This window comes from Pseudomonas palleroniana, from assembly GCF_022836895.1.
Classification (GTDB): domain Bacteria; phylum Pseudomonadota; class Gammaproteobacteria; order Pseudomonadales; family Pseudomonadaceae; genus Aquipseudomonas; species Aquipseudomonas palleroniana.
The window spans coordinates 2,658,037-2,772,267 of sequence record NZ_CP092411.1 but is presented as its reverse complement, the minus strand read 5'-3'; the positions used below and the strand labels follow the sequence as shown (position 1 = coordinate 2,772,267).

Sequence of the window (114,231 nt, the reverse complement as noted above, 5' to 3'; positions counted from 1 at the left end):
AGCCGAGCCACAACCTGATGGAGCAGTCACAGTTGCAGCGTGAGTTCTACAAGCGCTTGTCGCTCAGTGACATCACCCTCTCCGCCCGGGAGCAGGAAGTCTGCCTTGGCCTGTTGACCGGCGGCACCGTGCCGCAAATGGCGGAAAAACTCAGCGTGAAAAACAGCTCGATCGAAACGTACCTCAAGCGTGCCGCCGCCAAGTTGGGCGTCAGTGGCCGCCATGGCCTGGCCAAATGGATGGTTGGCGCCTGATGAGCTGATGGACTTTCGCCGCGCTGGGCATGGCGCGTGGAGCGTCAACGCAAACCCGACTGCCGCAACCGGTATTCCCCCGGAGTCAGCTGTGCGTAGCGAAGGAAAAACCGGCTGAAATAGGCCGGGTCCTTGAACCCCAACTGGTAGCAGATTTCATTGGCGGAGCTGCCGGTAAACAGCAACAGGCGCTTGGCTTCCTGCATCAGGCGCTCCAGGATCAGGCGCTTGGACGGCAGGTCGGCCAGGCGCCGACAGACCTCATTGAGGCGCGCTTCGGTGACGCCGATCCCCTCGGCGTAACGCGCCAACGGCCAGTGTTCCAAATAGTGGGCTTCGATCAGTTCGTTGAAGCGATGGAAGATGCGCAGATCCTCATGCCGCGTCGGGCGCGCCGGCAGCGAGTGGGCGCACAGCCGCAGCAGGCGAATCATGATCAGGCGGGTCAGGCTATCCAGCGCGGCGGCGCGCCCTGCCCATTCGGCGTTGATCTCGCTGCTCAAGGCTTCAAACAGTTGATCCAGCCCTTGGGCATCCTCCGTCAACGTGACGCAGGCGGCACCTGAGGCCAGGCTGGGGTCGGCTTCCATCAAGGCCCAGACCAATTGCTGGCGCACCGTCAACACATGCCCATCGGCATCGGCTTCAGTGACAAAGGCATGGGGCACCGTGGGCGGCGTGAGGAAAAACATCGGCCCCGACTCGACGAACTGGCGGTCATCCAGATACACCCGCACCGCGCCACTTTTCACGTAATGCACCTGGAAAAACCGGTCATGCCGATGCACAGGCATGTTGCGCCCGAAAAATCCCGCCAGGTTGGCGAGCTTGTCGTAATGCACCTCGGCATCGCTGTAACGCTGGTCGTAGACCTGCCCGATATTGATGTTGGGAATCGGCTTCACGCTGCTCTCTTCTTGTTATTGAGCGGTCGCTGGATTTTGCCACGCTTGACGGTAGTTAACATATTAATTATAACGTTAACAAATTAACGAACGGCCGATGCTGCCGTCGCCACCGTCAGGAGAAACGCATGAGCCGTACCCTGCATGATGTTGCCAGCGGCACCCTGTTCGGCGTTGCGCTGAACTACCAGGGCCTGCTGGACCAGCATCTCGCCGCCTTCGAACAGGCGCCCTACCAGAAGCCGCCGTCCAAGCCGGTGCTATTCATCAAAACCCCCAATACGCGCAATGAGCACGACGGTGTCGTCCTGCACCCCGCAGGAGAGCGCCTGCAACCGGGGCCTGCGCTGGGTGTGGTGATCGGCCGACCTGCCAGCCGCGTCAGCCTGGAAAACGCCATGACCCATGTGGCCGGGTATGTGGTGGTCAATGAGTTCAGCTTGCCGGAAGACAGTTACTACCGCCCTGCCGTCAAAGCCAAATGCCGCGATGGCTTCTGTGCCTTGGGGCCGCAGGTGGTGCCACGGGATCAAATCGCCAACCCCAATCAGTTGAGTCTCAAACTCTGGGTCAACGGTGAGCTGCGCCAGGAAAACTCCACGTCCAACTGGGTGCGGGACATTGCGCAATTGATCGCCGAGATCAGCGAGTTCATGACCCTGCACCCGGGCGATGTGCTGATCACCGGCACCCCGCAAGGCCGTGTGGATGTGCAGCCAGGCGACCGGGTTGAAGTCGAGATCGAGGGCGTGGGCCACCTGGTCAGCCATGTCCAAGCGGAGAATCAAGCATGAGACACGCCCGCATCCGCTTTGAAGGTCAAACCCACGCCGTCCAGGTCGAGGCCGATAACAGCGTGCGCCTGAACGATGGCCGCCGGGTCGCGGAAGATCAGGTGCAATGGCTGCCGCCGGCTACCGGCACCATGTTCGCCCTCGGCCTGAACTACGCCGACCACGCCGCCGAGCTGGCTTTCAAGCCGCCGACCGAACCCCTGGCATTCATCAAGTCCGTGGGCACCTACACCGGCCATCGTGAGGTCACCTGGCGCCCGGACAACATCGCCTACATGCACTACGAGTGCGAGCTGGTAGCGGTCATCGGCAAGACAGCGCGCAACGTCAAGCGCGCCGACGCCCTGGACTATCTCGCGGGCTACACGGTGTGCAACGACTATGCGATCCGCGACTACCTGGAAAACTACTACCGCCCCAACCTGCGCGTGAAAAACCGCGACGCCACCACGCCGGTCGGCCCGTGGATCGTCGATGTAGCCGACGTGCCCGACCCCGGCAACCTGACCCTGCGCACCTGGATCAACGGTGAACTGCGCCAGACCGGTAATACCCGCGACATGATTTTCGATATTCCCTACCTGATCGAATACCTGTCCAGCTTCATGACCCTGCAGCCCGGCGACATGATCGCCACCGGCACGCCCGAGGGCCTGGCCGACGTAGTGCCAGGTGATGAAGTGGTGGTGGAAGTCGAAGGCGTAGGCCGCCTGGTCAACCGAATTGTCAGCGAGGCGGACTTTTTCTCCGCCCGGAAAGAGGCGTGAACCGCATGATCAAACATTGGATCAACGGCCGTGAGGTCGAAAGCAAAGACACCTTCATCAATTACAACCCGGCCACCGGCGAGGCCATTGGCGAAGTCGCCAGTGGCGGGGCCGCAGAGGTCGCCCAAGCGGTGGCGGCCGCCAAAGAGGCGTTCCCCAAGTGGGCCAACACCCCGGCCAAGGAGCGCGCCCGGTTGATGCGCAAGCTCGGCGAATTGATCGAGCAGAACGTGCCGCGCCTGGCCGAGCTGGAAACCCTCGACACCGGCCTGCCGATCCACCAGACCCGGAACGTGCTGATCCCACGCGCTTCGCATAACTTCGACTTCTTCGCCGAAGTCTGCACACGCATGGACGGCCACAGCTACCCCGTCGACGATCAGATGCTCAATTACACCCTGTACCAGCCGGTGGGCGTGTGCGGGCTGGTGTCGCCGTGGAACGTGCCGTTCATGACCGCCACCTGGAAGACCGCACCGTGCCTGGCGCTGGGCAATACGGCGGTGTTGAAGATGTCGGAGCTGTCACCGCTGACCGCCAATGAACTCGGGCGCCTGGCGGTGGAAGCCGGGATTCCCAACGGCGTGCTCAATGTGATCCAGGGTTATGGCGCGACTGCCGGCGATGCGCTGGTGCGCCACCCGGACGTGCGCGCGATTTCCTTTACCGGGGGTACCGCCACCGGCAGGAAAATCATGCAGACCGCCGGCCTGAAAAAGTACTCCATGGAGCTGGGCGGCAAGTCGCCGGTACTGATCTTTGAAGATGCCGACCTTGAACGTGCCCTCGACGCCGCGCTCTTCACCATCTTTTCCCTGAACGGCGAACGTTGCACCGCCGGCAGCCGGATCTTTATCCAGGAAAGCGTCTACCCGCAATTCGTCGCCGAATTTGCCGCTCGTGCCAAGCGCTTGATCGTCGGTGACCCGCAAGACCCGAAGACCCAGGTCGGCTCGATGATCACCCAGGCGCATTATGACAAGGTCACCGGCTACATCCGGATCGGCCTCGAAGAAGGCGCCACCCTGCTCGCCGGAGGCCTGGAGCGTCCGGCCAACTTGCCTGCGCATTTGAGCAAAGGCCAGTTTATCCAGCCGACCGTCTTTGCCGATGTGCACAACAAGATGCGCATCGCCCAGGAAGAAATCTTCGGCCCGGTGGTGTGCCTGATTCCCTTCAAGGATGAGGCCGAGGCGCTGCAACTGGCCAACGATACCGAATACGGCCTGGCCTCTTACATCTGGACCCAGGATATCGGCAAGGCCCATCGCCTGGCGCACGGAATCGAGGCCGGCATGGTATTTATCAACAGCCAGAATGTGCGGGACCTGCGCCAGCCGTTCGGCGGGGTCAAAGGCTCCGGCACCGGCCGCGAAGGCGGCCAGTACAGCTTTGAAGTGTTTGCCGAGATCAAGAACGTGTGCATTTCCATGGGCAGCCATCACATCCCGCGTTGGGGCGTATGACCACCGACGTTTGCACTCCAACAAGAATAATGACTCAGGAGAATCATCATGGGCGAAGTGGTTCTGGCAGCGAAAATCTGCCACGTACCGTCGATGTACCTGTCGGAACTGCCCGGCAAACATCATGGCTGTCGCGAAGCGGCGATTGCCGGCCATAAGGAAATCGGCCGTCGCGCTCGAGCATTGGGCGCCGACACCGCCGTGGTATTCGACGTGCACTGGCTGGTCAACAGTGGGTATCACGTCAACTGCGGCGCACAGTTCCAGGGGACCTACACCAGCAACGAGCTGCCGCACTTCATCAAGAACATGGACTACGCCTACCCCGGCTGCCCTGAGCTGGGAGAGCTGATCGCCGCCGAGGCCAACCTGGCCGGTGTGCGCAGCATGGCCCATAACATCCCCAGCCTGGAACTGGAATACGGCACGCTGGTGCCCATGCGCTACATGCACATGGACGTGCCGGAGGCTGAAAAACTCCAGGTCATTTCCATCGCCGCCTGGTGCGCCTGGCATCGCCTGGAGGACAGCTTCACGTTCGGCGCCGCCGTGCGCCGAGCCATCGAAAAGAGTGATCGCAAGGTCCTGGTGCTGGCCTCCGGCTCGCTGTCGCACCGCTTCTCGGACGACCGCGAGGCCGAAGCGAATATCCACAACTGGACCCGCGAATTCGACAAGCAGATGGACCTGCATGTCGTGGAAATGTGGAAGCAAGGCCGCTTCAAGGAATTCTGCGCGATGTTGCCCGATTACGCCGAACACTGCTTCGGCGAAGGCAAGATGCACGACACCGCCATGCTCCTGGGCCTGCTGGGCGGACCGGAATATGCCCAGCCCGCCGAGATCATCACGCCGCCGTTCGGCAGCTCGGGCACCGGCCAGATCAACGCGATTTTCCCGCTGTAAACCTGGGAGCAAGCCATGCCGCACTTTATCGCCGAGTACACCGACAACCTCGAACAACAGGCAGACCTGCCCGGCCTGTTTGAAAAAGTCCATCGCGCGCTGGGAGACAGTGGCGTGTTTCCCCTTGGCGGTATCCGCAGCCGGGGTGTACGCCTGGACACCTGGCGCATGGCCGATGGCAAGCACGACTACGCCTTTGTGCACATGACGCTCAAGGTTGGCCACGGCCGCGACTTGGCCACGCGCCAGGCGGTGGCCGAGGCGGTCTTTGCGCTGATCACCGCGCACTTCGCCGAGCTGCAGGCGCAGCGCTTGCTGGCGCTGTCGTTCGAGATGGTCGAGCTGCACCCACAGCTCAACTTCAAGCAGAACAACGTGCATGCGTTCCTGAACAACCCGGCGAACTGAAACGGACGCAGTCCTTGCAGGAGCGAGCTTGCTCGCGAAGATCCCACAAGCACCGTGGGTAACCAGGGGTACTGCGTTTTGTTGAGGTTTTTCGCGAGCAAGCTCGCTCCTACAAATAAAAAGTACAACATCATGAGCACAGCCCATTCCACTGCCAGCCGCGTACTGGCCGAGCACGACCGCACCCATCGTTTAGTCACCTGGCGCCTGATGCCGCTGTTGCTGGTGTGTTACCTGTTCGCCCATCTGGACCGCATCAACATCGGTTTTGCCAAGATGCAGATGAGCAGCGACCTGCACTTCAGCGATACGGTCTATGGCTTCGGCGCCGGGCTGTTCTTTATCGCCTACGCGCTGTTCGGCGTGCCGAGCAACATGGCACTGGACGGAGTCGGCCCGAGGCGCTGGATCGCCAGCCTGATGATCGTGTGGGGGCTTCTGTCCACCGGCATGTTGTGGGTCGAGAGTGCTCGTGGCTTCTATGTGCTGCGTTTTCTGCTGGGGGTGGCCGAGGCGGGGTTTTTCCCGGGCATCCTGGTGTTTCTCAACCGCTGGTATCCGGCGCGCCGTCGCGCTCAGGTCACCGCGCTGTTTGCGATTGCGGTGCCCATGGCCGGAGTCCTGGGTGGGCCGATTTCCGGTGCCATCCTGGAAAATTTCCACGACGTAGGCAGCCTGCGCGGCTGGCAGTGGATGTTCCTGATCGAAGGCGCGCCGGTGGTGCTCCTCGGGCTGGTGGTACTCAAGTGGTTGCCGGAGGGTTTCGATTCGGTGAACTGGCTGACGCTTGAGCAAAAACAACAACTGCGTGCCCAACTCAGCAGCGAAGAACAGCGCAAGACCATCACCTCATTCGGCGGCATCCTGCGTGACCGGCAAGTGTGGCTGCTGGTGGCGGTGTATTTTGCGGTGATGCTCGCGGTGAACACCCTCGCGTTCTGGATGCCCACCCTGATCCACGGCACCGGTATTGGCCGCGACAGCCAGGTCGGCTTGCTCAGTGCCGTGCCGTATCTGGCCGGCTGCTGCTTCATGATCGGCTGCGGGCGGTCTTCCGACCGTCATCGCGAGCGCCGCTGGCACCTGTGCATACCGCTGCTGATGGCCGCCGTCGGCATTGCCGTCGCCGGCCTGGCGCCGGGCAACCCGTTGCTGGTGATGAGCGGGTTGGTGGTGGCCGGCATGGGCGCCAGTGCGGCCCTGCCGATGTTCTGGCAGTTGCCGCCGGCGTTTCTGTCCAACACCACCCAGGCGGCCGGCATTGCCATGATCAGCTCGTTCGGCAGCATCGCCGCGTTCCTCGCGCCCTACCTGATCGGCTGGATGCGCGACGCCACCCAGAGCGCCAGCCTGGCCCTGTATGGACTCGCCCTGTTTATCGCCTTCGGCGGCCTGCTGGTGCTGCGCACCCACGCCGCCATCGTCAACCCACACTAGAGACCGTTGCCATGCTCGACTCCCAGCAAATCCTCGAGGCGGCCAACCGCCTGGACCAAGCCGAACGCAGCCGTGAACAGCTACGCCAGTTTTCCCTCGACTACCCGGGCATCACGATCGAGGATGCCTACGCGATCCAGCGCGCCTGGGTCGCGCAGAAGATCAAGGACGGGCGCACCTTGAAGGGCCACAAGATCGGCCTGACTTCGCGCGCCATGCAGGTCTCGTCGAACATCACCGAGCCCGACTACGGTGTGCTGCTCGATGACATGTTTTTCGACGAAGGCAGTGACATCCCCTTCGAACGCTTCATCGTGCCGCGGGTGGAGGTCGAACTGGCATTCATCCTCGGCAAGCCCCTAAAAGGCCAGAACTGCACGGTGTTCGATGTACTCGACGCCACCGAGTGGGTGATCCCGGCCCTGGAGATCATCGACGCACGCATCCAGCAGGTCGACCCCCACACCCACACGACCCGCAAGGTGTTCGACACCATTTCCGACAACGCCGCGAATGCCGGTGTGGTACTTGGCGGCCGCGCCGTGCGCCCCACCGAGATCGACCTGCGCAAGGTGCCGGCGGTGCTGTACCGCAATGGCGTGATCGAGGAGTCCGGCGTATCGGCGGCGGTGCTCAACCACCCGGCCAAGGGGGTGGCGTGGCTGGCCAACAAACTGGCGCCGTACGACGTCACGCTGCTGCCGGGGCAAGTCATCCTGGGGGGCTCCTTTACCCGGCCGGTGGCGGCCAACCCTGGCGATACCTTTCATGTCGACTACGACCTGCTCGGGTCGATTGCCTGCCGTTTCGTCTGAGCCCTGGAGGATTGCCATGGACATGCCCGTCAACCGCTTCAAACACCGCTTGCTCAACGGCGAAGTACAGATCGGCCTGTGGCTCGGCCTCGCCGACGCCTACTGTGCGGAACTGGCCGCCAACGCCGGTTTCGACTGGCTGTTGATCGACGGCGAACACGCGCCCAACCCCTTGCAGGGCATGCTCGGCCAGTTGCAGGCCGTGGCGCCCTACCCTGGCCAGGCGTTGATTCGCCCGGTGATCGGTGACAGCGCGCTGATCAAGCAGCTACTGGATATCGGCGCCCAGACGTTACTGGTGCCGATGGTGGAAAGTGCCGCCCAGGCCCGGGAACTGGTACGCGCCATGCGCTACCCGCCTCATGGTATTCGCGGGGTCGGCAGTGCCTTGGCCCGGGCGTCACGCTGGAACAGCATCCCCGACTACCTCGACAGAGCCGATGAGCAAATGTGCCTGTTGGTGCAGATCGAAAACCGCGAGGGCCTGGCCAATCTGGACGCGATTGCCGCCGTCGACGGAGTCGACGGTGTCTTTATCGGCCCGGCGGACTTGAGCGCCTCGATGGGGCATCGGGGCAATCCTGGGCACCCTGAGGTGCAGGCGGCGATCGAAGACGCCATCGTCCGCATCGTGCAGGCGGGTAAAGCGGCGGGGATTCTCAGTGCCGATGAACGCCTGGCGCGACGCTATATCGAACTGGGCGCTACGTTTGTGGCGGTGGGGGTGGATACCACGGTGTTGATGCGCGGGTTGCAGGCGTTGGCCGGAAAATTCAAAAGCATTCCAGCGGTCGCAACGCTTGGCGGGGTGTACTGATAATCCCGTGTGGGAGGGGCGGTACGACGACTCGACTTGCCCCCTCCCACATTTTGCTTCTCAGTGGGAGGGGCAATGATTCAGCGCTTGAGGTTGATGTTCTTCAAGTCTTCCAGCAGCCCCAACAGGGCCTCGAACTTCTCTTCGCCCAACTGATCCTGCAAGCGCTGATAGTTGGCCTCCATGCACTGGCTCATGGACTCGAAACTCGCCTTGCCCTTGTCGGCCAGCGTCACCAGTACGCGGCGCTGGTCCTGCTCGGCTTTGCGCCGGTGCACCATGCCGGCGGCTTCCATGCGCACCAGCACGCCGGTCATGCTCGGCTTGAGGATGCAGGCCAGTTCCGCCAACTGGTAAATCTCCAGCTCACCATATTGCTCAAGGATGCGGATGATCCGCCATTGCTGTTCGGTCAGGCCGTGCTCATTCAAGGACGGGCGGAAGAAACTCATTGCTGCTTCGCGGGCTTGCAGCAGGGTCAAGGTCAGGGACTGGCGAGGTTTGGACATAGGGATCAGGGTCACGAGGTATTTAGTTAATAATTTAACGAAACTCTAGCATTCCCTGCCGACGAGCGCGCTATAACTTGTTGATCGCACCGCCCGTGGCGCTCTGAATCAAATGCCTGGGCACGCAGCGTCAAGACTTCCATCCCGTCTGGGGCCCTAATGGAGGCATCCGCTTTAGAGCCTTCCTTCACTTTTTCAGGCTACGCCATGATCAACATCGAAACCCCGACGTATTACACCGCGACCAAGAAATACAACCTCAGCTTCCCCACCCTGGAACAGGATATCGACGCCGATGTGGTGGTGATCGGCGGGGGGTTCTCCGGCATCAACACGGCCCTGGAACTGGCGGAAAAAGGCATCACCAACATCGTCGTGCTGGAGGCCCGCTACCTGGGCTTCGGCGGCACTGGCCGCAACGGCGGGCAGATCATGGCCGGCATCGGCCACGACCTGGAGAAGATCAAAAAGGATGTCGGCGAAGACGGCCTGCGCCAAGTGTTCGAGATCAGCGACCTGGGTGCCGACATCATCAAGAACCGTATCGCCAAGTACAACATCGATGCGGATTTCTGCCACGGCTACGGCTACATGGGCTTCAACGCCCGCCAGGAAAAAACCCTGCGCGCCTGGGAAAAAGACTTCAAGTCGATCAACAGCCAGCACGAGATCCGCTTTCTCGGCGGCAGCGATGTGCAACAGATCATCGGCTCCACCGCCTATACGAGCGCCCTGCTGCACATGGGCGGCGGGCATGTGCACTCGCTGAACCTGCTGCTGGGCGAAGCCACCGCCCTGGCCGGCCATGGCGTACGGATTTTCGAGAACAGCCCGGCGCTGGAAGTCCGCTATGGCGAGCGCATCACCGTGCGTACGGGGCGCGGTTCGGTGCGCGCCAGCAAGTTGTTGTGGGCCTGCGACAGTTTCCTCAACAAGCTGGAACCGGAGCTGCATCGCTCGACCATCAACACCTACGCGTTCCAGATGATGACCGAGCCGTTGCCCGAAGAGTTGATCCAGCGCATCAGCCCGATTCGCGGGGCCTACAGCGACATCCGCCCGGTGATCGACTACTACCGCGTGACCAACGAGAACCGCCTGCTGTTCGGCGCCGCCACCCCGCTGGTGGAACATATTCCCCGCGACCTAAAGGCCTGGAACCGGCACCTGATGCTGAAGATTTTCCCCTACCTCAAGGACGTGAAAATCGACCTGGCCTGGGGCGGCCCGATGGCGTGCAGCCCCAACCTGTTTCCGCAGATCGGCACCTTGCCGGGGCGCAGCAATGCGTTTTTCGTGCAGGGCTACTCAGGCTTTGGCGTAACGCCCAGCCACATCATCTGCAAGGTTTTGGCCGAAGGCATGAGCGAAGGCTCGGCGCGCTATGACCTGGTCAGCTCCATTCATCGCCCCACCATCATCGGCAAGGACGCTATCCGCCCATTGCTGCTGACGGCGGGCAAATCCTGGCACCAACTTTCCGGTTACTGGAACGGGCGCCGCTAATCCCTCTTTTTACTCATCAGGAGCAACTGCCATGACCCTTACCACCCTCAAACACGACGTCCAGCTATCGGCACTCGACGCCTGGGGCAGTGTGGCCGACCTCGGCTCGCAGATTCTTGAAGGCGAAGTACGCGCCTTCGGCAAAATGACATTCGGCGCGCCGACCGACCCCGTCAGCAGCGCTTATTTCGGCACGACCCAAGGCAAGTTCCGCATGATCTACCCGTTCGCCGAACAAGCCACCCTCCTGACCGGCGAGGTGATCCTGACCGATGAATCCACCGGCCAGTCGGCGCGCTACAAGGCCGGAGACAGCTGGTTCGTGACCAAGGGCACGCCGGTGTTGTGGGAAGTGGTCAGCGAGAGTTTCGTCAAACACTACTTCGCCGTCGTGTAAGGAGGCGTTGCCATGACGAGTTCTACCGATTGGATCACCGTCGGCGCGCTGGCCGACGGTTTCGCCCCGCACGCCTTTATCCTGCCGAACCTGGCCGAGCTGGCCGGCCAGACCTTCACCCTGCACTTCGCCAATGGCTGGCAGATCGAGCACCGTTTCGAGTCGGAGCGCCTGGCCTGGCATGCCGCCGATGGGCACTCCAGCGGCAGCGCGCCCTACCGCGCCACCTCGATCCGCCCAGGGCTGTACCTGGTGGATTTCATCAAGCACGAAGCCGGGCAAAGCTGGTCGATCAGCCTGGTGCTGGATGTTGCGGGAGCGTCGTTCACGGCCGTGATCGGCAGCCTGCCCAGTCCACAGCAGACCCAGGAAGGCCTTTACCATCGTGCCCTGGCCGGCAAACCGCTGACCTCGGTGCAGGTCGACTTCCTCCACGGCAGCCTCGACCGCCCCTGGCAGGACGGCCATTGCCTGCACGCACCTACCGCCGAGCTGGTGGGGCTGCGCAACCAATATCGCTACAGCCCCAGCGAAGTCTATGAGCACATCTACCTCAACGAGCGCTTCTACGCGTGGCAGTGCCTCAAAGGCGTGGAGCAAGGCCTGTGCGACACCGACCGCTGCCATTACTACAAGATCGCCGAACAGCTGTACCTGTTTGTATGGCAGGAGAAGATCGTGCCCACCCTCGGCCTGGTGCTGATTGATCTGCAACAGCACCGCAGCGACGGCAAGATTTTCGGCTATGCCGGGACGTCGTTCGATGCGCTGTCGAACTTCCCGGTCAGCTCGTACTGCCAGGTCCTCAACCGCACGGAGTACCCCCGTGACTGAGCCGCGCACGGTGCTGATCACCGGCGCCGGCAGCGGCATCGGCGCGGCCTGCGCGCGGATGTATGCCGAGGACGGCGCACGCCTGGTGCTGGTCGGCCGGCGTCGTGAGCCGCTGGAGCAGGTGGCACGCGAAACCGGTGGGCTGATCCTGGTGGGCGACGCCGCCTGCCCGGACACCTGGGACGGCTTTATCCGACAGATCCACGAGCATTACGGGCGCCTCGACGTACTGCTGGCCTGTGCAGGTGGCCATGGCCTGGGCAGCGCGACCCAGACCCGCCCCGCCGCTTGGGCAGACGCCCTGCGCAGTAACCTCGACAGCGCGTTCTACAGTGCCCGCGCCTGTTTGCCGTTGCTGCAGGCGAGCACGGGCAACATCGTGCTGATCGGCTCCATCGCCTCGTTGGCCGCAGGGCCTGAAGTGTGCGGCTACACCACGGCCAAACATGCGTTGCTCGGGCTCAACCGCTCCCTCGCGCGCGATTACGGGCCGTACGGCGTGCGGGTGAACGCGGTGTGCCCGGGCTGGGTACACACGCCCATGGCCGATGCGGAGATGCAAGCGTTGATGGACGCTTATGGCGATACCTTGCAGCAGGCCTATGCCCGCGTATGCACCGACGTCCCTTTGCGACGGGCCGCCCAGCCGGAGGAAATCGCCAAGGTGTGCCGCTTCCTGGCGTCCAGCGATGCCTCGATCATGACCGGCGCCACCGTGGTGGCCGACGGTGGTTCCAGCATCGTCGACGTTCCCACGCTGGCTTTCGCACACTTGGAGAGCGCCCATGAATGACCTGGAATTCAGCGGGCAAGTGGTGCTGGTCACCGGCGGCGCCCAAGGCATCGGGTGTGGCATCGTCGAGGCTTTTGCCCGGCGCGGCGCACGGGTGGTGATTGCCGACCGCCTGCTGGCGCAGGCCCAGGCAGTGGCCGCGACACTGTGCACGCAGGGTTATGACGTCCAAGCGCTGGGTGTGGACCTGGCGGAGGCCGAGGCGGTGCGGGACTGCGTCCAGGCGCTGCCCCGGCTGGATACCGTGGTGCACAACGCCGGGTATTTTCCATTGACCGCCCTGGAAGACATCACCCCGGCACTGCTGCAGCGCACCTTGGCGGTCAACCTGTCGGCGCTGTTCTGGCTGACCCAGGCGGCGTTGCCGATGTTCCGCGCACAAGGCCGGGGCTGTGTGCTGGTCACGTCGTCCGTCACCGGCAATCGCGTCGGCTACCCTGGGCTGAGTCATTACGCGGCGTCCAAGGCCGGGGTCAACGGTTTTATCCGCAACGCCGCACTGGAGCTGGCACCGCTGAACGTGCGGGTCAATGGCGTGGAGCCCGGCATGATCGCCACTCCGGCGATGGGTAATCTGGGCGACGCTTCGGTGACTGACAGCATCGCCCGTCGCGTGCCCCTGGGGCGCCTGGGTGTGGCGGCGGATATTGCCGGGGCCATGCTGTTCCTGGCCTCGGATCTGGCCAGCTACATCACCGGGCAGACCCTGGTGGTAGATGGTGGCTCGACCTTGCCGGAGGTCTGAAACCCGATTCGAATGTAGGAGGGGGCTTGCTCCCGATAGGGGTGGGTCAGTCAGCACATGGATTGACTGACCCACCGCCATCGGGAGCAAGCCCCCTCCCACATTTGGGAGGGATTGGGTTTGCAGATTTATGCCCCCACCGCCTGCATCCGGCTTGATCTGAAATCCTTCGGCGACACCTCAAACTGCTTCTTGAACGATCGGCTGAAGTGCGCCGAATCGGTAAAGCCCCACTTGTAGGCAATCGAGGTGATCGACTCGCTGCGCAGGAACGGGTTGGTCAAGTCGTCCGCACTGCGCTTGAGCCGCGCCCGCTGGATATAACGGCAGACACTGTCGTCCTGTTCTTCAAACAACCGGTACAACTGGCGCACGGAAATGTTGAGCCGATTGGCCAGTCCGATCGGGCTCAGGCCCGGCTGGCTGAGTGACTCATCAATCACCTTCTGCACATAGCTGCGCAGGTTGTTGCCGTGCAGCGCCGCCACGCCTTCGCAGCACTCATCGCCCTGCTCCAGGGCCGAGCCCAGCAGCGAGACGAACGCCGCTTGCAACGCCTCGACTTCACCCCCGCCGTCTTCGCTGTCGTCCTTGCACAATTGGTCCATCAGCACGTGCAGCATGCGCCCACAGGCCTTGGTCGAGGAGATCTTGCCAAAGGCACGTGCATCACCGCCCACGTGTTTGCAGACCTCGGCGCGCGCGAGGGACAGCGAGGCATGTTCAATCAGGCCGAAGGGCGTGATTTCAATAGAGCCCACCGAATCCATCAGCAGCATCTCGCCGGGGGCCAGTTGCAGGGTCTGGCCGTTCTGGACGATTTGCGAGTAACCGCTACGCTGGCTGACCAGGAAACACTCCTGGTCGTTATCATGGTCGGCGTGGTGCGCCGGGCGCGTGATCAGCCCAGCATTGGTGCGCAGGATGGCCAGGCCACGCGGCAGGTTATGGATCTCGCCGATGAACAGCGAGCGGTTGAAGGCCAGTTCGGTATCGAAGTGGCCGCACGCGGCGCGCAGTTCGCTGTTCCAGCTGTCGAGTCCGTCGTGTGCATGCTGTGGGATGCTCATGGGGTGTCTCCGCAATGGCTTCTTTTTGTTGTTCTGGCGCAATAGTTAACATGTTATCTATATACGCGCAACAACAACCTGTCTGCCATTGCAGAAGCACTAATGATGCCAATCAGAGGTTCGATAACACGCGTGGCAACCCGGCCAACGTCGCGAGCAAATGCCCGCGTTGTACCGGGCTCAGGGCGATATAACGCCGAAACGCCGGCATTCGATTGACCACTTCACTGCCGCCCATATGTTCCAGCCGCACGGTCCATTGCCGGTCGCGCAGTTCAAGGCGCAAGCGCTTGAAATCCAGTGGCATCAGCGCCTGGTACAGCGCCTCGTCGGCCTGCAACCGCGCCTGCAACTCACGGCCCAGCGCCGGGTCGCCGCAGCGGCGCCGCACACGAAGACCAGTGCGGCGAATCGCGCCTCCATGCTGCACCTCAAAACTCCCAGCGCCGCCAGCCCCAGCGGGGACTTGCAGGACAAATTCGGTCATGACCAAGTGCATCAACAGCTGCGCCTCGGTGCGCTCGACGATCTCAAACGCGAAGCCGTCCACTTCGAGTGTGGCCAGCCCAAGATTGCGCCGCAAATGCGCCAGGGTCACCCCTGGCCGATAGCCGCTCGGGGCGCGGTCGGCGCGCAACAGCTCAAACAGTTTTTGCCGCAAAGTCGCCATAGCCGTCATGGAGATGCCCCGGTTCATTGCTGAATTCCTTGGCCAGCACCTCCTCCACGGAGGCCGGCTTGAAGGGGTTGACCTTCTGCACCACGAGGGTCCAGAACAATGCATACGCCGCCGTCACGCCCAGCATCACGCCAAATGGCACATAAATGTCCGCCGGGTGCATGCCGGGCGGTGTGATAAACCACATGCCCAACAGGATGCCGATACTCGATACGATCTGCGGCAACGGAAACCATGGCGAACGGTAGGCACGCGGCAAATCCGGGCGACGAATGCGCAGGATCACCACCGATACCGTCACCAGCAGGTAGGCAAAGCTCCACGCACACACCGCCGCCAGTACCAGGTGCATGATGTTGTCGGTGTTACCGCCCAGGTACAGTGCGTGCAGGCAGGGAATCAGCATCGCCACCAGGATGCACAGCAGCGGCGTCTTGAAGCGCGGGTGCAGGTAGGTGAAGACCTTGGGCAGCGCACCGTCCACCGCCATGCCGTAGAGGATGCGCGGCACACCCGCCATCAGGGTATTGATGGTCGCCGCCCCGGCAAACAGAAAGCCGATGCCCAGCCACAGTGGGCCGACCTGCCCCATCACCTGCTCGGCGAATTTGGGAATGGCCATGGGGGTGTCCAGCAGGTGCAGGCCGGACGCCGCATCCAGCACCACGTTTTCCACTTGGCGCTTCATCGCCGCACCGTAGATGAACATGCAGGTGGCCACCCCCATCAGCCCCAGCATCATCGCACGGGGCATCACTCTGGCCGATTGGCGCAGGTCCGGCGCCAGGGGTGTGACGAACTCGCAGCCGACGAACATGAACATCGCCATGCCCACCAGTGACAGCACCGTGATCAGGTCCGTGCCCACCAACGAGGCGCCGAACCAGCCGTCCAACTGCACCGCCGGGGCGGCGATCAGGCCGAGCACGCCGAACACCATCAGGGTGGTCCACATGCCAAAGGTGAGGATGATTTCCGCACGGCCGAACGCGCTGACGCCGAAGGCATTCAGCACGCCGAAGACCATCACGAAGCCCACGCCGAGCAGCCATGAACCGCCAGCGGATTCGGCCAGGGTATTGAGGTGTTCGAAATTCACCAAGGCCATGACCCCGGAGAGGATGGTCTCGGCGGTGCCGGCGAACACATGCACGATGAGGTAGGCCGACAAGGTGCCGGTGATCGCAAAAAAACGCCCCATGCCGCAGTTGATGTAGTCGTACACCGAACCGGTGGTGGGCAGGATCGCGGCGGCTTCGGCGAAGGTGGTCGCCTGGGCCAGCATCATGACCACCGCGATCAGCATCGCCAGGGCAAACGCACTGCCGCCGATGCCGAACCCCATGGTTGCGGTGAGTATCACGGGGCTCGCCATGATCAGGCCGATGGTGCTGGCCAACGCGGTGGGAAAACCTACCGTACCCCGGTTGAGGTGCGCGGTGAGTGGGTCGTTGCTCGACATGGTGGGGCCCTCGAAAACGGTTTTTTTAATGTATCGGCACTCTGCGCCCCACCCGAGTTGCTCGTCTTGCCCCTGTGTGCCGCCGGTTTTGTTGCTCCCTGCCACGGCGCAGGGTCTGGCGGCCAGGGTCAATTCCCTGGCACGCAAATGAAAGACTTCAACACCAGGCGCTCGCCCTAATGCGCCCTCACTCTTAACCAAGATGGGGGCAATAACAATGGAGCACACCCTGAAAAATCGTCGCCTGCGCCAGGCGGTCGTGCTGGGTATCACCCTGCTGGCGGGCAAAGCCTGCGCCATCGAGTTGTACGCCGATGCCGACACCCAGGTCACCGGCAATTTCCTTGCCGTGTACGGCATGTTCAACAGCCCGAAGAACTACGACGGGCGCAGCGGCGGTTCCACCTGGCGAGAGGCTTTCATCAAGTATGGCCTGAGCGTGAACCAGCGCCTGGGCAGCTTTGGCGGGGTGTATGGCACTGCCAACCTGGTGAGTTCCGGTACCTGGGGCGACGGCGATGCCTCCGGCGTCACCACCGGCCAGGAACGCACCACCAAGTTTGACGAAGCCTTTGCCGGCTGGCGCTCCGGCGACCTGTTCCCGGCCCTGGGCAAAGACGGCGTGGACCTGTCGTTCGGCCGACAGGTCATCACCCTGGGCGACGGTTTTATCGTCAACGACGACGGGCCCAACCTGGGCAAAGGCGTGGGTGATGGTGAGTTCAACCGGGGCGGCGCCTACTACATCGCGGCGCGCCATGCCTTCGACAAGACCGCCGTGATCCGCCTGGGCGGCAAGGAGGGCGTACATGGCAGCCTGATGTGGATCAAATCCGATAACCCGGCCCAGGCGATGACCGAAATGGCCGCCGGCACCCTGGAATACAGCGCCGCGCCGGGCACCCTGGGGTTCACCTATCTTCACGGAATCGATGTGGATGAACGCTTCGCCAGCGATGTACAACGCCAACGCAAAGGCATGAACCTCTACAGCCTGCGCGGCACCGGCAATGCCGGTATCGAGCATGCACATTTCGCCTTCGAACTGGCCCGCCAGGACCGCCGCGACAGCCAGGAAAACGCCGGCTACGCCGAAGCCGGCTACACCTTCGCCGACCTGCCGTGGTCACCCGACCTGACGTATCGCTACGCGCGTTATTCGAAAAACTGGGACGGTATGTTCTCAGGCTTCAACCGAGGCTACGGCACCTGGGTACAAGGCGAAGTGGCGGGCAACTATTCCGGGCCGTACAACACCAATACGGCGGTGCAACACGTGGCACTCAAGGTCAAGCCGCTGGACAATGTCACCCTCGGCGCACTGTTTTTCGACTACAACACCGTCAGCACCCGTGGCCAACTCGACCTGGATGGCCGCGAGCTGGACCTGTACGCCGAGTGGGCAGTCAACGAGCACCTGATCATCACCCCCCTGCTGGGCCTGTATAAACCCAACAAGGGGGCAGAGACCGGCGGCAACCAGGTCGGTGGCAACGGCACCAATGTCTACAGTCAGTTGGTGGTCGCCGTCCCCTTCTGAACCTCCTCGGGCGCGCACGGACGCAGCGCCCGGACTTCTGCATAAGCACCTTGGTGATAGAGCAGCGGCGCACGGCCGAAGTCATCGAAAGCCACCACCTTGCCGATCATGATCCAGTGGTCGCCGCCGTCCACCTGCTGGTATTTCTCACAGTGAAAGCGTGCACTGCAATCGGCGAATACCGGCGAACCGCCCTCGCCCGGTTCGTACTCGATCAGGGCAAAACGGTCTTCACGGGGGCGCGCAAAATTATTGGACAGGTGTACCTGGTCTGCCGCCAGTACGTTCACCGCGAAGTGGCTGGCCTCCTCGAACACTTCATGGCTATTGGAACGTTTGTCGATGCTCCACAGCACCAGCGGTGGGTCGAGGGACACCGAGTTGAAGCTGTTGGCGGTCACGCCGACCTTGCGCCCGGAGGCGGTGGCCGCGGTGACCACGGTCACACCGGTGGCGAAGTTGCCCAGGGCGCGGCGAAAGGCCCGTGGGTCGAAAAGGCAGTTGTCAGACATGCAAGACTCCCGGGCGCATCCCGTGGGGGCACCCTCATCGTTATGAGTGAAGAACGTGTCACACCATGCTCGGGTCCGGCGCAAGCCCCATCAGCTCGCGGCCGAGGATTTGCGCGCAGACATCGTAATCGGTGTAGGCATGGGCGCCGGTCATATGGGAATCGCGGAACAGGCGCTGCATTTCGTTGTGCTCAAACCAGGCATTACCCCCCGCTGCAGCAAACAGGCGATCGACTGCCTCAATGCACATTTTAGTCGCGTAGGCTTGGTTGGTACGCCAGAACGCCAGGGTTTCGCGGCTAGGGTAACGCTGCGCCGCGCTGTGTTCGGCATGCTCCTGCCAGGTTTTTTCAAGGAAGGCGCGGGCAGCGGCCACCTGGTGCGTGGACTCGGCCAGGCGCATCAACGCCGGGGTGGCGGCGCCCACTGCGGCACCGGTGTAGGCGCGCACGCGGTTTTTGGTTTTTTCACGGAACACCTCCAGCATGCGTTCGGCCACGCCGAGGCTGACGGTGGAAAAACCGCTGGCGAAGTACGGCCGATACGGTGCATAGAAAATCTGACTGTCGGGGTAGAGACCAAAACCTGCGGATTTGCCTTCCATCATGTCCTTGGCCTTCTGGATACGGTGTTCGGGCACCCAGGCGTTGTCGATGAGCAAGGTCTTGGTGCCGCTGCCTTTCATACCGGCGGCGTACCAGTCATCACGGATCTGGTAGTCGCTGCGCGGCAGCACCGCGAAGCAGTAATCCTGGGTGCCTTCGGCGTTTTCGCGGCGGCAGCCGACAATCGCCCACTCGCCATGGTCACAGCCACTGCTCCAGCCCATCTCGCCACTGAAATACACACCGCCCTCGCCCTCCGTCACCCGCCCGAACGGCGCGATACTGCTGCTGGCCGTGGCATCCGGGTTCTCGCCCCAGATCTCCTGCTGCAACTTCGCCGAGAACAGCGCCAACTGGTGACTGTGGGTACACAGCAAGCTCATGGCCCAGGCGGTGCTGGCGCAGCTGCCGGCGAGCAAGGCGATGCAGTCGGCGAATTCGGGCAGCGACAGCTCCAGGCCACCAAATGCCTTGGGCTGAAAAGCACGGTGCAGGCCGATGCTTTTGAGCAAGGCGATATTTTCATCCGGCACTTGGCGCAGTTGTTCAGCGCGCACCGCATTCGCGGCGATGGCGGGCAGGAGGGGCTTGAGGTCTTCGAGCAGCGGGTTTGGCTTTTTCATGGATGGCCCTGCTTATTATTGGAGGTCCGGCACACGCTCCGGATCGAGGAACGACGCTGGATGCAGGGCCAGTATCGACCGCATGGCCCAGGCGCAAAATGCACGTTCCACAGGCAAGGTTGTACTTTTCACAAGTTCGGCAGGCACAGGCATAAAACCTGGCAGGCACAGTCAAGCCTCCTCGATAGCCGTTGGTTACCCTCGGTTTTTCTCAGTGAACTGCCAGGAATCTTTCATGAGCGATATCCCGCTGCTGCCTCAGGTCGAAGCTTTTCTGCGTCGCCGCCATGGGTTGTTCATCGACGGCATCAACGTGCCGAGCCATACCGACCAGACACTGGCCGTGACCAATCCTGCCACCGGCCAGGTCATCGCCCAGGTTGCCGACGCGGACCTTGCGGATATCGACGCCGCCGTCAGCTCCGCCACCCGCGGCTTTGCGCGGTGGTCCCAGACCGCACCGGCGACACGCGGCAATGTGTTGCTGAAACTCGCCGACCTGCTGGAACACAACCGCGAAGAACTGGCACAGATCGAAACCTGCCAGTCAGGCAAGATCATCCAGATTGCGCGCGCCTTCGAGGTCGACCAGGCCGCGCACTTCCTGCGTTATTACGCCGGTTGGGCCACCAAGATCAGCGGCCAGACGATCACGCCATCGCTGCCCTCCTTCAATGGCGAGCGCTACACCGCCTTCACCCTGCGCGAACCGGTGGGTGTGGTGGTGGGCATCGTGCCGTGGAATTTCTCGACCATGATCGCCATCTGGAAACTCGCTTCGGCGCTGGTGTGCGGTTGCAGCATCATCATCAAACCCAGCGAATTCACACCGCTGACCCTGCTGCGCATCGCTGAGCTGGCCATCGAAGCCGGGTTGCCGGCAGGCGTGCTCAATGTGCTGACCGGGGGTGGCCACGTCGGCAAGGGCCTGGTGGAGCACCCCGGCACCCACAAGGTGTCGTTCACCGGCTCGGTGCCCACCGGCATCGCCGTGGGCCGCAGCGCCATGGGGGCAGGCTTGACCCGCACGACCCTGGAGCTGGGCGGCAAGAACGCCGCCGGGTTCCTGCCCGATGTGGACGTGGACAAAGCGGTGGAAGGCATCATCGAGGCCGGGTTTCTGCACTCCGGGCAAATCTGCGCGGCGGCCGAACGCTTCTTCGTGCATCGCTCGCAGATCGACGTGGTACTGGAAAAACTCAGCCAGCGCCTGCGCCGCCTGACCATCGGCTCGCCCCTGGACGAACGCACCGAATTCGGCCCGGTGACCCACCGCCAGCACCAACTCAAACTGCTCGGTTACTTCACCCAGGCCCGCGCAGAGCACAACACGATCATCCATGGCGGCACCCTGCTCGATCGCCCCGGTTGCTACGTCGAACCCACGGTGATCCTGGCCAACAATATCAACGACACCCTGCTCAATGAAGAAACCTTCGGCCCTATCGCCACCTTCCTGCCCTACGACAGCGAAGACGAGCTACTCGCCCTGATGAACAACAGCCCCTTCGGCCTCAGCGCCAGCCTGTGGACCCATGACCTGGGCAAAGCCCTGCGCATGGTACCGGCCATCCAGGCGGGCACGGTGTGGGTGAATATGCACACACTGCTCGACCCGGCGGTGCCATTCGGGGGGAATCGATCCTCGGGGGTAGGCCGCGAGTTTGGCAGTGCATTTATCGAGGATTACACCGAGCTCAAGTCGGTGATGATTCGGTATTGAGGTTCCTTCCCAGCACCTATGGCTGACCCAAATCCGGCAATCGAAGCAGACCCCTTGTGGGAGCGGCGGGTGGAAGATCGTGTGCGACATCGAGCAGTCGCCGCCTACCAGGCTCCCATAGCCAGACTGAACGGCGAAAACTCCGCGAACTGCCAGCGCAAGGCCAGTGCCGCTGGGCGACGTATCACCTGTTCCACCGTCACCGTCCATAACCGTTGTGCGCCTTCGAAGCGGGCCACTTCGGGCCCCTCCAGAATCAGCGAGGTGCGCCCGGCCAGATGCAGCACCTCTCCCGACTCGAAGTCGATGAACAACAGGCCCGCCACCGGGTTGACCTGTAGGTTGCCCAGGGTGTTGAAGAACAGGTTGCCGGCAAAGTCAGGGATGGTCAGCACGTTGCCCTCGACCCGCACAAAACCGCTGTTACCGCCCCGATGCGAAACGTCCACCGAACGCTGGCCGTCCACTTCGACGTAGCTGGCGACGAAGAAGGTGTCGGCGTTGCGGATCATCATTTGCGCCGCGTCATCCAGGCCGTCGAGACGCTCAACCTGCGTGCCGGGTTTACGTGCAATCGCGTCGACCGGGCGCAACTGGATGTACTTGGGGCAGTTGCCATAGGTGTGCACGACGTCGACCGAGAAGCCATCGTGATCAAGCGCCTCGATTCGGCCGTTCATGCGGTTGCGGCGGCGGGTATTGAGGTCGATACCCAGCAGACCGACCGAGGCGCCGACGTGCAGTGCCGTGCGGGCCGGGTCGCCTGTGGATGGCAGGCTGTCGATCTGCAAGGTCTGCGGGTCCGGCGAGTGGGCAAAGCCGGGGGCGCCTTCAAGCATCGTCGCCCAGGGAATCCCCTGCTCGTCCACCACGCCCAGTACCAGGTACGGCAACAAGGGATAGAAGTCCCGGTGTTGTTCCGGCAGGTGATCGCGAATCACCTTGGGCCCGACCACGGCCATGCGGTCGGCCACGCCAACCGCTGCTTGCAGGTACCGTTCGCCGACATGCCAGGGGGATGTCTGCGGGAGGGATGGTTCGATGGGGTTCATGCTGAGCACCTCATGCTGGAGAGCCCTATGCTGCGCCCTGACAGCCCGTGTGCGAATAACCACGTCAGGCAATCCACTATTACACTCACTGAAATGCCGGATGCTCACGCAGCTGCGCCACACAGTGCTCGACAAAACTGCGCACGCGCATCGGTGCGTTGCGGCCTTCGCGATACACCACCTGCACGGGCAGTGGCGGCTGTTCGTAGCCGGCCAATACCCGACGCAGTTGCCCACTGCGCAAATGCTCATGCGCCGGGTAACTCAGGCAGCGGATCAGCCCCGCCCCATGCACGGCGGCATTGATCGCGCCCTGCACCGTGGTGCAACCCAGGCGGGCACGGGCCTTGAGCTGGTAGCCGTAGAAATCCCAAGCCACCTGGTCGCCTCCGGCTATCAGCCGATGCTGCTTGAGATCCTCCGGGTGCTGGGGTTCGCCGTGGGCTGCAAGGTAGTCGGGGCTGGCGCACAGGATATGCCGCACCTGCCCCACCGACCGTGCGATCAGCGACGAGTTGGGCAAGTGGCCGACAAGGATCGCTACATCCAGACCTTCTTCATGCAGGTTCGGGTAGTAATCGTGATAGCACGCTTTCAGGCGCACGTCGGGATAACGCTCCATGTAAGCGGCCAATACCGGCGCCATCACGTAGCGACTGAACAGAAACGGCAGAAACACCCGCAGGTTGCCTTGAGCCTGAGTCTGCAAGCCCTTGGCCGAAGCTTCAGCAGCGTCCACGGCCGCCAGCAAGCGCACACAATCGGCCAGGTACGCCTGGCCCGCGTCGGTCAAGCGCACACCCTGGGTACTGCGCAGCAGCAACGGCACGCGCAACCGCGTCTCCAACCGCGCCACCGCACGTACCAGTGTCGGCGCGGAGACACAGGTTGCACGTGCCGCCGCGGCCAGGCTCGTGTGCCCGGCCAACGCGGCAAACAGCTGCATATCGCGATAACGCTCCATCAGCCGCGCCGCGTCATCGCCGGGTTCAGCGCGGCGTCCTGGCCCAGCCGCTGGCTGAGGAAATCCACGAAGGTGCTGACTTTGGCCGGTACGCGGGCACTTTGCTGAAACACCACCTGGATCGGCAGCGGTGCCGGTTCGAACGCCTCCAGCACAATCTCCAGCTCGCCCGCCGCCACCTGCGCCGCGATCTGATAGGACAGCACCTGGGTCGCGCCCCAGCCCAGGCACGCCAGGTTGATCGCCGCGTTATTCGCCGTAACCACCAGGCGCGGTTCGATAGGCACCGTCACCGGCTGGCCCTGGTCGACAAACGCCCACTCGTTCACCCGTTGGCTGGCGGACGAGGTGACGATCTTGAAGTCACGCAATTGGGCGGGATGCCGAGGCCGCCCGTGTTGATCGAGAAAGGCCGGCGCCGCACAGACCACCCGGCGTACCTCGCCGACTTTGATTGTCTGTTGCCCCGGCTCGTACAGATGACCGATGCGTACGGCCACATCAACACCTTCATCGGTCAGGTTCACCACACGGTCGACCAGCAACGCGTTGAGCGTCACCAGCGGAAAACGATCCAGGTAATCCCCCAGCACCGGCGCCACATACCGCTCGCCGAACAGTACCGGCGCGGTCACCGTCAGATGCCCGCAAGGGCTGGAGTAACTGCCTGCCGCCGCCTCTTCGGCCTCATCCAGTTCGGCCAGGATGCGTCGGCAGTCTTCCAGGTAACGCTGGCCGGCCTCCGTCAAATGCAGGCTGCGTGTGGTACGCGCCAGCAATTGGGTACCGATGCGCGCCTCCATGGCGGCGATGGCCCGGGTCACGCTGGGCGGTGAGGTATTCAGGCGGCGGGCGGCGGCGGCGAAGCCCTCCTCCTCGGCCACCGCCAGGAACACCTGCATCTCATGAAATCGGTCCATCGGCGCCCCTTGTGGACGTTACGGTGTTTGCAGGCCCGCTACCGTGCGAGGCATGCCGACAAAGCCCGGCAACGCCTCGATGCCGGCGAGCCAGGCCCGCACTTTAGGGTAGTCGGCCAGCGACACATTGCCTTCCGGCGCGTGAGCCACGTAGGAGTAAAACGCGATATCGGCGATGGTCGGTTGCTCACCGACAAGAAACCGCGTCTGGCTGAGTTGCTGTTCCACCAGTTTGAGCAAAGCGTGGGAACGCGCGATGGCATTGGCGGTGTCGATCTCGGCACCAAACACCACGGCCAGGCGCGCCGACGCCGGCCCGACATGCAAGGGACCGGCCGCGGCCGAGAGCCAGCGTTGTACGCGAGCCTGCCCCACCGGATCGCTCGGCAGCCATTGGCCTTTGCCGTAGGTGGCGGCCAGGTAGACCAGGATGGCGTTGGAGTCCGCCAGCACCATGCCGTTGTCATCAATCGCCGGGACCTGACCGAAGCTGTTGACCTCGCTAAGAAATTCCGCGGTTTTGTGCGCGCCGTGCTTGAGGTCCACCAGGATGAATTCCATGGGCAGACCCAGCAGGGACAGCATCAACTCGACCCGATGCGAGTGGCCGGACAACGGGAAACCATACAGTTTGATCGCAGGCTGGGACATTGAGACGCTCCAAAGGTGGGGGTTTCGACGCCGGTCATGTTCCACCGCAGTGCAAATCGTTGGAATCACCAGGATTTACAATCCAGCATTTCACCGCATGAAACAATACCGCCAGGGTGCTCAGCGCTCCTCCAGCCGGTCACGCAGAAACCGGTGGCTGGCGGAAAACAACCGCTGGTAGGTGAGCAGCACCGCGCCGACCGTGCCCAGCGCCGACGATGCGGCGATCAGGAACATGATCACGATCTGGTAGCGCACCGCGTCCAGCGGGCTCTCCCCCGCCAACACCTGGCCGGTCATCATGCCCGGCAGGCTGACGATACCGACCACGGTCATCTGGTTCAGCGTGGGGATCATCCCCGCCCGCACGGCCTGGCGGATCGCCTCCTGGGCGGCTTCCCAGCGTGAGCCGCCCAGGGCCAGGATCATCTCGATGGTATTGCGCCCCGAGGTCAGCTCCTGGGTCATGCGCTCAATGCCCAACGACACGCCGGTCAGCGTATTGCCCAGGATCATGCCGAGGATCGGGATCGCATATTGCGGTTCATACCAGGGGTGGATACGGATCACCGCGAACAGGCCCACCGCCGTCACCAGCCACGAGCTGCCCCAGACCGACAGGATGCTGTCGACCCGCTGCCCGCGATAAGTGCGCCGCCCACGTCCCGCCGCCGAGATGCCGGCGATCAAGGTCATCGCACACATCAACGGCAGTACCACGTACCAGTAGGCAAACTCGAATACCCAGCCCAGCAGGTACCCGATGGCCATCAACTGCACCACCGTGCGCACGGCGGCCCACAGCAACTGGCGCTCCAGGCCCAGGCGCAACAACAGCGACAAGGCGCCGTTGATCAGGATCAGCGAGGCGGCGATGCCCATGTCCAGTGCGGTCAGGTTTTGATAATTCATGGTTGGGCGACTCCGCTCAGAACACCGGCACTCATCTGCAAATGCAGGTCGCTCATGCGTCGGGCCTGCTCCAGGTCGTGGGAGACCCAGAGGTAGGCGCGGGCCTTATCGGCGGCGTACCAGGCATCGATCAGCGCTTCGACATCCCGGGAGGACGTGGGGTCGAGGGCGGCGGTGGGTTCATCCAGCAACAGCACTTCGGGGTTCAATTGCAGGGTGCGGATCAACGACACCACCTGGGCTTCGCCCCCCGACAGATCGCCGGCGTTTTTAGCCAGGAAGTCCGGTTGCTTACCGGCATGCTCCAGCAACGTGATCACGGCTTGCCGATCGAAGCTGCGCTTGCGCAGGGTCTTGAGGCTGAACGGGAAGCGCAGGTTGTCCTCCACAGTCCCCTCGATCAACGCCGGACGCTGGGACAGGTAGCTGATATGGCTGCGGTAATGGGGAATCTCTGAGTTAGCAATCGGTTGACCGTTCCACAGGATCTGCCCGGAGCTGGGCGCGTCCAGCAGGGCCAGTGCGCGCAGGAATACGCTTTTGCCGGAGCCTGAAGAACCGGTGATCGACATGCGGTCGGCGCAGTTCAAGGTGAAATCGGTGGGTTGCAGCAAAATCGCCTGGCGACGCTCGTCCTGGCGCGTGAGGGCGCGGGTTTCTATCAGTGCGCTCATGGACACTGTATTCCTCTTGATCCGGTTGGCAGACATGGTGCGGCAGCCGAACGAAGTTTTCATGAAAAAATTCAAACTATCGCTCCTCACGTCGTTCACACCTTCACGTGCAACGTTAGGTAGGAGGCGACATGCAATACCGACAACTGGGCCATAGCGGCCTGCTGGTATCTGAAATCATCCTCGGCACCGTGCCGTTCGGCGGCCGCGCCGAGTTTGCAAAATGCGGCTCGGTGGATGTGCCCCAGGCCAGGCGCATGTTCGACATCGCGTTCGAGGCCGGGGTCAACATGGTCGACACCGCTGACCTCTACTCCCACGGCCTGGCCGAGGAAGTGGTGGGCAAAGCCTTGGGTGACAAGCGCAACGATATCCTGCTAGCCACCAAGGGCCGCAGCCCCGTGGACAACAATCCGAACAACTCCGGGGCCTCGCGCTACCATCTGATCCGCGCGTGTGAGGCCAGTTTGAAGCGCCTGGGCACCGATCACATCGACCTCTACCAATTGCACAATTGGGATGGCCTGACGCCCATCGAAGAGACCCTCGAAGCGCTGCGGCTGTTAGTTGGTTCGGGGAAAATCCGCTACTTCGGCACCAGCAACTTCACCGCCTGGCAGATGATGAAAACCCTGGGCAAAGCCGAGCTGCACGGCATGCTCAAGCCCATCACCCAACAGATCTACTACACCCCGGAATCCCGTGAGGCCGAGTACGAGTTGCTGCCCCTGGCGCTGGACCAGTCCGTCGGCACCCTGGTATGGGGCCCGATGGGCGAAGGCCTGCTGACCGGCTCGACCCGACGCGGGCAAAAGCCGCCAGCCAATACACGCCAAGGCAGCGACTGGCCGGAACCCTATGTGCATGACCGCGAGCGCGCCCTGGACATCATCGAAACCCTCGCGGCCGTGGGCGATGAACTGGGTGTGTCGGTGGCGCGCACCTGCCTGGCCTGGCTCAAGGATCGCCCTGGCATCACCGCGCTGATCGTCGGCGCCCGCACCGAAGAGCACCTGCGCGACAACCTCGCCGCCACTGAATTGAAACTCACCGAGGCGCAGTCTTCGCGCATCGAAGCCGTCACCCGGCGCCAACCGTTGTATCCGTACTGGCACCGCTTCACCGCCGGGATCGACCGCTTCGACCCGGCAGAGCAGCCGTTTTTGGCCGAGCACCAAAAGACCATGGATGCTCGCAAGGACAAGTGATGGAGGGGGCGACCCTCCCGCCGAGGGTCGCCTTGTGCAGTCGATTTCCCGTCAGGCGCCCTCTACGCGATCTTCCGCAAAAGGGTGGCGCCCCTTACCGCTTAGGCGTCAACCCCACCGCACACGCCACCACCGCCGAATCGCCGTGGTCATGGGGGCGCAGTCTTATCGGCGATTGCGGGTTTCGCGTGTCTACCGCTCGCAACGTGGGGCGTTCAACCACGGGAGGGCTGTGGGCGGGGTCGACGATTTCCATGCAGCGGCGCAGCGAGTTGAAGTCGGGCGACTGCGACAGGGACAGGTGCAGGGTCTGGCTGACCGACACCGACACCACCGAGCTCAATGCGCATTGCCCGTCATAGATCAGGGTGTGGCGGATCAGCGGGTTGTCGTGGCAGTACTTGAGCAGGTTGACCTCTCGCGAATGCACCAGCGCGGTGTTGATGATCAACAGGTCGAACGCTACCCCCACCGAACGTGTCAGCCCCTGCAGTTCGTCGAATGAACTGATGGGTGCAATACGGTGATAACCCAGCTGGTTAAGCATTTTCTCGATCTTGATCCGTTGCAGCAGGTCGGTATCGGCAATCAGAAGGCGTAGCGCTTTATTAGATATAGGGTAAACCTGACAGTTGGGCATCCACGTCGATCATTCAACGGTGAATACGGTAACGGTCGGCACCCGGCTATGACTTTAAGGCGATTCTGAAACGGCAGACGCAGCGCGAGCGCACTTTTAAGAATCGCCTGAAAGCCCTGCCGCCGCCTTGCCTCTACCATGGTCTGCGTCTGCAAATGCCCCATGGAATTGATTGTGTTGATGCCCCTTTTGCGAATCCTGCTGATCGCCGGTGCGTTGCTGGCCCTGGCGCCACCCGCCCGCGCCGCACTGAAAATCGAAGGTACACGGCTGATTTATTTCGGCCAGGACAAGGCCGCCGGCATCAACGTGGTCAACCAGGCGTCACAGGACGTGGTGGTGCAAACCCGGATCACCGCCGAAGATGAAACCGCCAACCGCGATGTGCCGTTTGCCGCCACCGAGCCGCTGGTAAAACTGGGGCCTGGGGAGCATCACCGGCTGCGGGTGCTCTACGCAGGCGCCGGACTGCCCCGCGATCGTGAATCGTTGTTCTGGCTCAATCTCATGGAGGTCCCGCTCAAGCCGAAAGAGCCCGGCAGCGTGCAATTTGCGATCCGCCAACGCCTCAAGCTGTTCTACCGGCCGCCCGCGCTCGAAGGCGGCTCGACCGAAGCGCTGCAGCAGTTGGTGTGGCGCCGCCACGACGGGCAGAGCATCACCGTGAGTAATCCCAGTGCGTTTCACCTGTCGTTGGTGAACGTGCACACCGACACCCAGGCGCTCAGCGATTATCTGCTGCTCAAGCCCCACGAAAGCATCACTTTGACCACGCCGGGCGTTTTGCCCAAAGGCACCACCCTTCACTTCACCGAAATCAACGATATCGGTTTGCAGGCCCGCCACCGCGCGGCGCTCAACTGATCCATCGCGGGGTATTGGCACCTATGTCACTCATCAAACGTGTTCTCCCATTCTTACTGTGGGGCTGCGCCGCGCTGCCCGCCACCAGCCATGCCCTATCCTGCGTGGAAGATGGCAGCGGCGCGTACGTGGATATCAACCCCCTGGGTACTTCGCTGGCAGTGGCGGCCGACGCGCCGGACGGTACGATCATCTGGGAGTCGGGCCCACGCTCCACCAACGTGCTGTGCAAGGACGACCAGAACCACGGTCGTGAAGAGGTGTATTTCTACGTCAACCCGGCCAATGTCAGCATCGGCCAGGGTATCCGTGTAGGTATTCGCTACAACAATGCGCCGATCACCCAAAGCACCGGCAAGGTCGGTACCGGCTTCTTCTCGGACCGCGGCTGCACCTGGTCCAACTGCACCGGTTGGGACAAGGCACGCTTCACCTTGAACTTCAGTGTGTTCATTGAAAAATATGGCAAGACGCCGCCCAATGGCCAAGCCAGCACCCTGACCCAATACCGTGTCTTTCAACTGGACGGCGTACGCGGGCTTAACAGCAAGCCCAACAGCAACCTCAATTACATCGTCACCGGTATGAACGACATCCGCTTCGTCCCCTGCGCGCCCGAGCTGACCATCACCCCCAGCGTGGTCAACTTCCCCACGCCTTCGCGCACGGCGCAGATCGGCGCGGTGGCCAGCACCGCGAATTTCAACTTGAGCCTGCGCAAAGCCTGCGACACGCCCTACACCGTCAACGCACGTTTCGCCACCACCCCGGGCGGCGGCAGTGTGATCAACGGATTGCTGGTGCCGGCCAACAACAGCTCGGTCGGCATCTCGTTGTCGCGTGCCGAAAGCGATCAGCGTTTGCCGTTCAATGACTGGTTCACCTTGCAGACGTTGATGGGTTCCGGCCAGGCGCGCAATGATTTCCGTGCGGACTTGAGCTGGCGCACCCTGCCGATTCCCGGGGCTTTCGAGGCGGCGGTGGTGGTCGACATGTTCTACAAGTAGCTGGCGACTTTAAGGATCGTCTTATGCCACTGGCAGCGATCTGCCACTACTCTCTGTCGATGCGATTGAAAAGTTATCTGCTCCAGATCAACCCCGTCCTCTCCCGACCCGAAGCAGCCAGAAGGCTGCTTCGTACGTTTGCCACCGTGTTACTGATTGGTATCTTGAGCGGCGTCTATACCTTCCTGTTGTCCACCTTCAACAACGATATCTCTCAACGACGCGGCTACATGAGCAGTGCCATCGCCGAGGCACATACTTTTTTCACCAATCGCGAGGCCCTGCTGGAAAGCCTCAGCCTGTCGGCGGTACGCAAACAGTCACGGATCTATCCGCCGTCCCCGGAAGAAGAACATTTGCAACTGGGCGATATCCCCGGCAACCAATGGAGCATCTGGCTGACCGCACGCATGCGCGACTACCTGAAGGCCCGGCAACTCAACCTGCTCTACGTGAACGCCGGCCCCAGCCCGCAGGTGACCCGCCTCTACAACTCGACCGCACAGGTGCTGCCGACGTCCAAGTGCATGCTCAACCGCCTCAAGGCCCTGCAATACCGCGACCCGAGCACCCTCGGCGAGCTATGGCTGAGTGACAGGACCGAGCACCACTCGCACCTGTACGTGTTCATCCGCCTGGACGAGCGCGATGCCAATTCAGGTTGGCTGGGCCTGGAGATGGAGAGCCGCGAGGTCTCCTCGACGCTCAGCGACCAGAGTGCCGGCGAGTTCATGATGCTCAACTCCCAAGGCATGCTGGTCTTCACCAACAGTGCCGATACACGGCTGAGCCAACAGCGCCTCAAGCCGGGCGAAGACAGTTTTTTCGGATTTGTCGGCAATGGCTGGCTACCCGACCACTTGGTGATCCGCAAGCATTTGAAATCCTCCGACTGGCAACTGATGTATTCCATTGATCTGCGCGCGGTGGTCACCGGTCTGTGGAAACAACTGCTCGGTTCATTGTTGTTCTGCCTGTTCAGCCTCACGCTGATCTGGCTGGTGATGCGCCGGGTCGACCAGCGCTTCATCATCCCGTCGATCCATCGCATCCAGGCCCTGATCGAGAGCGAAGCCTTCGGCCGCGACGTCATCCAGACCGCGCCCGTCGCCTTGTGTGTACTGCGCCGTACCGACGGCCAGGTAGTGCTGGAAAACACCCTGGCCCAGCAGTGGCTCGGCAACGGCCCGGAGCGCGAAGCCCTGCGCGACGGCTGGATCGAGCAAGCCTTTGCCGGCGAGCCTTGCGAACGCAGCGACTACTTTGAAACCGTCGACGGCCGGCACCTGTACTTGAGCAGCGCGCCGACCCGCTACAAGGGTGAAGACGTGCTGTTTTGTGCCTTCAGCGACCTCAGCGCGCGCAAGCAGGTCGAGGCTGCACTGGAAGAGGCCAGGCAATCGGCGGACGCCGCCAACGCCGCGAAAACCCTGTTCCTGGCGACCATGAGTCATGAGATCCGAACGCCCCTGTACGGTGTGCTGGGCACCTTGGAGCTGTTGGCCCGAACCCAACTGGATGCCCAGCAAAAAGACTACCTGCAGGCCATCGAAGGCTCGTCCGCCACGTTGCTGCAACTGATCTGCGACGTGCTTGACGTGTCCAAGATCGAAGCCGGGCAGTTGGCACTGGAGATGAGCGAGTTCTCGCCATTGGACCTGGTGCACGAAATCATCCAGGGCTATGCCGCAGCCGCCCAAGGCAAGGGTTTGCAGTTGTACGCCTGCTTGGACCCCAAGTTGCCCGAACGGTTGATCGGCGATGTGACGCGTATCCGCCAGATCCTCAACAACCTGCTCAATAACGCAGTGAAGTTCACCGATTACGGGCGCGTGGTGCTGCGAGTCAAGGTGCTCGGCCGCGACGGCGAGCGGTCCAGTGTGTTGTGGCAAGTCTCGGACACCGGCAAAGGCATCGCCCAGGAAGACCAGGCGATGATTTTCGAGCCGTTTTACCAGAGCGAAGGCAACACCAATGTGGTGGCCGGCACCGGGTTGGGCCTGCCGATTTGCCAACGCCTGACCGAGTTGATGAACGGCTCGCTGCGCATGGTCAGCGAGCTGGGCCTGGGGAGCAGCTTCAGCCTCACGCTGCCGCTGGAAGAAGCGCCTACCCTGCCGGTGAGCGCCTTGCTGGCCGACACCGTCTACGTCGCCTCGCCCATTCCGGAACTCGCCCACGCGATCAGCGGCTGGCTGCGTCGCTGGGGCGCACGGGCCCAGCCCGGCCTGCCGAACCTGCCCGACCACAACCTGCTGCTGCAATTGCACCCCGGCAGCGTCGATCCCCTGCTGGCACCCGACTGGCCGGGGCCGGTGATCCATGTCAGCAGTCACGCCAGCACCACCGTAGAAGCTGACAGCGGCGCGTGGCACGTCAACCTCAACCACCTCGGTGCCATCCATCAGGCTGTCAGCCAGGCCCAGGGGCTGTGGGTGGCCCGCAGCGATGAGCCGACACGCCAGAGCGACGTGGACGCCCTCAACCTGCACCTGTTGGTGGCCGAGGACAACATCATCAACCAACTGATATTGCGCGACCAACTCGAAGAACTCGGCTGCACGGTGGAACTGGCGGCCGACGGCCAGGAGGCGCTGCAGTTGTACAGCGCCGGGCATTTCGACGTGGTGCTGAGCGACGTCAACATGCCCCACATCAACGGCTATGAGCTGGCGCGCGAATTGCGGCGCCAGGGCTGCACGCTACCGATTATCGGGGCCACTGCCAACGCCATGCGCGGCGAAGCCGACCTGTGCCTGGCCGCCGGCATGAACCATTGCCTGGTCAAACCCTTTGCGTTGCGGGCGCTGTTGAACGCCCTGGCACCTTATGCACGGACCACCCATGAAGCCCCTTAGTATTTTGATCGTCGAGGACCACCCCCTGCAGCACATCTACCTGCAGCACCTGCTCAGTGAGTTGGGGGATTTCAGCCTCGAAACCGCCGAGGATGGCAAACAAGCGCTGGAGCGTCTGCGCCAGCGGGATTTTGATCTGGTACTGACCGACCTGCTGATGCCCGGCATGGACGGGGTGCAATTCATCCAGTGCCTGGCCAACCTGCGCTGCAAGCCGGCGCTGGCGATCATGAGCGCGGCTTCGCGGCGCATGCTGATGGCGGCCAGCCTGGTGGCGAAAAACCTCGATGTCGAGGTGATCGGACTGATCTCCAAACCGGTCGCCGTCGACGCCCTGCGCAGCCTGGTGGAGCAACTCAAGACCAAGGTACACAGGCCCTCTCCCGCCCTGACCGAGTACCTGGATATCGACCGCCACACGCTGGTCCAGGCCATGGGCAACGGCCAGCTCCAGGCCTGGTTCCAACCGAAAAAGTCCCTGGCCAACGGCCGTATCGTCGCCGCCGAGGCCCTGGTGCGCTGGATGCACCCTGAACAAGGCGTGCTATTGCCAGCCGCGTTCCTGCCGGCGATCAAGGCATTCGAGCTGGAGGAACGCCTGTTGTGGGTGGTCCTCAAGCAAGCCATCCATGCCCAGGAGCGTTGGCGCCAGCGCGGTTATGAAATACCCGTGTCGATCAATTTGCCCACCCACCTGCTCAACAGCCATGACCTGGCCGACCGCCTGCTGGAGTTCGTGCTGCACTACAACGGGATCCCGGGAATGATTTGCTTCGAACTGATGGAGTGCTCGGTACCGCAGGACATCAGTAACTTCTATGCCGGGGCGTGCCGCCTGCGTATCAAGGGCTTCGGGCTGTCCCAGGACGATTTCGGCAAAGGCTACAGCTCGTATCTGAACCTGGTGTCCACACCCTTCACCGAGCTGAAAATCGACCAGGCCCTGGTGCAAGGCAGCCACGATAACGAAGGCATGGCCCAGGCCTTGGCGAGCATCATCGCACTGGGCCGCAAGCTCGGCCTGACGGTGGTCGCCGAAGGCGTGGAAACACCCCAGCAACTGGCCCTGCTGCGCAAGATCGACTGCAATCAGGTGCAAGGTTTCCTGATTTCCCACGCGGTGTCTTCAGACCAATTTCAGCAACTACTGAACAATGATGGCCCCGCGACATCTCACTAGCTGGCGGCCCCGGATCATTTGCGCTTTATTAAAGAGCAAGCGCCCTCCAGTGCCGATCTATCCTGCGCCTGTGGACCCTCCTGATGAAGCACAACAACGCGATCCTCGAAGCCTTTACCCGTAGCTCTGCGCGCCTGAACAAAGGCCTGATGGTACTGATTGGAATCGCGTTGCTGCTGGTCCTCACCAATTACTGGTCACTGCAACGAGGCATCGAAACCCGCTACGGCGCGACGCGCTTTCACTTCACGCGCCTGATGGAAAACCTCGCGGAGCAGCAAACCTACCTCAAGAGCCTGACCCATCCGGGTATCCAGGCCGAACTGCTACGCGCCACCCACGTCCAGGTCAGCCTGAAAAGCCGTATGGTCGACAATCGCCGCACGCTGTACGAAGGCCAGAAGTATTCGTTTTCGGTGCCGTTCAGCGTCAAGTTCGATGAGCAGCAGGTAGGTGTCGCCTCCAGGCCGGCGATTTTTGCCTTGGGCGCGCACCTGACCAGCTACTACAGCGCTTTCTGGTCCTCGTCGCCGTACGAGGCGCCGCAAACCTTTCTGTCCAATCGCCAGACGAACTACACCATCACCATTCCGTCGGTGGGCTACCAGCGAAGGGAAGGCACCGAGGAAACCGGCAATCTGGTGACGTTGGTCAATGCGGTGCAACAGATCCTCACGCAAACGCCGCAACCGCTCGAGCAGGATCGCGTGTATTGGCACACCGGACCCGAGCCCGAACACTTGCTGGCCTATATCGGCCTGCCACTCGAAGGCCAGGGCCAGACGGTAGTCGGCACCTTGCTCGATCTGTCGCAGGTCGACGACGTACAGCGTGCCCTCGATCACTCGGCGTTTGATCGCTTCACGCTGATTGCGCCGGACGGCGAGCGGTTGATCGGGCCTGCGACGCCGGCGTCACTCAGTGATGGCGTGCATTTCACCGCCAATGGTTTTCAATTCAAGATCACCCACGCAGGCGACCAGCCGTGGAGCGCGGTCTATGGCCTGAACTACTCGCACTTCTTCCACTCCGCCGTATGGCCGCTGAGTACCCTGGCGCTGCTGCTGGCCAGCCTGATCACCCTGGGTTGGGCCGGCAGCCGTTGGTATCGACGCCAGGTCATCGCACCGGCGCGCCTGGCCCATGAACGCATTGCCGAAAGCATGGCGTTCAGCCGCGTCATCATCGACACCGCCCCCACCGGGCTGTGCGTGGTGCGGCGCAGCGACGGCAAGGTACTGATCGAAAACCAGCGCGCCCAGCAATGGCCGGGCACCGCCCGCCTGGTGGCGGCCATGGCCGGTCAACATGACCCTGCCGAGCATGGCGAGACGCATCTGGAGATCGAAGGCCGGCACCTGCAAATCGGCTTCGTGTCGACCCGCTATCAGGCCGAGGATGTGCGTTTGTACGCGTTCAACGACATCACCCGGCACATCGAAGATGCGCAATCATTGGAGGAGGCACGTCACGCCGCCGACACTGCCAACGAAGCCAAGACGCTGTTCCTGGCAACCATGAGCCATGAAATCCGCACGCCGTTGTATGGCGTGCTGGGCACCCTTGAGCTACTCGGCCTGACCGACCTGGACCCGCACCAGCAAACCTACCTGCACACCATCCAGCGCTCGTCAGCCACGCTGTTCCAACTGATCAGCGATGTGCTGGATGTCTCGAAGATCGAGTCCGGGCAAATGGCGATAGAAGCCATGGACTTCTGCCCCCTGGACATACTCGAAGACACGCTGCACACCTACACCGCGTTCGCCCAGCGCAAGGGCTTGCAGCTCTACAGCTGCATCGACCCGCAGTTGCCTGACTGCGTAATGGGCGACCCGATGCGCATCCGCCAGATCCTCAACAACCTGGTGAGCAACGCCATCAAGTTCACCGACACCGGCCGTGTGGTCATTCGTGCCAGGGTGATCGGGCGCGACAGCGACAGCGTCGATCTGGAATGGCAAGTCACCGACTCCGGCGTCGGCATCCCCGAGGTACAGCAGGCCAAGCTGTTCGACCTGTTCTACCAGGCACCGGATACAGCCAGCGAAGGTGGCGCCGGCCTGGGGCTGCCGATATGCCGGTGGCTGGCGCAGATGATGGGCGGTGAAATCAGGCTGGTCAGCGAGCCGGGCCTGGGTAGCAGTTTTACGCTGAAAATCCGCCTGCCCTTGTGCAGCGGGGCACTGACCCACCCGCCAGTGATCGAACCGAGCCCCACGCCGGTGTACGTGCAGGCACCCGTGCGCGAACTGGCACAGTCGATGAGTGACTGGCTCAATCGCCTGGGCATTGCGGCCGACCTGGCGGCGGCCATCCAGGAAAAAGACAGCCGCCACGCGGTGCTGGTCGACCTGCTGCCCAGCGAGCCCCCCTGCCCCTGGACCGGCCCACGTGTACTCTGCCTGCCGGGCGCACACAGCCCGCCACTGCATACGGCGCAAGGCTGGGTAGTCGATTTGCATGATGTACGCACCCTCGCCGCCACCGTGTCACTGGCGCAGCACGGCAAGTATGAGCAACCCGCAGCGGCACAGCCGCGCAGCGCCGGTCATTTGGGGTTGCGCATCCTGGTCGCCGAGGACAACCCGGTCAACCAGGCGATCATCAAGGAACAGCTAGAGGCGCTGGGTTGCTCGGTGACCCTGGCCGTCAACGGTGAGCAGGCGTTGCAACTGTGGCAACCGCAGGTCTTCGACCTGGTACTGACCGATGTGAATATGCCGTTGATGAACGGTTATGAACTGGCCAGGAAGCTGCGCGAGCATGATCCGCAGTTGCCGATCATCGGCGTGACCGCCAACGCAATGCGCGAAGAAGGCGTGCGCTGCCTGGCGGTGGGCATGAACGCCTGGATCGTCAAACCCTTGAGCCTGCAAACCTTGCGTGCGCAGTTGATCAAGTTTTGCCAGGCCAAGCCGCCGCCGGAGCGCGCCATCGCGGTTTTCGATGACCGCGTGCAACTGTCGGACACGATGCGCCCCCTGTTCATCAGCACGTTGCGCCAAGACCTGCAGCAGATCGGCGCAGCCCTTGAGCAACGTGATGCGCACAGCCTCGGGCAGCGCCTGCATTCAGTCGCCGGTGCCCTGGGCGCGGTGCAGGCACTGGCGCTGTCCCAGGCCTGCATCGAACTGGAAAGTGCACTCAACAGCAGCAGCCTCAATACCGCACTGGTACTCAACGTGAAGGCGGTCATGCAGCGAATGTCGGCCATCCTGGAGACGCTCCAGCCTGGGCACACTTCACTCACTTGAACTGGCACTACGGACGGCCCCTTATGAAAACATTCAACGTGGTTATCGCGGACGATCACCCGATCGTGCTGCTCGGTGTACGCGAACTGGTGGAGCGTGATACGCGCTTTGCGGTCGTGGGCGAGGCTGTCTGTTCGGCGGGCTTGATCGAGTTGCTGCAACGCCAGGTGGTCGACATCGTGATCACCGACTACAACATGCCGGGCGACTCGCCCTACGGTGACGGGCTGAAACTGGTGGAGTACCTGAAACGGCATTTCCCGCAGGTGCAGATCCTGATCCTGACGATGATTTCCAATCACCTGATCCTCACCCGCCTGCAGGAACTGGGCGTGGTCGGCATCATCCAGAAAAGCCAATTGCACACCGAGATTCAACTGGCGCTCAAAGCCATTGCGCAACAAGGCGCCTATCACAGCCTGGAGCCGCCGAAGACCTCGGTGATCGAGACGCTGACGGCGATCGACGAACGCGTTTCCACGTTGTCACCCAAAGAGTTCGAAATCTTGCGCTTATTTATTGCCGGCATGAGCGTGAGTGATATTGCACGCTGCCAGAACCGAAGTTCCAAAACCATCAGCGCGCAAAAGATTTCAGCCATGCGCAAACTTGAAGTGAGCAGCGACCAAGACTTGTTGGCTTATTGCCTGGCCCGCAACATTTTCAACTAACAAGCACTTGCAAGCCATTCCTGGATAATGGCTTTGCCCTTTATTTACGGGCCTAAAAGCTGTTCAACCCGCGCAAACTTGCCGCCCCTCGTGCCACTTATAAGAATCGTCTTATTTGCCCGCCTGCCACTGCCCCTTACTCTTTGCGGGCAGTTCAACAACAGCATTTCCCAACTAACACTTACGGACATCATCATGAAGAAGTTTTCCCTGGCTGTTATCGCCTCGGCCATTATCGCCGCTTCCGGCAGTGCATTCGCCGCAGACCCGGTAACCCCCACTCCAACCCTGGGTGGCAGCGGCAAAATCACCTTCACCGGCGTGATCAACAACGATGCATGCTCGGTGGACGGCGCCAACTCCGACCGCACCATTTCGGTCGACATGGGCAACGTTTCGATCAAGGACATGGGCACCGCAGAAAACCCGGCTGCCGGTCGCGTGACCGCCAAAGACTTCAACCTGAACGTCAACTGCAACGCAGGCACCAAGGTCGCGATGATCTTTGACGCCAACAACGGCGGTTCGGGCCTGGTCACCGGCAAGAAAGTCCTGGCGCTGAACGCCGGCTCCGCTTCGGCGAAAAACGTTGGTATCGCCCTGCTCGACAGCAACGGCGCGCTGATCGACCTCAGCTCGCCGTCCACGGCGCGCATTGAAAGCACCATTCACGGCCAAGGTTCCGAAGGCGGCGACGCCACCTTGAGCTTCGCAGCCGCCTACGTGACCACCGCAGCCGCCGGCTCGGCCGTTGCCGGTCGTGGTGATGCAACCCTGCCGTTCATCCTGCAATACGAATAATCGGCGCCCCGGCACCCGACGTGCGAGGCCCCGCGGCCTCGCCATTCCTTCTGATCACACTGGATAAACCTCATGCTGCCTCGTTCGATTGCCGCATGCCTGGGGCTGCTGGGCATGCTTATGGCGACCCAGGCCGGCGCCAGCATTTCACTGAACGCCACCCGCATCGTCTTCGATGGCGACCACAAGGAAGCCAACATCACTGTGCGTAACGGTAACCAGGATGTATTGGTGCAATCCTGGGTCGACATGAATGACGCCGGCGCCAGCCGTGCGCCCTTTGCGGTCACGCCGCCCCTGGCCCGCGTGTTTGCCAAGGAACAGCAACTGCTGCGCGTGCTGTATGAAGGCACCGGCATGCCCACGGACCGCGAGTCGGTGGTGTGGCTCAACGTCCAGGAAATCCCCAAGGCCAGTGAGGCCGAGAACACCTTGCAGTTGGCCATCCGCCAACGCATCAAGATTTTCTACCGGCCTGCCGGGTTGCCCGGCAGTGCCTTGCAAGCCCCGGCACAGCTTGAGTGGACGCTGGTCCGACAAGGCGCGCAGACGCTGCTGAGCGTGAAAAACCCGACGCTGTATCACGTGTCGATGGCTGACATCAAAGTGCAGGCGCAACTGGCGAGCGACTCCACCATGATCGCGCCCGGCGAGCACAAGCAATTTGCGCTCGGTGCCCTGCCCACCAGCGGCCCGGTGCAATTGTCGTTCTACAGCATCAATGACTACGGCGCGCAGAATCACTACACCACGCCCCTTTCAAGCGGCGTTTCGGCCCCTGCACACGCCACTGAATCACGACTGGCCCCTTAAGCCTGCTCTCTAACCCCCAGGCGAATGCCGGGTGCGCATTTGCGTGCCTGCCTGTTCGCTGCCGGGGGACGTCAAAGGTCTTCGCATGTCTTCTCTTTCCAGCAACAGGCCCGTGCGTTGCGCACTGAAATTCAAGACACTGTCGTTGGCGATCGCCGCCAGCTTGCCGGCCTGGGTGATGGCCGATGAGGCCACCGAAGCCTTCAATACCACATTTTTACAAGGTGGGCAGGCGGTCGACCTGCAGCAATTGCTCGCGGCCAACAGTGTGCTTCCGGGCAATTACCGGGTGGACCTGTTCAGCAACGAAGTGCTGGTCGGGCGGCGTGATATCGACTTCCTGCGCAACCCGCAAAACGGCCAGGTCGAAGCCTGCCTGACCCTCGACCTGCTCAAGCAAATGGGAATCGACATGGCTCGCCTGCAGGCTCAAGGCAAAATCGACCCTGAACATCCCGCGCCCTGCTACTCACTGGCGCAGTTGATCGAAGACGCCAGCGTGCGGTACGACAGCAGCCGCCTGCGTCTGATGGCAAGCATTCCACAAATAGCTATGCAACGTGGCCTGCGTGGCTATGTCGACCCGCAGTTATGGGATGACGGCGTGCCGGCGGCGTTCATCAACTACCAACTCAACAGCAGCCGCACGGCCGGCGACTATCAAACCCGCGTCAACCATAACCTGGGCTTGCGCAACGGCATCAACCTGGGTGCCTGGCGCCTGCGCAACGAGTCGAATTTCAGTGGTGGCACCGCGCGCTCGAACACCTTCACCAGCAACCGTACCTATGTGCAGCATGACGTGACGGCGATCAAAGGCCAGTTCAGCGCCGGTGAGATCTTCTCCGATACCGACCTGTTCGACAGCGTGCGCTATCGCGGCGTGAAACTGGCCTCGGATGAAGGCATGCGCGCCGACAGCGAGCGCGGCTATGCGCCGGTGATCCGTGGCGTGGCCCAGACCAACGCGACCGTGGAAATCCGCCAGAACGACTACATCCTCTACACCGCCAACGTAGCGCCAGGCCCGTTCGAGATCAACGACATCTACCCCAGCGGGTCCAACGGTGATTTACAAATCACCGTGATCGAAGCCGACGGCAGCCGCCGCGTGACGATGCAGGCGTTTTCCAGCCTGCCGATCATGGTGCGTGAAGGCCAGGTCAAGTACAGCGTCTCGGCGGGCACGTTCAAGAGCAATGCCGAGGGCCTGGCGACTCCCCGATTTGTCAGCAGCACCGTGGCATATGGCTTGACCAGCAGCCTGAGCGGCATCGTCGGTGTACAAGCCAGCGAGGCGTACAACGCGCTGTCTCTGGGAGCCGGCAAAAACACCGCACTGGGCGCGGTATCGCTGGATGTCACGCACTCATCGAGCAAAGCCCGGGGGCAAACCACCCAGGGCAACAGCGTGCGCGCCCTGTATGCCAAGACCTTTGCCGGCACCGACACCAACTTCACCCTGGCAGCCTACCGCTACTCCACCGAGGGCTACCGCAGCTTCACCGACCACGTCGAAGACATCAGCGAAGGCGCGCGCTTACGCACCGGCCACTCCAAGACCCGCACCGACCTGACGATCAACCAAAGCCTCGGGCGTCATCGTGAATACGGCAGCCTCTACGTGAACGCCAGCGATCAGCGCTATTGGAACCGTGGCGGCTCCCAGAGTTTTTCTGCCGGCTATACCAGCAACTGGGGCGATGTGACTTACAACCTCGGCGTCACGCGTACCAAGCAAATCGTCACCTGGGGCGAACCCAGCGATGACACCCAAGTGAACCTGTCCATCTCCTTCCCGCTGGGCAGCCAGCCGCGAGCGCCACGAGCGTTCGTCACCACCAGCAGCAACCGCGGCGACACCACCACCCAAGCCGGGATCAACGGCTACGTCGCCGATACCAGCGACACCTTTTATTCGGTGCAAGCCGGCCACAGCGACACCAGCGGCGATTCGGGCTCGGTGAACATCAACAGCCGGACCTCGGTAGCGGACGTCAGCCTGGGTTACAGCCAGGGCCAGGGCTACAACTCGCAGAATCTCAACCTCGCAGGCTCCGTGGTGGCCCACGCGGGCGGGATCAACCTGGGGCAGACCGTCAGTGAAACCTTCGCGCTGGCCGAAGTGCCAGGTATCAGCGGGGCAAAAATCGGCAGCTACAGCGGCGTCGAAACCGGCTACAACGGCTATGCGGTGATCCCCACGGCCCAACCCTACCGGGTGAACTGGGTGAGCCTGGACACCCGAGACCTGGGCGGCGATGTCGAAATCAGCAATGCCACGCAACAACTGGTGCCGCGCCGTGGCGCCATCGTCGTGGCGCACTACAGCGGCACCACCGGACGGCGGGTACTGTTCGAGTTGTTCGATGCCCAACACCAACCGCTGGCGTTTGGCGCGTCGCTGGAAGATACCCAAGGCAAGCAACTGGCGATCGCCGATCCGAACGGCAACGCCCTGGCATTGGTGGAGCAGGATCACGGCACCTTGATCATCAAGTGGGGTGAACAGCGATGCACTGCAAGCTACGCGCTGCCACCGCAGAACAAGGCGCTGAACTATGAGCGCCAGGCGCTGGTGTGCATGCCCCCGGCCGGTTGAGGGGGCCGAGCATCAATGCGTGCGTGTGCTCCTCTGCACCACGCACATGGGTGTACCTGCCACCGGCTCATTGATGATCTGCACATGCACATCGAACACCTGGTGCATCAACTCGGCACTGATCACCGCCGCTGGCGCGCCATCGGCCACCAACCTGCCGCCGTGCATCACCGCCAGGTGATCGGCGTAGCGACAGGCCTGGTTGATGTCGTGCAGCACGGTGATGACGGTCTTGCCTTCGGCAGCCAGTTCGCCCATCAAGTCCAGCAGTTCGACTTGATGGCTGATGTCGAGATAGGTGGTGGGTTCGTCGAGCAGCACCACCGGCGCATTCTGTGCCAGCACCATCGCCAGCCAGGCGCGCTGGCGTTGGCCGCCAGACAAGTCGGCCAAGGCACGCTCGGCCAGGGTGTCCAGCTCCAGGCGTTGCAGGGCCTGGGTCACGTGGGACTGGTCATTGCCGCTCAGGCGCCCCCACAGCGAATTATGCGGGCTGCGACCATAGGCAACCAACTGGCGCACGCTGACCCCCTCCGGCACGGGCAACACCTGTGGCAGGAACGCGATCTGCCGCGCCAGTTGCCGCGCGGACAAGCTGGCATAGGGCTGCCCCTCCAGGGTCAGCTCGCCCTGGGTTGGCTTGAGGATACGCGCGAAGGCTTTGAGCAAGGTGGACTTGCCGCAGCCGTTAGGACCGATCAACGCCGTGACCTTGCCCGTCGGCGGCGCGAACGACAAGCCTTGCACAATGCGCGTTGCGCCATAACCGATATCGAGCTGGTGTGCCTTCAGAATACTCATGTCATCAGCCCTTGAAACGTGCCAGTAACCAAAGAAAATAGGGCGCGCCGATCACCGCCGTGAGCACCCCTGCCGGGATCTCGCTGGGTGCGATCAAGGTGCGCCCGAGGGTATCAGCGAGCACCAGCAACAATGCGCCGATCAACATCGCCGCCGGCATCAGGTAGTGGTGATGCCCGCCCACCAGGCGCCGCGCCATATGCGGCGCCACCAGCCCAATGAAACCGATCGGCCCGATCACGCCGACGCCCAGGCTGGTGAGCATCACTGCGCAGGCCATCGCCCACCCGCGCGTGCGGTTCAACGCGGTGCCCAGGCTATGCGCCGCCTCATCACCGAGCGCGATCAGGTTCAGTGGCTTGGCCAGGCACAACCCCAGTGGGATCAAAACGAGAAATGGCAGCACCAACCCCACATGGTGCCAGTTGCGGCTCCACAGGCTGCCGGTGAGCGCGAGCAATGCGGTGTTGATATCCAGCGGGTGGGACAGGATCAGGAACTCGGTGATGCTGGACAGGGTCACCGCAATCGCCACCCCGGACAGCGCAAAGCGCACCCCGGAAAAACTCACCCCGCTGTTGTACAACGCCAACAGCAAAGCCCCGGCCGCCCCACCCAGGCACGCCACCAGTGGCAGCCAGCCAATCGGCAATTGCGGCCAGGTGATGATCGCCACGGTAAGCGCCAACCCTGCGCCCTGGGTCACCCCGAGAATCTCCGGCGAGGCCAGCGGGTTGCGTATCACCCCCTGCACTATCGCGCCTGCCAGGCCGAAAGCGCAGCCGGCAAGGATCGCGATCAGGCTGCGCGGCAGGCGGTGGTTCCACACTTCAAAATCGACGGCGTCGTGGGCCAACAGGCGTTCCACTACCGTTTCGGGCGTGAGCCACAGGGTGCCGGCGCTGAGGCTGACAAACGTCACCAGCAGCAACAGGCCCGCCAGCAGCCAAAGGCGAAAGCGTGGCCGAGTCATAGGGCGCGCCTGGCGAGAAAAAGAAAGAATGGCGCACCGATCAACGCGGTGACGACCCCGGCAGGGGTTTCCACGGGGAACGCCACGGCGCGGCTGAGCAGGTCGGCGCCGAGCACAATCACTGCGCCCAGGGCGGCACTCAGCGGGATCAGCCAGCGATAGTCGTTACCGAGAAACTGCCGCACGATATTGGGCGCAATCAGCCCGACGAACCCGATGGGGCCGACGGCGCAGACACTGGCGCCCACCAACAACAGACTGGCAACGAAGACCTGCAGGCGCAGGCTGGCGATGCCCACGCCCAACGAACGGGCGGCCTCCTCGCCCAGGTTGATCAAGTTCAAGCGCGGCGCGCACCACAACGCCCACAGACCGCCGACCAGGGTGCAGGGCCAGAGCAGTTGCACCTGCGCGGCGCCCACGTTGGCCAGGGAGCCGGCCAGCCAGTTGAGGACACTTTGCGCCTGGGCCTCGACCAGAATCACCGTGAGCCGCGTCAACGCCGCGCATAACGCCGCCACGGCCACACCGGCCAATACCAGGCGCCCCTGGGACGTGGTGGGCGACCAGGCGCCGCCGAGGCTGAACACCGTGACCCAGGCCAGCGCGCCCCCCACGCACGTCATCAACAAAGCGCCACCGGCAAAGGGTGGCGCCACCAGGCCGGTGGAAAACAACGCCAGGCCCAGCGCCGCCCCGGCGGTTACGCCGAACAGAGACGGCGAGGCCAGGCGGTTACGCGTGATGCCTTGCATCAATGCCCCCGCCAGGCCCAGGCAGGCGCCCACCAACGCCGCGCACACCGCACGCGGCACCCGCAGCTGGGCGACGATATAAGCCATGTTGCCGCCCGAGTGACCTTGGTGCACCAGGCCATTCCACGCATCCGCCGGGGTGATCACAAACGGCGACCAGCTGTACAGCGAAAGCCAGAACAACCCGCCTCCCAACAGCACGATGCCGGCGGCGGCTAAACTGCGCTGCACGGTTATTGGCTCAGTACGGCTTTGCCGCCCTTGAGAATCGCCAGGGCGTCTTCGGCGATTTGCTCGGAGGCCAATACCCCTCGATTGCGCGCCCAACTGTCACCGTCCACTTCAGCCACATGCTGGTTGCGCACCGCGCCAAGCACCTGCCACAGCGGTTGCTTGCTCCAGGCGTCGACGATGCTCGGGCGGCGGTAATGGCCGACCAGCAACCAGCCCGGATCCAGCGCCAGCAGTTGCTCCAGGCTGACAAACTCCGTCGGCGCCGCCTTGGCACGTACCGACGGCACTTTCAGGCCGATGGCTTGCAAAACGCTGCCGGCATAGGAGTCCGGGCCGTGCACGGAAAAACTGTCTTCACGCGCAACGCCGAACAGCACACTGGCACCTGCGGGAATCTGCTGTGCAATCGCCTTCAGGTGCTCACGGTTCTGCGCGATACGCGCCTCCATCTGCGGGCTCTTGCCCAACGCCTTGCCGATCAGTTCGGCGGACTTGAGGCTGCCCTGGTAATCCTCACCGCGCGAGGGCAGCAGCAAGGTCGGTGCGATACTGGAGAGGTCGCTATACAGCGCCTGGTGGCGGTTCAGGTCGGCGACGATCAGGTCAGGCTTGAGCCTGGCGATTTCCTCGATGCTCGGCTGCGAGCGCAAGCCCACGGACGTCCACTGGCCGATGGCCTGGCGCACCTTGGGCAACACGCGGTTGGCGTCGCCATCATCCGCCGCCCCGACAGGCGTGACGTCGACTGCGGCCAGGCTGTCGAGAAAGGAAAACTCCAGTACCACCACGCGCTTGGGCGCATCCGGCAGATGCACGGCGTGCTGGCCGTCATTGAGGTCGATGGGAGCGGCGCATAACACGCTTGAAGAGAACGCCAGGAGACAGGCGGCAAGGGTCGCAATGGAGCGCAGTAATCGCATGAAGTACCTCGGCGTTGACACACCCCGCCCAGGCAGGCCGGGGAAAACGGCGGGTACTATTCCACAACGGCGCGGTGCAATCAAAAAACATTCTTATTAACACCACGCCGGCCGACCAGACGGTCAATGGCTTATTGCGGCCATTGCTCAAGCAATATCGACACGAATTTTTCCGCCGCCGGCGAAAGCGATGCCCCACGGCGGTAGACCAGACCCAACGAGCGGTTCACCACCGGCTCGATCAACGGGACGCTGACCAAGGTGGGATGGTCCTCGGCCGGCATGGCCAGGCTCGGCATCGCCGACACTCCCAACCCAGCCTCCACCAGGCCCAGCGAGGTCGACAGATGCTGGACTTCGTAGAACCACTGCGGCCGCCAGCTCAAGCCAGACAAGGCATGATCGAGCAGCATGCGGTTGCCGCTCAGGCGCCCGACGCCGATCAGGCGGTAATCGCTCAATTCAGACCAGGTGACCGCACTGCGCTTGGCCAACTCATGATCACGCCGGCAGGCCAACACAAACGGTTCGCTGACCAGGGGCACGAACTCGATGTCCGGGTGCTGCCCACTCATCATGTTGATACCGAAATCAGCTTCCCCACGCAGGACCGCTTCAAGCCCCTCGTTGGCGCTCAAGTCCAGCAGGCGGATGCGGATTTTGGGGTAGCGTTCGTTGTACAGACGAATCACCGAGGGCAGGAAATAGAACGCCGCCGTCGGGATGCACGCCAGGGTGACCCGGCCGATCTGGCGTTCGGCGAGTTCACGGATATTGAGAATCGACTCGTCGAAGTCGTCCAGCAGGCGGCGTGCCTTGGGCAGGAAGTCGCGGCCGACGCTGGTGAGGCTGACCTTGCGCGTGGTGCGATCGAGCAACGCGGTGCCCAAGCCCTCTTCGAGCTTTTTGATCCGGCGGCTGAGTGCGGGCTGAGACAGGTGCAGGGCATCGGCAGCTTCGTGAAAACTGCCAAGTTCGGCGATCTTCACGAAAGATCGAATGTCGTTAAGCTCGTAGTCCACGTTATGTCTCATCCGCTGCAAGGTTCGAAAAGAAAATCCAGCGTAAATTTATCATTCGTAAAACGCAACAATCTCGTCAATTTTTGCATTTGATAGATCTTTTAAAGCTTGAGACTCTTGTCCGCAGAGCATCAATTAACTCGATTGATCAACAAGAGTCAGTATCATGCAAAGAATTCCCTGTGTGCTGATGCGTGGCGGCACCTCCAAAGGCCCGGTGTTTCTAGCCTGGGATTTGCCGGCAGCGATTGAGGCCCGTGACGAGCTGCTGCTCAACCTGATGGGTTCCGGCCACGAGCTGGAGATCGATGGCATTGGTGGCGGCAGCCCGCAAACCAGCAAGGTCGCGATTGTCAGCCCCTCACTGCATCCCGATGCGGACGTTGATTACCTGTTCGTTCAAGTGATGGTTTCGCAACGCCGCGTCGACAGCGCGCCCAACTGCGGCAACATGCTGTGCGCCGTCGGCCCTTTCGCCATCGAACAGGGCCTGGTCAAAGGCACGCCGGGGCGCACCCGGGTACGTATTCGCAATGTGAACACCGGGACCCTTATCCATTCGCAGGTGTACACACCGGATGGCAACGTCAGTTACGAGGGCGACACCGCCATCGACGGCGTGCCGGGCACCGCAGCACCGGTGCAACTGACGTTCCTCGATGCGGCCGGCAGCAAGACCGGCAAGCTCTTCCCCACCGGCAACACGCAGGATGTGATCGACGGTATTGCCGTCACCTGCATCGATATGGCGATGCCGATGGTGCTGATCGAGGCTGGCCAACTGGGCAAGCGCGGTGATGAAAGCCCGGCGGAACTGGACGCCGATAAAGACTTCCTGCGGCGCCTTGAGTCATTGCGGCTGCAGGCCGGCCAGGCCATGGGCCTGGGCGATGTCAGCCACAAAGTGATTCCCAAGCCGGTACTGGTCTCGCCCGCCAAAGCCGGCGGTACGATTCAGGTTCGCTATTTCATGCCGCACAACTGCCACCGGGCCCTGGCCATTACCGGCTCGATTGGCCTGGCCACCGCCTGCGTGATAGAAGGCAGCATCGTTGCGCAGATGCTCGGCGGGATCAGTACGCCGCGCCCTCAAGCGGTGCGTATCGAGCACCCCAGCGGCGGGATTGATGTCGTATTGTCCTACACCGGGCTTAACAGTGAGACAATCCAGGCATCCGTCGTTCGTACTGCGCGCAGGCTGTTTTCCGGCTACGTCTACGCCACAGATTCACAGCGCCTCGCCGGATAATTCCGGCGGTCGTTGGCATTTTTTGCATCCGCACAATTCTAAAAATGGGTGATGCCATGAAAGTTGTTAAATCGCTCTACTTCCAGATTCTCTGCGCCGTGGTACTGGGCATCGTGGTCGGGCATTTCTGGGCCCAGCAAGCCATTGCACTCAAACCGCTGGGTGATGCCTTCATCAAGCTGATCAAGATGATGATTGCGCCCGTGGTGTTCTGCACCATCGTCACGGGCATCGCCGGGATGAGCGATAAACGCTCGCTCGGGCGCCTGCTCAGCAAGACCCTGCTGTTGTTCCTGGGCTTGACGGTGATCAGCCTGCTGATCGGCCTGGTGGCGGTATTTGTGTTCCAGCCGGGCGCGGGCATGAACATCGATCCCAGCCAGCTGAGCACCAAAGGCTTGACCCAATACACCGAGTCGGCCGCCAAGCTTGGGGTGGTGGAATTTTTCATGCACATCATCCCGGAGACGTTTATCGGCGCCTTCAGCAAGGGTGAAGTGCTGCCGGTGCTGTTTATTGCGGTGTTGTCCGGCTTTGCCTTGTCGTCACTGGGCGAGCGTGGCAAGCCGGTGCTCGATGTGCTCGAGGCCGCCTCGCAGATGGTGTTCAAGATCTTCGCCTACCTGATGCGTTTCGCTCCGATCGGCGCTTTCGGTGCCTTGGCGTTCACCGTCGGCCAGTACGGCATCACGTCGCTGGGCTCGCTGGCCAAGCTGATCATGACCTTGTACATCGCCTGCGGTTTCTTCGTATTCGTGGTACTGGGCAGCATTTGCCGCGCCAACGGTTTCAGCCTGTGGAAACTGCTGCGCTACTGCCGCGAAGAGTTCCTGGTGGTGCTGGGCACCTCCTCCACCGAGCCGGTCATGCCGCGCATGCTGGAGAAGCTCGAAGCGCTGGGTTGCAAAAAAGGCGTCGTGGGCCTGGTACTGCCCACCGGCTACTCGTTCAACCTGGACGGCACCGCGATCTACCTGTCGCTGGCGGCGATCTTCATTGCCCAGGCGTGCAATATCGACCTGAGCCTGACGCAGATCATCACCATGCTGGCAATCATGCTGCTGTCCTCCAAGGGCGCTGCCGGCGTCACCGGCAGCGGGTTCGTCGCACTGGCCTCGACCCTGACGGTCATTCACGACATCCCATTGGCCGGCCTGGCGTTGCTGATCGGCATCGACCGCTTCATGTCTGAAGCGCGGGCCCTGACCAGCCTGGCCAGCAACGCCGTCGCGACGGTGGTGATGTCGCTGTCGGAAAATGCCTGCGATCGCGAAACGCTGCACCGGATGCTCGACGCCAAACCCTCTGCGGCACCGGTAGAAGCCTGGGAAGACTTGAAAGTCCCCAAACGCGCTTAGTACTCCCCGGGCAACGCCCCTCCTGACTTGACTTGACTCCCTCCCCCGCCAGGCGCCTTTGCCCGCCCGGCGGGCCAGGGCTCGTGCGCCTCGGCGTCAGCCATTATTACGATAACAACAAGAGAATCGTCCTATGCTTGCTTTCCTTGGATTGGCCATGGTGGTCGTATTCACCGTCCTCATCATGACGAAGCGCTTGTCGCCGATCGTCGCGCTCACCGTGGTACCTATCGTCTTCGCGGTGATCGGCGGTTTCGGCGGCACCACCGGCAAGATGATGCTCGATGGCCTGAAAATGGTCGCACCATCTGCCGCCTTGCTACTGTTTGCGATCCTGTTTTTCGGCCTGATGATCGATGCAGGCCTGTTTGACCCGCTGATCCGCAAGATCCTCAAACGGGTCAATGGAGACCCGATGAAGATCGCGGTGGGTACCGCCCTGCTGTCGTTGCTGGTGGCACTCGACGGCGACGGCACCACGACCTACATGATTACCTGCGCGGCCATGCTGCCGCTGTACAAACGCATCGGCATGAACCCGATGATCCTGGCGACCATCTCCATGCTGTCGCTGAGCATCATGAGCGGCATGACACCCTGGGGCGGCCCCGCAACACGGGCGATCGCCGCGCTGGGCCTGGATGCCGGCGAATACTTCGTGCCGTTGCTGCCGACCATGATCGGCGGCGCCCTGTGGGTGGTGTTCACGGCCTTTCTACTCGGGCGAGCCGAGCGCAAGCGCATCGGTAACGTGCAACTGCAAAGCGGTGGCGGCAATTGCTATATCAACGCGATTCTTGAGGACACGCCGCACAAGCGCCCGAAGCTGGCGTACGTCAACCTGGCCTTGGTGATTGCGGTGATGGCGGCCCTGGTGATGGGGCTGATGCACTCTGCGATCCTGTTTCTGATCGGCTTTGTGCTCGCACTGATGATCAACTACCCGCAATTGGACATTCAGAAAGAACGCATCCTGGCGCACTCAGGCAACGCCATGACGGTGGTGCTGCTGGTGTTCGCCGCCGGGATTTTTGCCGGGATATTTTCCGGCACCAAGATGGTCGACGCCCTGGCCCAGACGCTGGTCGACTGGATCCCGCCGTCCTGGGGCCACCTGTTCCCACTGGTGGTGGCGATCACCAGCATGCCGCTGACCTTCGTGCTGTCCAATGACGCCTACTATTTTGGCGTGGTGCCGATCCTGGCCAATGCCGCCGCCGCTTATGGCATCGACCCGGTCGAAATCGCACGTGCCTCGATCCTGGGGCAACCCGTGCACCTGATGAGCCCATTGGTGGCCTCGACCCTGCTGCTGGTGGGCATGGTGGATCGCGATATCGGTGACTTCCAGAAAGCCACCGTCAAGTGGGCTGTGCTGACCTCCCTGGTCGTCACCGCGCTGGCCCTGCTGACCGGCGCCATCAGCCTGTTCATCTGATTCACCAACGCCACTGCTGCCGTCCAACGCGCCTCGTTCAAGGGGCGCGTGCTGCCCTGCACCCCAATAACAACAATGAGAGAGTTGCCATGAACCCTGTGTATACCCGTCGGGCTCTGTTTTGCGCATTGGGCCTGGTGCCCTTCACCGGTGCCAATGCCGAAGGCTTTATTGATGAAAGCAAGCTCAAGTTGCAGCTGCGCAATGTGTATTTCAACGAGAACTTTCGTGACGAGCACGGCATGAGCGCACGCGCCGCAAGGACCGCAAAAAGCGAACGCACGGAGTGGGCCCAGGGCTTCCTGCTGGATTATCAGTCAGGGTTTACCGCCGGCACCCTCGGCTTCGGCGTGGATGCCCTGGGGCTGTATGGCGTAAGGCTCGATTCAGGCCGCGGCCGCAGCGGCACCGGGCTGATGCCGGTGCACGATGACGGGCGGGCGGCCGGCGAATTTGCCAGCGCCGGCGCTACCGCAAAAGCCCGGTTCGCCAAAACCACCGTCAAGTACGGCACCTTGCTCCCCAAAACCCCGGTGCTGATTTACAACGATGCACGCTTGCTGCCCCAGACCTACCAGGGCACTCAAGTGAGCAGTAACGACATCGAGAACCTGAGCGTCACCGGCGGGCACCTGGACCGCTTCAAACTACGCGACTCCACCAACAGCGTGCCGATCGTGCCGGATGGCTACAGCGGGGCAAAGTCGGGGGATTTCAACTACGCCGGGGCCGAGTACAAATGGGGTAAAAACATTCGCTTGAGCTATTTCTACGGGGAACTCGAGAACTTCTACCGGCAGAACTTCGCGGGCATCCAGTACGACCTGCCATTGGCCGGTGGCGTGCTGACCAGCGACCTGCGCTACTTCAATAGCGTTGATAGCGGCTCTGCCTACGCCGGCAAAATCGACAATGACATGCTCAGCGGCCAGTTATCCTACGCCATCGCCGGCCATACACTCGGCGGCGGCTACCAGGCCCTACGCGGGGATGCCGGGTTGCCCTACATCAGCGGCGCAACCGTGTACTCGTTCAGCAACGCCGGTATCGGCAAATTCATCGAGGAAGACGAGAAGACCTGGATGCTCAGCTACGGCTACAACTTCGCGGCTGCCGGTGTGCCCGGCCTGACCTTTTCGACACGCTACCTGAGCGGCGACGACGGCAAGTCCGCGACGACGGTCAAGGAGTGGGAGCGTGATACCGAACTGGCCTACGTGGTGCAAGCCGGCACGTTCAAGGGATTGGGGGTGCGCCTGCGCAACTACGTCTATCGCTCTGAATTCTCCCGGGGCCGCGACAGCAACCGCCTCTACCTCACCTATGACATCGCGCTCTGGTAGGTCGATGTTAGCGGCCCTGGTGGGCCGCTTTGCTGCGGCAAATCATGAAAAAGCTCGAGCAATACCTGCTCCAGGATGCCGAAGAAACATCGGATCTGCGCCTGCTTCAACGCCTGGGGCCGGGTGACCAGATAGACCTCCATATCGGGAAGTTCTAGCTCGGGGAACAGCTCGCTCAGGTCTTTGGCCAGGATACGCGGCAGGACAGCCACGCCCATCCCCTGGCGCACCGACTCCAGCTGTACGGCAAACGAGTTCACGCTGATTTGCGCACGGTCCAGGCCCGCCGCCTTTGCGGCACGCATTTGCGGCAACATATCCAGCGGAGGCAGCAAGGCGATATTGACCGCCGTCTCCAGGGTCACCGGTGGCGATCGCTTCAGATAGCCGGCATCCGCGAAGACGCCGTAGGCAAGCTTGCCGATGGGCCGATAGATCAGCGATGGCTCGCCCAGGTGCACGGTGCGGATCGCGATATCCGCCACGCCACGGACGATCTTGTGAAACTCGGCGGTGACCTGTAACTCCACGGAGCAGCGCGGATGCAGGGCCGTAAAACGCCGTGCGGCCTCCAGCACACCGGCAGAAAACCCTTCACCGGCACTGACCAGGACACTGCCCTGTAGCGCTGTGTGCCCCCCGGACAGGTCCACCGCCGTTTGACGCCGCAAGCCCTCTTCCGCAGCCAGGGCGACTTCCACCAGGGATTGGCCACGCGAAGTCAACCAACACCCTTCAACACCTCGCTCCACCAGCGGCTCACCGAGGGCCGCTTCCAGCTGGGTCAGGCGACGGGACACGGTGGACGCCGCGATACCCAGCAACTGGCCCGCCTGCAGAAAACTGCCACGCCGCGAGACGGCCAACAGCAGACGAAGATCATCCCAATTTGCCTGCACCGCCATACCCCTGATCCTCCATGGTCTGCAAATATGCAAAGCCATTATGCAACAGTCGCTGTTTTTCAGGCGTGACCTCAGCGGTATATCTACCGCCCTTCGAAACGACTGGAATGACATGTATGACCAAGGGCCTCGACCATGACGCAGAACACGCGGTGATGCGCAACGTATTCGTTACGGGATCAACCGGCTTGCTGGGAAACAACCTGGTGCGGGAACTGGTCGCACGTGGTTACGCCGTCAAAGCGCTTGTCCGCTCAAAAGCCAAAGGTGAACAGCAGTTCAATGACCTCCCCACGGTGCAACTAGTGGTTGGCGACATGGCCGACATCGACGCGTTCGCCCCCTCGTTGCGCGGCTGCGATACGGTGTTTCATACGGCAGCGTTCTTTCGCGACAACTACAAAGGCGGCAGCCACTGGGAAGCGCTCGAAAAAATCAATGTCACCGGTACGCGAGACCTGCTTGAACAGGCCTACCGCGCGGGGGTCCGCCGGTTTTTGCATACCTCGTCGATTGCCGTGCTCGACGGCGCCCCAGGCTGCGCTATCGATGAGACATGCCTGCGCGCCGAAGCCGATGCGGACGACTACTACCGCAGCAAGATCCTCGCCGACCGTGCGGTTTTGACCTTTCTTGAAACGCATCCCCAGATGTTTGCCTGCATGGTGCTGCCGGGCTGGATGTGGGGCCCGGGTGATATCGGCCCGACGTCCTCGGGACAATTGGTCAAGGATGTCGTCAACGGCAAGTTGCCCGGGCTGATCCCCGGCACCTTCTCCGTGGTCGATGCGCGTGATGTGGCCTGGGCTCTGATTGCCGCGGCGCAAAACGGGCGACGAGGCGAGCGCTACCTCGCGGCCGGTCGGAACCTGACCATGCGCCAGTTGGTGCCTGCCCTGGGCCGGATCGCCGAGGTCAAAACCCCTGCCCGGCAACTGCCACTGCCCGTGCTCTACCTGCTGGCGGCGGTGCAGGAAGTGTATGCGCGCCTGACCGGCAAGCCGGTTTTGCTGAGCATGGCGACGGTGCGCCTATTGGTAAGAGAGGAGCACCGCACCGGCTTCAACCCTCGCAAGAGTGAACAAGAGCTGGGCCTGAGGTTTCGAGGGCTGGAGCAGACCCTTTCCGACACCGTGGCCTGGTATCGCAAGCATGGCGGGTTCAACAAAAACCAGGGCGCAACAGACAAGGTCTGATGCGTCACGGCCCTGCACAGAGCCGTGAACAGCGAATGGAATCATGCCGTTCGCGCGGCAATCGCCTCCACTTCCACCAGCGCACCGGGCAACGGCAAGGCCACCACTTGCAACGCGGTGCGCGTCGGTTTGTTGGGCTGCTCCGGCGTGCCGAAAAATTGCGTGTAACCGCGCTGCAGCCCGGCGAAATCCAACTGCCCGGCGGTTTCCTCGGCGCCCACCAGAAAGACGCGCAGTTGCACGATATCGCCCAGGTCGAGGTCTTGCTGGCGCAAGATCCTGCGGATTTTGTTGAACACCGAGACCGTCTGTATTTCGGTATTGCCGTAGGCGGCCGGGACGTTAGGATCGACCAGGTCCGGCAAGGTACCGCTGACAAACACCAGGCTCGCCGACGCGGGGACGGTGACGGTCTGCGAGATCGGGAAATCACCGAGACCGGTGCGTTGAATGCTGTCGCTCATGGTGTTGCTCCTTATGAAGCGGCCACTGCCGCCATCTGTCGTTGATGAGTCACCCGTTCAGCCAGTTGCCCGACCACATGCCGCGCCGAGTTGGCCGCCGACTCCTGCCAGATACCCACGCCGCTCTGCACCAGGCCGTCACCGGCGAAATACACACGGCCGTGGGGTTGCTCCAGCAAGGCGCTGGCGTCGGCCGGGAAGTGTTCGCGTTGCAGCCAGGGGCCTTCGCTGTAGGGGATCTGCTCCCACGACACCGCCAGCGGGTGGCGCAGGTGCCTGGAGTACCCCGGATGCAGCCATTCCACGGCGTCCCTGGAAGTGGCGTACTGCTGGGCCAACGGCTGTGCGCCAAACACGTCGGCGCCCTCCCCGGTGACGTAACCGGCCACCAACACACCTTCACGGGTGTTGAGGTCGTTGCTCGGATACCACAGCAGGCGTGCCGGGTGTTCGATCCACGAGAGGCCGCCATAGGTGCGGTAGTCGGTCTCCCAGAAGCGCGGCGATTGCCACGCCACCTTGGTCGCCTGATCGCTGCGCGTGCTGCGCAAGGCGGCTTTGATCGGGTCGCTGAAGTCGGTGTCGAGCCTGGCCAAGAGCGGCAGCGGCAAGGTCGAGACCAGATAATCAGCCCGCACCACCTGTTCGCGCCCGCTGCGCGAGTCGTGGTAGGTCACCGCCACACCGTCTTCAAGCTGGCGGATCTGCCGCACCTGGGCGCCCAGCTGCACCTGCCCACGCACGCGCTGGTAGAACGCCTCGGTGATGCGGTCCATGCCGCCCACGGGCTGGAACATGGTGGCCGAGAACTCCGGAAATTCAGTGTGCAACAACGCGCCCCAGAGTTCGGGGTGCAGCAGCCGATCCAGCGCCAGCGGGCGGCGGCTGGCGGGCAAGGCGCCGGGATGGGCCGGTGAGTCCAGGTGGCCTGAGCGAAGCGTGCCTTCGAACGCCAGCTCTTGGGACAAGTCGCCATACACCTGCAAGAACGCCAGCAACCGGGTGCGTTCTTCGCCGCTCAAGACATCATCGAGGGCGTCGCGTTGCACCGCCTTCGCCAGCAAACCGGACAGGTGTCCACGCGCGTCGTTGATCGCCTGGCCCACCGTGAACGCCGGCTGTTGCAGGTCCGGTCGCACCTGGGCGCCATGGCTGCTGTTGACCAGCACTTCCAGCGGCACCCCCAGTTCGCTGCAATAGTCGAGTATCGTGCGGTGCTGGCTGGGAATCCGCGCCGGCCCCGCATTGAAGTAGTGGCCTTGGTCAAAGGCGGCGGTTTGCGTACGGCCGTCCAGGTAGTCCACGCGGTCGCCGTTACGGATTGTCCAGGTGCGCCCGCCGACTCGCTCGCGAGCCTCCAGCACTTGCACGCTGAACCCGCCGCGGCTCAGCTCCAGGGCGCTGACCAGCCCGGCGATACCGGCGCCGAGCACCAGCACGCGGGTGCCCTGCCCCAAGCCTGCGTTGAGTTTCAGGGGTTGCGGCCGGCGGTGCGACGAAGGCCCCAGGCCCAATACCGCCAGGGCATCCTTGACGGCGTGCTCGCCGCCTATTGCAGCAATCGTCGAGAGTGCTTCACGTCGTGTCAGTCCCATGTCGTTGCTCCTAGTCCGGCAGGCCCGGTGGGTTGATCCGTGACTGGTCGACACGCTCCACGTCCAGGCCCCAACGTTGCAGCACCTGTTCGTATTGACCACCGGCAATGGCGCCCTCCAACGCAGTGTGGATCGGCTTGACCAGACCGTTGTCCTTGCGGGTGGTCACGGCGATATCCGCCTGCAGCGGCCAGCCGCCATTCACGGTGCCGACACGCTTGATGCCGCCGGTGATCGCCGCCGAATAGGCATACACCGAATTGGGCCCGAACAACGCATCGCTGCGCCCCGACTGCACCGCCAGTTGGGCGGCGGCCTGGTCGTCGAAGTACTGCAACAACGCAGGCTTGATGCCGGCCTTTTCATTGGCTTCGTTCCAGGCCAGCAGGACTTTTTCCTGGTTGGTACCGGAGCCGACAATGATCTTCAGCCCGGCAATGTCCGAGGCCTGCTTGATCTGGCTGATCTGGCTGGTGCTCTTCACATAAAAACCGAGCACATCCTGGCGATATGTAGCGAAGTCAAAACGCTTCTTGCGCGCCTCGGTCACGGTGACGTTGCTGATCACCGCGTCGTATTTGCCCGAGCTGACGCCCAGGGGCCAGTCTTCCCAACTGGTCTGCACCACGTTGAGCTGCAGGCCCAAGCTGTCAGCGACCAACTGCGCGGTGTCAGCTTCGCTGCCGATGGTGGTCTTGTCGTCATTGGCCAGCAGCGCCAGGGGTGGCCCGGCCACGCCGGACACGGCCACCGTGAACTTGCCCGGCTGGGCGAACTTGAAGCCCGGCGGGATCTGCGCGATGGCGGCTTCATTGCGCGGCGCATGAATGCGCACGCGGTCGGGGCTGAGGTCGACCTGTTGCACGGCGTACGCGCTATGCGCGGTGCCGACGGCGAGCGTCAGCAAGGCCAGGCGGGCGGTGTGGATGAGCATGGGCAGTCACTCCTTGAACTAAAGCACCTTGCCGAGAAAGGCCACGGTGCGGGGATGTCGGGGTTGGCGGAAGATCTGTTCGGGCGGGCCTTCTTCGATCAGTTGACCGTCGCAGAGAAACACCACGTGGTCGGCCACTTCGCGGGCAAAACCGATCTCGTGGGTGACGATCACCAGGGTCACGCCCAGTTGGGTCAGGCCCTTGATCACGTCGAGCACTTCGCCTACCAGCTCCGGGTCGAGCGCCGAAGTCGGCTCATCGAACAGCAGCACCTTGGGGTCCAGCGCCAAGGCTCGCGCAATGGCGACCCGCTGTTGCTGGCCGCCGGAGAGCTGGCGTGGGTAGGCATCGGCCTTGTCCGCCAGGCCGACCTTGGCCAGCATCGCGGCCGCCTTGGCCGGCGCCTCGGTCTTGCTCCAGCGCTTGTGGGCCAGAGGCGCTTCGGCGATGTTTTCCCAGGCGGTGAGGTGCGGGAACAGGTTGAAGTTCTGGAACACGAAACCGACGTCGAGACGACGCTTGAGAATCTCGCGTTCCTTGAGCTCAAACAGCAGGTCGCCCTGGCGTCGATAGCCGACGTATTCACCATCGATGGTGATATGCCCGCTGTCGATCTTCTCCAGATGGTTGATGGTGCGCAGCAACGTGGATTTGCCCGAGCCGGAGGGCCCGAGGATCACCGTGACTTTGCCCGGGTCGATGGTCAGGTCGATATCCCGCAAGACCTGCTGGTGGCCAAAGCGCTTGCCCACGCCCTGGATCTGAATGCGCCCGGCGCGTGCTTCAGCCATGGGTTTTCTCCTTGAACCAGCCGCGCACGCGTTGCAGCGGTGTGGGCGGCAATACGCGCGCGGTGCCGCGGGCAAAGTGGCGCTCGACGTAGTACTGGGCGCTGGTGAGCACGGTGGTGATGATCAGGTACCACACAGTCGCCACGATCAGCAGCGGGATGACCGCCTGGGTGCGGTTGTAGATGACCTGCACGGTGTAGAACAGCTCGGGCAAGGCCAGCACGTACACGATGGAAGTGCCCTTGACCAGGCCGATGATTTCGTTGAAACCCGACGGCAGGATCGAGCGCAGCGCCTGGGGCAGGATGATGCGAAAAATGCGCCGCGAGGCGGGCAGGCCCAGGGCTGCCGCCGCCTCATGTTGGCCGGCGTCGACACCGATCAGGCCGCCGCGAATGATCTCCGCCGCATAGGCCGCCTGCATCAGGCTCAAGCCCAGCACCGCTACGGTGAATTGGCTGAGCACATCCACCGTCGACCACTCGGCGAACACCACCTCGGTGAACGGCACAGCGAGCACGATGTGGTCATACAGATAGGCGAAGTTGTAGAGGATGATCAGCACCAGCAGTGCCGGTATCGAGCGGAAGAACCAGATGTAGCCCCAGGCCAACGCCGCCAGCAGCGGCGACCCCGACAGCCGCGCCAACGCCAGCGCGGTGCCGAGGATGACGCTGAACACAGTACTGAGCAGCGTCAGCAGCAAGGTCTGGCCCAAGCCGCGCAGCACCGACGGCGAGAAGAACCACTGGCCGAACACACCCCACTCCCAACGCGGGTTGGTGGCCAGGGAATGCACAATGGCGAGTAACACCAATGCGGCGAATATCGACCCGGCCCAGCGCCAGGGATGCCGGGCGGGCACCACCTGCAGGGCCTTGATCGGCGGGGTGACGCGGGCCTGGCGAACCGGGCCGGCCTGATCAATCAGGTCATAGGATTTGGCGACGATCGGCATGTTCTGTTCCTCGCTCGGGCAGGCGTTAGAAGGCGTAGGTCAAACGGGTGTAGTAGTACCCGCCGGTAAAACCGTAGGGCGAATAGGTGCCGTAGCTGGCGAGCATGGTGCTGCTCGGCACGCCTTGTTTCTTGGGGTAGAGGTCGAACAGGTTCTTGGCACCGACGGCGATGTTCAGGGCTTTGGTGAGGTTGTAGCCAAGGTCGAGGTCGGTGATCCAGCGGGCGTTGTAGACTCGGTCGAGGTCACGATTGGCCGAGGAGTTGACCTCCTTGTACGACCCGTAGCGGGTCAAAGCCAGGTTGAGGTTGAAACGGTCGATGCTCCAGTCGCCGCCCAGGATCAGCTTGGTATTGGGTTGCACACCGGTGATCAGGTTGCGGGCCTGTCGATCCATCAGATCGTAGGCGGTGCCCAGAATGGTGGTGGATGCCTGGTAATTGAGGATCCGGGTCTGGTTCCAGTTGAACGCCGCCGTCCATTTCAACGCGCCGAATTGGCCGAGGTCCTGGTTGTAGTTGCCCACCAGGTCGAGCCCCTTGGTGCGGGTGTCGGCACCGTTGATGAAGTACTGGCCGCCGGACGTGGAATTGATGCCGTTGTTCTGCAAGACCTGGGTGACTTCGGGGCCGAGCAAGGTGCCGGTGAGGGTGATGCGGTCGCGCAAGTTGATCACGTAGGCATCGGCGGTGAAGTTCAAGCGGTCGGAGGGCGTGAAGGTGAAACCGAGACTGAAGTTGGTCGAGCGCTCAGGCTTGAGATCCTGCGCGCCGAGGGCTTTGGCCGCCGCCGAGCCCACCGGCAATACGCCGTAGTTGATCGATTGGTACACACCATCAACCACGCCGTATGTGGTGGAACGCGCACTGAACAGGCTGTTGGCCAGGGACGGCGCACGAAAGCCATTGCTGACCGTGGCCCGCACGGCCAGTTGCGGCGTGAAATCGTAGCGGGTGGTCAACTTGCCGCTGCGGGTGGCGCCCACGCCTTCGTTGTAATGCTCATAACGAAAGGCCGTGCCGACGTACCAGTCCGGCAGCGGGTTGAACCCCACATCGACGTAACTGGCCAGGCTGTTGCGCGAGGCGCTGCTTTCTTCCGCCGGCGAAATACCGTTGGTGACCTGGGCCCCCGACGAGGCGCAATTACCCGGCGCCACGCAGTAGCCGCCGTTGGCATAGGAGGCGTAGTCACCGGCCTGCACCTCATACGTGTCGCGTCGATGCTCGAAGCCGTAGGACAGATCGAGCGGCTTTTGCAGGCCGATATCGAAGCCGCGCTTGAAGTCCAGGTTGGTGGTCAGCTCGGTGGAAACCCAGGTGCCGGAGGTAAAACTGTTCGGCGTGGCTTCACCCAGGGATGGGTTCTGGTTATGCGTGGTGCCCTGCTCCGCTTCGTTGCGCCCGTAGGTGGTGGACAAGTCCCAGTTCCACTCACCGACGCTGCCTTTGCCGCCGACGGCCGCCTGGAAATCGTCTTCGTCGATGTACCAGGTAGGCGTGTAACCGGCCGGGTAACCATTGGGCCCGGTGGTGATGGTGTTGGTGATGGTCGGCAGGCGAAAGTTCTGGCCCTGCTCGGCCTTGCGCCGCGAATAGGTGGTGAAGGAGTACAGGCTGAGGCTGTCATCGACCGGCAGCTCGGCGTTGTAGCCCAGGGTCAGCAGGTTGGTCTTGGGCGTGCCGTAGCCGCCATAAGTAGCCTTGCCCGCCAGGCCATACGCCTGCTCATAGGTGTAGCCGTTGGCGCTGGCTTTGTTGTCGTCATTCTGGCTGCGCGCATCCAGCGCCAGTTGCACGATACCGCCGTCACCGATCTCGAAGCCTTTGTTGAGGCTTTGCTGCACGGTCTGCTTCTTGCCGTCGTAACCCTGGCCGATGTTGGTGACCGAGGTGCCGCCGGTGTCGGCCTTGAGAATCACGTTGATCACGCCGGCAATGGCATCGGAACCGTACTGGGCGGCGGCGCCGTCACGCAGCACTTCCACATGGTCGATGGCGCTGATGGGGATCAGGTCGAGATCGGCCGGCGCCGCCCCCGTGTTGATACCGTTGATGTTCAGCGTGGCGCTGGTGTGGCGGCGCTTGCCATTGACCAACACCAGCACCTCGGCGGCGCTCAGGCCACGCAGATTGGGCGCACGGGCAATGCCGCTGGCGTCCCAGCCGGTTTTTTCCGGCAAGGTGAGCGACGGGATGACCGCGCTCAAGGCTTCCATCAGGCCGGGCTTGCCGGTGCTCTGCAACTGCTTGGCGCTGACCACATCGATAGGTACCGGGCTGCTGGTGACCGTACGCTGCTCGGCGCCACGGTTGCCGGTGACGACCACCGTGGTCAGGGTACTGTCGTCCTGGGCTTGTGCAGCGTTGGCCAGCATGGCCAGTGCCAGCGCGGCGGTGGGTTGCAAGACTTGTTTCATATCCACTCCAGCATTTCCAAATCGCGAAGTCAGGCAGACACGCCGTCGTGGTGACGGCGCGGTGTCAGAAGGTGTTTCGGCGGTTTGGGCTAGGTGTGGCGAGGGGGTTGAATCGGCAACATGGGTTGAGCTCCCTTCCAACGATTCGCGGCGGGCTCAGGGGTTGATCACCCTGGCATGGTGCGCGGAATCTGAATCACGCTGGGTACCATCCGGGGTCAGGGGTAGGCTGTTGAGTCCAAACATAACGGAATGGATTTTAAAAATATAATGCTGTTTTGGTATAAGCTAATATTCTCTAATTTTATTATTTATAAAAATCTTTATTCATATTAAGAATGTTTTATGGGTGATCTGAGTCCTGATGACACCCGTGTGCTTTCGCGTTCGATCAAGTGGCACTCCAACCGACTTAATCGTTGCACCTCATGTTCAACCGGCAGTACGCCGAGACTTTCCAGCACGCGGGTTGCAGCCAGAACACCTATCTCCAATGCGGGCGGCTTGATCGTACTCAGGCTGGGCAACAGCATTTCGGCGAACGGATAATCGCCGAAACCCAGCACCGCGCAGTCCTGGGGGATGTTCACACCGGCGCGCTGACCGGCGAGCAATCCACCGGCGGCCAGATTGTCATTGGCAAAGAAGATTGCATCCGGCGGCGTGGCGTGGCGCATGAGCGCGTCCATTGCCTGCTTGCCGGCTTCGAACGGAGCGCTGCCGGCATCGGGGGTAAAGACTCTGGGTTGCACGCCCAGCTCGATCAGCGTCGCGGCAAACCCTTCACCTCGCTCCATCGCACTGAAGTCACCGATGGCGCTGTTCTGTACAAAAGCGATGCGGCGGTAGCCCTGGCCGTGCAGGTAACGCGCAGCGGTGACGCCCACTTCGTAATGGGAGAAGCCGATCTGTAACGGTTCGCGCTCGGGCACGTAATCCCAGGTTTCCACCACTGGAATATCGACGTCAGCGATCATCTTTTCGGTGCCGGCACTGTGAAAACGGCTCGTCAGCACCAGCGCCGCCGGCGACCAACCGAGGAATGCGCGCACTGCCCGTTCCTCCTGCTCGGCACTGAAGTAACTCGACGCCAACAAGAGCTGATAACCATGCTGAGCGAGGGTGTCGCTGACCCCCTGTAGAGTATTGGCGAAGATCGGCCCGGAAATATTCGGGATCACCATCGCCACGATGCGCCCTCGAGCCGACGCCAGCCCGCCAGCAACCAGGTTGGGCACGTAACCCAACTCAGCCACCACCTCGGCAATGCGTTCGCGGCGCTCCACCGAGACTTGCTCCGGCTGGTTGAAATAGCGTGACACGGTGATCGCCGACACGCCTGCCTGTCGGGCGACGGTGTTGAGGGTAACGCGCCCTGCGCCACGACGTTTACGCGGTTTCTCTTCGCTCACAAGGCCATCCTGATAAAAACCAAAAAGAATATAGGGCTAATTTTTAAATATTTGACGTTCTAAAACGCGCCCAACAATAATGTCGATGTTAGCGCTAACAAAGCGTAATGTCTGCTACTCGCTCGAGCGAATGCCAAAGACGATTTCACAGGCGTTACCGTCGTAGAACGGTAACGGTCCAGGGCATTTTTTGAGCGGGCAAAGCATGTACAACTTTCCAAGACACTCTCAACTGCTGTTTCTCGCCGGCCTCACCATGCTGCCCTCGCCGGGCGCATTTGCGGCCGACGAGCAGGAACCGACGCTCAACGCCGTGACCGTCACTGCCACTCGCCGTGAAGAATCGCTGCAGAAAGTCCCAGTGGCCGTCTCCGTGCTGGATGGCGAACAACTGGAGCGTGACAACCGCAACGGTGTGGCCAGTATCGCCCAGCAGGTACCGTCGCTGAATTTCCGCACCGGAGCCTCGAACAAGGACACCTCGCTATTCGTGCGCGGCGTGGGCACCATCTCCACCTCCCCCGGTGTCGAGCCGACGGTGGCTACGGTGATCGACGGCGTGGTCTACGCCCGCCCCGGCCAGGCCACCCTGGACTTGCTGGACCTGGAGCGCGTCGAAGTGCTGCGCGGCCCGCAAGGCACACTGTTCGGTAAAAACGCGTCGGCCGGTGTGCTGAACATCACCAGCAAAGCGCCCAGCGCCGAACCCCACGGCTATATCGACCAGTCCTGGTACAGCGGCAACGAAAGCCGCACCCGTTTCGGCATCGGCGGCAGCCTGGTGCCGGATGTGCTCAAGGGGTCGATCAGCACCTTGTTCGGCAGCTACGACGGTAATGTCGACAATAAGCATAACGGGCAAGAAGTAAACGGTTACAACCACAAGGGCATCCGCGGCAAGTTGGAATTTACCCCCAACGACGACGTGAAATTGACCCTGATCGCCGACTACATGCAGTCCCACGACGACGCGCCAAACGGCGTGGTGAGCAAGTCCCTGACCCCGGCGTTCGCCAACGCGCTGGCGCCGGTGCGCGCTTCCGGCGACAACCGCGACATCAACACCGACACCCGCAGCCATGTGGAAGACACCAACAAGGGGCTTTCGGCCCAATTGGACTGGAACCTTGGCGACTACACCCTGACCTCGATCACCGCGTGGCGCGGCTGGGATAACACTCAGTACCAGGACGGTGACCGCCTGGGCACGGTGACTGCCACGTTCCCCGGCACCGCCGACAAAGGCGAGCTGGCGTTCGATCAATACTCACAGGAACTGCGCCTGGCCTCACCCAAAGGTGAGTTTCTTGAATACGTCGGTGGTCTGTTCTACATGCACGGCAAGGATGAAGAAACCTATCAGCGTACGCTGACGACTCCCTCGCGCACCGACCGTGGCGTCGCCGACTACAGCACCACCAGCGACAGCAGTGCAGTATTCGGCGAGACCACGCTGAACTTCACCTCGCGCTTCCGCGGCATCGCCGGACTGCGCTACACCCACGACGAGCTGAAATATGCTCACCGTCGTGTCTCCACCTCGGCCACCACGGTCAGCGGGATTCAACCCGCCACGTCCAGTTCGGGCTCGGTGAACGAGGATGGATGGTCCGGCCGTCTGGGCGTGCAGTACGACATCAGCGACAACCTCACCAGTTACCTGACTTACTCGCGTGGCTACAAAGGCCCGGCGTACAACGTGTTTTTCAATATGCAACCGCGTGACACCAGCGCGCTCAAGCCAGAAACCTCCAACACCTGGGAAGCCGGGATCAAGGCCACGGCCTGGAACAACCGCCTGACGACCAACCTGGCGGTGTTTCACAGCGACTACGACAACTATCAGGCCAACTTCTTCGACACGGTTGCCGGCCAGGTCGTGACACGCTTGATCAACGCCGGCAGCGTCAGCACTGAAGGTGTCGAGCTGGATTACGCCTTGCAGGCCACCCAACAGCTCAAACTCTCCGGTGCCCTGGCGTATACCCGTGCGCGCATCGATGAGTTCGCCTGCCCGGCCGGCGCAGCGGCAACCTGCAACGTCAATGGCAAGCCATTACCCTTCAGCCCGGACTGGAAAAGCTACGTCCGCGCCGACTACAGCATCCCGTTGGACAACGGCCTGGATATCGAACTGGGTACCGACTACAGCTGGCAGAGCGAAGTGCAGTACGACATCAGCCAGAACGTCGACACCCGACAAGGCGCCTACGGGATCTGGAATGCCAGCGTCGCCCTGGCCGACTACAGCCATGGCTGGCGCGTGGCCCTCCTCGCCAAGAACCTTGCCGACAAGTCCTACTCGCCGCTGCTGGCCAGCGGTGGCAACTACATCTACCGCGCCGTGCCCCGTGACGATGAACGTTACTTCGGCGTGCAACTGCGCAAGGACTTCTGAGCATGAGCCGTCAACTGAAGCTTGGTGCCTTTCTCATGGCCACCGGTCACCACGTCGCCGCCTGGCGTCACCCGGATGTACCGGCCAATGCCGGGCTGGATTTCGCCCAATACAAACATTTGGCACGCGTGGCCGAAGCGGCAAAATTCGATGCCTTGTTCGTGGCTGACAGCATTGCAGCGGCCACGGGCGAGATTGCCAGTCATATGGCGCGTTCGGACCATTTTGAGCCGCTGACCTTGCTGTCGGCGCTGAGTGCCGTGACCGACCACATCGGCCTGATCGCGACAGCGACCACCACGTACAACGAGCCCTACCATGTGGCGCGTAAATTCGCCTCGTTGGATCACTTGTCCAATGGGCGGGCGGGCTGGAACCTGGTGACGTCTGACGCTGCCGCCGAGGCGCAGAATTTCGGCCGCGACGAACATCTGGGCCATGCTGAACGCTACAGCCGTGCGCGGGAATTCCATCAGGTGGTGACCGGGCTGTGGGACAGTTGGGAAGACGATGCCTTCGTGCGCGACAAGGCCAGCGGCACCTACTACGACCCGGCGAAGCGGCATGTGCTGGATCACGTCGGCGAGCACTTTCGCGTCAAAGGTCCACTGAATGTGGCGCGCTCGCCACAGGGCCAGCCCGTGATTGTGCAGGCGGGCTCATCAGAAACCGGTCGTGAGTTGGCGGCGCAAACCGCCGAGGTGGTGTTTACCGCGCAGACGTCACTGGAACAGGCCCAGGCATTTTACGCCGACCTCAAAGGGCGCCTGGAAAGCTACGGGCGTGCGCAGGATTCGCTGAAAATCATGCCGGGCATGTTTGTCGTGGTCGGGCAGACCGAAGCGCAGGCGCAGGCGAAATTCGAGGCATTCCAGGCGCTGGTCGAGCCGCAAGTCGGCGTGGCATTACTGGGGCGCATGCTGGGCAATTTTGACCTGTCAGGCTACCCCCTCGACGGGCCACTACCCGAGCTGCCCTTGACCGATAGCGGCCAGCGCAGCCGTCAGCAACTGCTCAGCGAGCTGGCCAGTCGCGAGCACCTGACCCTGGCGCAACTGGGCCGGCGCATTGCCGGTGGCCGCGGGCATTACAGCGTGATTGGCACACCTGTGCAGATCGCCGATGAGCTGCAGCGCTGGTTCGAAAACAACGCGGCCGATGGTTTCAATATCCTGGTACCGCACCTGCCGGGCGGGCTTGAAGATTTCGCCCGGTGGGTGGTGCCCGAACTGCAACGGCGTGGCCTTTTCCGCACCGAATACACCGGCGCTACCCTGCGTGAAAACCTCGGTTTGGCGCGCCCTGCCAATCGTTTTGAAAGGACCTGACATGGGGATTTGTCTGCCGGAACCGCCTGCTGCCTAAAGCCATTGAAGTCAAAAACGCTGTCGATGGCGGCATTCGTGGATAAGATGGCTTTGCTGAAAAAATGCCGTCACCCAAGGCCGAGCACCTTGATCGCATTCTCTTTCAGTATCAAAGCATGGACTTCCTCTTTAAAACCGGCCTGGGTGAAATCCTTCATCCAGCGGTCCGGGGTAATCAACGGATAGTCAGAACCAAACAACATCTTATGTTTCAGCAGGGTATTGGCGTACTGCACCAACTGCGGTGGGAAGTACTTGGGCGACCACCCCGACAGGTCGATGTAGACATTCGGTTTGTGCAGGCACACCGACAGTGCCTCATCCTGCCAAGGCCATGAGGGGTGCGCCAGGATGATTTTCATCTCGGGGAAGTCCGCTGCGACATCGTCCAGGTACATAGGGTTGGAGTACTTCAAGCGCAACCCTCCTCCCCCCGGCATGCCACTGCCGACACCTGAATGGCCACTGTGGAAAATGGCCGGCAAGCCATATTCCGCAATGACCTCGTACAGTTGATAGGCCATGCGATCATTCGGGAAAAAGCCCTGGCAGGTCGGATGAAACTTGAACCCCTTGATGCCGAAGTCCTCGATCAGACGGCGCATTTCCCGAACCCCCATTTTTCCTTTATGGGGGTCCACACTGGCGAACGCCATCATCATGTCAGCGTTGTCCTGAGCGGCACGAGCCACCTCTTCGTTGGGCACCCGCCTGCGCCCGATCTCGAACTCCCAGTCCACGGTGAACATCACCAGGCCAAGCTTGCGCTCACGGTAATAAGCAATGGTTTCGTCGATGGAGGGTGGTGAACCGGATTTGAAGTATTTGCGTTTGGCGTCTTCGAACTCGATGCGATAGTCATCATCCGGCTCATGACAGGAGAACTCGGCATGGGTGTGCACATCGATAGCGACCAGATCGGCGATGTTCATTTCAGCTCCTTCAACAGTCAGGCAAACGGCAAGCTAGCGGCGAACATTCGCCAGTTGCCGATCCGGAACGGTACCGGCATGCGGCGCCTCGGTTTTTTGGCGCGTCTACCGTTTTTGTTGAGGCGAAATTAGCTTTTCAAATTAGTTATGTCAATTAATTGTTTCCTACCGAAGAGCAAACCGACTGACTCGCCTTGACTCCAACACCCCTCCTCCAAACCTCGTAAATCTTGCAATACTAGACGACATCAGATCATTAAAATCAGGCTGACTTAACATTGACGAGGCCGTTTCCGACATCTAAAACCGAAAACTAGTTAATTAAATAAATCAAATAAAGGGCCCAGCGTTCATCTCCCGGGAGGGCAGCGGCTGCGACGCCTACCGCGAATGGCAAGTTTACGCCTGACCCGACCAAGCTCTCGTGCCAAACTCCAGCGACTCCTAAACCACAAACGGTGTTGAAATGGTGCGTTTGCTTGCTGTCTCGGGAAGTCTGCGTCAGGCCTCTTCCAACTCAATTTTGTTACGAGCAGCGGAGCGTCTCTGCCCCGAAGGGATATTGATCACGCATTACGAAGGCATCGGAGAATTGCCACACTTCAACCCGGACCTGCTCGAGGATCCCCCCGAGACCATCATGGCGCTACGCTCGATTATCGGGCAGGCGGATGGGCTTTTGTTTTCATGCCCCGAGTACGCCAGGGGTATTCCCGGCGCCTTCAAAAACATGCTCGATTGGCTCGTCAGCAGTGAAGAGTTCCCAGGCAAGCCCGTCGCACTTTTCAACGCTTCCCCCAGGGCCAGCCACGCGCAAGCCGCATTGCGGCTGGTCCTGGATACGATGTCAGCCCGCATCGTCGAGGAAGCGTCAATTACCGTTAACCTGCTGTCCAGCCAGTTGAGCGCCGAGGGCATCATCACCGATCCGGTGATGGGGCCACTGATGGGGACTGCGCTCGACGCGTTTAAACGGCACCTCGACAATCAAAACCTTATGGCCTGCTGATGAGGGTGTGGTGCCAGCGATTCAGCCGATATCGACATTCATGGCGATGTCCCAGGTGCCGGCGCCGTTTTTAGCCAAGCCGATCATCATCAGGCCGAGCCACTCGAGCGTCTGGGCCATCTGCAGGCCGCCAACATCCAACGGACGCAGCCCTAGACTCTCGAGGAAGGTCGAGACGCGCGCCTTGGCATCCGCATCGTCCGCCGCGATGAATGCGTCGAGGCGCTCATCCTTCACCAGTACATGGCCGAAAAGGGTATTGAACGCCTTGACGACATGCGCGCTGGCCGGAGCCCCCTTGGCGATCTCCTGCGCACCGGAACTGCCGTGGGGAGTAACGAGGCCCAAGAGATCGGGAGCGACCGGGTTGGTGATATCGATGATCACCTTACCATCGAGCGCTTGCCCAAAATCGGCCAGCACGGCAACCGCACTGGTGTACGGTACGGCGAGAATAACGATGCTGCCCGTCGGAGTGGCACCGTAAGCCCCTGTGATCGCTCCAGATGCGAGCTTGTCGACAAGCGCCTGCGCCTTGGCGGAGTCGCGGCTGACAATCTCGACGGTGTGTCCGGCCCTGGCGATACGGCCGCCAACAGCCGCTGCCATGCCTCCCGAACCGATGATGCTGATCGTGCTCATTGCAGTCTCCGTTTGAAATCGGGGCGTTTTTCATTGCCTGTGGACGGGTTACACCGTCACCTCATCAGGCGGCCGGAAAGTAATGACCGCTATCAAGGTCGGCGAAGAGTCCGGGTTGGGTCGGTTCCCAACCAAGCACCCGCCGGGTGATAGTGTTCGATGTCGGGGTATCCAGCGTGACCAGATTCGCAAGGAATCCGAAGTATCCGGGTAACATCAGCACGTCGGAGGGGATAGACACGGCCGGCAGATTCAACCGGCTGGCTATAGCTTCAGCGATCTGGCGATACGGGATAGCCAGGTCGGCGATTGCATGCCAGCTTCTGCCCGCCGCACCTTTTTCCAGCGCCAGGCGAAACACACTGGCAAGATCACGGGCATGCACGGCCCCCCAACGGTTGGCCCCCTCTCCCGGGTAGCCGACGACACCCTTTTCCTTGGCCAGCCCGATCAACAGCGGAAGGAAGCCCGCGTTATCGGTGGAGCTGTGCATGATCTCAGGGATCCGCACGATAGAAGACCGTATGCCCTTTTCGGCGAGACTGATCACCGTGGTTTCCACGATGTTCCGAACACGCAGAGTGTTCTTGTACGGGGCGCCGCCAGGCAGCGGCGGATCCTCCTCGGTGGCCGGCCGGCCCAAGCCTTCCCATCCGGGCGAGCCGACGCTTCCAGACACGACCAACGGTTTTCCGCTTCCGGCCAATGCTTCGCCATAGGCGAGCATGATCTCCAGCTCTGCGGCCGCAACAGCGTTGATCCCTCCAGTTGGAATCAGATCCTGCCGATGCGCGAGGTGAATGACGCCGTCCGCGGCCGCGGCCGCGTCCTTGAGCCCGTCGAGATCCTCAAGATTGCCGCGATGTACCTTGGCGCCAAGCGCAGCAGCCTCCGCTGCAGCCGTGTCGGACCGAGCCAGGGCAGTGACTTCATGCCCGGCGGCGATAAGGTCGGTGATGATGTACGGACCGGAATGACCGGTGCCTCCGGTAACAAAAACATGCATATGAGAGCTCCTCGTGGGTGATGGGGGCGGGAAGGCGCTATTGCGTCCAAGGCTGCTGGTGCAATCCAGCGAATCACTCAACGTGGGATCCATGCTGATCACTTTGCTTGCAAAAAACAAGTGATATAGAGAAATTTACTTGTTCCATGCAAGTGATGCTAAGATTCAGACATGAAGACAACTCTTAAAGAAGACCTCCGGTCGCATTGCGCAGTGAACTACGGCGTGGAGATTTTCGGCGACCGGTGGTCGCTCTTGATCATTCGCGACATCATTTTTGTTGGAAAGAAGACGTATGGAGACTTCCTGAAATCGGAAGAGGGAATTGCGACCAACGTCCTTGCTTCCCGACTCGCCTTTCTGGAAGAGCAAGGCGTTCTCTCGAAAGCGCCCAGTCCCGACGACAGACGTAAAGACTTTTACACCCTGACCGAGAAAGGCCTGGACCTCATCCCCATTGTGATCAGCATTGTGCTTTGGAGCGCGAAGCATGATTCGAAGTCGTACGTGCGACGACGCAAGGATTTTGTTGCTCGATTAAGTCAAGACCCGATGCAGGTGAGCGAGGAAGTGAAGGCATTGGTTCGTAATGGCGGATGCATCTTTCCCCAGAGCGGGGGATGACCAAGGTAGTAAACGCGCCCTGCCATAGGGCAATTGGTACGTGTCCGATCGTATAAGTTGTGGCCTATCAGCGAGGATCGGAAGCCGGCGGTGCCCTCTCTTTCATCAGACTGTGGCTGCCCTTCTACACGAGGGAGATCGCGTCAAAGTGCCGATCACGATCCATCAACCGAAGATCAAGTCGTTAAAGATCAACTGGTCCAGCTGCTGCAGCTGATTATGGAGGTAAACGGGTGTGAGCGACGGCTTCACGTGGGCCGGCGCTGAGCATTTTGAGGAGGGACGCAGATGCCCCCCCGCAAATTCCCCACGCATGAAAAAGCCCAACTCGCTAGAGTTGGGCTAAGTCATTGAAAAATATGGTCGGGACGGAGTGATTCGAACACTCGACCCCTAGCACCCCATGCTAGTGCGCTACCGGACTGCGCTACGCCCCGACTAGGCGTGTTACTGGGTTCGCTTCGCAACGAAGCGATGAGGAATATACCGCAAGCTTTTGAAATGTGGAAGTATTTTAAAAGCCGGAATTACTTCTTCAAAACTACCAGCACATCTTCGAGTTCGGAGATCATCTGGCGGATCAGTTGCTTGTATTGGGTGGTGTCGTCTTTGGCTTCATCACCGGACATACGCTGACGCGCGCCGCTGATGGTGAACCCCTGGTCGTACAGCAAGGCACGGATCTGTCGGATCATCAGCACGTCCTGGCGCTGATAATACCGACGGTTCCCGGTGCGTTTGACGGGGTTGAGTTGAGGAAACTCCTGCTCCCAATAGCGCAACACGTGCGGTTTTACCGCACAGAGCTCGCTGACTTCACCAATGGTGAAGTAGCGTTTGCCTGGGATGACGGGTAGCTCGTCGTTATGACTTGGTTCCAGCATAAGCCTCAACTCGGGCCTTCAACTTCTGCCCTGGACGAAAGGTGACCACACGGCGAGCCGTGATCGGGATTTCTTCTCCCGTTTTTGGATTGCGGCCAGGCCGCTGGCGTTTGTCCCGCAGGTCAAAATTGCCGAAACCGGACAGCTTGACCTGCTCATTGTCTTCCAGAGCGTGCCTGATTTCTTCAAAAAACAGCTCGACCAATTCCTTGGCCTCGCGCTTGTTCAGACCCAGCTCTTCGTACAGACGTTCCGCCATCTCAGCTTTCGTCAAAGCCCCCATACGTCACTTCCTTAACGTGGCGTTCAACCTTTGTTCGAGCGAGGTGAGGATATTTTGTGTCGTGGTATTCACCTCATCGTCATTAAGAGTGCGCGATGGATGCTGCCAGGTCAAGCCAACTGCAAGGCTTTTTCTATGCGGATCAATACCTTTACCCTGATAGACGTCAAATAGCCTGAGGTCTGTCAGCCATTCCCCTGCATTTTCACGGATTACATCCAGAACGGCAGTGGCGGCGACTTCACGGTCAGCGATCAGGGCCAGGTCGCGACGCACTTCAGGGAAGCGCGACAACTCGCTGAATTTAGGCATTTTGCCCGAAGCCACTTCAGCCAGGACCAGCTCGAACACGAAGACAGGACGATCAAGGCCCAGGGTTTTCGACAGCTCGGGGTGAATGGCACCCAGGAAGCCCACCAGGCGCCCTTCTCGCTCGATACGCGCGGTCTGGCCTGGGTGCAACGCCGGGTGGCTGCCTGGCACGAACGTAAAGTCGTCCAGTGCACCGGCGAAGCCCAATACCCCTTCCACATCAGCTTTAACGTCGAAGAAGTCCACGGCATCACGGCCTTGCGCCCAGCCTTCCGGCAAGCGGCTACCGCAGACGACACCGGCCAGCATCGGCTCTTGCTTCAGCCCGTCCAGTTGCCCTACAAACCGCAAGCCGCTTTCAAACATGCGCACGCGATCTTGCTGACGGTTCAGGTTATGCGAAAGTGCTTTCACCAGACCCGGCCACAGCGACGAACGCATGGCCGCCATGTCGTTGGAGATCGGGTTAGCCAGCAGCAGCGGTTCAACACCCGGGTTGAACAGTTCGAACTGTTTCGGATCGATGAAGCTGTAGGTCACCGCCTCCTGATAACCACGGGCGACCAGCAGACGACGCAGCTCAGGCAGGTGCGCACGCGCCTCGGCCTTGGGTTGTGGCGCCAGGCGCGCTTGAGGGTAACGAACCGGCAAGCGGTTGTAACCGTACAGGCGGGCCAGTTCTTCGATCAGGTCAACTTCCAGGCTGATATCGAAGCGATGGCTCGGTACTTCAACGTGCCACTGGCCTTCCCCACTCGAGGAAATGCCCAGGCCGAGGGCCGACAACAGCTGCTCGATTTCAGCGGGATCAATGACCAGGCCAAGCATCTGTTCAACGCTTTTGGCACGCAGGGTGATCGGCGCAACAGAAGGCAGGTGCTGCTCACTGACGATTTCAGTGATCGGACCGGCTTCGCCACCGGTGATTTCCAGCAGCAGGCCAGTAGCACGCTCCATGGCTTCACGGGCCAGCTTCCAGTCCACGCCACGCTCGTAGCGATGCGAAGCGTCGGTGTGCAGGCCGTAGGAACGCGCCTTGCCAGCGATAGCAATCTGATCGAAGAACGCGCTTTCCAGGAAAACATCGCGAGTGGTCGCAGATACGCCGCTGTGCTCGCCCCCCATCACGCCGGCAATCGCCAGGGCGCGGGAATGGTCAGCGATGACCAGGGTATCGGCGCGCAGGGCAACTTCCTGGCCGTCGAGCAGAACCAGCTTTTCGCCTTCCTCAGCCATGCGTACGCGGATACCACCGTTGATTTCGGCGAGATCGAAGGCGTGCAGCGGCTGGCCCAACTCCAGCATCACGTAGTTGGTGATGTCGACGGCAGCATCAATACTGCGCACGTCGGCACGGCGCAGACGCTCAACCATCCACAACGGGGTTGGCTTGGACAGGTCGACGTTACGAACCACACGCCCCAGGTAACGTGGGCAAGCGTTGGGCGCCAGCACTTCAATGGAACGCACTTCGTCGTGCACTGCCGCTACCGGGGTTACAACCGGGCGCGTGACGGGTGCGTTGTACAACGCGCCGACTTCACGCGCCAGGCCCGCCAGGGACAGGCAGTCGCCACGGTTCGGAGTCAGGTCGACCTCGATGCTGGCATCTTCCAGCTCCAGGTAAACGCGGATGTCCTGGCCCACCGGCGCATCAGCCGGCAGTTCCATCAGGCCATCATTGCCCTCGCCCACCTGCAGTTCAGCCTGGGAGCACAGCATGCCGTTGGACTCGACACCGCGCAGTTTGGCCTTCTTGATCTTGAAGTCGCCGGGCAATTGAGCACCGATCATCGCGAACGGAATCTTCAGGCCCGGGCGCACATTCGGTGCCCCGCACACGACCTGGAAGGTTTCGGCGCCATTGCTGACCTGGCACACACGCAATTTATCGGCATCGGGATGCTGCTCGGTGCTCAACACCTCGCCCACCACCACGCCGCTGAAAATACCGGCGGCCGGCGTCACACTATCGACCTCAAGGCCGGCCATCGACAGACGGGCAACCAGCTCGTCGCGATCTACCTGCGGGCTTACCCAGCCACGCAGCCATTGTTCACTGAATTTCATCCTGCTCTCCTAAAGATTCGTTACGACTAGCGAAATTGCGCGAGGAACCGCAAGTCGTTGTCGAAGAACAGACGCAAGTCGTTCACGCCGTAACGCAGCATGGCCAGACGCTCAACGCCCATGCCGAAGGCAAAGCCCGAGAACTCTTCCGGGTCGATCCCGGACATACGCAGCACGTTAGGGTGCACCATGCCGCAGCCCATCACTTCCAGCCAGCCGGTCTGCTTGCAGACGCGGCAGCCTTTACCACTGCACATCACGCATTCCATATCAACTTCGGCGGATGGCTCTGTGAACGGGAAGAACGAAGGACGGAAGCGCACCGCCAGCTCTTTCTCGAAGAACACCCGCAGGAACTCTTCGATAGTGCCTTTGAGGTCGGCGAAATTGATGTCGCGATCGACCAGCAGGCCTTCGACCTGGTGGAACATCGGCGAGTGGGTGATATCCGAGTCGCTACGGTACACACGGCCTGGGCAGACGATGCGGATCGGCGGTTTGTTCGCTTCCATGGTGCGGACCTGTACCGGCGAGGTATGGGTGCGCAACAGCATGTTCGCGTTGAAATAGAAGGTGTCGTGCATCGACCGGGCCGGGTGATGGCCTGGGATGTTGAGCGCCTCGAAGTTGTGATAGTCGTCTTCGACCTCAGGACCTTCGGCAATGCCGTAGCCGATATGGGTGAAGAACTGTTCGATACGTTCCAGAGTCCGGGTGATCGGATGCAGACCGCCCGAGGCCTGGCCACGGCCAGGCAAGGTTACGTCAATGGACTCGGCCGCGAGCTTGGCTGCAAGGTCAGCCTCTTCGAGCGACGCCTTGCGCGCATTGAGAACCTCTGTGACACGCTCCTTGGCGACGTTGATCAGCGCACCGACTTGTGGGCGCTCTTCAGCCGGCAAATTTCCCAGGGTCTTCATCACCTGAGTCAATTCACCCTTCTTGCCAAGGTAGTGAACCCGGATTTGCTCCAGGGCATTGATATCTTCAGCGCTTTGCACAGCCTCAAGAGCTTGAGCGACGAGCGCGTCCAGGTTTTCCATGTACAGACTCCAGATACAAAATAGGGGAAGAGCTTGAAGGCTCTTCCCCTATTTAAGACGTTTACCACCTTGGGCTGCAGGAGCAGCCCAGGGTGACTGTCGGGGGTACTTAAGCCAAGGTGGCTTTAGCTTTCTCGACAATCGCAGCAAACACCGCTTTTTCGTTCACGGCCAGTTCAGCCAGAACCTTACGGTCGATTTCGATGGACGCTTTTTTCAGGCCAGCGATGAAACGGCTGTAGGACAGACCGTTAACACGAGCACCAGCATTGATACGAGCGATCCACAGAGCGCGGAACTGACGTTTTTTCTGACGACGGTCACGGTAGGCGTATTGGCCTGCCTTGATTACCGCTTGCTTGGCAACACGGAATACGCGTGAACGCGCGCCGTAGTAGCCTTTAGCAAGTTTCAGAATTTTTTTGTGACGCTTACGGGCAATGACGCCACGCTTTACACGAGCCATGAGTTACTTCCTCTATTCTTGATCCAAAAATTAACGAAGGCGCAGCATGCGCTCGACTTTTGCCACGTCAGACGGATGCAGCAAGCTGCTACCGCGCAGTTGACGCTTACGCTTGGTCGACATTTTGGTCAGGATGTGGCTCTTGAAAGCGTGCTTGTGCTTGATACCGTTAGCAGTTTTCAGAAACCGCTTAGCAGCACCACTTTTAGTCTTCATCTTTGGCATGTTCGGATACTCCGCATTCAGTTGATAAACATAATCAGAAGGCCTGCCGTGCCCTGTTGATTACTTCTTCTTTTTCGGGGCGATGACCATGATCAGCTGGCGTCCTTCCATCTTAGGATGCTGTTCGACCGAACCGTACTCGAGCAGGTCTTGTTCAACCCGCTTGAGGAGTTCCATCCCCAGCTCCTGGTGGGCCATCTCACGGCCGCGGAATCGCAAGGATACCTTGGCCCTGTCCCCATCACTCAGGAAACGTACCAGGTTGCGCAGTTTTACCTGGTAATCCCCTTCCTCCGTCCCTGGACGAAACTTGATTTCTTTTACTTGAATCTGCTTCTGGTTCTTCTTCGCCGCAGCAATCTGCTTCTTCTTTTCGAAGATCGACTTGCCGTAGTCCATCACCCGGCAAACAGGCGGGACTGCGTCGGCGGAGATTTCCACCAGGTCCAATTTGGACTCTTCAGCGATACGAAGCGCTTCATCAATCGAGACGATGCCAATCTGCTCGCCGTCAGCGCCAATTAACCGAACCTCGCGTGCCGAGATATTCTCGTTGATCGGGGCTTTCGGTGCAGCTCGTTTATCTTGTCTCATTTCACGCTTAATAATAATTACTCCGAATCTGGGCGACCACGCCGGGAAACCGCTTGCGCGAGGAACTCAGCGAACTGGGCGACGGGCATCGAGCCCAGGTCAGCACCTTCACGAGTACGCACAGCGACAGTCTGCATCTCGACTTCCCTGTCTCCAATAACCAAAAGATAGGGAACCTTGAGCAAGGTATGCTCGCGGATTTTAAAGCCGATCTTTTCATTTCTCAAGTCGGACTTGGCACGAAACCCGCTTTCGTTGAGAGTTTTTTCAACTTCAGCGGCAAAATCTGCCTGTTTATCAGTGATATTCATGATCACTGCCTGGGTCGGAGCAAGCCACGCCGGGAACGCCCCCTCGTAGTGCTCGATCAGGATCCCGACGAACCGTTCGAACGAACCGAGGATCGCCCGGTGCAACATAACCGGGTGTTTACGGCTGTTGTCTTCGGAGACGTATTCGGCGCCCAGACGGATCGGCAGGTTAAAATCGAGCTGCAGGGTACCACACTGCCAGACGCGACCAAGGCAATCTTTCAGCGAGAACTCGATCTTCGGACCGTAGAACGCGCCCTCACCCGGCTGCAGATCGTACGCAAGCCCCGCACTATCGAGCGCTGCGGCCAGTGCCGACTCTGCGCGATCCCACAGCTCGTCGGAACCGACGCGTTTTTCCGGACGAGTGGACAGTTTCATCTCGACTTCGGTAAAGCCGAAATCGCGATAAACATCCATGGTCAACTTGATGAACGCGGCGGATTCGGCCTGCATCTGCTCTTCGGTGCAGAAGATGTGCGCGTCATCCTGAGTGAAGCCGCGCACACGCATGATGCCGTGCAGCGCACCCGAGGGCTCGTTACGGTGGCAGGCACCAAACTCCGCCAGGCGCATCGGCAGCTCGCGGTAGCTCTTCAGGCCCTGGTTGAACACCTGCACGTGGCAAGGGCAGTTCATCGGCTTGATGGCGTAGTCGCGGTTTTCCGACTGGGTGGTGAACATGTTGTCGGCATAGTTGGCCCAGTGCCCGGATTTCTCCCACAGGCTGCGGTCAACCACCTGAGGCGTCTTGATCTCCAGGTAGCCGTTTTCGCGCTGGACCTTGCGCATGTACTGTTCAAGCACCTGATACAGAGTCCAGCCGTTCGGGTGCCAGAACACCATGCCCGGCGCTTCTTCCTGGAGGTGGAACAGGTTCAGGCGCTTGCCGATCTTGCGGTGATCGCGTTTTTCGGCTTCTTCGATGCGCTGGATGTAGGCTGCCAGCTGCTTCTTGTCAGCCCACGCAGTGCCGTAGATCCGCTGCAGCTGCTCGTTCTTCGCATCACCACGCCAGTAGGCGCCGGACAACTTGGTCAGCTTGAACGACTTCAGGAAGCGCGTGTTCGGCACATGCGGACCACGGCACATGTCGACGTATTCTTCGTGGTAGTACAGGCCCATGGCCTGCTCGTCCGGCATGTCTTCGACCAGGCGCAGCTTGTAGTCTTCGCCACGGGCAGTGAACACGTCGATCACTTCGGCGCGCGGCGTGACCTTTTTGATCACGTCGTAATCTTTTTCAATCAGCGCATGCATGCGCTGCTCGATGGCCGCGAGGTCGTCCGGAGTAAAAGGACGCTCGTAGGCGATATCGTAATAGAAGCCTTCGTCGATGACCGGGCCGATGACCATCTTCGCAGTCGGATACAGTTGCTTGACCGCATGGCCAATCAAGTGCGCGCAAGAGTGGCGAATGATCTCCAGCCCCTCTTGATCCTTGGGCGTGATGATCTGCAGGCTGGCATCGCGGGTGATCAGGTCGCTGGCGTCAACCAGCTTGCCGTCGACCTTGCCGGCCACGGTGGCCTTGGCAAGGCCCGCACCAATGGATGCGGCGACCTCGGCTACGGAAACCGAATGATCGAATGAACGTTGACTGCCGTCGGGAAGAGTAATAGTTGGCATGGCGCCTCCTCTCCTAGTGGTGACCCCTACCAAAGGTCACGTGGGTTGGGATGAGCCAGTACAAGATCCAACACCAGGCCGTTCAGTGATGAACGCCTGCCTTACAGCGGCAGGAGCCTTTCGGCCAACCGATAATCGAACCAGAGTGACTGGAGTGAGCTAAAAAGACATGGCGAGGCGGCAAATGGCGCGCCTTGGAATAGCCAGGAGGCGGATGCTAGCACAGATGAACGGTCATCGTGCTGGCGCCTCTTCATGCAATAGCAAATTCCAGGCTTTATGGTCGCGAAAGTGAACTTGAGCTGTACGCTACCCCTCAAACCCACTGAGAATTGCCGTTCGTCCTCAAACCCCAGGAGCATTTCATGATGCGTTTTACCTCCAGCCTCGCCCTCGCTGCCTCCCTGACCCTCCTTTCGCTCGGTGCGCAGGCAGCAGCCCCCTCGAACTGGCCAGCGGGCGCACGGGACAGCTTTATTAATGACTGCAGCGCGGCAGCCAGCCAGAACGTGGATGCCAAAACCGCAAAGACTCACTGCGAATGCGGCGCTGACAAGATCAACGCAGAATTGAGCACCGCCGAAATCAAGGAACTCATGACCAACCAGAACGCCAGCCCGGAGCTTAAAAACAAAGCCGTCGCGGCAATTTCGTCCTGCAAAGTCGTGAAGAAAAAGTAAGATTTTCCACTGACACCACTGCTTTGCGCTGAGCAAAACAGCCCAAAAACTGCCATTTCTCACAAAATACGCAGCTTTTACGGCTTTTTTTATCAGTTGATATTTCGAGCCAAAGCCCCGTAGATCGGGGCTTTCAGCCGATCCAAACCCGCAATGCAGCGCTATTGATGAGCAAACAGTGCCTTGGGGGGGCTCCCAAGTCGAACATTTCGACTATGATAGCTCGGTGTGCCCAGTTGGCCTGAGCAGCACAGTACTACTGAAAATATATGTTTCTTGGAGATACACCATGTCTAATCGCCAAACCGGCACCGTTAAATGGTTCAACGATGAAAAAGGCTTCGGCTTCATCACTCCTCAAGGTGGCGGTGACGACCTGTTCGTACACTTCAAAGCTATCGAAAGCGACGGTTTCAAAAGCCTGAAAGAAGGCCAAACCGTTTCCTTCGTGGCTGAGAAAGGCCAAAAGGGTATGCAAGCTGCACAAGTTCGCGGCGAGTAATTCCCCGCTGAGCTAAAAAAACCCCGTCCATGTGACGGGGTTTTTTATGGGCGCTACAAAAGAGGCGCTATCAGCCGCAATTGACCCGCGTGATCACCAGGTTGTCGTCGGTGTTCAGGTTCAAGCGGTCGGAGCGATACTCCAGCGTGATCATATCGTTGGGCTTGAGGATACGTGCGTTCTGCGCGCCGGCACGCGTACGCGCCTGCTCCAGCAGTTGCGGCGAGGCTTTCTGGCCGATCGCGAACTCGGCGGCCTTCGACTCACAGCGGCTATGACCGGCATCGGTCACGGTGGCATCTTTGCCTGGCTCAGAGGCACCCGGGGTGCTGCAACCCGCCAACGCGAGTGCTGCCAACAAAGTACCGAATGATGCGAGCTTCCAAGGCATGAAGCCTCCTATGATAAAAAATGGACAGAGATCGTGCGACAGCAGTCAAGGCGATTGGTTTCAAGACGTTAACCGCCTGCGCGCAAGTCTGCCTGACTCACGGCCGGCAGGCGCCCGGTCAATCGTGACTAGATATGAACGTATTCAGTAGATGTCGATGTAGTCAGACGCTGGTTTTGGCCAGTTCTGTTTGAGCGCGTTGAAAATCTGCATGACCCAGACTTCATCGCTGGCCGCCACGATGCCGACATAGCCGGACCCTTTAGCCCAGGTCTCCAGGCGAAACAGCAGGCCATCAACCTCAGCCCCTCCGACCGCCCCTGACGAGATGTAGGCGATGCCCGCCTTGCTGACCCGCAATTGGGTATGTTCATCGTCACTGGCGCTGCCAAGCAGTTGGCGCACAGCCTCCAGCGTAAGGTTATCGGGCTTGTTCAAATCGATTTGCACGCGCAGTTTCCCGGCCGTTAAACAGGGCGCCAGTGTCGCACAGCCCCCTCCCTCATGCCTAAGTAGCAGTGCCAAATGCCCCGCAAAATGCTTAACTGCGCCCGCTGGAACCGCTTTCCAGTGCATTGCCTCGTATTTTCAGCCCGTGAGACTTCCATGACCACCGTAACGCTCCAAGCCGATATCAAAGCCAAATGGCCCCAAGGCCAAAGCTCCTACAGCCCTGGAAGCGCTGAAGAACTGGCGATCATTGGTATCGACCTGCTGGTCAAGGAACTGGGCACACAGGCGGCACAAGCGTTCATCGGCCAGGTATTCGAGAAATACCCGGCCGACTACATGGGGGCGCAAACGCGCGATTAAGGACCGGACGACGAACGTCGACCGGGTCAAGCACCCTACTTCAGACGCGCCAGGCGCTCGGTCAGCAGATCGAAAAAGCCCTGGGCGTCGCCGTTCTCGACCCAGAACACATTCTTCGGCTGCTTGAGGCCATCGTACCAGTCGACGATGGTCTGGCCGAAGGTGGGGCCCTCACGGCTGTCTACGACCATATTGGCCTCGCGACCGCTGAACAGCGAAGGCTTGAGCAGGTACGCCACCACGGTAGCATCATGGACCGGACCACCCGGAATCCCGTAGTGCTCCATATCGCCTTTGACATACTCATTCAGAATGGCGCTGACCACCTTGCTCGCGTTGTTATTCAGGTCGGCAATCTTTTTAAGGCGGGCGTCGCTGGTGAGGACCTTATGAGTCACGTCCAGCGGCAGGTAAGTCAGCTTCACACCACTTTTGAGCACAATCTCAGCCGCGACCGGATCGGCGAACAGGTTGAACTCGGCCACGGGCGTAATATTACCGCCATTGAAATGCGCGCCGCCCATCACAACCACTTCCTTGATGCCCTGGGTGATTTCCGGCGCCTGGGTCAACGCAAGCGCCAGGTTGGTCTGTGGGCCGAGCATGGCGATGGTGATGCTGTGCGGCGCGGCGCTGCTCAGGGTCTTGATCAGGTAGTCGACGGCATTGCCTTCGGCCAGGCCCTTCTTGGGCTCGTGCACGGTGACGCCGGAAATCCCTTCCTTGCCATGAATATTCTCTGCGTAGATCGGCGTGCGCAGCAGCGGTTTTGGCGCACCTGCATACACCGGAATATCTTCGCGCCCTGCCCACTCGCGTGCCAGGCGCGCATTGCGAGAGGTCTTGTCCAGGCGCACGTTGCCGGCGACGGTGGTCAGCGCACGAATCTTCAACTCGTCCGGCGAGGCCATGGCAAACAGCAACGCCACCACATCATCGGCCCCAGGGTCGGTGTCGATGATCAGGTCGATTTTTTCCGCCGCTTGGGCGCTTGCAGCAGTGAGCGCGGACAAAAGCAGAACACTCCGGAACAGGTTTTTCAGGGTATGCATAAAACACTCCTTGTCATAAGGGGGGACGCTAGAACGTTACGCCGGACACCAGCGCGATATTGCAATAAGGTTGGCACTCGCCCGTGCGCACGACCGCGCGGGCATTGCGGCTCAGTTGCTTGAATTGGTCATGGCTGAGCAGGCGCCTTTCACCCAGCGCCGCCTGCTCTGCGAGCGCATCAAGCTCGCCCAGTGCAGGCGGTTGTTTAAGCAGGATTTCCTCCGCCAGCACGTGGCTTTCAACCTGCATTTCGCTCAGCACGATGCGCAAGGTGCTGATGAAATCCGGAATACCCTGGGTCAGCGCCAGGTCGATCAGCTCCACGCCGGGAGGCACCGGCAGACCCGCATCACCGATAACCAGGATGTCACCATGGCCCAGCGATGCGATGACCCGCGACAGGGCGATATTCAGCAAAGGTGTCTTTTTCATGAGGGCACAAAACCTTGTACGTCTTGCAGTGTAGGAATGGATGGCTGAGCACCGGCACGGGTCACTGACAACGCCGCCGCCACCTGGCCGAAACGGATCGCCTCGGCCTCGCTCTTGCCGGCGGCCAGCGCGGCGGCAAAGCCACCGACAAAGGTATCGCCAGCGGCCGTGGTATCGACCGCCTTGACCTTCGGCGCCACCCACTGTTCGAAGCCTTTGCCGTCGGCAAACAGTGCTCCCTGGGCGCCAAGGGTGATGATGACCTTGCCCGCCCCCGCCTTGATCAGCGCGGTCGCGGCGACCTTGGCGCTGTCGAGCGAGTCGACCGTCACACCGCTGAGGGCAGTGGCCTCACTTTCATTGGGGATCAGGTAATCGATCGAGTGATACCACTCGGCAGGCAACGGTGCGCTTGCCGGGGCGGGGTTGAGAATGACTGTCTTGCCCAGCTCACGCCCCCGCTTGAGCGCCTGCCCAACGGTATCCATCGGCACCTCAAGCTGACAGATGATCACATCTGCCGCCTGTAACACCGCGTCGCAGCTTTTCAGAGACGCTGGCGTCAACTGGTCGTTGCTGCCCGCCACAATCACAATGGCGTTCTGGCTGCTGTCATCCACCACGATCAACGCCACACCGCTGGAGCCTTCCACAGCACTGACCGCCTGGCAATCGACCCCCTCCACCAGCAGCGCTTCCCGCAATTGGCTGCCGTAGGCGTCAGTGCCGACGCAACCGACCATCGCGACATCCGCCCCCAGACGGGCCGATGCGACGGCCTGGTTCGCGCCCTTGCCGCCGGGAACGGTGGAAAACGTCTGGCCGATCAGGGTTTCACCGGCACGTGGCAAACGACTGGCGCGGGTGACCAGGTCCATGTTCAAGCTGCCTATTACCACTACTTTTGCTGGCATACATCAGTACTCATCAATTCGGTTCAGCGGTATTGGGCGAACACATCGGCCAATGGCGCGGTCGACTCACGCAAAACAATGCTGGGCGTCACGATGCGTTGATCGATCGGCAGTTGGGGGGTTGCTATTCGTTGCAGTAATAATTCGGCCGCCGTCTCGCCCAATTGCAGGATCGACTGCCCGACCGTCGTCAGCGCGGGGTAGACATAGCGCCCCATCTGAATGTCATCGAAACCGATCACCGACAGCTCGCCCGGCACACGCAGATTGCGCTCCGCGGCGGCGCGCAGCACGCCAAAACCAATCATATCGTTGCTGGCGAAAATCGCACTGGGCGGGTTTCCCGACAACAACTGCACGGCTGCGGCATAACCTCCGGTGCTGGTGAAGTCACTTTCCAGGATACGGCTGGCCGAGACTTCGACGCCCGCCTCGCGCAACGCGCGCTGGTAACCCGCCAGACGCATCTGTGCTACCCGCGTATGCACCGGGCCACCGATACAGGCGATGTCCCGATGCCCCAATTCCAGCAGGTGGCGGGTGGCGAGATAAGCGCCCTCTTCGTGATCGATGCGTACCAGATCGACATCAATGCCATCCAGCGCCCGGTCGACAATCACCATGGGCGTGCGCACCGCACTCAAGCCGGCGGCAAGACCACTGTCATCGCCGCCCACGGACGTCACGATCAAGCCGTCGACGCGTTTTTCCAGCAACACGCGCAAATAACTGCGCTGTTTTTCAGCGTCGTCGTCGGAGTTGCAGAGAATCACGCAGTAGCCATTGCGCTCGCAGTAATCCTCGATGCCCCGCGCCAGCTCCGCAAAGTACGGGTTGAGGCTATTGGGCACCAGCAAGCCAATGGTGGCCGTGGTCTTGGCCTTGAGCGAACGCGCGACGGCGCTGGGCACGTAGTCCAACTGCTTGATCGCCGCCTCGACTTTGACGCGTACCGGCTCGCTGACCGGGCGCGTCTTGTTCACCACATGGGACACCGTGGTATAGGAAATACCCGCTAGCGCCGCCACATCCTTGATCGTTGCCATGGTTCAGCCCCGCCGACTGGCGCGCTGGCTGCGATAGGTATCGAGGACCACGGCGATCACAATGACGGCACCGGTAATGATGCGTTTAGTGGGTTCCGTAGCACCGATCTGCGCAAGGCCAGCCGCCAGCACCGAAATAATCAACACCCCGAAAAAGGTACTGATGACCGAACCGCGCCCGCCCATCAGGCTGGTACCGCCGATCACCACAGCGGCGATCACTTGCAGCTCCAGGCCGGAACCGGCGTTCGGGTCTGCCGCTTCAAGGCGCGAGATCTGGAACAACGCCGCAACACCGGCCAACAAGCCCATCAGGCTGAATACCAGGATTTTGTAGGGCTTGGGATTGATCCCCGCCAGACGCACAGCCTCCTCGTTTGTGCCGATACCAATGAGGTAACGACCGAATACCGTACGGGTCAACACCAGTTGCGCCGCGATGATCACCAGCAACGCAATGATGAACGACGGAGAAATACCAAAGGCAATCGGGTTGGATAACCAGGCAAACGAGTCACCGATGTAAGCGGTGCGCGAGCCGGTCATCTGATAGGCCACGCCCCGCGCCATTTCCAGCACACCGAGCGAGACGATGAACGACGGAATCCGCCAGGCCACGGTGATGGAGCCGGTGATGGTGCCAGCCAGCGCCGCGCAACCCATGCCGAGTATGGCGGCCGGCAACACGCTCCAGCCCCAGCCGAGAATCGCCACGCTGACCGCCGATGCGGCCAACGCCAGCACCGAGCCCACCGACAGGTCGATACCGCCGATGATCAGGATGAAGGTCATGCCCACCGCCAGCACCATCAGGTCCGGAATCTGGTTGGCCAGGGTGCTGAAGGTGTCATAGGACAGGAAGTGGTCGCTGAGCACCGAGAACAGCGCAATCATCGCCAGCAAGGCACCGGCCAGGCCCAGGTAGGTACCCAGGCCGTAGAAGTTACCGCCGGTTTTTCCGGGGGAAGTTGTTGTTTTCATGGGGTATCCCTAAGCACTGCGTCGTTGAGCAGCGCATCACGTTTTTGATAGCCGGCAAAGGCGGCGGCAAGCAGCTCGTCCTGGGTCCAGCTGTCGCGCTCGAAGGTTTCGATCAGGCGTCCGGCGGAGAGCACGCCGATCCGATCACAGATCAGCATCAGCTCTCTCAGGTCGCTGGACACCACCACCAGCGCCTTTCCCTGGCGAGTCAGCTCGCCCAGCAAGGCATAGATGTCGAACTTGGCGCCAACGTCGATGCCACGGGTCGGTTCGTCGAACAGCATTACCGCACAATCGCGCTCCAGCCAGCGACCAATCACGACTTTCTGCTGGTTGCCACCCGACAGCTCGCTGACCAATTGCGCCGGGCTGGAGCTGCGGATGCGCATGGCATCTACCTGACGCTTGGCCAAGGCGGTTTCGTCACGGTTGTTCACCACGCCACCACCGGAAATCTTGGGCATGTTGCCCAGCGCGATGTTGGCGCTGATGGATTGGGTCAGCAGCAAACCTTCACCTTTGCGGTCCTCGGTGATCAAGGCAATCCCATGCCCCACCGCGTCCACTGGCGAACGAATGCTCACTACCTGGGCAGGCGAGCCCAGGGCAATGGTGCCACTGTCGGCCAGGTCGGCACCAAAGATCAGGCGCAACAGCTCAGTGCGGCCGGCGCCGATCAAGCCGGAGATGCCATAGATTTCGCCGGCGCGCACTTCAAAGGACACATCGCGAACCTTGTCCGAACGCGTCAACCCTTTCACGGTCAGGGCGGGACCGCCGATGGTCCGCGGGCCCAGGTCAATTTGCTCACCCAGCTCACGGCCCACCATCAGGGTGACCAGTTGCTCGCTGTTGTAGTTGGCCATCGGCTCGACGCAGACCAGCTTGCCATCACGCAGTACCGCAATGCGCTGGGCAACACGGGCCAACTCCTCGAGCCGATGCGAAATGTAGATGATCGCCACGCCGCGAGCCTGCAAGCGGGTGATTTGCTCGAACAGCATCTCGACTTCACGCGCGGTGAGCATGGCCGTGGGCTCGTCGAGGATCAGCACATGGCAATCGCCGATCAGGTTGCGCGCAATCTCGACCATTTGTTGATGCCCGATACCCAGGCTGCCGACGAGGGTGTCCGGGTCGATGGCGTCCAGGCCAACCTGGGCCATGGCTTCGATTGCGGCCGTGCGCAGTTGCTTGCGGCTGATCCAGCCGCACCGGCTGGGCAGGTTATCCAGGAACAGGTTTTCGGCCACGGTCAGCGTCGGCAGCAAGTTGAGTTCCTGCATGACCATGCGCACGCCCAGCTCTTCGGCCTGGGTACGGCTGGCCGGGCGGTAGTCCTGACCGTTGAACTGCATGTGCCCGGTGGTCGGCGTGACCAACCCGCCGATAATCTTCGACAGCGTGCTTTTACCTGCACCGTTTTCACCGGTCAGCGCCAGCACTTCCCCGCGATTGAGCGTCAGGGTGATGTCGGCCAGAACCGGTTGGGCATAGGTTTTGCCGATACCGCTGACCGAGAGGACAGCGTTCGGGGCGGAAGATGACATAGGAAAATCTCCAGGCGCCCGCTCAGGACGAGCGGACGCTGTTGGGTACTGCCAGGATTACTTCTTGAGGACGAGTTCGACAGGGGTTTCGATCACGCCGTCTTTGGCATCGACTTTCTCACCCTTGACCAGCTTGAGCGCGTTCTGGATACCGAACACGGCTTGCTGGGCAGCAGCCTGGTCGGCGGTCGCCAGTACACGGCCGTCTTGCAGCATCGGCTTGATGGCTTCGATGTTGTCATAGCCGACCACCTGCACTTTGCCAGTCTTGCCTGCGGCACGTACCGCAGACACAGCGCCCAGGGCCATGTTGTCATTGCCGGCCAGCAGTGCCTTGAGGTCTGGGTGTTCGCTCAACATGGCGGACGCCACTTTCTGGCCCTGGTCGATTTCCCAGTTGCCGGACTGGGTGGAAACGATCTTCATACCGGCAGCGTCCATCGCATCCTTGAAGCCTGCGGTGCGCTGCTGGGCATTGGTGGTGGTGGGTACGCCTTCGATGATCGCGACTTTGTCACCCGAGGTCAGGTGCTTGGCCAGGTAATCGCCTACCAGCTTGGCGCCTTTGCGGTTGTCCGGGCCTACGAACGGAATGTCGAGGTTTTTGCTTTTCAGGACGTCAGGGTCCAGGCGGTTATCAATGTTGACGACCTTGATGCCCGCGTCCGAAGCCTTCTTCAGCACGGTAACCAGCGCCTTGGAGTCGGCAGGAGCAATCACGATGGCGTTAACCTTGGCGAGGATCATCTGGTTGACGATATCGATCTGCGCGCTGGTATCGGTTTCGTTCTTGATGCCGTTGGTGATCATGTCGAAGTCGGCGGCGTGGGCTTTCTGGTAGTCCTTGGCACCGTCCTGCATCGTGACGAAAAACTCATTGGCGAGGGACTTCATGACCAGGCCGACCTTGGGTTTGAGGGCGGCATCATCGGCAAATGCAGAGGAGAGAGGCAGGGCAGCGGATGCGGCGGCAAGCACAGCGACAGCAAGAAGGCGTCCAGCAAATGGCAGCTTCATGGGTTCACTCCGATCTTATGATTATTGTGAGCAACGCTTGCACCGAAACCCTCTTCGGCAGCCGCCCCACCCGGGGGGCTGAAACGAGCGGTCACGACACACCAGAAGCGCTTCGTGAAACATCTCGCAAACGTTTGCGTTATTCAAACTATGAGAACCTTGTCGAGGTTTGTCAACGGGGTAATCCGTCTTTCATCCAAGGTCCTCAGCGCCGCAGATGCGCACCCTGAGATGTGTTTGAACATCGACTCACCAGGTCCTGCGCCGAAACGACAGGCTGTGACACCAAGGTCATGCAGGAGCCAGGAATATTCCGTCATCTTTTTCGGACAACCGAACGAAATACCCGCGCACTGTTCGGAAAGCCGGACAAGCGTCCTTTTCGCACCGTCAGAAAGTCAAATTAAGTTGTTTTAAATCAATACGTTAATTTATATCCCTGCGCACAATCGGCCTGGTACAAATCCTGCTCTTTCTCAGCACCCGAGGCGTTCAGAGTCGCCCGGGTGTTCTGGATGAAACTGCCACCGCACTCATCAAAAACCAGAGAGAAAAATAATGAAATCTGCATTGAAGAACTTTGTTCCGGGCGCCCTCGCCCTTCTGCTGCTGTTCCCTGTTGCCGCCCACGCAAAAGAAGTTGAAACCAAGACCAAACTGTCCAACGTGGTGATCCTCGCCACCGGCGGTACCATCGCCGGCGCTGGCGCCAGTGCCGCAAACAGCGCCACCTATCAGGCAGCCAAAGTCGGTATCGAACAACTGATCGCCGGCGTTCCCGAGCTCTCCCAGATCGCCAACGTGCGTGGCGAACAAGTGATGCAGATCGCCTCCGAAAGCATCAACAACGAAAACCTGCTGCAACTGGGCCGCCGCGTGGCCGAACTGGCCGACAGCAAGGACGTTGACGGCATCGTGATCACCCACGGTACCGATACCCTCGAAGAAACCGCCTACTTCCTGAACCTGGTGGAAAAAACCGACAAGCCAATCGTGGTGGTCGGCTCCATGCGCCCAGGTACCGCGATGTCCGCGGACGGCATGCTTAACCTGTACAACGCCGTGGCCGTGGCCGGCAGCAAAGATGCGCGTGGCAAGGGCGTGCTGGTGACCATGAACGACGAGATCCAATCGGGTCGCGACGTCAGCAAAATGATCAACATCAAAACCGAAGCGTTCAAGAGCCCTTGGGGCCCGCTGGGCATGGTAGTGGAAGGCAAATCCTACTGGTTCCGCCTGCCAGCCAAGCGCCACACCATGGATTCGGAATTCGACATCAAGACCATCAAGAGCCTGCCTGACGTTGAAATTGCCTACGGCTACGGCAACGTAAGCGATACCGCCTACAAAGCATTGGCCCAGGCTGGCGCCAAGGCCATCATCCACGCCGGTACCGGTAATGGTTCGGTATCGTCCAAGGTCGTGCCAGCGCTGGTGGAACTGCGCAAGCAAGGCGTGCAGATCATTCGCTCCTCCCACGTCAACGCCGGCGGCATGGTGCTGCGCAACGCCGAACAGCCGGACGACAAATACGACTGGGTCGCCGCCCTTGACCTGAACCCACAGAAAGCCCGCATCCTGGCAATGGTTGCCCTGACCAAGACCCAGGACAGCAAGGAACTGCAACGGATGTTCTGGGAATACTGATTCCTGGTGACACTGCGGTAGAGGCAGATTTATCTGCCTCTACCCACTCGTAACCCCTGCAATAAAAGCGCTCGCCCTCCCCCCAAAAATCAACGCCAGACGCGCCACGATTGAGAGGGCGACGGCAGCTCCACTTGCTAACGAAGCAAATAGTAGTCTTGGGGGTCAGTCAGGTCCTGATTGAATCCGCCCTCAATCACGATGGACACCAGGTTCACCGCGATAACTGCTACAAACAATCCCGCGATACCTTTGCTAATCAGCGGCATCCGAGCGACGGAGCGGCTCTCTGGCAACAACATCAGCCCCGCGATATACACGATGGCTGCCACTGAGGCGATCGCACTCCAGGTGTACATGTGAATGCCGAATACCGTCTCTGCATAACCCGGATCTCCAGGTACGATATGCAACAGCATATGCCGAAGTGAGACACCACCTGCAAGCAGCGCCCCCACAATAGCGAAGCTATAGTGTTTATTCTTGATGCCCAACCTCAGGTTAAACAAGAAGCCCAGCCCCAGAGCAATCAAGCCTGCCCGAATCAAGTTGCACAATGTACACGGCAGACTATGGAGCGCAAATTGGTAAAAAAAAGCAACCATCAGGACAACACACATGCCTAATAAACCTAGGGCATTTAAATGCCTGTTCATCATCGCACCTCATCAGTCTTAGAATGACGCATTCACCATATCGGTTGCGTTATGCATAAAGAGCACCAACAGCACAATTACAAGCAGAGAGAATAGGCCATCACTGAGCTTTTCACGTCCATACATGGCAGCCATGGCGGCGCCAAGTGCTATAAAGAAAGGGGTAAATAGCATATTTTTTTCCTCAGTGCTTGTGCCCGACACTATGCAGGCACTCGACGTTTAATAGAACGGGCGCCTGGCTGATTACTTCTATCACATCAGCCCACCGATACGACGACCTGAAAGAAACACCACTTAAGGCCTTCCAGAAGTTATTGATTTAAATATTATTAACAACCAACCACTCACACAAGGAAAGTTCCGTGAAACAAATGACACATTCAACCGAATGATAAATAGCGAGCACGAGCATTAACTATATTTTACGCGCACCGGATGGACACAGGAGCAAGATCAATCAAAAGACCCACCTAGACAGCTATACCCCCAACCCTTTCTTGAAGTAGTTACGCGGCGTAGTCCCAGTCAAACTTTTGAAGAACGCGATCAATACGCTGTCGTTACAGAACCCCAGTTCAAACGCGCAGTAATCAAGGCTATGTCCGGTTGCAAGCAGTTCAAGGCAGCGCAACAGTCGCCATTGCTGCCGCCATTGCTGATACCCCATCCCCGTCTCACGCAGGAAGATACGGCTAATGGTCTTCCCGCTGGCCCCCACGCGAGTTACCAATGTCTGCAAATTTGGAGGTAATCGTTCAAGTTGTGCCAACAAAGGCGCAAGGCGCTTGTCTTGAGGCAAAGGTAGAGTAATCGGTTGCCTCGGCGCATCGGCGACCTCAACCAGGCACAAGGCCAACAAGTGGGCATACTTACCCTGGCTCCAATCGGCATCATTCGGTGCTTGCGTCATGCTTTCCAGCACCGCGCGCAGCAATGGGCTGACTTCGATCACTCGCACATCATCACCCAGGGGGACTGACAGCGCACGGTTAAAATACACCGAGCGATATTCTGCTGCTTGTATTACAGCACGATGCTTAACCCCCGCGGGTATCCACACAGCACGCATGGGTGGCAGCAAACACAGCAGGTTCTCCAGAGTGATTCGGGCGCTGCCCTGCTGGGTAAACATCAATTGCCCGCGGTGATGTTGGTGCATGCCGGAGTCATGGTAGCGGTGCATGATGCTAAGCCCGATGACGGGCGCATCACCGAAGCTGTCGGCATCGAAGCCACTATTGGGTTTGACGAGGGCCATGCTTTGTCCGATTTCAATGATTATTTGTCGAAAACAAGATAATACGCCAAAGTTCCAACACTTAGAATGCGCTACGTTTTTCCATCGAGTGCATGTATATGAATTCCCGAAGCTTTCTTGCGCTGACGATCACACTGATGATGTTCCCTCAAATTGCCCAGACGCTCTACAGCCCTGCGCTGGCGGATATCGAGCAAGTATTCAGTGTGGGCTCGCAGGCCACCTCCCAATTACTCTCAGTGTTTTTTATCGGCTTTGCCCTTGGCGTCCTGGTCTGGGGCCGGGTCAGCGACTGCCTGGGTCGACGCACCGCCATGCTTGCAGGCTTGGCGTTTTATACGCTCGGCTCCGCACTTGCATTGCTTGCTAAAAGCTTTGAGGCACTGATCATCGCTCAAGCGGTGGCGGCATTTGGTGCAGCAGTCGGCTCAGTGGTGACTCAAACACTGCTGCGCGACCGCTACTCGGGTACCGAACTGGCCCATGTCTATTCCATTGCAAGCATCGCCCTGGCTGCAAGCCCGGCAATTGGTTTGTTTATTGGGGCCAGCCTGGTGCACCTTCAGGGCTATTCAGGCGTGCTGACCTGCTTGTTAGTGCTCTCCCTGGTGTTATTGGCTTGGTGCCTGGTGAAACTGCCAGAAACTCGTCCGCAAGCACTATCCCCGACGCCACTATTGAACACGTTGGGTCAAATGCTCCAGGATCCAGGGATATGGCGATCCGCCGCATTGGTCGCGGCATTCAACGTTGCACTGTTCAGCTACTACAGCGTGGGGCCTTTCCTGTTTGATAACTTGGGAATGACGGCCGAATCCTTTGGCAACAGCGGCGTATTGCTGGCGTTGGGGTCGGGCCTCGGAGCGTGGTTAAACAGACGGTTACTCAAACGCGGTGTAGGCGGTTCCAGCGTGGTAGAAATTGCGAGCTGCCTGATGCTTTTCGGCGCCTTGCTTATGTTGTTACTGCAAGGCAGCTGGCTGTTCATCACCCCGATGCTACTGGTGGTCTTAGCGTTCGGCATGGCGATTCCTAATGTATTGGGAACAGCGCTGGTTAAGTATCAGGACCGCCTTGGTACAGCGGGAGCGCTGTTTGGTTTCTTGTATTACTTGATGATTGGTGGCGCGATGATGGTGGTGGCGTGGGCACAGGAACTGGGCTGGACCATCTTGATCTGTAGCTTGGTGGCACTTCTTTCGAGTATCGAGAGAGAACAAACGCGCGCAGCCTGATTAATGTGCTCAACCGTCAGTGGTCTCAGGCACGTTCAACACGTGTTCTGAATAACGATTTAGCCTCATTGACGGCCAATGCAGCAATAACCAACCCCAGCGCAATGACCTCTTTTGAGCCAAATGCCTCATCTCGGATAGCTACGCCTAGGGCCACCCCAACCAAAGGAACAATGAAGTTGGACAATGAGGTGAAGACAGAGCCACAACGCTGAGTCAACGAGGCGTACATGAGATAAGCCAATCCAGAGCCAATCGTGCCTAAGACCAGCACCGACAGTGCGCTTTCAAGGTTCCAGCTCAGCAACCATGGTTTGTCCAGTATCAATGCAGCGATGACTAACGGAACCGAGGACGTCCACAGGATGTTTCTGACTGATCGAATCGGACTGCTGTGCGGGATTCGCTCCAGTAGGTTAAGACTGAGTGCAAAACTCAATGCGCCAAGAAAAATCGCCATTTCATACATTAACTTTCCACCCGCACCGTCTGCGCTGGGGTTGACCAACACCACGATACCGGTAAAACCAAAGATCACACTCAGCGCAGAATACGCAGTAAACCCCTTACGCTTACTCATGAACACCGACAGGATCAGGGTAAGGATAGGCACACTGCCGATGATGACTGCCGTCACGCTGCTGTCCACGTGCTGTTGCCCCCAGGCAATCAGAAACAGCGGCAGTACTGCCTCAAACAAAGCGATGCATAGAAATAAACTCCAGACCGACAATGATCGCTTGGTACGTGGGGTCGATGGCTCCGAGATAAACCCCGTCAAAATGCTCAGGGTGATTGCCCCCAACAGCACCCGGGCCGCGGTGACTGTAACCGGTGGAAACGCCTGCAAAGCCTGTGCATTGAATAAAAACTGCCCACCCCAGACGATGCCGATGGCAAGCAGCGTCAGGTAATCTCTCAGCGATCTCTGAGCGTCCATACGTTTTTCCTTCAGTTATCAAGAGCGCCAGACTTGAAGCCTGTCGCGGGAGCTGCCTTAATAAGCAAGCTAACGGTTTCAATATTATCGAGCCCACAATGACTTATGCAATTAAAAACTTTGATAATTCGACGTCACGTTCATCCGAACACCTCTTGAGATACCTCAAAACGCACGGCGCCTGCAGTACGGCGAGCTTGTCAAAGGTGCTAGGAGTGACGTCCGAAGCGGTGCGTCAACAGATGGCTAAATTGGTCGAACAAGCCCTGGTCGATAGCGTGGTCTCACGCTCAGGCGTTGGCCGACCCAAACAGCTGTGGCAATTGACTGACTCCGGTCATGCTCGATTTCCCGATACGCACGCCCAGCTCACCGTGCAAATCATCGAATCGGTGACGCTGCTGTTTGGCCAGGGGGGCATAGATCAAGTCATCGAACTACGCGGCTCGCAGCAATTAGCCGAGTATCAAGCGCAACTGGAGTCGGCAAGCTCCTTGGCCGAACGCGTCCGGCGGCTGGCCGAGGCGCGTGACGCGGAGGGCTACATGGCACGGGTTGAAAACGATGGTGATGATTTCTTATTGATCGAGGATCATTGTCCTATTTGCGCTGCCGCAACCAAATGCCAAGGATTCTGCGCGTCGGAACTGTCGCAATTTCAAATGCTGATGCAGGGATGGGGGCAGGTGACACGCGAAGAGCATTTACTACGTGGCGGTCGTCGCTGCGTCTACCGTATCCGTAAAATCGTCGAGTAATGAATCAGCAGACCTTAAATGCCCCGCCCTTCAGCCTGCGAGTGCACCAGCCCGAACACCCGCATCACAGGCGGCAGGGCATTAGGGTTCAGCCAACATGCGTTTGTAGAAATTGTAGGAAAGCTGATTATGCATCCCTAGCTTTTCAGCGACACTCCACGACGCGGGGTTACTCTCATCGCAAGACCAGATCGGCTGGAGCCCAAGTCCAGAAAGATGACGCATGAGAAGACTGCAAAGCATGGTCGACAGGCCCTTACCTCGATAAGCAGGATGCGTCACGGTACCAATCTCTACAAACTGTTTTGAAGCAATCCCGTAAGCCTCGCTGGCGATGACGCCTGCAGCAGCGTCCCACAAAACCCAACCATAACCGCGCTTGAGAAAATGCTCAGTGCCGCCGAAAATACCACTCATGAAGTCAAACCAAATACAGTCTTTAAATAAAGCTTCACTGTCCAGCGGACGAACTAGATAACCCGACGTATTATTGACCTCAACGGACGTTGCAGTGGAATAAGCATATTGACGTCGAGGCGTCGGTTCCAAACCAAATCTATTGGCCTGATGCGGACTCAACGCAGGCAATACGAACTTTATTTCAGCCTTACCCCTTAATAGGTCAAGACAGGATTGTATCTGCTGCGTGCTGAATACCCCCGCCGCAAACGCATATGAGGCCGCGCTGACAACCATACAATTGCCAGGTTCAAAGGCATCATCAACAAAGACCTCACCAGGCAGCAAGCCCTCGATAACCCCATGCACAAATGGCAAATTAGGATAATCATCAGCAAATAATTTTCGCACGCACTCATCATGCAAAGATGAAATCTTTTTCACTAAACAATCCCTATATTTATTAAATGACTGCCGAGGCGTAGAACAGCGACTACAACAAAATGACACACTGTTTACCCCAGCACGCCCAGCAGTAGCGACTGGATTATCCTCGACACCCAAGGCACTGATAACTGTTGCCCGGCCGCTTCCTGAATGTCTATATAAACTGCCTGATTATAGGTGAGGGATCGATTGGAGAAGTGTGAAAAAATTATAAATAACATAACTGCACATCCACGCGGTGATAGCCTCATCGACCGGCAGTGAAATTATTTCTAGAACAGCACACCCGTCGGCCGTCATGAAATATTTTCCATCCTCCCCCTCCTCTATTTGATGCTCGCACGCCAAGCACCCAGCACGAAGCGCCCATCAGTAACCGACGGGCATGCCTGCACGCTGGGCTTAAGACAGGGCTCAAAAACCGCTCGCGTCCTCTAAGGCTTTTTGATATTATTGCAAGCAACAGCTTTTATATTTAAGGCGTCTCTTTTTCCAACATTGCAGCCGAATCAACACCGGCACGACGTTATCAAGCCATGCGGTCAAGCCCCCGCAACTGAAGACAGGCGAGTACATCGCAAAGGGCTGACGGGCATGCCGGCGACTGCCTGATCTCAGAATATTGTTCCCTTCCTCATAGGAGTTTCAATGAAATCGATCATGACTTTAGGCTTTGCGGCTCTTGTAGGCTCACTCCCTGTTGTAGCCCACGCCGAGAACGTAACCCCCTACCCGGATGTAGCCGATATTTCCCACGCCGAGCCGGAGACGGCTTCGCTTTTCAGGTCGTTTTTTTCTGTCAAGACACAGAAGAATATTGATGCAACCATGACCTATTTTTCTCCGCACCTTCTTACCTATACTGATGCCACGTTGGGATGGGACCAAAACAGCCTGGAAGCCATAAGAAAGGTTATACCTCACTCCGGTAAAGGCCTCTCCTACCCGACACGGATCCTGGGTGGTTCCATAAATGGCGCGGGCAGCGCGATTGTAGAATTCACGGACACGCCGGAGTTATTTGGCGGTGAGTTGAGAATCGTGGGCGCTGTAGATTTCAAAGATGGCAAAATCATCCGGTGGACGGACTATTGGGATAGCAGCAGTTACGACGACAAGCGCTACCATGAATTTCGCAAACCAGACGATAAATTCCCCACTGACTTCAAAGAGTCGGCAATAACGCAGAACGCCAGTAAAAAAATAACTGCAGTTGCACGCACATTACAATCTGCGCTGAACAGCGGTGATGCACGGGTAGCCGCTGAACTCTTTACTTACGATGCGGTGTTCGAAGATCTGGCGGTCCGTACACAAATACGCGGGCAAGCGGCCATTGAGCGTTATTTTGAGCGTGTTCGTTCCGCGGCGCCTTATATGACCGGGTCTAAATTGCGCCATGTGGTGGGCAGTGACCTGGGTGGCGGCTTTGAATGGCACGGTTCTGCATTAACTCCGGTGAAAACAGGGATTATGGAACTCACGCTGGACTCGGACGGCAAGATCAGCAGAGCGGTATCCATGTATGACGGGCGGCTACTTGGCAAATCCAACGCTACAGATCTTAGGTCGCTAGCAGCCGAGCCTTGAGCATATTGGCCGCAATAGCAAAACTCATAAAGATACGCGAGTTGGCGGCCAAACAATCTTGGCCATCGCCATCGCCGTAGCGCTGGCGGCGGCCGCCCCTTGCTTTATGGTGAATGGCGGCAGTCTGATTGAGAGTCACCTTGTCAACAATCGAGCGTCAGCCGGGCACCACCATATTCGCAAGTACCGACCTCCAGCTTGAATCCGTGCAAAGTGACAATAGCCGCAACTATCGAAAGCCCTAACCCCAGACCACTCTGTTGGCGATGGATGTCGGCACGATAAAAACGCCGGAATACCACCGACCGTTCCGCCGGTGGGATACCAGGGCCGGAGTCCAACACCTCGATGCGAGTGCTGCCCGCATGAGTGACCGCTCTGAGCACGACCTCACCGCCCTCGGGCGTGAATTTGATCGCGTTACTCATCAGGTTAGCCAACGCTTCAAACAACAACGCCCGGTCACCGATCAGGGGAGGTAGCGATTCCGATACCTGCAATTGCGACGTCAGGCGCCCCTGCTCGGCAAGCGGCAAGTAGAAGTCATAAAGCTCCTGCACCAACTGTCGCGGGTCGAATTCAACAAAGCCCGCACGACGCTGGTGATCTTTAAGTTCCGAAATACGTAGCAGGCCGTTAAAGCGCGCCATCAACACATCGGTTTCAGCAATCACTTGATCGATCTGCACAGCTTCGCCTGGACACTTGGCCGCTTGTTGTTGCAGACGGTAAAGCTGCGCCTGGATATGCGTCAGTGGAATACGCAGGTCATGGGCTATGTTGTCGCAAACATCCTTGATTTCGTTCATGAATCGTTCGATGCGGTCGAGCATGGTATTGGAAATGGCAGCCAGCATATCCAGCTCGTCGCGTCGATCTGACAGCGGCAGGCGATAGCTCAAATAGCCGGCGGCGATCAACTCAACGCGAGTTTGAATTGTTCGAATCCGGCGTAACGGGCAACTACGCAGCGAGTACCAAACACCCGCACCGCACAAAAGGATCAGGCACAGCCCCCAGGCCAACGCTCGCAAGATGATCCTGAGAACCCCGGATATTACCCCCTGATATTGAGCAAGGATCAGCCAATGACCATTCAAGGTCCGTATCGCAACGGCATCGCAACGGCTGTGCGGCGAGGCAGAATCGATACAACTGTTCAACTCATGAATCTGACCGTCCAAGGGCAGTCGCGCAGGGATCTGCTGGAGCGGGCCGTTCAGTGGCCTTTTCTGCTCATCGAACACCCCGTAGGTATCGGCATCACTCGCGCCGAACTTGATACCGGCGCTCAGGGCCTCAATCAATTGATCGCCCTCAAGTTGCTCGAAGAACTGCTGGCGCTGCATCAACGACTGTTTGGCAAGGTTTTCGAGGCTACTGAACACGTCGTAATAGAGCCAGCCCATGAGGATGCAGCTCCAAGTCACGAACAGAAAACTATACAGCGCTAGTAGTCGATTGCCGGAAAAGCGCCAGCCCTTAACGGGGTTCGGCAATAACATGGCTACGTACTCGAGACAGGAATGCAGGGCATTCTAAAAGCGGCCCCTTCCATGCATTACCTGAAGCTCGACAATTAATCCTCGAAATCGGACAGATCCTGAACGTCTTCGGAACATTCAGTCGCATTGACTGCTATCGCCCTCAGCGTAATCTTGAGTTACTGCACATGACCTAGCCACCTGATGACACCTCCAACAGGATCAGCACCTTTGCCAGCCCGAGTAAGGTGCCCGTTTCAGCTACCTCCAAAACCCCGCAAAAATCCTCCTGTCGCACACTGAAGCCCTCAACTGGCTGTCAGACGAACTTCTTGAATTTTAAGTAGTTGCGAAAACGCCCACAGTTAAATACTGTATGTGCGTACAGCCAACCAAGGAATTCTCTGTGGCAAAGTCTTCTTCCGCAGCACCCACACCGCCAGACGCCTACGAACGCCTGGCGCTACGCGTGCAAAAGATCATCAACTCAACCAACGCCCAGAAAGCCAAGGCAGCGTTGATCTTCCGTCTGCCGGATGAGCCTGTGGATGAGTGGGAGCGCCTGCTGGAAGAGATCGCCGAAAACGATAACGTCACCCTCGCCTATCGGGATGACGGTGGCGTGCAGATTTTCTGGGTTGTGCCGAAGGAAGATTGATTGAATGAGTGTCCGTTTTATCGCTGTGTGCTGCCTGTTTTTTGCCCTCACCGCCAACGCCCAAGCCCCTCGCACCTTCAGCGAAGCCAAGAAAATCGCCTGGAAGCTCTACGCTCCGCAATCCACCGAATTTTATTGCGGCTGCAAATACACCGGTAACCGGGTGGACCTGAAAGCCTGTGGTTACATCCCACGCAAAAATGCCAACCGCGCCGCGCGTATTGAGTGGGAACACATTGTACCGGCCTGGCAAATTGGGCATCAGCGCCAATGCTGGCAAAATGGAGGGAGAAAAAACTGCACGCGCCACGATGATGTGTTCAAGCGGGCCGAGGCGGACCTGCACAACCTGGTGCCGAGTATCGGCGAAGTGAATGGCGACCGTAACAACTTCAGCTTCGGCTGGCTGCCAGTGCAAAGCGGGCAATACGGCTCATGCCTGACCCAAGTGGACTTCAAGGCCAAGAAGGTCATGCCACGACCGTCGATTCGCGGAATGATCGCACGCACGTATTTTTATATGAGCAAACAATACGGGTTACGCCTGTCAAAACAGGATCGCCAGCTGTACGAAGCCTGGAACAAGACCTATCCGGTACAGACCTGGGAGCGCCAGCGCAATCAGACAGTTGCCTGCGTGATGGGCCGCGGCAATGAATTTGTGGGCCCGGTGAACTTGAAAGCCTGCAGTTGAACGTGGGCGGTATTCCCGCCCAGCCCGCCTACTATTGCGCGGCCTTGTGCTCGATGACTTGCGACTCGGTGTCGTTCTTCTTGGCGCGGGCCAGCTTTTCAGTCAGCAGTGCCTGCTTGGCTTCGGCCTCAGCTTTGCTGGCGAACGGCCCCAGAAACACCTCGTCCTTACCGTCCACTTTCACAATATAAAAACTGAAGCCGTGTTCCAGCAACCACGCGGTCAGGTCGGTGATCGCCTGCAGTTTGTGATCCGGCGGGCCTACCCACACATCCCATTCCTGAGCGGCAATCGCGCCGGTTTGTGGCTGGCTTTCGGTCACGGCAGGCTTGGCCTTGGGGGCATCGACAGGTTTGCCTTCACCGCAACCGGTCAATGCCAACACCGCAATTGCCATCGCTACTTTACGCACTGCCCTGCTCCTTTGAGGATAAAGAGGCAACTTTACCATTCACTGTCTATTCTGGCCGTCATAAACGTTGGCTTAAACAATGCGAATGATGTACCGCAGACCTGTATGATGCCGCCATGGGAATTAATGTCGCCTCTATGCGTCCTAAAAGAGGCAGTCACAGGGAAGCGCTTAGCAGTAAGCTACACACATCTGACACCTACCCTGTCTGGAACATGTGTCCTTAAAAGTAATCAAGGAGAAGTCCATGCTTATACTCACCCGCAAAGTCGGTGAAAGCATAAACATCGGTGATAACATTACGATCACCATCCTGGGCGTCAGCGGCCAGCAAGTTCGAATCGGCATCAACGCTCCCAAAGACGTCGCCGTGCATCGTGAGGAGATTTATCAGCGCATCCAGGCCGGCCTCACCGCGCCGGACAAAAACCAGACGCCTTGAAGCGCCCCGAGTAGCCAGCCTTTTCGTTCACAGTGACGGCTGGCGAAAACCCATTCAGCCTGCTCGCGTATGCTTACGCGTTCAGCGCGCCTCCTGCATTTCCCTCGCGGTGAGATAAAACTGTCATAAAGCCTGGAACTTGCGGCGTTATTTGTAGCCGAACCTTCTGACAATCACCCTGCCATCTGTCTGTGTGCATTCAGGAGCACGTCGATGAGGCATCGAGCAACGCCGCCGCTTATTTCCAGATCCTGGATGATCACTCTGTTGATAGGCCTGGTTTTCCTTGCTGCCGGATATGGCCTGAGGTTCGAAATTGACCGCGTCAGCGATCCCGGCACTCACTCTTCGCTGGACCTGGCGTTACTGCTCTGTGGCTACTTGCTGGTGTTTTGCATCAGGCCGATCCAAAAGACTGTTTTGCGCAAGTTGTGCCAACGCGCGGCCCATCGTGAGTATCGAAAAACCACACGCTGACGTTGCCACGCTAGCAGATTGCCGGTATTTACAGACCCACAGTAGCACCTATGCTTGGGCTGGCGCGGACAGTGAAAGGTGCTAAAAGCCGATGGACACCCTCAGCAAATCTCAAATCGAACAAGCGCTGGCGGCACGCCTGCCCAGCTACACGGTGACCTGCACGCTGCATGCTGACGGCACCCTGTCAGCCATTCTCAGCGGCCCGGAAACCGACCACTTTGCGATTACCGGAATCGTGCGCGCGCACTATCGCGGCACTGAAGCCATTGCCCGGCTCGCCAACGAGATACTCAGGGAAATGGTGCTCTCCCGCCAGGGAATGAGAAGCAGCCGGTTACAAGCGTCAACCGACCTGTGTGAAGACCACCGAGGCCGATGACCGACTCGGTGTATTCAGATCACCTTGCCAACGGCCTCAAAGACAACCAGCCGTCAGCATCACACCGGGCTTCTAATCCCTCATACCCTGCTATGCAAGCATGCGCTGTCGCCAGGGGCGTGAGGTGCGTTGAGGTGACCACCATCACATCCGCTCCCGCAGCCTCCCCCGCTCGGATCCCTACGGCAGCATCCTCGAAAACCAGACAGTCCTGTACCGGCACGCCCAAGCGCTGCGCGCCGAGCACATAACAGGCGGGGTCAGGTTTGCCGCGCGCGACATCTTCGGCCGTCACCAATACCACGGGCGCAGCAATGCCCGCCGCCTCCAACCGACGCAATGCCAAGGCCTTGGGTGCCGAGGTCACCAGCGCCCATCGATCGCTTGGCAGACTGTTCAGAAACTCGACTGCACCGGGAATTGCCACAACACCCTGGACATCGTCGATTTCAGCCTCGGTGATCCACTGCGCTTCGACCTCCGGATCAATGCCCGGCAACGCCTGGCGGGTGATGGTATCGATGGCCCTGGCACCATGGATCGTGGCGAGGAACGCCTCGACCTCCAAGCCATGCCGCGTCGCCCAGCGGCTCCACACACGTTCGGCAGCGGCAATGGAATTGAGCAGGGTCCCATCCATATCGAACAGAAAGGCACGGTAGCGTTGGGTCAGTAAGGAGGGGCCTGGAGCGGACACTGCTGGTTTTCCTTCTATTAGCGAACATTGGCTGACCCCGATGCAATCTACGGATCACGCCATTGCATCGCAACCTCGGAATAAAGCGGCAGGCCGCCCATCCCCCGGCCTGAAACGTTACGCGCCCTAAAAATCACCTCTCTGATCCTAGAAACCTTCGGGCCTCAGGCACTTCATTACAAACTTGTCATGATTCTGTTGGTTGGCTGTTCGGGGTGCCTGGTTACCGTGAACTCACTGCCGGAACCTGGCAGCAATCCCTTGGAAAGAGACACCATCATGAAACTGTTTACCCTCGGCTTTGCCACCTTGCTCGCCACCGGTTCGGCATTCGCCGCCGACACTGCCCCTGCAACAAACGTGATCCACGACAAAACCGGCTTCTTCGTTCACCTGGACATCGACAAAGTGTTATCGAGCACCGACACCTACGGGCAGTGCGGCATTGTCCCCGCTCGTCTCAACTACCTGGACCATCAGGGCCGCGAACACGTACTCGACTACCAGGTGCAAGGCATCGGTTGTGCCAGTGAGAATTGATCGGGCTACACTTGCGCCACACATCGAACCAAGGCACCTGCCATGAATATCCTCGTAGTCGAAGACGAACCCAAGGCCGGCAACTACCTGCTCAACGGACTGCGGGAGTTGGGTTACTCGGTGAGCCTCGCCCGTGATGGTGTCGATGGACTGCATCAAGCGCTGGAAGCGCCATTCGATGTGATCGTGCTGGATGTGATGATGCCGAAAATGGACGGTTGGGAAGTGCTGCGCCGCCTGCGCAAGGAAGCCGATACGCCGGTGCTGTTTCTCACCGCCCGCGATGACATTGCCGACCGTATCAAGGGACTGGAGCTGGGCGCCGATGACTATCTGATTAAGCCCTTCTCGTTCGCCGAGCTGGTGGCGCGCCTGCGCACCCTGACCCGCCGCGGCCCCAGTCGCGAAGAAGAACAGCTGCAAATCGCCGACCTGCAAATTGACGTCCTGAAACGCCGTGTCACCCGTGCCGGTACGCGCATCACGCTGACCAATAAAGAGTTTGCCCTGCTGCACCTGTTCGCGACTCATCAAGACCAGGTGTTATCACGCTCGATGATTGCCTCGCGGGTGTGGGACATGAACTTCGACAGTGACACCAACGTGGTGGACGTTGCCGTACGGCGCCTGCGCTTGAAAATCGATGATCCGTTCCAGCTCAAACTGATTCACAGCGTGCGGGGCATCGGCTACCGCTTCGATACCCAGCCATGAGCAACCGTCGCCATTATTCATTGACCCTGCGCCTGGCGCTGATCTTCGCCTTGCTCGCCTTCGCCCTGCTCGCCACATTAGGCGTGGCGCTTTACCGCGAGCTGGAACGTGAACTGATCAAGCGTGACGACGCTTCGCTGATCTATCGCGCCGACCAACTGCGCAAACTACTCAACGACAGCAACACCCTGGACCTGATCAAGACCAAGCCGGAGCTGTTCCAGAACATGCTGGGCAACAGCGAATCGGTGCTGAGCATCGCAGCACCTGGCCAGAAGCCTTTGTTGCTGGTCAACCCAGGAAACATTGAAATACCGTCCGTGCCCCCGGCGCCCAAAGACCGCGAGCTGGGCTTCGCCGACGTGCACCATCTGCCCGGTGTAAATGGCGTGCCCTTCGCCACCGTCGCTGCGTCGATCGACTCGGGAGACCTTGGCAGCCTGCAGGTCACCACCGGGCGTCTGATGACCGAACGCACCAGCATGCTCGCCAGCTATCGCTTGAACGTGTTTATCCTGGCAAGCATCGCCGCGATCATCCTCGCGGTGGTGGGTTACCTGCTCGTACACCGTGGCCTGCTGCCGTTACGTCGCCTGGCCAGGCACACTCAAGGCATCGGCGTGGGCAACCTGGCCGAACGGCTCGATAGCCACGGCACGCCGAAAGAACTGCTGCCCATGATCGACGCCTTCAACACCATGCTCGAACGGCTGGCCAAAGGCTTTGTGCAGTTGGGCCAGGTATCTACCGATATGGCGCATGAACTGCGCACACCGATCAACAACTTGCTGGGAGAAACCCAGGTGGCCCTGCAACAAGGCCGCAGTATTGAAAGCTATCAACAACTGCTGGCCTCCAATGTAGAAGAGCTTGAGCGCCTGGCACGGATGCTCGACAACATGCTGTTCCTGGCCCGCACCGACCCCGCCAGCGCGCTGCGCCAACGTCAGGAGTTGAGCGCGGCGGATGAAGTGGAACGCATCGCGGATTACTTCGAAGGGCTGGCCGGTGATGTGCACATGCCCATTGTTGCCACGGGCGAAGGGGTGATCTGGGCTGAACCGATGCTGCTGCGGCGTGCCTTGGCGAACCTGTGCGCCAACGCCATCAAGTACGGCGCGCCGGGCTCGGAACTGAGCATCCAGGCGATCCCTGATGACGCGGGCATCCATCTGAAAGTGAGCAACCACGGCCAGACCATTCCCGCCGAGCATCTGCCACGCTTGTTCGAACGGTTTTACCGGGTTGATGAATCCCGCGAACGGTCATCCCAGTCCAACGGACTGGGGCTGTCGATCGTGGCGACCATCATGCACTTGCATAACGGGCGATACCGTGTGAGCAGTGAAGATGGCGTGACGTGCTTTGAATTGTTTTTCCCTGGCCGTGAGGTCTGAGGGAAAGCCCGTCGTCAGCTTACCTGACCACCGCTCAGCACGATGTCGACGTGGGTTTGCCAGGCTGCCGAAACCGCAACACGCAGCCCCTCCACAACCGTCGATAACGCCATCGACGGCTCGCCCGATTCAGGCAGGCCCGGTACATGAATAAACCCACTGCGCACCGCAGACCCCGCCAGTGCATGCTGCAACCGATAAAACACCTGGTTGCACACAAACGTCCCCGCTGTCTGCGAAACCGAGGCCGCAATACCCGCCTCGCGCACCGAGCTGACCATGCTCTTGATCGGCAATGTCGAGAAATACGCGGCCGGGCCGCCGTCCAGCACTGGCGTATCAATCGGCTGCGCCCCCAGATTGTCGGGAATACGCGCATCGTTAACGTTGATCGCAATACGCTCGATGGAAATATCGCTACGCCCAGGGCCCAAGCCCGTGGCGATGACCATGACCGGGTGCAATTCGTGGATCCACCGGAGCAGGCTCTCGGCAGCGGTGGCGAATGCGCAGGGCAAGCAACGCGCAACTATCTGCACATCCTCGCTCAACAGCACGCCATCCAACTGGCGCACGGCCTCCCACGAGGGGTTCACCCGGTCGTTATCAAAAGGCTCGAAGCCCGTCAGCAGCACAATTTGCATAGTGGTCTCACATCAACAGGTAGAGCAGCACGATATTGACCAGAAGCATCATCAATGCAGTCGGTATCTGCGCCTTGATCACCGCATTTTTATCGGGCAACTCCAGCAACGCCGCCGGGACGATATTGAAGTTGGCCGCCATCGGCGTCATCAGCGTCCCACAATAGCCGGAAAACATGCCGATGGCGGCCATCACCGCAGGGTTAGCGCCGTAAATCCCTACCAGTACCGGCACGCCTACACCGCCAGTCATGACAGGGAACGCCGCAAACCCATTGCCCATGATCACGGTAAACAAGGCCATGCCCAGCACATAAACCATCACCGCCACCCACTTGTAATCCAGGTTGATATAGGTGGTAGTGACGTGGGCGACCGCTGTGCCTACCCCGGCCTCGTTGAACAGCAACCCGAGCATTGCCAGCATCTGCGGCAATACCATGGCCCAGCCCAGGGCTTCGGTCAGACGGCGCGATTCACGCAAGGCTTGTACCGGCGTATCACGGGTCAGCCAGCAAGCCAGGCCAAGCGCAATCAGGCAGCCGATGCCCAGGGAGACAAAGGTCGTGTTCTTCGGGTCCAACAGCGGGACGCCGCCGATTTCGGTGTGCTTGAGCAACACCGAGCCGATCACCGTGGTCAACGGTATGGCCAACGCCGGGATAAACAGCTTGTGGCCCAGGCGCCCGGCACTGGCGCGGGAAGCCTTGTCGTGCAACTCGGCGTGCTGGCCACGACCAACGCCGCCCAGACCCGCGATCAACGCCATCACCACCACACCAACGCCGATGGCCACCGAGGGCAGGCGCTCCCCTGCCAGGAACGGCACGGCAAACAACAACCAGAACAACGCGCTGGACCAGCGCTTGGGGTGGGTACGGTCGAGCAGGATCATGCCCGCGGTGATCAGCAACAGGACACCCGCCAGCCAGTAAAGGTATTGAATGGAAATGATCATTGAGCAGCCTCCACCGGGCCGCCGGCGGGGCTCATCTCGCGGGTCAGTCGTCGATCGAAGCGATGGAGCCGGATCGCATGAATGATGAAGGCACAGATCGCCGTCGGGATGCCCCATACTGCAATGTGCAACGGCTCCACATCAATTCCAGAACCCAGCAAAAAGGTGTGCATCAACGCAATCGCACCGAAGGCGACAAAGATATCCTCACCAAAAAACAACCCGACGTTGTCGGTGGCGGCGCACATGGCCAGAACCTTATGGCGCAGCTTATCCGGCAGCTTGCCAAAGCGTTTTTCCGCTGCGCCTTCGGCCATCGGCGCCAAGAGCGGCCGCACCATTTGCGGATGGCCACCCAGGCTGGTCAACCCCATGGCCGCCGTGGACTCACGCACAAACAGATACATGATCAGCAAGCGCCCGACCGTGGCACGTTCGAAGCGGGCGATCCAGTTTTGTGCATGCAGGCGCAAGCCATGGCGCTCCAACAAGCCGATCACCGCCAGCGGTAATAACAGAATCAATTGCAGGGCGCGGGTCTGAAGAAAGCCATCCCCCATGGAAGTCAGTATTTTTTCCAGCGGGAATTGGGCGGCGAGCCCGGTGGCGATGGCGGCGGCGGTGACCACCAACAACGGATTGAAGCGCAATACAAAGCCGACCACGATGACGAGTACGCCGATCAACGGCCATAAGTTCACAACTGTTTGCATGGCGGAGAGGTCCTTTAGTGCGCGCTGCGGCGCCATTACAGCAGGATGTGGGCAAAGGGCTCACAGCATGAAAGTGGCGTGCAGTCGGCTAGGTTTTTTTATTGTTGACCTGGAAGGTCGAGCGACAGTGGCGGCATCTTTGCCGCTTGGGCCGGGGGGTGTCCAACAAGAAAAATTGTTGCTGCAAACCAATAAATTTTGTGGGTGATCGAAGGCCGTTGAACACGAACTTACAACTTTATAGGCCACGGGAGATGGATATCCGTTGGGAACCCGAGATCCCACCCCGGCTCAGACTCGGGGCGGGTTCGGCTAAGAGCGTCAGTGCATCATCAGCCCGCCTGGCTTATCCATGAGCACCGATGGCGAACGTCCTACCCCTGTCGCTGCCGTAGACTGGCGGGTCGCATGTCTGTCCAGCTTTGCGCAATGTAGGTCACGCAGTCTTGACGTGGCGCTGCACCGAACAAGACTTGCCAGCCATCCGGAACCTGGGAAAAGGCCGGCCACAGGGAGTGCTGCCCTTCATCGTTGCTCAGGACCAGGAACTGACCATCTTCATTATCGAACGGGTTCATTGCTATTTCTCCAGACAGGATTGATCCAGCCATTTTCGTCGTAATCCGCCAAGCAGCGTTCAACCATCTGCGTCATTGCAGACAGAGAACCCTCCTGCTTGGCCATCAACTGCAGATGCAGTTTGATTTCCTCATGATTGCCAGCGTAGTTGCGCTCATACAGTTCATGCCGCCCAGCGAACTCGGTGCCGACGCAGTCCCACAGCAACTTCAGCAATTTGATGCGCTCACGGTGCCCGGTACCGTTAGAACCGCGCACGTAGCGGGCCAGGTAAGCGTCGATCTCAGGATTGGCAAAGTCCTTGGCCGACGACGGCAGATAAATCAGCGCCGAAGCCACTATCTTGTTGATGATCTCCTTTACTCGGCCATAGGCATCCGGCGCCATGGCTCTGTAGGCCAGCGCCGCATGCAGATTGGGCAGTACCGCGCCATCAAGCCAACGGTCCGGCTCTCTGGCCATGGTATTGGCCAGTGACCAGAACAGGTGACGCAGCGCAATAACTTCGCCCAGCAAGACCTGGTTGCCACGGAAGGCATCGCCGCTGGTGGCATGCAAGACCTTGGTGAGGAGGCCGACAAAGAAATCGAGCTTGACTGAGAGTCGGATACACGCCTGGAAACAGGTCCCCTGCAAGATGCCGGAATCGGTCGGAAAGCGCTCCGATAACCCCTGAGGGCCGTAGTGCAGCACCGCCGACCAAGGCACAAACACCCGGTCGAAGACCAGAATGGCGTCGTTTTCGTCGAATCGCGAAGACAGTGGCGCATCGAAGGGCGTCAAGTTAGAGGCCGATTGCCACTCGTAGGAACTGCGGCAAATCACCTTGATCCCAGACGTATTCATCGGCACCAGGAACATGACGTTCTTGCTATTGATGCCGGCATGGTGACTGACAAAGGCGTACTGGCTCAGCGCCGCCGAGGTGGCCACCACTTTGGCCCCCGAGATAATCAGGCCGCCATCGACCTCCTCTTCAACGTGGATGTAGACGTCGCCGGTCTGCTCGGGACACGCACGATCAACCGGTGGATTGGCGATAGCATGGCTGATGAACAGCGCCTGCTCCTGAGTGCGCTGGTACCAGTTGCGAGCATTATCGGCAAAAGAGCCGTAGTAGCTTGCGTTGATACCGAGGGTATTCATGAAGCACGCCTTGTAGTCCGGCGTGCGCCCCATCCAGCCATAATTGAGCCTTGACCAGGCCGCGATAGCCTTCTGTTGCGCGATCAGTTGTCCGGCATCTGCACAGTGAAGAAACGACCGGTGAGTAAAGCCGCCATTGCCGGTATCGGTCGGGCAGGTCAGGACCGACTGTTGGACCGGATCATGTAGCGCGTCGTACAACATGGCCACAGAGCGCGCCGCTTGACGAAAGGCTGAGTGTTGCGTCACGTCGACAACACGCTCGCCATTCAAATAGACACAGCGATCATCCTGCAGACTTCTGAGATAGCCTTCTCCTGTAAACGGTCTATCCGTTGCTGCGGGCGCAGGTGACAAACGATGAGGGTCGTGGATCATTCTCGTATCTACTCCATTAACAGGGACTGAAGGATGGGACCGATTTGCGCGACAGCGGCCGGCTGGGTCAGATCGTCGTGATTTGCCGGCACGTCATACAGTCGGAAACCGCCGCGGGTACTCGCTCGCCATGCATTGATCGAATGGGGGTCGGTCGCATTGGCCGCACGCAAATAGATCAGGGGAGCCTGGATAGCAGGCGGGCTAAAGTCCGCGGATAGCCTGTAGTGATGCAAACTCACGTCCAGCAACGTGTCGAATACGCTGATCGGCAAGAAAGCAAACGGGCTGTCGTGGGAGCCCAGATAGGCAGCAACCTCCTCCCACCGAACGGTTTCGCGTGTGGGTGCCGGTACGGGCGCCGGGTAACCAAGCACTCGGAACAGATTATCGAGATGCTCTGGCGCACTGATGCTCGGCAGTGGCTCAGAATCGGCCAACTGGCTGTCGAGCAGCACCAGCCAATCGACCTGCTCGCCCATCGCCTCCAGTTGTTGCGTCATGGCGTGCGCTACCAGCCCGCCAAATGACCATCCCAGCAGACGATAGGGTCCTGTCGGCTGAACCTGGCGGACCGCCTGGAGATACTGTGAAGCCAGCTCGCTGATCGAGCCCGCCAACGGCTGGGCACTTAACGCAGGCGATTGCAGTCCGTATAGCGAAGCGCTCGCGCCCACATAGGGGATGAAACTGGCGTAGCTCCAACTCAGACCATAGCCCGGATGCACGCAGAACAATCGTTGACCACCGTCGACCTGATGCAAAGGCAGCAACACGGGTAATGCCGAAACTTCCTCGCCATCGTTAAGCCTGGCTGCAAGTGCGGCTACGGTAGGTGAATCGAATAGCCATCGCAGGCTCAAATCAACATGAGTGATCTGACGAATGCGCTTGATCAAACTGGCCGCCAGTAACGAATGCCCTCCCAGTGCAAAGAACGAATCGTCTACCCCTACCTGCTCCAGCCCCAACACTTGGGCAAACAGCTGCGCCAACTGTACTTCCTTCCGCGTAGCCGGTGCCCGGCCCGTACCGGCCTCACTGCGCGGAGCCGGCAATGCCTTGCGGTCAAGTTTGCCATTCGGCGTCTGTGGCAGTGCGACCAGGGTCATGAACAGACGGGGCACCATGTAATCCGGCAGCACCAGAGCCAATCCGGTCTGAACCGACACTTCATCATAATCCTCCCCAGACACCACGTAGGCCGCGAGCCGTCCGTCCCGCACCGTCACGGCACACGCTGTCACTCCTGCCTGTGCCGACAGCTGCGCTTCAATTTCGCCCAGCTCAATGCGGAAGCCACGGATCTTCACCTGCTGATCGCTACGCCCTTGAAACATCAGGCTACCGTCTGCTCGCCAGCATGCCAGGTCGCCGGTACGGTACATGCGAGTCCCTCCGTCAGCGAACGGGTCGGCCACAAAGCGTTCCGCCGTCAACACCTGTTGCCCCAGATAACCGCGCGCCAGTCCTGCGCCCGCAATATAAAGGTCGCCGCTCACCCCCACCGGGCATGGCAGCAGGCCGCTATCGAGCACATACACCCGGGTGTTCCAAAGTGGCCGACCAATAGGTGGCGCCCCGGTTGCGTGGTGGGTGATCTCCTGGCAGGTCGACCAGATGGTGGTTTCGGTCGGTCCATAGACGTTAAACGCGCGTGTTGCATGGTTGCGCAGCCCGATCGCCAGACGTCCACCGATCGCTTCGCCACCAACCAAGGCAGTCTGCAACGATAACGACGGCTGCTCTGCCAGGATGGCCTCCCACAAGGCCGGCGTCGCCTGAATGACTGTCGCCCGATCCAGTCGAACACGTTCGACCAGGCGGCTCGGGTTGCGCACTTCCTCAGTCCTGGCCAGCAATATGACGGCCCCGACCAGTAAGGGTAAAAACAGCTCGAGACCCGCGATATCAAACCCAAGGGTGGTCACCGCCAGTAAACGATCCGACGCCGATAACGCCAGCGTGTGTTGCATCATCGCCAGGAAATTCGCCAGGGCGCCCCGCGTAATGGCAACCCCCTTCGGCCTGCCGGTCGACCCCGAGGTGTAAATGACATAGGCCAGTTGTTCTCGATCATTCCGGGGCAATACCGACGGCCGTGTCGTGGCCAAGGGCAGCACCAGGCTGTCCAACACGCGCTTAGGCCGTGCATCCTCGAGCATCGCCTGCAAGCGTTGCGGCGGGTAGCTGGGGTCGAGCGGCAAGTAAGCCGCGCCGCTCTTGAGCACCCCCAGTAATGCCACCACCATCGCCGGTGTCCGCGGTAGCATCACCGCCACCAGATCCTCGGCCCCGATCCCTTCTTGCAGCAGCGTCTGCGCCAGGCGGCTCGACTGATCATCCAGTTGCGCATAGGTCATGCACTCATCGCCCTGTTCAATCGCGATGGCCTGCGGCGTCAGCTTCGCCTGCGCCATGAAACGTTCGACCACGTCCCCTGCCCCAACCTCGCGGTCTGTTGCATTCCACTGCTGCAGCGCTGCCTTTTCCTGCGCGCTGAGTGTGTGCAACTGCGCCAACGACCGCTCACCCGGCTGGGCCAGGCCCTGCAAAATCGTTTCCAGGCACGTCAGCCAGGCCCGAGCCTGCACCGGCGTGACGAAATCCGGCCGATAATCCAGGCGCAACGTGAGTTGCTCTGCAGGTTGCACCATCAAGCTCACCGGGTAGTGCGTCGCATCGTGGGCATCCAATGCACTGAGCGTGACCCCACGCACCATCGGCCACTGGCCTTCGAACGGGTAGTTCTCGAACACCACCAGGCTGTCAAACAGTTCGCCGTAACCGGCCTGCCCTTGAATTTCTGTCAGCCCCAGGTGTTGATGCGCCAGCAGGTTCGCCTGAGCCGACTGAATGCGGCCCAGCAAGTCCATCAACGGCTCCTGCGGCGCCAGCACGACCCTTAGCGGTACGGTGTTGATAAACAACCCGATGCGCTGCTCCACTCGCGTCAATTCAGCCGGACGGCCCGAAACCGTGATGCCGAACACTACATCGTGCTGGCCTGTCTGACGGCTCAACAGGATCGCCCAAGCGCCCTGCAATACGGTGCCCAACGTCAACTCATGACGTTTGGCCAGAGCCTCCAATGCGCTGGTCAGGCTCGCATCGAGGTCCACGCTTACTGCCTGCTGCCGCAAGCCCGTCGGCGACACCGTCAACGCCTGCCCCGCCAACAGCGTCGGCCCCTCCAGCCCGGCCAATGCGTCTCGCCAGGCGCTGCGGGCCGCAGCTTTGTCTTGGGTCGCCAACCAGGCAAACTGCTCACGCAGCGCCGGCCCAGTCCCCAGCACCTCACCGCCGTACAAGGCCAACAGGTCCTGCACCAGGATCGGCATCGACCAGCCATCAAGCAACATGTGATGGTTGGTCATCAACAGGCGGTAGCGCGTCAGCCCGAACCGCACCAGCCGGAACCGCGCCAGCGGTGCCAGCGCCAAGTCCAGGCGTTCCCCTCGATCGGCCTCCAGGAGCGCTTGCCATGCAGCCTCGGGGTCGGCTTCTGCTGACAGATCAACCTCAAACCAGGGCACGCTCACGTGTTTGCACACCACCTGTACCAGCGGCTCCAGCCCCTCGACTTGCGGAATCGCAATGCGCAGCGCCTCGTGCCGGGCGAACAACGCCTGCACCGCCGCACGCAGCACGGCCACATCCAACGGCCCGTCCAGCGTCAGCGCCAGTTGCACCAGATACGGGTCCGGCCCTTGGGTTTCGTACAGCGAGTGAAAATGCAGACCTTGCTGCAATGGCGACAGAGGGAGTACTTCTTGGATGTCGGGCAACGCTGTGGACAACCGGTCCAGCTCGTCTTGTGTCAGCCCACCCAGCGGCACATCTGATGGGGTCAGCCCTCCGCTCTGCAAGCTTGCCGCCACGTTCAGGGCATCCACCCATCGCTCGGCCAGTCCTTGCACCCGAACCTCGTCAAGCAAGCCAGTGGCAAATGTCCAATGCGCCTCAAGCTCTACGGTCTGGGCATTTTCCACCACCAACGCATCAAGCGAGAGTACGTGCCCCAACGGCATCTGAGGATCAATGCCACCGTCCAGGGACAGACCACCAGCGACTGGAGACCATGCCCCCCCTGCACTGCCGAAGCGCCCCAGATAGTTGAAGGCGATTTGCGGCACCCGACAGGCCGCCAACGCAGGTCGGGTCTGCTCGTTCAGCCAGCGCAACAGACCAAACCCGAGACCGTGGTCGGTCACCCGGCGCAAGCGCTCCTTGACATCCTTGATCAGGCTGGCGAAAGCCGGACCTCCCGCCCATGCGTCGGCAAGGTCCATCGCAGTGAGATCAATACTGAGCGGGCTCAATGTTGTGAACCAGCCGATGGTGCGGGACAGATCCAGACCACTCTCCCCTGGCTCACGGCCGTGCCCCTCAATATCGAT

General features: G+C 60.3%; 110 protein-coding genes, 1 tRNA gene and 1 pseudogene (2 of these 112 cut by a window edge). 50 read left to right on the top strand and 62 right to left on the bottom strand.

The window, feature by feature from the left end; genetic code table 11:
- Positions 1-254 carry the 3' end of a helix-turn-helix transcriptional regulator gene (locus MJP36_RS12725; protein WP_244385471.1) on the top strand. 541 nt of this gene lie to the left of the window's left edge, so the window shows 254 of its 795 coding nt (coding positions 542-795); the start codon falls outside the window, past its left edge; its stop codon occupies positions 252-254.
- 44 nt (positions 255-298) lie between these two features.
- Here the strand turns inward: MJP36_RS12725 and hpaA are convergent, their stop codons facing one another.
- Positions 299-1,159 carry a 4-hydroxyphenylacetate catabolism regulatory protein HpaA gene (gene hpaA, locus MJP36_RS12720; RefSeq protein ID WP_060756839.1) on the bottom strand — a complete coding sequence of 287 codons (861 nt, stop codon included), beginning with the start codon at positions 1,157-1,159 and terminating at the stop codon, positions 299-301.
- Positions 1,160-1,287: 128 nt separating this feature from the next.
- Here hpaA and MJP36_RS12715 point away from each other — a divergent pair, with 128 nt between their 5' ends.
- From MJP36_RS12715 to hpaI, 8 genes are all read left to right on the top strand, one after another.
- The gene (locus MJP36_RS12715) at positions 1,288-1,953 is read left to right on the top strand and encodes a fumarylacetoacetate hydrolase family protein (protein ID WP_161549247.1); all 666 of its coding nucleotides are present in this window, start codon (positions 1,288-1,290) and stop codon (positions 1,951-1,953) included.
- The gene (locus MJP36_RS12710) at positions 1,950-2,720 is read left to right on the top strand and encodes a fumarylacetoacetate hydrolase family protein (RefSeq protein WP_244385470.1); all 771 of its coding nucleotides are present in this window, start codon (positions 1,950-1,952) and stop codon (positions 2,718-2,720) included. Before MJP36_RS12715 ends, MJP36_RS12710 begins: the two co-directional genes overlap by 4 nt.
- Positions 2,721-2,725: 5 nt before the next feature.
- On the top strand, positions 2,726-4,186 hold the full coding sequence (gene hpaE, locus MJP36_RS12705) for a 5-carboxymethyl-2-hydroxymuconate semialdehyde dehydrogenase (RefSeq protein ID WP_060756933.1): 1,461 nt from the start codon (positions 2,726-2,728) through the stop codon (positions 4,184-4,186).
- Between the two features lie 48 nt (positions 4,187-4,234).
- Positions 4,235-5,092 carry a 3,4-dihydroxyphenylacetate 2,3-dioxygenase gene (gene hpaD, locus MJP36_RS12700; RefSeq protein ID WP_090369949.1) on the top strand — a complete coding sequence of 286 codons (858 nt, stop codon included), beginning with the start codon at positions 4,235-4,237 and terminating at the stop codon, positions 5,090-5,092.
- A gap of 15 nt (positions 5,093-5,107) precedes the next feature.
- The gene (locus tag MJP36_RS12695) at positions 5,108-5,500 is read left to right on the top strand and encodes a tautomerase family protein (protein ID WP_060756842.1); all 393 of its coding nucleotides are present in this window, start codon (positions 5,108-5,110) and stop codon (positions 5,498-5,500) included.
- A 132-nt stretch (positions 5,501-5,632) separates the two neighbouring features.
- Entirely contained in the window at positions 5,633-6,937 is a 1,305-nt protein-coding gene (locus MJP36_RS12690; RefSeq protein ID WP_244385469.1) for an MFS transporter, read from the top strand.
- Positions 6,938-6,948: 11 nt separating this feature from the next.
- Positions 6,949-7,752, top strand: a complete 804-nt coding sequence (gene hpaH, locus MJP36_RS12685) for a 2-oxo-hept-4-ene-1,7-dioate hydratase (protein ID WP_244385468.1) — start codon at positions 6,949-6,951, stop codon at positions 7,750-7,752.
- A 16-nt stretch (positions 7,753-7,768) separates the two neighbouring features.
- Positions 7,769-8,569, top strand: a complete 801-nt coding sequence (hpaI, locus tag MJP36_RS12680) for a 4-hydroxy-2-oxoheptanedioate aldolase (RefSeq protein ID WP_244385467.1) — start codon at positions 7,769-7,771, stop codon at positions 8,567-8,569.
- Positions 8,570-8,649: 80 nt separating this feature from the next.
- Here hpaI and hpaR read toward each other — a convergent pair whose 3' ends face one another.
- Positions 8,650-9,078, bottom strand: coding sequence for a homoprotocatechuate degradation operon regulator HpaR (hpaR, locus tag MJP36_RS12675; protein WP_090369939.1), 429 nt, complete (start codon positions 9,076-9,078; stop codon positions 8,650-8,652).
- 207 nt (positions 9,079-9,285) lie between these two features.
- Between hpaR and MJP36_RS12670 the strand changes: the two genes are divergently transcribed.
- The 5 genes from MJP36_RS12670 to MJP36_RS12650 are packed head-to-tail and all read left to right on the top strand — an operon-like array spanning position 9,286 to position 13,353.
- Entirely contained in the window at positions 9,286-10,584 is a 1,299-nt protein-coding gene (locus tag MJP36_RS12670; protein WP_090369937.1) for an NAD(P)/FAD-dependent oxidoreductase, read from the top strand.
- Between the two features lie 31 nt (positions 10,585-10,615).
- A complete protein-coding gene (locus MJP36_RS12665) occupies positions 10,616-10,981 on the top strand; it encodes a cupin domain-containing protein (protein ID WP_090369935.1) in 366 nt (121 codons plus the stop codon).
- A gap of 12 nt (positions 10,982-10,993) precedes the next feature.
- On the top strand, positions 10,994-11,815 hold the full coding sequence (locus MJP36_RS12660; RefSeq protein WP_244385466.1) for a molybdenum cofactor biosynthesis F family protein: 822 nt from the start codon (positions 10,994-10,996) through the stop codon (positions 11,813-11,815).
- Positions 11,808-12,608, top strand: a complete 801-nt coding sequence (locus MJP36_RS12655; RefSeq protein WP_244385465.1) for an SDR family NAD(P)-dependent oxidoreductase — start codon at positions 11,808-11,810, stop codon at positions 12,606-12,608. The genes MJP36_RS12660 and MJP36_RS12655 overlap by 8 nt, the downstream gene beginning before the upstream one ends.
- Entirely contained in the window at positions 12,601-13,353 is a 753-nt protein-coding gene (locus tag MJP36_RS12650) for an SDR family oxidoreductase (RefSeq protein WP_244385464.1), read from the top strand. The genes MJP36_RS12655 and MJP36_RS12650 overlap by 8 nt, the downstream gene beginning before the upstream one ends.
- Positions 13,354-13,481: 128 nt before the next feature.
- Here the strand turns inward: MJP36_RS12650 and feaR are convergent, their stop codons facing one another.
- The 3 genes from feaR to MJP36_RS12635 all read right to left on the bottom strand — a co-directional run bounded on the left by feaR (position 13,482) and on the right by MJP36_RS12635 (position 16,564).
- Positions 13,482-14,423 carry a transcriptional regulator FeaR gene (feaR, locus tag MJP36_RS12645; RefSeq protein ID WP_244385463.1) on the bottom strand — a complete coding sequence of 314 codons (942 nt, stop codon included), beginning with the start codon at positions 14,421-14,423 and terminating at the stop codon, positions 13,482-13,484.
- A gap of 112 nt (positions 14,424-14,535) precedes the next feature.
- A complete protein-coding gene (locus MJP36_RS12640) occupies positions 14,536-15,120 on the bottom strand; it encodes a DUF3156 family protein (protein WP_235594056.1) in 585 nt (194 codons plus the stop codon).
- Complete coding sequence (locus MJP36_RS12635) at positions 15,065-16,564, bottom strand: APC family permease (protein ID WP_060756854.1); 1,500 nt, start codon at positions 16,562-16,564, stop codon at positions 15,065-15,067. Before MJP36_RS12635 ends, MJP36_RS12640 begins: the two co-directional genes overlap by 56 nt.
- Positions 16,565-16,781: 217 nt before the next feature.
- Between MJP36_RS12635 and MJP36_RS12630 the strand changes: the two genes are divergently transcribed.
- The gene (locus MJP36_RS12630) at positions 16,782-18,104 is read left to right on the top strand and encodes an alginate export family protein (RefSeq protein WP_244385462.1); all 1,323 of its coding nucleotides are present in this window, start codon (positions 16,782-16,784) and stop codon (positions 18,102-18,104) included.
- A 32-nt stretch (positions 18,105-18,136) separates the two neighbouring features.
- On the opposite strand, the pseudogene MJP36_RS12625 reads toward MJP36_RS12630, so the two are convergent.
- Together MJP36_RS12625 and MJP36_RS12620 are read right to left on the bottom strand one after the other, a co-directional pair.
- Positions 18,137-18,616: pseudogene (locus MJP36_RS12625) on the bottom strand (flavin reductase family protein); the annotation flags it as partial.
- Between the two features lie 58 nt (positions 18,617-18,674).
- Positions 18,675-19,844, bottom strand: a complete 1,170-nt coding sequence (locus MJP36_RS12620; RefSeq protein WP_060756857.1) for a p-hydroxyphenylacetate 3-hydroxylase oxygenase component — start codon at positions 19,842-19,844, stop codon at positions 18,675-18,677.
- A 235-nt stretch (positions 19,845-20,079) separates the two neighbouring features.
- Between MJP36_RS12620 and MJP36_RS12615 the strand changes: the two genes are divergently transcribed.
- Positions 20,080-21,567, top strand: coding sequence for an aldehyde dehydrogenase family protein (locus MJP36_RS12615; RefSeq protein ID WP_244385461.1), 1,488 nt, complete (start codon positions 20,080-20,082; stop codon positions 21,565-21,567).
- Positions 21,568-21,671: 104 nt separating this feature from the next.
- On the opposite strand, the gene MJP36_RS12610 is transcribed toward MJP36_RS12615, so the two are convergent.
- From MJP36_RS12610 to MJP36_RS12585, 6 genes are all read right to left on the bottom strand, one after another.
- On the bottom strand, positions 21,672-22,619 hold the full coding sequence (locus MJP36_RS12610; protein ID WP_161549260.1) for a pyridoxamine 5'-phosphate oxidase family protein: 948 nt from the start codon (positions 22,617-22,619) through the stop codon (positions 21,672-21,674).
- 85 nt (positions 22,620-22,704) lie between these two features.
- Positions 22,705-23,583 (bottom strand): LysR family transcriptional regulator, encoded by an 879-nt coding sequence (locus MJP36_RS12605; RefSeq protein WP_161549261.1) that lies wholly within the window; start codon positions 23,581-23,583, stop codon positions 22,705-22,707.
- Complete coding sequence (locus MJP36_RS12600; protein WP_161549262.1) at positions 23,583-24,503, bottom strand: LysR family transcriptional regulator; 921 nt, start codon at positions 24,501-24,503, stop codon at positions 23,583-23,585. Before MJP36_RS12600 ends, MJP36_RS12605 begins: the two co-directional genes overlap by 1 nt.
- Before the next feature lie 18 nt (positions 24,504-24,521).
- On the bottom strand, positions 24,522-25,154 hold the full coding sequence (locus MJP36_RS12595) for a glutathione S-transferase family protein (RefSeq protein WP_161549263.1): 633 nt from the start codon (positions 25,152-25,154) through the stop codon (positions 24,522-24,524).
- Positions 25,155-25,274: 120 nt separating this feature from the next.
- Complete coding sequence (locus tag MJP36_RS12590; RefSeq protein WP_060756863.1) at positions 25,275-26,066, bottom strand: ABC transporter permease; 792 nt, start codon at positions 26,064-26,066, stop codon at positions 25,275-25,277.
- Entirely contained in the window at positions 26,063-26,740 is a 678-nt protein-coding gene (locus MJP36_RS12585) for an ABC transporter ATP-binding protein (protein ID WP_244385460.1), read from the bottom strand. Before MJP36_RS12585 ends, MJP36_RS12590 begins: the two co-directional genes overlap by 4 nt.
- Before the next feature lie 131 nt (positions 26,741-26,871).
- On the opposite strand from MJP36_RS12585, the gene MJP36_RS12580 reads away from it, so the two are divergent.
- Entirely contained in the window at positions 26,872-27,948 is a 1,077-nt protein-coding gene (locus MJP36_RS12580; RefSeq protein ID WP_244385459.1) for an aldo/keto reductase, read from the top strand.
- A gap of 94 nt (positions 27,949-28,042) precedes the next feature.
- Here MJP36_RS12580 and MJP36_RS12575 read toward each other — a convergent pair whose 3' ends face one another.
- Entirely contained in the window at positions 28,043-28,588 is a 546-nt protein-coding gene (locus MJP36_RS12575; RefSeq protein ID WP_244385458.1) for an ANTAR domain-containing protein, read from the bottom strand.
- A 180-nt stretch (positions 28,589-28,768) separates the two neighbouring features.
- On the opposite strand from MJP36_RS12575, the gene MJP36_RS12570 reads away from it, so the two are divergent.
- The 9 genes from MJP36_RS12570 (at position 28,769) to MJP36_RS12530 (ending at position 42,641) form a co-directional block, all read left to right on the top strand.
- Entirely contained in the window at positions 28,769-29,452 is a 684-nt protein-coding gene (locus MJP36_RS12570) for a fimbrial biogenesis chaperone (RefSeq protein ID WP_244385457.1), read from the top strand.
- Positions 29,453-29,580: 128 nt separating this feature from the next.
- The gene (locus tag MJP36_RS12565; protein ID WP_244385456.1) at positions 29,581-30,459 is read left to right on the top strand and encodes a fimbrial protein; all 879 of its coding nucleotides are present in this window, start codon (positions 29,581-29,583) and stop codon (positions 30,457-30,459) included.
- Positions 30,460-30,518: 59 nt separating this feature from the next.
- Positions 30,519-33,317, top strand: a complete 2,799-nt coding sequence (locus MJP36_RS12560) for an ATP-binding protein (RefSeq protein ID WP_244385621.1) — start codon at positions 30,519-30,521, stop codon at positions 33,315-33,317.
- Positions 33,304-34,497, top strand: a complete 1,194-nt coding sequence (gene pvrR, locus MJP36_RS12555; RefSeq protein ID WP_244385455.1) for a response regulator cyclic di-GMP phosphodiesterase PvrR — start codon at positions 33,304-33,306, stop codon at positions 34,495-34,497. Before MJP36_RS12560 ends, pvrR begins: the two co-directional genes overlap by 14 nt.
- Before the next feature lie 83 nt (positions 34,498-34,580).
- Positions 34,581-37,754: a hybrid sensor histidine kinase/response regulator gene (locus MJP36_RS12550; RefSeq protein WP_244385454.1), complete on the top strand. Its 3,174-nt coding sequence runs from the start codon at positions 34,581-34,583 to the stop codon at positions 37,752-37,754.
- Between the two features lie 23 nt (positions 37,755-37,777).
- Positions 37,778-38,425, top strand: a complete 648-nt coding sequence (locus MJP36_RS12545) for a response regulator (protein WP_060756869.1) — start codon at positions 37,778-37,780, stop codon at positions 38,423-38,425.
- Between the two features lie 195 nt (positions 38,426-38,620).
- Positions 38,621-39,226, top strand: a complete 606-nt coding sequence (locus MJP36_RS12540; RefSeq protein WP_060756870.1) for a fimbrial protein — start codon at positions 38,621-38,623, stop codon at positions 39,224-39,226.
- Positions 39,227-39,298: 72 nt separating this feature from the next.
- Positions 39,299-40,039, top strand: coding sequence for a fimbrial biogenesis chaperone (locus tag MJP36_RS12535; protein ID WP_090369894.1), 741 nt, complete (start codon positions 39,299-39,301; stop codon positions 40,037-40,039).
- A gap of 85 nt (positions 40,040-40,124) precedes the next feature.
- Complete coding sequence (locus tag MJP36_RS12530) at positions 40,125-42,641, top strand: fimbria/pilus outer membrane usher protein (RefSeq protein WP_244385453.1); 2,517 nt, start codon at positions 40,125-40,127, stop codon at positions 42,639-42,641.
- A 12-nt stretch (positions 42,642-42,653) separates the two neighbouring features.
- Here the strand turns inward: MJP36_RS12530 and fecE are convergent, their stop codons facing one another.
- The 5 genes from fecE to MJP36_RS12505 all read right to left on the bottom strand — a co-directional run bounded on the left by fecE (position 42,654) and on the right by MJP36_RS12505 (position 47,346).
- Positions 42,654-43,442, bottom strand: a complete 789-nt coding sequence (gene fecE, locus MJP36_RS12525) for a Fe(3+) dicitrate ABC transporter ATP-binding protein FecE (RefSeq protein WP_244385452.1) — start codon at positions 43,440-43,442, stop codon at positions 42,654-42,656.
- 4 nt (positions 43,443-43,446) lie between these two features.
- Positions 43,447-44,415, bottom strand: a complete 969-nt coding sequence (locus tag MJP36_RS12520; protein WP_060756874.1) for an iron chelate uptake ABC transporter family permease subunit — start codon at positions 44,413-44,415, stop codon at positions 43,447-43,449.
- Complete coding sequence (fecC, locus tag MJP36_RS12515; protein WP_060756875.1) at positions 44,412-45,401, bottom strand: iron-dicitrate ABC transporter permease FecC; 990 nt, start codon at positions 45,399-45,401, stop codon at positions 44,412-44,414. The genes MJP36_RS12520 and fecC overlap by 4 nt, the downstream gene beginning before the upstream one ends.
- A gap of 2 nt (positions 45,402-45,403) precedes the next feature.
- Positions 45,404-46,324 (bottom strand): Fe(3+) dicitrate ABC transporter substrate-binding protein FecB, encoded by a 921-nt coding sequence (locus tag MJP36_RS12510; protein WP_161549273.1) that lies wholly within the window; start codon positions 46,322-46,324, stop codon positions 45,404-45,406.
- A gap of 131 nt (positions 46,325-46,455) precedes the next feature.
- A complete protein-coding gene (locus tag MJP36_RS12505; protein ID WP_060756877.1) occupies positions 46,456-47,346 on the bottom strand; it encodes a LysR family transcriptional regulator in 891 nt (296 codons plus the stop codon).
- A 166-nt stretch (positions 47,347-47,512) separates the two neighbouring features.
- Here MJP36_RS12505 and MJP36_RS12500 point away from each other — a divergent pair, with 166 nt between their 5' ends.
- From MJP36_RS12500 to MJP36_RS12485, 4 genes are all read left to right on the top strand, one after another.
- Entirely contained in the window at positions 47,513-48,595 is a 1,083-nt protein-coding gene (locus MJP36_RS12500; RefSeq protein WP_198762096.1) for a 4-oxalomesaconate tautomerase, read from the top strand.
- A gap of 44 nt (positions 48,596-48,639) precedes the next feature.
- On the top strand, positions 48,640-49,953 hold the full coding sequence (gene dctA, locus MJP36_RS12495) for a C4-dicarboxylate transporter DctA (RefSeq protein WP_060756879.1): 1,314 nt from the start codon (positions 48,640-48,642) through the stop codon (positions 49,951-49,953).
- A 133-nt stretch (positions 49,954-50,086) separates the two neighbouring features.
- On the top strand, positions 50,087-51,391 hold the full coding sequence (locus MJP36_RS12490) for a CitMHS family transporter (RefSeq protein ID WP_060756880.1): 1,305 nt from the start codon (positions 50,087-50,089) through the stop codon (positions 51,389-51,391).
- Between the two features lie 89 nt (positions 51,392-51,480).
- On the top strand, positions 51,481-52,734 hold the full coding sequence (locus tag MJP36_RS12485; RefSeq protein ID WP_090369882.1) for an OprD family porin: 1,254 nt from the start codon (positions 51,481-51,483) through the stop codon (positions 52,732-52,734).
- Here the strand turns inward: MJP36_RS12485 and MJP36_RS12480 are convergent.
- Positions 52,713-53,639 carry a LysR family transcriptional regulator gene (locus MJP36_RS12480; RefSeq protein ID WP_244385451.1) on the bottom strand — a complete coding sequence of 309 codons (927 nt, stop codon included), beginning with the start codon at positions 53,637-53,639 and terminating at the stop codon, positions 52,713-52,715. The genes MJP36_RS12485 and MJP36_RS12480 overlap by 22 nt on opposite strands.
- Positions 53,640-53,794: 155 nt before the next feature.
- Here MJP36_RS12480 and MJP36_RS12475 point away from each other — a divergent pair, with 155 nt between their 5' ends.
- On the top strand, positions 53,795-54,835 hold the full coding sequence (locus MJP36_RS12475) for an SDR family oxidoreductase (RefSeq protein WP_244385620.1): 1,041 nt from the start codon (positions 53,795-53,797) through the stop codon (positions 54,833-54,835).
- Between the two features lie 41 nt (positions 54,836-54,876).
- Here MJP36_RS12475 and MJP36_RS12470 read toward each other — a convergent pair whose 3' ends face one another.
- From MJP36_RS12470 to MJP36_RS12440, 7 genes are all read right to left on the bottom strand, one after another.
- Positions 54,877-55,299, bottom strand: a complete 423-nt coding sequence (locus MJP36_RS12470; RefSeq protein ID WP_060756882.1) for a RidA family protein — start codon at positions 55,297-55,299, stop codon at positions 54,877-54,879.
- Positions 55,300-55,310: 11 nt separating this feature from the next.
- Complete coding sequence (locus MJP36_RS12465; protein ID WP_244385450.1) at positions 55,311-56,894, bottom strand: flavin monoamine oxidase family protein; 1,584 nt, start codon at positions 56,892-56,894, stop codon at positions 55,311-55,313.
- A 10-nt stretch (positions 56,895-56,904) separates the two neighbouring features.
- Positions 56,905-57,828: an ABC transporter substrate-binding protein gene (locus tag MJP36_RS12460; RefSeq protein ID WP_060756884.1), complete on the bottom strand. Its 924-nt coding sequence runs from the start codon at positions 57,826-57,828 to the stop codon at positions 56,905-56,907.
- An 18-nt stretch (positions 57,829-57,846) separates the two neighbouring features.
- Positions 57,847-58,620 carry an amino acid ABC transporter ATP-binding protein gene (locus MJP36_RS12455; RefSeq protein ID WP_060756885.1) on the bottom strand — a complete coding sequence of 258 codons (774 nt, stop codon included), beginning with the start codon at positions 58,618-58,620 and terminating at the stop codon, positions 57,847-57,849.
- Complete coding sequence (locus tag MJP36_RS12450) at positions 58,613-59,578, bottom strand: amino acid ABC transporter permease (RefSeq protein ID WP_244385449.1); 966 nt, start codon at positions 59,576-59,578, stop codon at positions 58,613-58,615. The genes MJP36_RS12455 and MJP36_RS12450 overlap by 8 nt, the downstream gene beginning before the upstream one ends.
- 25 nt (positions 59,579-59,603) lie before the next feature.
- Entirely contained in the window at positions 59,604-61,997 is a 2,394-nt protein-coding gene (locus MJP36_RS12445; RefSeq protein ID WP_244385448.1) for a TonB-dependent receptor plug domain-containing protein, read from the bottom strand.
- A 332-nt stretch (positions 61,998-62,329) separates the two neighbouring features.
- Positions 62,330-63,409, bottom strand: a complete 1,080-nt coding sequence (locus MJP36_RS12440; protein ID WP_244385447.1) for a LacI family DNA-binding transcriptional regulator — start codon at positions 63,407-63,409, stop codon at positions 62,330-62,332.
- 205 nt (positions 63,410-63,614) lie between these two features.
- Here MJP36_RS12440 and MJP36_RS12435 point away from each other — a divergent pair, with 205 nt between their 5' ends.
- Together MJP36_RS12435 and MJP36_RS12430 are read left to right on the top strand one after the other, a co-directional pair.
- Positions 63,615-65,807, top strand: a complete 2,193-nt coding sequence (locus tag MJP36_RS12435; protein ID WP_244385446.1) for a TonB-dependent receptor — start codon at positions 63,615-63,617, stop codon at positions 65,805-65,807.
- Positions 65,808-65,809: 2 nt separating this feature from the next.
- Positions 65,810-67,135 carry an LLM class flavin-dependent oxidoreductase gene (locus MJP36_RS12430; RefSeq protein ID WP_161549281.1) on the top strand — a complete coding sequence of 442 codons (1,326 nt, stop codon included), beginning with the start codon at positions 65,810-65,812 and terminating at the stop codon, positions 67,133-67,135.
- Between the two features lie 107 nt (positions 67,136-67,242).
- On the opposite strand, the gene MJP36_RS12425 is transcribed toward MJP36_RS12430, so the two are convergent.
- Positions 67,243-68,106, bottom strand: coding sequence for an amidohydrolase family protein (locus tag MJP36_RS12425; RefSeq protein WP_244385445.1), 864 nt, complete (start codon positions 68,104-68,106; stop codon positions 67,243-67,245).
- A 466-nt stretch (positions 68,107-68,572) separates the two neighbouring features.
- Between MJP36_RS12425 and MJP36_RS12420 the strand changes: the two genes are divergently transcribed.
- Positions 68,573-69,115 carry an NADPH-dependent FMN reductase gene (locus MJP36_RS12420; RefSeq protein WP_161549284.1) on the top strand — a complete coding sequence of 181 codons (543 nt, stop codon included), beginning with the start codon at positions 68,573-68,575 and terminating at the stop codon, positions 69,113-69,115.
- Between the two features lie 21 nt (positions 69,116-69,136).
- Here the strand turns inward: MJP36_RS12420 and MJP36_RS12415 are convergent, their stop codons facing one another.
- Positions 69,137-69,757, bottom strand: a complete 621-nt coding sequence (locus MJP36_RS12415; RefSeq protein ID WP_161549285.1) for an NADPH-dependent F420 reductase — start codon at positions 69,755-69,757, stop codon at positions 69,137-69,139.
- 64 nt (positions 69,758-69,821) lie between these two features.
- Positions 69,822-70,763: an SDR family oxidoreductase gene (locus tag MJP36_RS12410; protein WP_244385444.1), complete on the bottom strand. Its 942-nt coding sequence runs from the start codon at positions 70,761-70,763 to the stop codon at positions 69,822-69,824.
- A gap of 171 nt (positions 70,764-70,934) precedes the next feature.
- Between MJP36_RS12410 and MJP36_RS12405 the strand changes: the two genes are divergently transcribed.
- Positions 70,935-71,387, top strand: a complete 453-nt coding sequence (locus MJP36_RS12405) for a winged helix-turn-helix transcriptional regulator (RefSeq protein ID WP_161549287.1) — start codon at positions 70,935-70,937, stop codon at positions 71,385-71,387.
- Positions 71,388-71,747: 360 nt separating this feature from the next.
- On the opposite strand, the gene MJP36_RS12400 is transcribed toward MJP36_RS12405, so the two are convergent.
- The 9 genes from MJP36_RS12400 to thrS form a co-directional block, all read right to left on the bottom strand.
- Positions 71,748-71,824 (bottom strand) — tRNA-Pro (locus tag MJP36_RS12400).
- Positions 71,825-71,914: 90 nt separating this feature from the next.
- Positions 71,915-72,271, bottom strand: coding sequence for a MerR family transcriptional regulator (locus tag MJP36_RS12395; protein ID WP_003174972.1), 357 nt, complete (start codon positions 72,269-72,271; stop codon positions 71,915-71,917).
- A complete protein-coding gene (gene ihfA, locus MJP36_RS12390) occupies positions 72,252-72,554 on the bottom strand; it encodes an integration host factor subunit alpha (RefSeq protein WP_002553164.1) in 303 nt (100 codons plus the stop codon). Before ihfA ends, MJP36_RS12395 begins: the two co-directional genes overlap by 20 nt.
- Positions 72,555-72,557: 3 nt before the next feature.
- On the bottom strand, positions 72,558-74,936 hold the full coding sequence (pheT, locus tag MJP36_RS12385; RefSeq protein WP_244385443.1) for a phenylalanine--tRNA ligase subunit beta: 2,379 nt from the start codon (positions 74,934-74,936) through the stop codon (positions 72,558-72,560).
- A gap of 26 nt (positions 74,937-74,962) precedes the next feature.
- Positions 74,963-75,979, bottom strand: coding sequence for a phenylalanine--tRNA ligase subunit alpha (gene pheS, locus MJP36_RS12380; RefSeq protein WP_034099107.1), 1,017 nt, complete (start codon positions 75,977-75,979; stop codon positions 74,963-74,965).
- Between the two features lie 109 nt (positions 75,980-76,088).
- The gene (rplT, locus tag MJP36_RS12375) at positions 76,089-76,445 is read right to left on the bottom strand and encodes a 50S ribosomal protein L20 (protein WP_003174975.1); all 357 of its coding nucleotides are present in this window, start codon (positions 76,443-76,445) and stop codon (positions 76,089-76,091) included.
- A 30-nt stretch (positions 76,446-76,475) separates the two neighbouring features.
- The gene (rpmI, locus tag MJP36_RS12370) at positions 76,476-76,670 is read right to left on the bottom strand and encodes a 50S ribosomal protein L35 (RefSeq protein ID WP_002553160.1); all 195 of its coding nucleotides are present in this window, start codon (positions 76,668-76,670) and stop codon (positions 76,476-76,478) included.
- A gap of 60 nt (positions 76,671-76,730) precedes the next feature.
- Entirely contained in the window at positions 76,731-77,282 is a 552-nt protein-coding gene (infC, locus tag MJP36_RS12365) for a translation initiation factor IF-3 (protein WP_174554058.1), read from the bottom strand.
- Positions 77,282-79,204: a threonine--tRNA ligase gene (thrS, locus tag MJP36_RS12360; protein WP_060756900.1), complete on the bottom strand. Its 1,923-nt coding sequence runs from the start codon at positions 79,202-79,204 to the stop codon at positions 77,282-77,284. Before thrS ends, infC begins: the two co-directional genes overlap by 1 nt.
- A 365-nt stretch (positions 79,205-79,569) precedes the next feature.
- Between thrS and MJP36_RS12355 the strand changes: the two genes are divergently transcribed.
- Together MJP36_RS12355 and MJP36_RS12350 are read left to right on the top strand one after the other, a co-directional pair.
- Positions 79,570-79,884 carry a hypothetical protein gene (locus tag MJP36_RS12355; RefSeq protein ID WP_081087091.1) on the top strand — a complete coding sequence of 105 codons (315 nt, stop codon included), beginning with the start codon at positions 79,570-79,572 and terminating at the stop codon, positions 79,882-79,884.
- A gap of 289 nt (positions 79,885-80,173) precedes the next feature.
- On the top strand, positions 80,174-80,386 hold the full coding sequence (locus MJP36_RS12350) for a cold-shock protein (RefSeq protein ID WP_003234260.1): 213 nt from the start codon (positions 80,174-80,176) through the stop codon (positions 80,384-80,386).
- Between the two features lie 70 nt (positions 80,387-80,456).
- Here the strand turns inward: MJP36_RS12350 and MJP36_RS12345 are convergent, their stop codons facing one another.
- Both MJP36_RS12345 and MJP36_RS12340 read right to left on the bottom strand, forming a co-directional pair.
- Positions 80,457-80,777 carry an I78 family peptidase inhibitor gene (locus MJP36_RS12345; RefSeq protein WP_090369850.1) on the bottom strand — a complete coding sequence of 107 codons (321 nt, stop codon included), beginning with the start codon at positions 80,775-80,777 and terminating at the stop codon, positions 80,457-80,459.
- 144 nt (positions 80,778-80,921) lie between these two features.
- Positions 80,922-81,227 carry a hypothetical protein gene (locus MJP36_RS12340; RefSeq protein WP_244385442.1) on the bottom strand — a complete coding sequence of 102 codons (306 nt, stop codon included), beginning with the start codon at positions 81,225-81,227 and terminating at the stop codon, positions 80,922-80,924.
- 156 nt (positions 81,228-81,383) lie between these two features.
- Here MJP36_RS12340 and MJP36_RS12335 point away from each other — a divergent pair, with 156 nt between their 5' ends.
- A complete protein-coding gene (locus MJP36_RS12335; RefSeq protein ID WP_060756904.1) occupies positions 81,384-81,590 on the top strand; it encodes a hypothetical protein in 207 nt (68 codons plus the stop codon).
- Positions 81,591-81,625: 35 nt separating this feature from the next.
- Here the strand turns inward: MJP36_RS12335 and MJP36_RS12330 are convergent, their stop codons facing one another.
- From MJP36_RS12330 to MJP36_RS12300, 7 genes are read right to left on the bottom strand one after another with little or no spacing between them, the layout of a single operon-like run.
- Positions 81,626-82,642 (bottom strand): nucleoside hydrolase, encoded by a 1,017-nt coding sequence (locus MJP36_RS12330; protein ID WP_244385441.1) that lies wholly within the window; start codon positions 82,640-82,642, stop codon positions 81,626-81,628.
- Between the two features lie 28 nt (positions 82,643-82,670).
- Entirely contained in the window at positions 82,671-83,075 is a 405-nt protein-coding gene (gene rbsD / locus MJP36_RS12325; RefSeq protein WP_060756906.1) for a D-ribose pyranase, read from the bottom strand.
- Entirely contained in the window at positions 83,072-83,989 is a 918-nt protein-coding gene (rbsK, locus tag MJP36_RS12320; protein ID WP_104994310.1) for a ribokinase, read from the bottom strand. Before rbsK ends, rbsD begins: the two co-directional genes overlap by 4 nt.
- Positions 83,990-84,012: 23 nt before the next feature.
- Positions 84,013-85,035, bottom strand: a complete 1,023-nt coding sequence (locus tag MJP36_RS12315) for a LacI family DNA-binding transcriptional regulator (RefSeq protein WP_060756908.1) — start codon at positions 85,033-85,035, stop codon at positions 84,013-84,015.
- Positions 85,036-85,038: 3 nt separating this feature from the next.
- Positions 85,039-86,016: an ABC transporter permease gene (locus tag MJP36_RS12310; RefSeq protein WP_090369844.1), complete on the bottom strand. Its 978-nt coding sequence runs from the start codon at positions 86,014-86,016 to the stop codon at positions 85,039-85,041.
- Positions 86,013-87,566: a sugar ABC transporter ATP-binding protein gene (locus MJP36_RS12305; protein ID WP_060756910.1), complete on the bottom strand. Its 1,554-nt coding sequence runs from the start codon at positions 87,564-87,566 to the stop codon at positions 86,013-86,015. Before MJP36_RS12305 ends, MJP36_RS12310 begins: the two co-directional genes overlap by 4 nt.
- Before the next feature lie 57 nt (positions 87,567-87,623).
- A complete protein-coding gene (locus MJP36_RS12300; protein WP_244385440.1) occupies positions 87,624-88,583 on the bottom strand; it encodes a sugar ABC transporter substrate-binding protein in 960 nt (319 codons plus the stop codon).
- 558 nt (positions 88,584-89,141) lie between these two features.
- Between MJP36_RS12300 and MJP36_RS12295 the strand changes: the two genes are divergently transcribed.
- Positions 89,142-90,230, top strand: a complete 1,089-nt coding sequence (locus MJP36_RS12295; RefSeq protein ID WP_090369838.1) for an asparaginase — start codon at positions 89,142-89,144, stop codon at positions 90,228-90,230.
- Positions 90,231-90,367: 137 nt separating this feature from the next.
- Here MJP36_RS12295 and MJP36_RS12290 read toward each other — a convergent pair whose 3' ends face one another.
- The 3 genes from MJP36_RS12290 to MJP36_RS12280 form a co-directional block, all read right to left on the bottom strand.
- A complete protein-coding gene (locus MJP36_RS12290) occupies positions 90,368-90,886 on the bottom strand; it encodes a disulfide bond formation protein B (RefSeq protein WP_244385439.1) in 519 nt (172 codons plus the stop codon).
- 18 nt (positions 90,887-90,904) lie between these two features.
- Positions 90,905-91,060, bottom strand: a complete 156-nt coding sequence (locus tag MJP36_RS12285) for a hypothetical protein (protein ID WP_161549292.1) — start codon at positions 91,058-91,060, stop codon at positions 90,905-90,907.
- 307 nt (positions 91,061-91,367) lie between these two features.
- A complete protein-coding gene (locus MJP36_RS12280) occupies positions 91,368-92,147 on the bottom strand; it encodes an AraC family transcriptional regulator (RefSeq protein ID WP_161549293.1) in 780 nt (259 codons plus the stop codon).
- A 98-nt stretch (positions 92,148-92,245) separates the two neighbouring features.
- Between MJP36_RS12280 and MJP36_RS12275 the strand changes: the two genes are divergently transcribed.
- The gene (locus MJP36_RS12275) at positions 92,246-93,382 is read left to right on the top strand and encodes an MFS transporter (RefSeq protein ID WP_161549294.1); all 1,137 of its coding nucleotides are present in this window, start codon (positions 92,246-92,248) and stop codon (positions 93,380-93,382) included.
- A 25-nt stretch (positions 93,383-93,407) separates the two neighbouring features.
- Here the strand turns inward: MJP36_RS12275 and MJP36_RS12270 are convergent, their stop codons facing one another.
- A complete protein-coding gene (locus tag MJP36_RS12270; protein WP_161549295.1) occupies positions 93,408-94,322 on the bottom strand; it encodes a DMT family transporter in 915 nt (304 codons plus the stop codon).
- Between the two features lie 98 nt (positions 94,323-94,420).
- Between MJP36_RS12270 and MJP36_RS12265 the strand changes: the two genes are divergently transcribed.
- The gene (locus MJP36_RS12265) at positions 94,421-95,080 is read left to right on the top strand and encodes a helix-turn-helix transcriptional regulator (protein ID WP_244385438.1); all 660 of its coding nucleotides are present in this window, start codon (positions 94,421-94,423) and stop codon (positions 95,078-95,080) included.
- An 81-nt stretch (positions 95,081-95,161) separates the two neighbouring features.
- Here the strand turns inward: MJP36_RS12265 and MJP36_RS12260 are convergent, their stop codons facing one another.
- The gene (locus tag MJP36_RS12260) at positions 95,162-95,923 is read right to left on the bottom strand and encodes a GNAT family N-acetyltransferase (protein WP_161549297.1); all 762 of its coding nucleotides are present in this window, start codon (positions 95,921-95,923) and stop codon (positions 95,162-95,164) included.
- Positions 95,924-96,574: 651 nt separating this feature from the next.
- Here MJP36_RS12260 and MJP36_RS12255 point away from each other — a divergent pair.
- Positions 96,575-97,516 carry a nuclear transport factor 2 family protein gene (locus MJP36_RS12255; protein WP_161549298.1) on the top strand — a complete coding sequence of 314 codons (942 nt, stop codon included), beginning with the start codon at positions 96,575-96,577 and terminating at the stop codon, positions 97,514-97,516.
- 143 nt (positions 97,517-97,659) lie between these two features.
- Here the strand turns inward: MJP36_RS12255 and MJP36_RS12250 are convergent, their stop codons facing one another.
- Positions 97,660-99,021, bottom strand: coding sequence for a sensor histidine kinase (locus MJP36_RS12250; protein WP_161549299.1), 1,362 nt, complete (start codon positions 99,019-99,021; stop codon positions 97,660-97,662).
- A 385-nt stretch (positions 99,022-99,406) separates the two neighbouring features.
- Here MJP36_RS12250 and MJP36_RS12245 point away from each other — a divergent pair, with 385 nt between their 5' ends.
- Entirely contained in the window at positions 99,407-99,658 is a 252-nt protein-coding gene (locus MJP36_RS12245; protein ID WP_198762120.1) for a DUF1654 domain-containing protein, read from the top strand.
- Positions 99,659-99,662: 4 nt separating this feature from the next.
- Positions 99,663-100,352: an endonuclease gene (locus MJP36_RS12240; RefSeq protein WP_090369832.1), complete on the top strand. Its 690-nt coding sequence runs from the start codon at positions 99,663-99,665 to the stop codon at positions 100,350-100,352.
- 31 nt (positions 100,353-100,383) lie between these two features.
- On the opposite strand, the gene MJP36_RS12235 is transcribed toward MJP36_RS12240, so the two are convergent.
- Positions 100,384-100,749: an SPOR domain-containing protein gene (locus tag MJP36_RS12235; protein WP_060755765.1), complete on the bottom strand. Its 366-nt coding sequence runs from the start codon at positions 100,747-100,749 to the stop codon at positions 100,384-100,386.
- Between the two features lie 262 nt (positions 100,750-101,011).
- On the opposite strand from MJP36_RS12235, the gene csrA reads away from it, so the two are divergent.
- The 3 genes from csrA to MJP36_RS12220 all read left to right on the top strand — a co-directional run bounded on the left by csrA (position 101,012) and on the right by MJP36_RS12220 (position 102,065).
- The gene (gene csrA, locus MJP36_RS12230) at positions 101,012-101,206 is read left to right on the top strand and encodes a carbon storage regulator CsrA (RefSeq protein ID WP_060755766.1); all 195 of its coding nucleotides are present in this window, start codon (positions 101,012-101,014) and stop codon (positions 101,204-101,206) included.
- 213 nt (positions 101,207-101,419) lie between these two features.
- On the top strand, positions 101,420-101,683 hold the full coding sequence (locus tag MJP36_RS12225; RefSeq protein WP_244385437.1) for a hypothetical protein: 264 nt from the start codon (positions 101,420-101,422) through the stop codon (positions 101,681-101,683).
- A gap of 91 nt (positions 101,684-101,774) precedes the next feature.
- Complete coding sequence (locus MJP36_RS12220) at positions 101,775-102,065, top strand: hypothetical protein (protein WP_090369826.1); 291 nt, start codon at positions 101,775-101,777, stop codon at positions 102,063-102,065.
- Between the two features lie 19 nt (positions 102,066-102,084).
- Here MJP36_RS12220 and MJP36_RS12215 read toward each other — a convergent pair whose 3' ends face one another.
- Complete coding sequence (locus MJP36_RS12215) at positions 102,085-102,705, bottom strand: HAD-IA family hydrolase (RefSeq protein ID WP_218580565.1); 621 nt, start codon at positions 102,703-102,705, stop codon at positions 102,085-102,087.
- A gap of 336 nt (positions 102,706-103,041) precedes the next feature.
- On the opposite strand from MJP36_RS12215, the gene MJP36_RS12210 reads away from it, so the two are divergent.
- Genes MJP36_RS12210 through MJP36_RS12200 form a run of 3 tightly spaced genes read left to right on the top strand, consistent with a single transcriptional unit; the run spans position 103,042 to position 105,413 of the window.
- Positions 103,042-103,302 carry a DUF2790 domain-containing protein gene (locus MJP36_RS12210; RefSeq protein ID WP_104994315.1) on the top strand — a complete coding sequence of 87 codons (261 nt, stop codon included), beginning with the start codon at positions 103,042-103,044 and terminating at the stop codon, positions 103,300-103,302.
- A gap of 42 nt (positions 103,303-103,344) precedes the next feature.
- Positions 103,345-104,016, top strand: a complete 672-nt coding sequence (locus MJP36_RS12205) for a heavy metal response regulator transcription factor (RefSeq protein WP_090369822.1) — start codon at positions 103,345-103,347, stop codon at positions 104,014-104,016.
- Positions 104,013-105,413 carry a heavy metal sensor histidine kinase gene (locus MJP36_RS12200; protein WP_244385436.1) on the top strand — a complete coding sequence of 467 codons (1,401 nt, stop codon included), beginning with the start codon at positions 104,013-104,015 and terminating at the stop codon, positions 105,411-105,413. The genes MJP36_RS12205 and MJP36_RS12200 overlap by 4 nt, the downstream gene beginning before the upstream one ends.
- A 14-nt stretch (positions 105,414-105,427) precedes the next feature.
- Here the strand turns inward: MJP36_RS12200 and pcp are convergent, their stop codons facing one another.
- The 6 genes from pcp to MJP36_RS12170 all read right to left on the bottom strand — a co-directional run.
- Positions 105,428-106,057 carry a pyroglutamyl-peptidase I gene (pcp, locus tag MJP36_RS12195; RefSeq protein ID WP_244385435.1) on the bottom strand — a complete coding sequence of 210 codons (630 nt, stop codon included), beginning with the start codon at positions 106,055-106,057 and terminating at the stop codon, positions 105,428-105,430.
- A 7-nt stretch (positions 106,058-106,064) separates the two neighbouring features.
- On the bottom strand, positions 106,065-107,015 hold the full coding sequence (locus tag MJP36_RS12190; protein WP_244385434.1) for a DUF979 domain-containing protein: 951 nt from the start codon (positions 107,013-107,015) through the stop codon (positions 106,065-106,067).
- Positions 107,012-107,728 (bottom strand): DUF969 domain-containing protein, encoded by a 717-nt coding sequence (locus tag MJP36_RS12185; protein WP_244385433.1) that lies wholly within the window; start codon positions 107,726-107,728, stop codon positions 107,012-107,014. The genes MJP36_RS12190 and MJP36_RS12185 overlap by 4 nt, the downstream gene beginning before the upstream one ends.
- 374 nt (positions 107,729-108,102) lie before the next feature.
- A complete protein-coding gene (locus MJP36_RS12180; protein ID WP_279613788.1) occupies positions 108,103-108,306 on the bottom strand; it encodes an MbtH family protein in 204 nt (67 codons plus the stop codon).
- Positions 108,290-109,831, bottom strand: a complete 1,542-nt coding sequence (locus tag MJP36_RS12175) for a 4-hydroxyphenylacetate 3-hydroxylase N-terminal domain-containing protein (protein WP_161549305.1) — start codon at positions 109,829-109,831, stop codon at positions 108,290-108,292. Before MJP36_RS12175 ends, MJP36_RS12180 begins: the two co-directional genes overlap by 17 nt.
- Before the next feature lie 8 nt (positions 109,832-109,839).
- On the bottom strand, positions 109,840-114,231 hold the 3' end of the coding sequence (locus MJP36_RS12170; protein ID WP_244385432.1) for a non-ribosomal peptide synthetase. 8,853 nt of this gene lie beyond the right edge of the window; the window shows 4,392 of its 13,245 coding nt (coding positions 8,854-13,245); its start codon lies beyond the right edge, outside the window; its stop codon occupies positions 109,840-109,842.

Coding starts and splice junctions, on each gene's coding strand:
- MJP36_RS12715 (WP_161549247.1), top strand. CDS start 1,288: ATGAGCCGTACCCTGCATGATGTTGCCAGCGGCACCCTGTTCGGCGTT.
- MJP36_RS12710 (WP_244385470.1), top strand. CDS start 1,950: ATGAGACACGCCCGCATCCGCTTTGAAGGTCAAACCCACGCCGTCCAG.
- hpaE (WP_060756933.1), top strand. CDS start 2,726: ATGATCAAACATTGGATCAACGGCCGTGAGGTCGAAAGCAAAGACACC.
- hpaD (WP_090369949.1), top strand. CDS start 4,235: ATGGGCGAAGTGGTTCTGGCAGCGAAAATCTGCCACGTACCGTCGATG.
- MJP36_RS12695 (WP_060756842.1), top strand. CDS start 5,108: ATGCCGCACTTTATCGCCGAGTACACCGACAACCTCGAACAACAGGCA.
- MJP36_RS12690 (WP_244385469.1), top strand. CDS start 5,633: ATGAGCACAGCCCATTCCACTGCCAGCCGCGTACTGGCCGAGCACGAC.
- hpaH (WP_244385468.1), top strand. CDS start 6,949: ATGCTCGACTCCCAGCAAATCCTCGAGGCGGCCAACCGCCTGGACCAA.
- hpaI (WP_244385467.1), top strand. CDS start 7,769: ATGGACATGCCCGTCAACCGCTTCAAACACCGCTTGCTCAACGGCGAA.
- hpaR (WP_090369939.1), bottom strand. CDS start 9,078: ATGTCCAAACCTCGCCAGTCCCTGACCTTGACCCTGCTGCAAGCCCGC.
- MJP36_RS12670 (WP_090369937.1), top strand. CDS start 9,286: ATGATCAACATCGAAACCCCGACGTATTACACCGCGACCAAGAAATAC.
- MJP36_RS12665 (WP_090369935.1), top strand. CDS start 10,616: ATGACCCTTACCACCCTCAAACACGACGTCCAGCTATCGGCACTCGAC.
- MJP36_RS12660 (WP_244385466.1), top strand. CDS start 10,994: ATGACGAGTTCTACCGATTGGATCACCGTCGGCGCGCTGGCCGACGGT.
- MJP36_RS12650 (WP_244385464.1), top strand. CDS start 12,601: ATGAATGACCTGGAATTCAGCGGGCAAGTGGTGCTGGTCACCGGCGGC.
- feaR (WP_244385463.1), bottom strand. CDS start 14,423: ATGAGCATCCCACAGCATGCACACGACGGACTCGACAGCTGGAACAGC.
- MJP36_RS12640 (WP_235594056.1), bottom strand. CDS start 15,120: ATGAACCGGGGCATCTCCATGACGGCTATGGCGACTTTGCGGCAAAAA.
- MJP36_RS12635 (WP_060756854.1), bottom strand. CDS start 16,564: ATGTCGAGCAACGACCCACTCACCGCGCACCTCAACCGGGGTACGGTA.
- MJP36_RS12630 (WP_244385462.1), top strand. CDS start 16,782: ATGGAGCACACCCTGAAAAATCGTCGCCTGCGCCAGGCGGTCGTGCTG.
- MJP36_RS12620 (WP_060756857.1), bottom strand. CDS start 19,844: ATGAAAAAGCCAAACCCGCTGCTCGAAGACCTCAAGCCCCTCCTGCCC.
- MJP36_RS12615 (WP_244385461.1), top strand. CDS start 20,080: ATGAGCGATATCCCGCTGCTGCCTCAGGTCGAAGCTTTTCTGCGTCGC.
- MJP36_RS12610 (WP_161549260.1), bottom strand. CDS start 22,619: ATGAACCCCATCGAACCATCCCTCCCGCAGACATCCCCCTGGCATGTC.
- MJP36_RS12605 (WP_161549261.1), bottom strand. CDS start 23,583: ATGGAGCGTTATCGCGATATGCAGCTGTTTGCCGCGTTGGCCGGGCAC.
- MJP36_RS12600 (WP_161549262.1), bottom strand. CDS start 24,503: ATGGACCGATTTCATGAGATGCAGGTGTTCCTGGCGGTGGCCGAGGAG.
- MJP36_RS12595 (WP_161549263.1), bottom strand. CDS start 25,154: ATGTCCCAGCCTGCGATCAAACTGTATGGTTTCCCGTTGTCCGGCCAC.
- MJP36_RS12590 (WP_060756863.1), bottom strand. CDS start 26,066: ATGAATTATCAAAACCTGACCGCACTGGACATGGGCATCGCCGCCTCG.
- MJP36_RS12585 (WP_244385460.1), bottom strand. CDS start 26,740: ATGAGCGCACTGATAGAAACCCGCGCCCTCACGCGCCAGGACGAGCGT.
- MJP36_RS12580 (WP_244385459.1), top strand. CDS start 26,872: ATGCAATACCGACAACTGGGCCATAGCGGCCTGCTGGTATCTGAAATC.
- MJP36_RS12575 (WP_244385458.1), bottom strand. CDS start 28,588: ATGCCCAACTGTCAGGTTTACCCTATATCTAATAAAGCGCTACGCCTT.
- MJP36_RS12570 (WP_244385457.1), top strand. CDS start 28,769: ATGCCCCTTTTGCGAATCCTGCTGATCGCCGGTGCGTTGCTGGCCCTG.
- MJP36_RS12560 (WP_244385621.1), top strand. CDS start 30,519: ATGCGATTGAAAAGTTATCTGCTCCAGATCAACCCCGTCCTCTCCCGA.
- pvrR (WP_244385455.1), top strand. CDS start 33,304: ATGAAGCCCCTTAGTATTTTGATCGTCGAGGACCACCCCCTGCAGCAC.
- MJP36_RS12550 (WP_244385454.1), top strand. CDS start 34,581: ATGAAGCACAACAACGCGATCCTCGAAGCCTTTACCCGTAGCTCTGCG.
- MJP36_RS12545 (WP_060756869.1), top strand. CDS start 37,778: ATGAAAACATTCAACGTGGTTATCGCGGACGATCACCCGATCGTGCTG.
- MJP36_RS12540 (WP_060756870.1), top strand. CDS start 38,621: ATGAAGAAGTTTTCCCTGGCTGTTATCGCCTCGGCCATTATCGCCGCT.
- MJP36_RS12535 (WP_090369894.1), top strand. CDS start 39,299: ATGCTGCCTCGTTCGATTGCCGCATGCCTGGGGCTGCTGGGCATGCTT.
- MJP36_RS12530 (WP_244385453.1), top strand. CDS start 40,125: ATGTCTTCTCTTTCCAGCAACAGGCCCGTGCGTTGCGCACTGAAATTC.
- fecE (WP_244385452.1), bottom strand. CDS start 43,442: ATGAGTATTCTGAAGGCACACCAGCTCGATATCGGTTATGGCGCAACG.
- MJP36_RS12520 (WP_060756874.1), bottom strand. CDS start 44,415: ATGACTCGGCCACGCTTTCGCCTTTGGCTGCTGGCGGGCCTGTTGCTG.
- MJP36_RS12510 (WP_161549273.1), bottom strand. CDS start 46,324: ATGCGATTACTGCGCTCCATTGCGACCCTTGCCGCCTGTCTCCTGGCG.
- MJP36_RS12500 (WP_198762096.1), top strand. CDS start 47,513: ATGCAAAGAATTCCCTGTGTGCTGATGCGTGGCGGCACCTCCAAAGGC.
- dctA (WP_060756879.1), top strand. CDS start 48,640: ATGGGTGATGCCATGAAAGTTGTTAAATCGCTCTACTTCCAGATTCTC.
- MJP36_RS12490 (WP_060756880.1), top strand. CDS start 50,087: ATGCTTGCTTTCCTTGGATTGGCCATGGTGGTCGTATTCACCGTCCTC.
- MJP36_RS12485 (WP_090369882.1), top strand. CDS start 51,481: ATGAACCCTGTGTATACCCGTCGGGCTCTGTTTTGCGCATTGGGCCTG.
- MJP36_RS12480 (WP_244385451.1), bottom strand. CDS start 53,639: ATGGCGGTGCAGGCAAATTGGGATGATCTTCGTCTGCTGTTGGCCGTC.
- MJP36_RS12475 (WP_244385620.1), top strand. CDS start 53,795: ATGCGCAACGTATTCGTTACGGGATCAACCGGCTTGCTGGGAAACAAC.
- MJP36_RS12470 (WP_060756882.1), bottom strand. CDS start 55,299: ATGAGCGACAGCATTCAACGCACCGGTCTCGGTGATTTCCCGATCTCG.
- MJP36_RS12465 (WP_244385450.1), bottom strand. CDS start 56,894: ATGGGACTGACACGACGTGAAGCACTCTCGACGATTGCTGCAATAGGC.
- MJP36_RS12460 (WP_060756884.1), bottom strand. CDS start 57,828: ATGCTCATCCACACCGCCCGCCTGGCCTTGCTGACGCTCGCCGTCGGC.
- MJP36_RS12455 (WP_060756885.1), bottom strand. CDS start 58,620: ATGGCTGAAGCACGCGCCGGGCGCATTCAGATCCAGGGCGTGGGCAAG.
- MJP36_RS12450 (WP_244385449.1), bottom strand. CDS start 59,578: ATGCCGATCGTCGCCAAATCCTATGACCTGATTGATCAGGCCGGCCCG.
- MJP36_RS12445 (WP_244385448.1), bottom strand. CDS start 61,997: ATGAAACAAGTCTTGCAACCCACCGCCGCGCTGGCACTGGCCATGCTG.
- MJP36_RS12435 (WP_244385446.1), top strand. CDS start 63,615: ATGTACAACTTTCCAAGACACTCTCAACTGCTGTTTCTCGCCGGCCTC.
- MJP36_RS12430 (WP_161549281.1), top strand. CDS start 65,810: ATGAGCCGTCAACTGAAGCTTGGTGCCTTTCTCATGGCCACCGGTCAC.
- MJP36_RS12425 (WP_244385445.1), bottom strand. CDS start 68,106: ATGAACATCGCCGATCTGGTCGCTATCGATGTGCACACCCATGCCGAG.
- MJP36_RS12420 (WP_161549284.1), top strand. CDS start 68,573: ATGGTGCGTTTGCTTGCTGTCTCGGGAAGTCTGCGTCAGGCCTCTTCC.
- MJP36_RS12415 (WP_161549285.1), bottom strand. CDS start 69,757: ATGAGCACGATCAGCATCATCGGTTCGGGAGGCATGGCAGCGGCTGTT.
- MJP36_RS12410 (WP_244385444.1), bottom strand. CDS start 70,763: ATGCATGTTTTTGTTACCGGAGGCACCGGTCATTCCGGTCCGTACATC.
- MJP36_RS12405 (WP_161549287.1), top strand. CDS start 70,935: ATGAAGACAACTCTTAAAGAAGACCTCCGGTCGCATTGCGCAGTGAAC.
- MJP36_RS12395 (WP_003174972.1), bottom strand. CDS start 72,271: ATGCTGGAACCAAGTCATAACGACGAGCTACCCGTCATCCCAGGCAAA.
- ihfA (WP_002553164.1), bottom strand. CDS start 72,554: ATGGGGGCTTTGACGAAAGCTGAGATGGCGGAACGTCTGTACGAAGAG.
- pheT (WP_244385443.1), bottom strand. CDS start 74,936: ATGAAATTCAGTGAACAATGGCTGCGTGGCTGGGTAAGCCCGCAGGTA.
- pheS (WP_034099107.1), bottom strand. CDS start 75,979: ATGGAAAACCTGGACGCGCTCGTCGCTCAAGCTCTTGAGGCTGTGCAA.
- rplT (WP_003174975.1), bottom strand. CDS start 76,445: ATGGCTCGTGTAAAGCGTGGCGTCATTGCCCGTAAGCGTCACAAAAAA.
- rpmI (WP_002553160.1), bottom strand. CDS start 76,670: ATGCCAAAGATGAAGACTAAAAGTGGTGCTGCTAAGCGGTTTCTGAAA.
- thrS (WP_060756900.1), bottom strand. CDS start 79,204: ATGCCAACTATTACTCTTCCCGACGGCAGTCAACGTTCATTCGATCAT.
- MJP36_RS12355 (WP_081087091.1), top strand. CDS start 79,570: ATGATGCGTTTTACCTCCAGCCTCGCCCTCGCTGCCTCCCTGACCCTC.
- MJP36_RS12350 (WP_003234260.1), top strand. CDS start 80,174: ATGTCTAATCGCCAAACCGGCACCGTTAAATGGTTCAACGATGAAAAA.
- MJP36_RS12345 (WP_090369850.1), bottom strand. CDS start 80,777: ATGCCTTGGAAGCTCGCATCATTCGGTACTTTGTTGGCAGCACTCGCG.
- MJP36_RS12335 (WP_060756904.1), top strand. CDS start 81,384: ATGACCACCGTAACGCTCCAAGCCGATATCAAAGCCAAATGGCCCCAA.
- MJP36_RS12330 (WP_244385441.1), bottom strand. CDS start 82,642: ATGCATACCCTGAAAAACCTGTTCCGGAGTGTTCTGCTTTTGTCCGCG.
- rbsD (WP_060756906.1), bottom strand. CDS start 83,075: ATGAAAAAGACACCTTTGCTGAATATCGCCCTGTCGCGGGTCATCGCA.
- rbsK (WP_104994310.1), bottom strand. CDS start 83,989: ATGCCAGCAAAAGTAGTGGTAATAGGCAGCTTGAACATGGACCTGGTC.
- MJP36_RS12315 (WP_060756908.1), bottom strand. CDS start 85,035: ATGGCAACGATCAAGGATGTGGCGGCGCTAGCGGGTATTTCCTATACC.
- MJP36_RS12310 (WP_090369844.1), bottom strand. CDS start 86,016: ATGAAAACAACAACTTCCCCCGGAAAAACCGGCGGTAACTTCTACGGC.
- MJP36_RS12305 (WP_060756910.1), bottom strand. CDS start 87,566: ATGTCATCTTCCGCCCCGAACGCTGTCCTCTCGGTCAGCGGTATCGGC.
- MJP36_RS12300 (WP_244385440.1), bottom strand. CDS start 88,583: ATGAAGCTGCCATTTGCTGGACGCCTTCTTGCTGTCGCTGTGCTTGCC.
- MJP36_RS12295 (WP_090369838.1), top strand. CDS start 89,142: ATGAAATCTGCATTGAAGAACTTTGTTCCGGGCGCCCTCGCCCTTCTG.
- MJP36_RS12290 (WP_244385439.1), bottom strand. CDS start 90,886: ATGAACAGGCATTTAAATGCCCTAGGTTTATTAGGCATGTGTGTTGTC.
- MJP36_RS12285 (WP_161549292.1), bottom strand. CDS start 91,060: ATGCTATTTACCCCTTTCTTTATAGCACTTGGCGCCGCCATGGCTGCC.
- MJP36_RS12280 (WP_161549293.1), bottom strand. CDS start 92,147: ATGGCCCTCGTCAAACCCAATAGTGGCTTCGATGCCGACAGCTTCGGT.
- MJP36_RS12275 (WP_161549294.1), top strand. CDS start 92,246: ATGAATTCCCGAAGCTTTCTTGCGCTGACGATCACACTGATGATGTTC.
- MJP36_RS12270 (WP_161549295.1), bottom strand. CDS start 94,322: ATGGACGCTCAGAGATCGCTGAGAGATTACCTGACGCTGCTTGCCATC.
- MJP36_RS12265 (WP_244385438.1), top strand. CDS start 94,421: ATGACTTATGCAATTAAAAACTTTGATAATTCGACGTCACGTTCATCC.
- MJP36_RS12255 (WP_161549298.1), top strand. CDS start 96,575: ATGAAATCGATCATGACTTTAGGCTTTGCGGCTCTTGTAGGCTCACTC.
- MJP36_RS12250 (WP_161549299.1), bottom strand. CDS start 99,021: ATGTTATTGCCGAACCCCGTTAAGGGCTGGCGCTTTTCCGGCAATCGA.
- MJP36_RS12240 (WP_090369832.1), top strand. CDS start 99,663: ATGAGTGTCCGTTTTATCGCTGTGTGCTGCCTGTTTTTTGCCCTCACC.
- MJP36_RS12235 (WP_060755765.1), bottom strand. CDS start 100,749: ATGGCAATTGCGGTGTTGGCATTGACCGGTTGCGGTGAAGGCAAACCT.
- csrA (WP_060755766.1), top strand. CDS start 101,012: ATGCTTATACTCACCCGCAAAGTCGGTGAAAGCATAAACATCGGTGAT.
- MJP36_RS12225 (WP_244385437.1), top strand. CDS start 101,420: ATGAGGCATCGAGCAACGCCGCCGCTTATTTCCAGATCCTGGATGATC.
- MJP36_RS12220 (WP_090369826.1), top strand. CDS start 101,775: ATGGACACCCTCAGCAAATCTCAAATCGAACAAGCGCTGGCGGCACGC.
- MJP36_RS12215 (WP_218580565.1), bottom strand. CDS start 102,705: ATGGATGGGACCCTGCTCAATTCCATTGCCGCTGCCGAACGTGTGTGG.
- MJP36_RS12210 (WP_104994315.1), top strand. CDS start 103,042: ATGAAACTGTTTACCCTCGGCTTTGCCACCTTGCTCGCCACCGGTTCG.
- MJP36_RS12205 (WP_090369822.1), top strand. CDS start 103,345: ATGAATATCCTCGTAGTCGAAGACGAACCCAAGGCCGGCAACTACCTG.
- MJP36_RS12200 (WP_244385436.1), top strand. CDS start 104,013: ATGAGCAACCGTCGCCATTATTCATTGACCCTGCGCCTGGCGCTGATC.
- pcp (WP_244385435.1), bottom strand. CDS start 106,057: ATGCAAATTGTGCTGCTGACGGGCTTCGAGCCTTTTGATAACGACCGG.
- MJP36_RS12190 (WP_244385434.1), bottom strand. CDS start 107,015: ATGATCATTTCCATTCAATACCTTTACTGGCTGGCGGGTGTCCTGTTG.
- MJP36_RS12185 (WP_244385433.1), bottom strand. CDS start 107,728: ATGCAAACAGTTGTGAACTTATGGCCGTTGATCGGCGTACTCGTCATC.
- MJP36_RS12180 (WP_279613788.1), bottom strand. CDS start 108,306: ATGAACCCGTTCGATAATGAAGATGGTCAGTTCCTGGTCCTGAGCAAC.
- MJP36_RS12175 (WP_161549305.1), bottom strand. CDS start 109,831: ATGATCCACGACCCTCATCGTTTGTCACCTGCGCCCGCAGCAACGGAT.